Origin of the sequence: Halorubrum sp. FL23 (assembly GCF_052439115.2) — an archaeon.
GTDB classification, from domain to species: domain Archaea; phylum Halobacteriota; class Halobacteria; order Halobacteriales; family Haloferacaceae; genus Halorubrum; species Halorubrum persicum.
Window position 1 is genome coordinate 1 of sequence record NZ_JBQVRO020000004.1, and the last position, 109,138, is coordinate 109,138.

The following is a 109,138-nucleotide window of genomic DNA, read 5'->3' on the forward strand; positions in this document are numbered from 1 at the left end:
GTTTCTCTGACAGGTAGTCCCAACGGTATTCAGATCAGGAGACGGCGCTGGCGTGAGGCGTTAAACTACAACGGATGCTCCACCAATACAGAACATAGCGCTTGTCCCGTGCTCAGTCATGAGATTCTTCGTCAATTCGCTCGTCGATCCACGTCTCGATGACATCGTTGATAGTCTGGTTCTTTGACAGTGTGTGCTTGAATCTGTTCCACTTCTCGTCTGGTATTTCTAGTCTGTATGATGTCGTTCCCATACGACACATGATGATACGTGTGGTTAGAATATAAAAATATTCTAATATTATAGAAAATAGCTACTATGATTCTACTAGATAAAAAATTGATCAGAAATAGTGGTTTATTGCTACAAATATCTAAGTAAGAGAATCCTGAGAAGTATTACGTGAAGATATCCCTTAATCAGATCTAATCTAGTCACCTTGTCGCTCAATATCCCCGCAAAATTAGCATAGTGCTGGATAGAAAGACTACTTCTCAGATGAGTTATCAGAATTCGACGCTCATACGATACTTCTGAAGACACATTAGCAGCTCTAGTCTGGGATACCGGGATTCGGAAATCAGAGATCGGATACGGCGTTTGCTATGCTATATAAACACCTCATCGGAATCCGGAGATCGGAGACTGAGTGGTAGTTGTAGTATATAAACTCCTCCTAAATCAATCAGAGACGCGCGCCCACACGTGTGGGCATGCTACTACTCTCAATTAAGCAGGAAAGATATTTTCAAGTTGATCTTTGATAAAGATTGAATCAATCGTGGGGCCTAAACATTACTATCTATTATATTCGTTTGAATATTCTAGATAAATATATAAAATATGGATGTAGCTATCACGGTCGCTTCTCATCCCGATTGAAAATTTGTACGGATTTATATGTGATAGAAGTACTCTCATCTCCGTTTTCCGACTTCCGATAATAGTTTATATGCGAAATAATTCATTTATTTCCGGTTTCCGTATCTCCGTTTGGTCAGTCGATTTTTATTTTATATTCTTTCTCTCTCTCTTTCGTAACTGTCTCAATCAACCCAAGCGATTCCAGCTCCGAAGCGTACTCTCGAACCGTCCGGTTACTCCTATCAATGTCATCAGCAACCTCAGATTGCGTCTTTGGATCGTTACGGAGTAGTGTCTTAAGCATCTCAACCATAGCTTCGTTTAGAGACGACCCATTGCGAGTGTCGTTAGCTTGGTAATGGGCCTCAAAAAAGTCGAGGGTCTGTCTCCATGATCTCTCAATTAACCTCACTGCTGATTCCATGTGCGAATCGTCGACAACTTCAGAGCAATAGTCAAGCGCAGCGAATACTGCGCCGAGTTTTAATGTGTTTTCTACCATTCTGGTCAGATCTGGCTCAACCAATTCTTGAATCTCCTTGGTATACTCTTCTGAGGTGCCGTGGATTGCGTCAATAATCATATCTTCAACCTCTTTGCCAAACTGATGATCAAATTGGAATCCAACATCGTAGTGTAGCGCAATAGCTCGAATTATCGTTCCAAGTCTTTGGATATCGGTTATCGACTGGTCTACATCCGGCTCGGAAGCACGTGCGCGTTGTAGAACTTCACGACTGGTTGACTTGAAGAATTCTGAATCAATTGGGCGATAGAAAATGAAGAATCGAGAGAGTGTCCCGTTAGTCATAAAGCGCTGATAATCAATGTCGTCTGGCGGGTAGGTAATTCCGGTCAAAACACAACGTGGCTCATAATCAAGGTTTCCAGTTGCCAAGTCCTTCGTCACGTTCCGACCGTCGAGAATATTGTTAAGATGTTCTGCGAAGTTAGCACTATGATCTCCTCTTGCGATACGAAACAGACTGCTTGCTTCATCGAAACAAATAACATCGTATTTGTTGGCAATACCTGGGACGACCTCACCATCGCGTACTCCGCCGATAAGACCACCCGAGGTAAGATCACCACTCATCCGTACATCATAATCAGCTGCTTCTGCGACCATTCGAGCGAAGTCCAATGCCGGTGATTTTCCGGTCCCACTTTTCTGAATCGCTAGCGTGTGTAATACTGGTGGCACCTGTCGATTACCATGCTGAATTCTAGTATCTTTTAGCGCTCGACTGACGAGCGTCAGCATAGTCGAGACGTGGATCACATTATTATCGTGCGAGACAGTATTTCCACTCTCGGTATAGACACTCCCAAATTTATTGCCCCATGGGAGGTCTACGTCATGGTCTTCGTAGTAGTCTTTGAGGACCTTTTTGGCTGGTTCTGCTAGCGTTTGTTCATCATCAGATAGTTGTGACATAGATACGAGCCCTACAGAACCCCTATTGGATTACTTGTGATGCTAATCATACGAACCAAATTAACAAGTATACTGTTAATCTTCCAGTCAGAGTCCTCAAACTCTCTGTCTATTCTCCATGCCACGAATTTGTTCTTATTACTCATGTTCATTTTATAGTATCGAATGTTTGTCTTTTCTAGTATGTTTGTTATCTCTTGTGTGAACCGTTCTATAGAGACTAACTCCTTAACCTCTATTTGGAAGCCGAGAGTGGGAATCTGTCCAGATCATAGGAGGAGAAGGCCAAAGTTATATCTTTCTGATATATGTGGCTACTTATGATAAATTACGAGCAAATATCAGTACAAGTCTTCACTTACCGTCTAATCCTCAGCAAAGGATCTCGTGATCGACTAGATCACCATAAGCATCCAAGGGTTTACTGATCGACAATAACGTGCTGAAGCACTTGCCGGATATAGAAGTCTTTGTCAACAGGATCCTCAACTTCCAGTGCCGACTCCAAATATCGATACAACGCTTTCTCTCTCGCTTCCGACTCCATGAATCGCGGTCCTATTTTGAGTTATTAAGCCTGATTATTCGACTAGGGTTTCTCTATGGCGTCAAGAGAAGTCCCCTATATTAGGAAGCTCGTCAATATCGAATATCCACAGTAATCCGGCGAAAAATAGACCCAGATAGCTCAGAATCCCTGCACTCAATCCCACAGCGATGATCTCGCTCGCTTCCCAGGGTGTTGTGTAATAACCTCCTGTTTGGAAGGTTCCGAAGAGAGTGATTGCCGTTCCAAGCACGACTATAAGTAGTGAGAGAGCAGCTAACTGCACGTAGCCGTACTTCTTCCATTCACTAACCGTAGGTTCTGTACGCTCAGGCTTGACCTCAACATCAGGAGGAATAGGCCAATCAGAATCTTTGCTATTGAGCCAATAGATGTAACCGTTATTTACCTTCTCGCTTCTAAGAACATCTCTTTCGACAAGTTCGTCCATTCGAGATTGTACGGTGTCTGTGCTTGTATTACCTCCAAGCGCAGCATGCATTCTAGAGACATTATAATAGGGGCGATCTTCCTTGACAAATTCTTTAGCGACTTGGTATTGGGTAATACTCCTACTGGTGCTTGGAGTATCAATACGTGAGTTGATCCAGTCGGACAGCTCTACCTTATCGGATTTCATAATATCGTACTAGTTCTTCATTCAAGGAACTCATTTCCTGATTCGGTGAACTCCGTTCTTCATTCTTCAAACTCGCCTTTTCGTCACTGGTCTAAGTAATTACCTCCCGATTGGAATTATTGATGCACTCCACAGATCTGCATCAAGATAGCATCGGTTACACACCGAGTGATAGTGAATGGTAAATCTTGTACCAGCGGGGTTAGCGGTACTGGTGTTTGTACTGATCCTCTCCGTCTGGAACTGGATCAGTAGTATCCTACCAGGTTCCCCGAGTGGTCAAGTTCAGTGGATAGTATTCCTCGTAGCCGCGATCGCAGCACTAGCAGTCTATCTCACCACCACGAACAGTAGGTGAGAGCCTTGTTTAGACGCTCCCGGCGGCTGCGGTTAGTTGCTCTCTTGGGTGAACCGAATCACTCCGAGAGTAGCTCTCTACCCAATCTCGTTCGTTGGACAACGACTGTAGAACACGATCTGTACCGCGTCTAAACAAGGCCGTAGGTGAGTTTTCACTGTCTCCCAGTATTTGTAGTTCTGCTGTACGCAAGATACATTTTGACTATACCAATTAGACTGAATCTGCTCGCTATATATTACTACACTACTATAGAGTTATCAATAGAGTGACCGAACAGCGTCGATCCTGATCGTGGTCACAAATTTGTGTGGTATATACCGCCCTCAGACCCGTATAACCGCATATCGGCACGTTGCGTGGTTTTCTACCACGGTAGGTTAAACCGAGCTCACACGGTTCACACGACGTTTTGATACATTGGGGGTGTTATAACGCACTTGTACTGCGTGAGAATGGGCCTTTCTGTATCCTCTCCATGATTCTTAGACGCTCATCAAAGCAAATGAAGCAAATATTTAGTGTCTGATATTAATACAAGATAGAGGGCGCGAATGTGACACCCCCCCTAAGCACTACTGAACACACAATTCTGTTGAATATGGGTAGTAGTGTGTTCTACTAATATCTGTACTTGACCTCCATTTTGCGAGATAGGATTTCAAGCTGATAACCGACCCATATCGCTCAACGCAGTAGAGTCAAAAACTAACTGAATCGACTAAGCAGTTACTTTCAGTCTGACTTTAGGATTATCAGATGTGTATCCTAGATTAGTCTATTGAAAATACTGATGGTAGATCCTCTGGAATCTGTCCATATAATGTATCGGGATATTGATTAATTTGGTGTAATGCTCTCTGGTGAACCTCCACTAGATCGTCTATATTTTTTATTTCTGCGTCTTCATCTAAAAATGAAGGATCTTCTATTCTAACTGTACTCTTGCTTTTACCAGATGAGAAGTTGTCAATTGTTCCGTTCTTATCGTCGATTGTATGTAGAAGACCTTCTAACCCTTGATAAAACACATATATCATTCCCATCTCTTTTGCTCGGAGATATTTCAAACCACTTATATTTTCTCGGTATATCTTTGGTATGAGTTGCTTTTTGTAGGATGTTGCCTCAAATGTATTTTCTTGAGCAGCAGCTATTTTGAGTTCCTGTAATGGTTGCCTCATTAATTCCAATTCGAGAGAGAACTCTCTACGAATCCGTTGACGACGCATACGGCGTTGGCTCCAATTGAGATATGTATTAGTTAGTAGAGCAGCTGTCGCCCCCAAAATGAAGCTTATTAGATCTAACCTACTCAAAGAAAAATCGATAACTTGCCCAACTGCTGACAATATGGACATATATTATACATATATTATGTTTTTAACATATAAGTTGACGAGAAGGTGGCAAAATTACACAGACATCGGACCTCGGTCGCTTGTGAAATGGTACTTATTGTATCCTCCGAATTATACCCGCTCTACAAAGAGTGCGATAGTTTGGCTAATTTGCTGAGCACACTCTCTGAATCTTACACTACTCAAGTTACGGCTTTCCAGACAGATACTTCACTTTGCTGCGTTCAAGAAGATTCTAATCATGATGACTATACACTAATCCGTTTGCCGCATTAGACTGCCGCTACATTTCAGACACCTCTTTCATCGCTTCAACTGCGACCAATTTAGCATCAATTACATCGTCAACCTCTCTCCCGTCAGCGACTAACTCAGTTTCTTCTTCAGGGTCGTCAACGAGTACTCTGTGTGAGTGAGTGAATTCCGGAAATCTATCAGTTGGAATCGGAGCTATACGGATCATCGTTTCTGAGTTCTCCGACTCGTAGACAGCGCAGAGTGTATTGAAATCGACCAGTTCAGCTATCGTAGGCTCCCATCCATCGGGTAGTTCATACTTTTCAGGTATCTTAGTCATGGTTAGCCGCTATATTCTCTCATCTTCTTGATTGCCGTTTCCTCTGCGTCTTCGACGTGTTCTACCTCCATTCCGACTACTATCTCTTCGACTCCGTCCTCTGGATGGACAAGGACTAAACGGTGAGCGTTACAGAAGCCAGGTTGTCCATACGTCTTGTACGGAGTAACTCGGACGCAGGCTCCGGTTTCTTCATGCTTGAACTCAGCTACCAGCTTGAAGTTCCCCGTAAACTCGTAGATATTGGCTTTCCAGCTATCGGGAATGTCAATCTCCGGCTCGTCATCAGTCATCGCTGCCGAACCTCTCTATCGCTCGCTCAAGCGTTCCCTCGAACTGCCATTCAGCTACTTCGAATGCCTGCTCAGTATCATCCTCCCAGCGAGGAAAGCCGCGATGCTCGCTAATTTTAATATTCCAGTCATCAGGTTCCTCAAATGGATCTCGTGTTGGGAGTTGAACGATATAGATGTACTCCTCATCTCCGTGGATACCTCTGGAAGGGTCCTCTACGCCATGGCCCAGCAGGTAAGACGGTGTTGCGTCTATGTTCTTCCAAGACTCTGGGTTTAATATTCCAGCTACCGTATCAGGCCAGTCACTGTAGGTGTCACTTTCAGATTCAATAGTATGGCCTATGTGCCGAAGCTTATCGATCAATAAGAACTGCGCTGCTGTGTAACTCAGGTCGCGTTGTGTTCCAGTGTCATGTAGGAGCTCTTGAAGATGCTCCAATGATGACAGTACACTTCTTGGGTAACCATCTGAGTGCCGGTAGATCTGAGCCACTCGGTCAGAGTCGGTCTCTGTGAATCGGAGTTGACAGCGAGTGCTCATAGATTATCGTACTTGAAGGGGTCGAGACTGGTGTTCTGCTGGATAGACTGGAGCCGTTCAAGATGATATGCGCCGGTTGCTCGGCTACTACTTCCCCAGGAACAGGCCGGACAGCCGTTCCCCCGGAGAATGTCTTCCTTTTCGTCTTCGGACATCTCGTGAGTGAGATTATTGTACTCCCACGGTTCGCGACATTGACCGCAGATCACTACTGCTGCCATTCCTGCGGGAGCATGAATCGAGTCGTAGACGAAGGGATCTATGTCTGGTTTGTAAGCCTCTTGCTCCTCAACTTCGTGCTTCTGCCTGACTGCCTCAATTAACTGTTCGGCTTTTTGCGGATACTCACTTTCGATGTGAAGCCAGTGTGCTCTAGCGGACTCAATGAGAGCACCGAGGTCAGTGTCCAAATCCGCTACATCCTGTTCATACGACGCCGTAACTCCACCATCTCTGAACTCTTGGACATACGTTACTGCGTGAGCGGGAGTGCCATGACCGATTGAGCCGTCAACAATTGCTGCGACCAATTCCTCATCGGTCAGCTCTTCTGCCGTATGTGAGTTCAGTTCCTGAGCGCACTTCCAACAAAGTCTCTCAAATTCATCTGATACTCGATACTGTTTGTAATGCTCGACTCCAATAGCCGACAGTGAACCACAGTGGTCACATGAGCGGCTAGAGATACTCTCGTCTGCTGAGTTTTTTGTCATAGCGAATCTCTCCGAGAATCGGCTGTTTTGGACGTTGAAAAGCCGATTCAGGAACACCAGACGTGAACGTCACAAATATGTATTTTTCAAAGTAGATTATAAGAAACAACTGGGAGACATAGCGAGTTTCTAGTTCGTATAGGCCAACGTTGATAACTCGCCGTCTTGTATATCAGGACATGCCTGCCACCAAGGAAGTCAAGTGTACTTCACAAGACTGCGAACTCGATATGTTTGAGAATCACTATACATATGATATTTCGGACGACCACTCAGTTGATGATCTATCGTGTCCTCTTTGTGGAGGTACTGAGTGTCTTGAGGAAATCGAAGTCTAGTCAGTAGGGAGTCCAGTCACGCTCTCTTGCCTCCGCTCTGGATGTATCTGGCTTAAGAGATTTGTACTCATCAGTTGTATGGATCTTCCGGTGACACGAAGAGCAAACATCCATTACTTCTTCGGGGTCATAGGAAATGTGATGTGTTTCCAGCTTGGAACTAGGTTCTCCACATAGCTCACATACCTGTGGATTACGACTAGGGTCCGAGTCGTATCCTATGGTCGCAGCATGGTCGGCGTACGCTTTATCGACTTGATCCTCGACAATCTCAGTATAAACCTGTGTAGTCTGGACGTCTTCATGGGCAAGAATCTTCTTGAGTTCTTCTAATGAGCCCTTGTTTGGAGGCTGTAACCAGTGAACAGCGAAGGAATGGCGGAGAGCATGGCTTGTGATCTTCCTCCTCTTGTTGCCTGATTTGTCCTCATACAGTACTTCCTGAATTCCGGCTCTTTCAGCAGCTTCCCGAATGATACGGGTGATATGGTTTGGAGCAATCTTTTCGGCTTGTTGAGTTAGGAAGAGGTGAGGGCTGTCCGGAGCAGTAGTGTACGCCTCTCGGTGTTGCTTTACCCACTCTTTCAGAAGAGGGTCTAAATGAGGCTGCCACCGGACGGTTATAGTCTTTCCAGTCTTTTGACTGTTGATTTTCGCCTTCCGCTCGTCGAAGTTCATATTCCGGACTTTAGCTTGAGCCGCCTCGCTCCGTCGGCAGGCGGTATAGTACATGAAGAGAATGAGACAGCGGTTACGGACTGCGGGTTGAGGGGCATTCTCAACAAGCTGGTTAATCTCGTCTCTAGTTAGCCAGACACGTTTCTGTAACGCCTCTTCTTCTCGCTTGTTTTTTCGACTGGCGTATTTACTGATCTTGAATTGATTGGCAGGGTTGTCAGAGTCTTCTTTGATTCCCAAGTGATCAAGAAACTGTCGTACTGTGAGATGACGGTTTCTTATAGTATGATTGCTGTAGTTCTCACGGTCCATCTCATGGAAATAGTCTTCTAGTACATCACTGGATATTTGATTGATAGATAGGCCGCTCCGTTCTATGAAGTCTGAAAAGTGACGTAAGTTGCTGCGGGCATTGCGAACTGTGCTCTTTGCTCTGCCACGGCGGTACGACCGAAGAAACTCTTCAGCCTCCTCGATCATCGTCGCTCCTCCTGCTTGAGAATATGCTTGTTCCCCTCGTCATCAACTAGCTCTAGTATCGGTAGGAAGTTTGATTTCAAGTGATGAATTGAGTCTTGGATGTCCTTCTTATCAGCGTTCAAGTGTTGAGCAATTCCGGTTATTGTACTCGGTTTATCGGAGTTTCGGAGAACCGTATGAGCATGTTGATGATCCAGCTCGTCGTAAGATCTGCCTGTAGAGGCGATCTCAGCGCTATTGGTCGCTGGTGCTCGTGGAATCGTTTCATACACTTCCTGTGACAGTGATTGTATATCCGTATCTTCTGATTCGAGTTGGATAGTGACCTCATTGATGCCGCTACGGATCTCCTCTAGCTCTTCTGTAATTTGATTCAAAGTTTGACTGACTCTCGGGGGGACTTGTGGGGAGTCTTCCTCTTCGTCACTCATTTCCTTGTTTGCCGCTATTCGTATGAAGTGTGACATACTTGAGTACTCATTATTCTCTTCCACGTACTGCGTTATTTCGTCTTTTTTCTCACTATCTATTTTCAAATTGATACGTTCCATCGCGTGCTCGCTCTGGCTGTCGCGGGGTATAAATGTACCGCACGCGTTACGTACAAACGACATGGAATACACACAACGTGCGCACAACCCACGTGGGATCCACTACACCTACGACGTGCCCGACGACCACGCGGTCGATGACCTCTCGTGCCCGTACTGCGGCGGGAGCGACCTCGCCGAGATCGAGGTGTAGCTCGTGAGCGGATTCGTCGAGACGGGCCGGTCGGTCGTCCGCCGCGCCCTCGAACGCGTCGGCCGCGGGTGGAGCAAGATGCAGGAGCGGCGGCCGCTCTCGTGCGATCTGCTGGAGAGCGACGACGCTTACCTCGTCGTCTTCGACGCCCCCGGCGTCCGCGGTGAGGACCTGAAGGTGACGTTCCTCGATCACACCGTCGAGGTCGAGCTCGACCGGTTCCGCGACTTCTACGACGGCTACGAGATGCTGTTTCCCGGACGGGGCGTCTCGCTCTCCGGAAGTGCCGAGCTCCCCCGCGACGCGAACGTGACCCCGCAGGGCGCGAACGCGACGCTCACGCGGAACGGCACTCTCCAAGTGGAGATCCCGAAGAAGGACGACGGCCGCGACGTGGCCGTGGTGGAGGAAGATGAGGAGGCGGACCCCGACGCGGAGGCCGACCCGGCCGCCGACGCCTGATCCGGAGTTCTCGGCAGCCTCTCGCGTACCCCCGTCCTGTCCCAGTCGCTCGTTCTCCGCCGCTCGCTCTCAGTCGCTCACTCCCTCGCTCGGCTCTCGACCGACATCCCCTCAGCGATGTCGAACGCCTCGTCGCCGTCGAACCGGTCGGGATCGAACGCGTCGATCCACGGGGATTCGGGAGAGTCCGCGTCGACCCCCTCCAGCGACGCCAACACGCCCTCCGCGACGAGCTCCCCGGTCGCCGGCGCGCGCATGAACCCGTGGCCCTGCCAGCCGGCGGCGACGAAGACGCGGTCGGCGGGGTCGCCGACCGGCCCGACCAGCGGGTCGCCGTCGGGCGTGGCCGTACAGAGCCCGGCCCACGCGCGCTCCACGCGGAGGCCGTCCGCGCCGTCTGCCCCGCCCTCGCCGACCGCGGCGAGCCGCTCGCGGAGCGTCGCCGAGACCGACTCGACGAACCAGTCGTCGCCCGTTCGGTCGTACTCGTCCGGATCGGCCGGGACCGGCTCGGTGCCGTCGCCGGCGAGCAGCCCGGTCGGGTGCGGTCGGACGTACGCGCCCGCGGTCGCGTCGTACACCATCGGCCCGTCGTAGCTCGCCGCGCCGCCCGCACCGAGCCCGGCGGTCAGCGCCTGCACGCGGTAGGGGACCACGGGGACCTCGATCCCGGCGCCGCCGAGGAGGTCGGCGGTGTGCGCGCCGGCGGCGACGACGACCGCGTCGAACCCTCCGCTGTCGGCGGGTCGATCCGCGGCGCCGACCCGCAGCTCGGGACCGTCACCCGCGAGCGAGACGGCGGTGTCGGTCTCGACGGCGACGCCCGCCCGGCGTGCGCGCTCGCCCATCGCGGCGACGTAGCTCGCGGGGTCACACCAGCCGGCGCCGTCGGCCACCGCGGCGACGGCGAGGTCGTCAGTGACGAGGGGAAACCGGTCGGCGAGGGCCGCGGGGTCGACGAGCGAGACGGCGCAGTCGTGTGCGCGCATCCGGTCGACCATCGCCGGCACGGCCTCGGCGTCCGCGTCGCCCTCGCGGACGGCGATGACGTAGGGGCACGACGTGAACGAGAATCCGGGGAGCGAACGGTCGAGCGCCCGGAACCGCTCCATCGCCCGGGCGGCCAGCGCGGCGTCGACGTCCTCGGCGTACGCGTCGTACAGCACGCCCGCGGCGCGCCCGGAGCTGCCGGCGCCGAGGCCGCCGCGGTCGTACAGCGTCACGTCGGCGCCTCGGGCCGCGAGGTCGGCGGCCGCGGTGACGCCGACGGCGCCGCCGCCGACGACCGCGACCGCCGGTCCCTCGCCCTCGCCGTGGCGGGCGCTCCCCGACGGCGTGTCTCGGGTCATGCCGACGCGTCACGGTGCGTCGTGTTAAAAACGGCGGCGGTCGCTACGAGAGGAACTCGTCGATCCCGCGCGCCGGGTAGCCGACCACGTGGTCGACGCCGGCCTCGCGGAGGTCGGCGACGCGCTCGCGGACGGTGTCGGGCGACCCGACGAGCGCGAAGTCCCGCGCGGCCGCCGAGAGCACCTCGCGGGTGCGACCGGTCGCCGAGGCGTCCGTGGGAGGCGCGTCGTCGGCCCCGTCTCCGTCCGGAAGTGCGCGAGCGACCGGCCGACGACGGGAGACGTACGCGCCCACGGCGTCGAGGACGGCGTCCTCGTCGTCGGTCAGGACGGTCGGCGCGTAGACGGCCAGTTCGCCGTCGAACCCGGCGGCCCGGAGCGCGCGCACGTCGCGGTCGGTCGACCGGGAGAGCAGTTCGAACTGGGTCCCGCCCGCGGCCAGCGCAACGCGCTCGACGCCCTCCGTGCCGACCCACGCGTCGGGGGCGTCGCGCCGCGCGGCACCCAGCCGCGGTGCGACCGCGCGCGACGACTCCGCCTCCGAGAGGTAGGCGCCGTGGCCCGCGACGAGCACCCGGCGGGCCGCGTCCGGGATCCGATCGACCAGCGAGTCGTCGCCGAGCGGGTCGAACCCGTCAACCCGGACCGGCGTGGTGACGTACAGCTCCGTCTCGTCGGCCACGTCGGCCAGCGTCCCCGCGTCCGGGAGGTGTTCGCGGCCCTCGTAGTCGATCGTCACCCGGTCGACGGGGAGTGCTGCGGCCCGCGACACGTCGCACTCGGCGGGCTTCAGCGCCACGGCGTCGATGCCGGTGCGAGCGACCGCCTCGCGGCCGGTCAGCATCGGGCGATCACCTCGATCGCGGGCGCGGCTGCTCTCGGGTGCGGGGCGTCGGTTCGGGGCGCGGTGTCGATACTCACGGAGAAGACCTCATCACGATCGCGGAACGCGATCCATCGCCTGTGCGGCCATGACTAGCAGCGAGTAATCGCGTGCGTCTCATAAACCCGTCGCGACGCAGCAATATTTCCGTCGCCGCGCCGTCGCCGCTGGGACGAGGAAAGCCGTATCGGGAGGAAAGCCGTATCGGGAGGAAGCGGGATCGAGGGAGGCCGGTTACACGCAGGGTCACCGGTGACACGCGCGTCCCCGCCCACGTTATGGGGCTCGCGTCCGTACGGGCGAGCATGAATCAGCTCGTCGACGGCGAGTGGCGGACCGACACGTACGAGGCGACCGACGAGGAGGGCTCGTTCCAGCGCGGCGAGACGGCGTTCCGGAACTGGATCGCCGGCAGCGACGTGCCCGACCACATCGACGCCGGGCCGGACGACCGGTTCCAGCCCGAGGCGGGCCGGTACCACCTGTACGTCTCGTACGCCTGTCCGTGGGCGCACCGGACGCTGCTCGCGCGGTCGCTGCTCGGGTTGGAAGACGCGATCGGGGTCTCGGTCGTCGACCCGTACCGGGGGGAGGACGGCTGGCAGTTCTCCCCGGAGAAGGGGGGGTGTACCCCCGACAGGCTTCACGGCAGCGACTACCTCCGCGAGCTGTACGTCGAGGCCGACCCGGACGCCACCTGCCGGGTGACCGTCCCCGTGCTGTGGGACACCGAGGAGGAGACGATCGTCAACAACGAGTCCCGCGAGATCCTCCGAACCCTCTCGACCGCGTTCGATGATCTCGGCAACGACGCGTCGCTTCTGCCCGGCCCCGACGACGAGGCGACCGTCGAAGCGGTCGACGAGGTGATCACCGAGATCTACGAGCCCGTCAACAACGGCGTCTACCGCGCCGGGTTCGCGACCTCGCAGGCGGCCTACGACGAGGCGATCGACGACCTGTTCGGCGCGCTCGACCGCTGGAACGACCACCTCGCGGAGCAGCGCTACCTCGTCGGCGACTCGCTCACCGAAGCGGACATCTGCATGTTCACGACGCTGGTCCGGTTCGATCAGGTGTACCACACGCACTTCATGTGTAACAAGAAGTTCATCCACCAGTACGAGCAGCTCTGGCCGTATCTGCGCGACCTCTACCAGACCGAGGGGGTCGCCGAGACGGTGATGATGAGCCACATCAAGGAGCACTACTACACGACTCACCCGGACGTAACTCCGACGGGTATCATCGCTCGCGGGCCGGACCTCGACTGGGAAGCGGGGCACGACCGCGACCGGCTCGGGGGCGAGGCGCCGACGCCGGACGCGGCGGACTGAGGCGAAACGGGGCGGGCGGCGCGGATCGCGAATCGAACGTCGAGAAGGCGGGCCGGGTCAGGCCACCGCAGCCGCGATCTCCTCCTCGGTGAGGAACACGTCCTCGCCGGTCTCCGCGTCGAACAGGTGGATGTTCGCTTCCTCGAACACCACGCCCACCTCGTCGCCGGTCTCGGGCAGGATGTCCGGGGTCGACCGCGCGAGGAAGTCCTCGTTGATCGCGAGGTGGACGTAGTTGTCGGAGCCGATCGGCTCGACGACCTCGACCGTCGTGGTCAGGGTCTCGTCGCCGGTCGGGTTCTCCACGATCCGGATGTTCTCGGGGCGGACGCCGAGCGTGTACGGGGCGTTCTCCAGCTCGTGGCCCGCGACGTACTCGTCGCTGAGTTCGAACGCGAGCCCGTCGTCGTCGCTCCGGATCGTCGCCGACGAGCCGTCGGTCTCGACCTCCACGTCGACGAAGTTCATCGAGGGCGAACCGATGAAGCCGGCGACGAACTTGTTGACCGGGTTCTGGTACACCTCGGTGGGCTTGCCGACCTGCTGGAGCTTCCCGTCGTTCAGGATCGCGAGGCGGTCGCCCATCGTCATCGCCTCCTCCTGGTCGTGGGTGACGTACATCGCGGTGACGCCGAACTCCTTCTGGAGCTTCTGGATCTCGGCGCGCATCTCGGTGCGGAGCTTGGCGTCGAGGTTCGAGAGGGGTTCGTCGAACAGGAACACTTCGGGTTCGCGGGCGATGGCGCGGCCGAGGGCGACGCGCTGTTTCTGTCCGCCGGAGAGCTCGTCCGGCTTGTCGTCGAGCAGGTCCTCGATCCCCATCATCTGGGCCATCTCGGTCACGCGCTCGCGGCGTTCGTCCGGAGCCATGTCGGTGCTCATCTTGAGCCCGAACTCCATGTTCCCCATGACCGTCTTGTGGGGGTACAGCGCGTAGTTCTGGAACACCATCGCGACCGGACGCTCCTTCGCGTGGACGTCGGTGACGTCCTCGTCGTCGAACCTGACGGCGCCCGACGTGGGTTCCTCCAGACCCGCGACCATCCGGAGCGTGGTCGTCTTCCCGCACCCCGACGGCCCGACGACGGTCACGAACTCGCCGTCCCCGATCTCCAGGTCGATGTCGTCGACGGCGACGATGGTCCCCCGGTCGAACTCCTTCCGGAGCGTATCGAGCGTGACTCGTGCCATTTCCCTGAGAACGGTCCTACTGGCATATTAGTTCTTTGCTGTTTTTTCGATGTGTGAGGAACGATCTCATCCCAAATATTTCTATCAGGCGCATCGCGGAGTACTCGGGCGTCAAGCCGCGTTTATCGGGGTTCTGCGAATCCGACCCAAAGTACTAAATGTATGAATATGTAATTCATCGTTTGTTGTGAACACATGAACGAGAAACGTAGAACGCTTCTGAAAGCGGTGGGGGGATCGACGGCGCTCACGGCGCTCGCGGGCTGTATCAGCACCGGCGGGGACGGATCGGACGGCTCCGACGGGTCTGACGGGAGCGACGCGTCGGACGGCAGCGACGGCTCCGACGGCGGAAGCGGGGGCACCGCCCGGCTGTGGGTCGACCTTTCCGACGCCGAGGACGAGGCGATCACCGGCTACATCGACCAGTACGAGTCGGAGTCGGGGAACACGATCAACAAGGAGGCGCCCGGCGGCGAGCTGGACCAGCAGCTCGAGACGGCGATTCCGGCCGGCGACGGTCCCGACTCGTGGATCTGGGCCCACGACTGGGTCGGCCGGTTCGCGGTCCGCGAGGACCCGCCGTTCCTCTACGACGCGAGCGACGACATCGACGTTTCGCTCGACAGCTACACCGAGACCGCTCGTCAGGCGGCCCAGTTCGACGGGTCCCTCTACGGGCTTCCGTTCGCCTCGGAAACCGTGGCGCTGTTCTACAACGAGGACATGGTCGACGAGCCGCCCGAGACGATGGAGGAGATGGTCTCGATCATGGACGAGCACCACGACCCGGAGAACGGACAGTACGGGCTCTCGTACCCCGTGACGGACCCCTACTTCGTCAGCGGGTTCATCCAGGCGTACGGCGGGAACATCTTCGACGAGGAGGAGCTGGAGGTGACCGTCGACAGCGACGCGTGTAAGCGAGGCATGGACGCGCTCGAAACGCTGTCCGAGTACGTCCCGTCCGACCCCGGCTACGAGTCGCAGATCGTCGCGTTCGCGGACGGCCTCGCGCCGTTCGCGATCAACGGTCCGTGGGAGCTCGGCAACCTGCAGGGTGAGATCGACAATCTGGGCGTCACGACGCTCCCGACCGTCGACGGGAACAACCCGCGCTCCTACTCCGGGATCCAGCTGTTCTACTTCAGCGCGATGCTGGCCGACGCGGAGCAGTCGACGGTCGACGCCACGACCGGCCTCGCCGAGTGGTACACGACCAACGAGGACGTCATCCAGACCAACGCCGAAGAGCAGGGGTACATCCCCGTGCTCGCCGACGTGGTGAGCAACGACGACCTCTCCAACGAGGTCCAGGCGTTCGCCCAGCAGGTCGACCACGGCGTCCCCATCCCGACGCACCCCGACATGGACAGCGTCTGGACGCCCGTGACGGAAGCGTTGGAGCGCGTCTTCAACGACGAGCAGGACAGCGACGCCGCACTCGACCAGGCCGCCTCCGAGATCCGGGAGGCGCTGTAGGCCCCGTTCGGGACCATGGCCTCTTCGCAACTCGGCACCGACGTCAGCGGGCTGTCGCGCCTCCGGGCAGCGCTGCCCTTCTCCACCCGCGACTGGGGGCTCCTGCTCGTCGCTCCCGGCGCGATCCTCTTCTCCAGCTTCATGCTGTATCCGATCATCTACCTCTTCTACATCTCGCTCACCGACGCGACGTTCGCCGGGTCGGTGATCGGGGGCGGCGCGCAGCTGATCGGGCTGGAAAACTACGTCCAGCTGATCGCGGACCCGCAGTTCCGTACGTCGATGTTCACGACGTGGCTGTTCGTCGCCGTCTCGCTCGTGTTCAAGGTGTTTCTGGCGGTGGGGATCGCCCTGCTGTTGAATCACGTGCGCGTCGCCGGCAAACGGTACATGCGCGCGGCGGTGATCGTCCCGCTGGGGTTCCCCGGCATCTTCACGATCACCGTCTGGCGCGGGATGTTCAGCGACGCCCGCTACGGCGTCTTCAACACGATATTGGGCCGGTACAACGAACTCATGTCGTCGGTGTCGGCGCCGGAACTCCTCCTCTTCGACGTGCCGATCGGCTTCCTCAGCGGTCGGTGGGAGGCGTTCTTCGCGTACGTCACCACGGAGGTGTGGCTGGCGTACCCGTTCATGGTGATCATCATCGTGAGCGCGCTGCAGGACGTGCCCCGGTCGCTCCACGAGGCCGCGATGGTCGACGGCGCGGGGGCGCTCCAGCGGTTCCGCACCGTGACGCTCCCCGCGATCAAGGGGCCGGTGCTGTTCGCGTCGATCCTCACGGCCGCGACCTCGTTCCAGCAGTTCCTGATCCCGTGGGTGTTCAACCAGGGCGGTCCGTCGCGGCAAAACGAACTGATCATCGTCTACGGCTACCGCGAGGCGATCACGTTCAACCAGTTCGGCTTGTCGGCCGCGATCCTGATCGTCGGCATCGCGTTCGTCGGGCTGTTCATGTACGCCGCCGTCCGCTACGGCGGCCTCGCGGAGGGGGTGGGTGACGAATGAGCGCGATCCGCGCGTTCGCGTCGTTCGTCGCCGCCAAGCTGATCGCGCTCGCGACCGCCCCGCAGCGGTTCGCCGTCATGGTCCAGCGAGCCGTGTACGACGTTCGAACCGGGAAGCGCACCGCGTGGGACGTGACCAAGAGCGTCCTGATGACGCTGTTCGGGCTCGCGATGGTGCTCGTCCTGCTGTTCCCGCTGTTCTGGATCACGACCGCGTCGCTGGCGGAGGGGTCGCGGCTGTTCAACACGAGCGGGATTTTCCCCGACCCGACGACGTACAACCTCGGCGCGTACCGGTGGGTGATCTTCGAGTCCGACTTCTTCTTCGTCGACGGCGACTGGGGGTACCCCCAGCTCGTCCTCGGCGGGGAGAGCGGGCTGGTCAGCTTCCGATGGGCCGGCACCGAGACCGGTCCCGGCGCGCTGTTCAACAGCCTCTACATCGTCAGCGTGACGCTCGTCGCCGGCTTCGGGATGATCGTCCCGGCCGCGTACGCGTTCTCGCGCCGACAGTTCGTGGGGCGCAAGCGCATCCTCTACGGCTACGTGCTGTTCACGCAGATCGGCGCCGGGCTGTCGATCGCGACGCTCGTCGCCCTCTACTCGCTGTTCAGCACGTACGGACTCACGAACAACCTGTTCATCCTCGGGCTGTTCTACGCCGCGTCGGCGATCCCGTTCAACACGTGGCTGTTGAAGACGTACATGGACAACATCCCCGTCTCCTACGAGGAGGCGGCGATGGTCGACGGCGCGAGCTTCCTGGACACGATCCGGGAGGTCATCCTCCCGCTGACGAAGCCGGGGCTCGCCGTCGTGCTCATCTTCGTCTGGCTCGCCGGGTGGAACGAGTTCATCATCGCCCAGACGCTGCTGCGCCCCGAGAACTACCCGCTCTCGGTGGAGCTGTACAACATCGCGACCGAGGGGCGGTTCTCCACGCCGTGGACGCGGTTCGCGGCGTTCGCGAACCTGTTCGCGCTCCCCGTCGCGATCGTCTACTTCGCGGCGCAGCGCTCCGTCGAGGACGGCCTCTCGTTCGGCGGGATGGAAGGCTAAGCGGCTCCGTCCCGGTTCCGCCTCGGCTCGCTTTCGGTTCGCTTTCGGTCCGCTTTCGGTCCCTTTCGGTCCGCTTTCGGTCCCTTTCGGTCCGTTTTCGGTCCCTTTCGGTCCGTTTTCTATCGGCTCGCCGTGCGACACACCTTCCGTCCGGCGTCGCCGCCGCCGACAACGGGTTCAAGTGCGCGCTCGGCCCACCAACGGGTAGCAATGGAGCCGCCGAACATCGAGCGGTTGGACGAGCGGACCGTCCAGCGCATCGCGGCCGGCGAGGTCGTCGAGCGCCCGGCCAGCGTCGTCAAGGAGCTGATCGAGAACAGCCTCGACGCGGGGGCGACGCGCGTGGCCGTGTCGGTCGAGGCCGGCGGCACCGAGGGGATCCGCGTCCGCGACGACGGCGTCGGCATCCCGGAAGGGCAACTGGAGGCCGCGGTCGCCGAGCACGCAACCTCGAAGATCGGCGACATCGAGGACCTCGACCGCGGCGTCGGCACCCTCGGCTTTCGCGGCGAGGCGCTGTACACCGTCGGCGCGGTGTCGCGGCTCACCGTCCGGTCCCGCCCGCCCGGCGCCGACGCGGGGGCGGAGATCGCCGTCGAGGGCGGCCAGGTGGGAGAGGTGCGTCCCGCCGGCTGCCCCGAGGGGACGACCGTCGAGGTCGACGACCTCTTCTACAACACGCCGGCACGCAAGAAGTTCCTCAAGCGGACCGCCACCGAGTTCGACCGGGTCAACACGGTCGTCACGGGCTACGCGCTCGCCAACCCCGGCGTCGCCGTCTCGCTCGAACACGACGGGCGAGAGACGTTCGCGACCGAGGGGAACGGCGACCTCCGGTCGGCCGTCCTCGCCGTCTACGGCCGCGAGGTCGCCGAGGCGATGGTCGACGTTGAGTGGGAGCCGAAGGGGAGCGACCCGGACTCCGCCGGTGACCCCGATTCCGCCGCCAGCCCGCCCGTTCGAGGTGTCAGCGGGCTCGTCTCGCACCCGGAGACGACCCGGTCGACGCGCGAGTACCTGGCGACCTACGTCAACGGTCGGTACGTCACCGCGAGCGCCCTCCGCGAGGCCGTCCTCGACGCGTACGGCGGCCAGCTCGCGCCCGACCGGTACCCCTTCGCGGTGCTCTTCGTCGAGGTCCCGCCCGGCGACGTCGACGTGAACGTCCACCCCCGGAAGCTGGAGGTCCGGTTCGACGAGGAGCCGGCGGTGCGCGAAGCCGTCGAGGACGCCGTCGAAGAGGCCCTCCTAGACCACGGGCTGATCCGGTCGACGGCTCCGAGGGGCCAGTCCGCCCCGGACGAGACGGCGGTCGCCCCCGAGTCCCCGGAGACCGAGGCCGTCGGCGGCGCGGGGACCGACCACGAACGCGCCGCGCTCAGCGATCGGAGCGGGCGGAATCGGAACGGGGGCAAGTTGGGGAGCGGCGAGGCGGGGCGCGGCGACGGTCCGAACGACGGCGACGATCAGAACGACGACGGCGACGGTGAGGCCGCCGCGTCCGCGACCGGCGCGTCCGAACTGGACCCCACGGACGAGGAGGCGTGGGCGGTCGGCGACGTCGGGGCGGAAGCGGCCGGGTCGGTCACTCCCAGCGAGTCGGTCCCCCCCGACACGTCCGGCGGTTCCGCGACCGACCGCCCCTCGCCGCGGACCTGGCAGTCGGAGCCGGACGAGAGCGGTGGGGGCGGGAAGGACGACGACGACGGTTCTGACGCTTCCGGGCCCGATGCCGCCGACTCCGCGAGGGACGACGCCGCCGACTCCGCGACGGACGCCGCTGTCGACACGTCGGGGGGACAACGGAAACTGGGGGCAGCGGCGGACTCGGGCTCGACCCCGACCGCCCAGCGGACGCTCGACGGCGAGGCGACGACCGCGGAGCGCACGTACGACTCGCTCCCGCCGCTGCGGGTGCTCGGCCAGCTCCACGAGACGTACGTCGTCGCCGAGGCGCCGGACGGGCTCGTGTTGATCGACCAGCACGCCGCCGACGAGCGCGTGAACTACGAGCGCCTGCAGGCCGCCTTCGCCGGCGGCGCGGACGCGCAGGCGCTCGCGGAGCCCGTCCGAATAGAGCTCACCGCTCGAGAGGCGGCGCTGTTCGAGGAGTTCGTCGAGGACCTCGCGGGAGTCGGCTTCCGGGCCGAGCGGGCGGGCGAGCGCGAGGTGATCGTCGAGTCGGTCCCGGCGGTGTTCGACGCCGCGCTCGATCCGGGCCTCGTTCGGGACGTGCTCTCCGCGCTCGTCGACGACGCGGCCGCCGGCGACGAGCCGGTGACCGACGTGGTCGACGAGCTGCTCGCCGATCTCGCCTGCTACCCCTCCGTGACCGGGAACACCTCGCTGACGGAGGGGGCGGTCGTCGACCTGCTCGACCGGCTCGACGCGTGCGAGAACCCGTACGCCTGCCCGCACGGGCGCCCGGTCGTGATCCGCCTCGACCGCGACGAGATCGGCTCCCGGTTCGAGCGCGACTACCCCGGTCACGCCGGGCGACGCGGGGAGTGAGCCGCGAGGGCGACGGTCGATCGGTCGCTCGCCGACCGCAGAGAGGTACGCTTTAGGCGGGCGCCGTGGACCCACGGATATGGAACGCGTAGCGATCATCGGCGCGTCGATGACCCCGTTCGGGCAGCGTGACGCGTGGGTGCGAGAGCTGCTGGCGGAGGCGGGCGCGGCCGCGCTCGACGACGCCGGAATCGACGGCGACGACCTCGATCACCTGTACGTCTCGAACATGGCCAGCGGCGAGTTCGAGGGCCAGACCGGGGTCCCGAACGCCCTCGCCCACGATCTGGCGGCACAGCCCGCCTACACCGCCCGCATCGACCAGACCTCCTCCTCGGGGGGCGCCGGCGTGTACGCCGCGTGGCAGTCGGTCGCCTCCGGCGCGTCGGACCTCACCATGCTGGTCGGCGGCGAGAAGATGACCCACCGGACGACCACCGAGGCGACCGACGTGATCGCGTCGCTCACCCACCCGGTCGAGTACAAACAGGGCGTGACGCTCCCCTCCTTCGCGGGACTCACGGCGCGGCTCTACCTCGACGAGTACGACGCGCCGCGCGAGAGCCTCGGGAAGGTTGCGGTGAAGAACCACGCGAACGGCGTGGACAACCCCCACGCGCAGTTCCGGAAGAAGGTCGACCTCGACACGGTGCTCGACTCGCCGATCGTCGCCGACCCCCTCCGCCTGTACGACTTCTGTCCGATCACGGACGGCTCGGCCGCGCTCGTGTTCTGTCCGGAGTCGGTCGCCGCGGAGTACGTCCCCGAAGACGAGTACGCGGTCGTCTCGGGGATCGGCGGCGCGACCGACACCCACGTCGTCCACGAGCGGGCCGACCCGACGACGATGGGCGGGGTCGTCGACTCCTCCGATATCGCCTACGAGATGGCCGGGATCGGGCCGGACGACATCGACGTGGCGGAGCTCCACGACATGTTCACCATCCTCGAGTTCCTCCAGAGCGAGGACCTCGGCTTCTTCGAGAAGGGCGAGGGGTGGAAGGCGGTCGAGGAGGGCGTCACCGACCGCGACGGCGCCCTCCCGATCAACACGTCCGGCGGCCTCAAGTCGAAGGGGCACCCCCTCGGCGCCAGCGGGGTGGCACAGGTGTACGAAATATTCGAGCAGGTCACCGGCAACGCCGGCCCGCGGCAGGTCGAGGCTGACACGGGGCTCGCCTGCAACGTCGGCGGGTTCGGGAACTGCGTGACCACGACGATTCTGGAGGGCAACCAATGAGCGACAACGACGCGACCGACGACGCGAACGCGGGAGACGCGAGCGAAGAGACCGCCGAGCCGGCCTTCGAGGCCGCCGAGTACACGGACGGCACCGTCACCTACCCACCCCACACCGTGAGCCCGAACGGTGCCGAGCGCGTCGGGACGGTCGACCTCCGTGAGTACGAGGGGCACGTCCTCACGTGGACGACCTCGACGGCGACGCCGCCGGGCGTCCGCGAGCCCAACACCCTCGCTATCGTCGAGTTCGAACTGGGCGATGAGTACGACGGCCCGGCCGTCCGCGCGCTCGGACAGATCGCCGGGCGGGAGGACGGCTCCGGGGAGACGTTCGACGTCGACATCGGCGACCGCGTCCAGCCGGTCTACGCCGGCGAACTGCGCGAACCGGGCGCCGGGATCCGCGAACCCGAGAGCCAGGCGTGGGACGGGTTCCGGTTCCGGCCGGTCGAGTAGTCGGCGACGCCGCGAGCCGCCGGCGCTGTCGCCGGCTCAACTTCTGAACCGCGCCGAGTCCGAGTCGGTGAGGGGGCCGAGCCGCGTTTCGTGGACGCCCTCAAGCGTGTACACGTCCGGGCGGTACCGGATCTCGCGAGTCACCCCGTGGGCGTCCCTGAGCCGGCGTCGCACCCGATCGACATCTCTCCGGTCGAAGTAGTTCGGCGTGAACACGAGCACCGCGTGCTCCGTCTCGCCGAACGCCTCGCAACCCGCGCGGGTCGAGACCTTCGCGTCCCAGAAGCGCCCCGCCGCGACATCGTCGACCACCGCCTCCCAGAGGTCGTCCACCGCCTCTGGCGGGCGCTCGACGAGCCACTTCCCGCTCAGGTACGTCGTTTCGAGAGCGAGCCGGTCCGCGTCGGCGACGGTCTCGGTGTCGGCCGGGAGCGACTCCTCGTCGGCCTCGATCGCCGGGAGGTGCGCCTCCGTCGTCGCCGCCGGCCGCGTCACGCCGTGTTCCGGGAAGTAGCCGTCCCGGGCGTCCCGCGGAAATCCCGTTACGTGTTTGACCCGGAGCCAGTGCCACCCCGCCTCGTCGATCTCGGTCGGCGCGCGGTCGACGGTCATGGGCGTCGTTTCGTCCCGCGAGAGAAAAACGCTCCCGGCGCGGGAGGGCGGCGAGCCGGGGAGGAGCGTCGCCCCTTCAGATCCGTCGGAAGTCGCCGAGTCGCGTCCCGTTCAACAGGTAGGCGTCGCCGGACGGGAGGGCCTCCGGGAGAAACGGCGCCAGGAACGACTGGCCGTCGACGTTGATCCACGTCCCCCCGGAGCGCTCGTTGAACGCGGGAAAGACGACGAGTTCGGGCGGTTCGGAGGGAGCATGCTCGTCCCCCTCCACGAACGCCGCCGGATCGAGGGGTCCGCGGAGCCAGGCGCGCTCCACGCGCGACCCGCCGACCGCGTCTTCTAGCCGCAGTTGGGGGTGCTCGTGGCCCATACACACCACGTCGGCGTCGAGGAGTGCGGGATCGGGCCACGTGTGGCCGTGGAGGACGCCGATTCCCGTGTCGCCGCGGGGGGACGCGCCGTTGTCACCGCGGCTGCCGTCGCCGAGAATCCCGCCGCCGGCCCCGATCACGTCCAGATCGTCGGCGAACGCCTCCGCGACTCCGGCGTCGTGGTTGCCCTCGACGAGCGTCATGGGGACCCGGTCCGTCACCGCCCGGACCAGCTCGACGATCTCCTCGCGTTCGTCGCCCTCCGGCGCCGCGATCCGGTGTGCGAGGTCGCCGAGAACCACCAGTCGGTCGGCGTCGGTCTCGGCGATCAGATCGCAGAGGCGCTCGCGGCGCTCGGCGGCGCGGCTGTCGAGCTCGACGCCGCGCTCGTAGCGGAGCCCGACCTCGATGCCCGCGTGCACGTCGGCGACCAGCAGGGCGCGCTCGCTCCCGAGGTCGGCCACGGCCGCCGGCTCGCCGACCACCGGCTCGACGGCGGGCGACGCCCCCGGCGTCATCAGATCGGTTTGAGCATGCCGTCGCCCGGCTCGTAACACTTCCCGCTCATCAGCGCGTCCTGGATCGCGTCCTCGACCGCGTCGGCCGCGACCCCGTGATCGTCGGCGACGGCCTCCACGACCGCCTCGCGGTCGGCGCCGTCGCCGTCGTCGAGCGCGCCCATCGCGTCGACGACCGCGGCTTCGAGGTCGATGTCGGCGGCCGTTTCGCCCGCCTCGTCGCCCGCCGGCGCCTCGTCCGCCGGCTGCGCGCCGGCGTCCGACTGCCCCGCGGCCGCGTCACCGCTCTCGGCCGCGGCCGGCTCCTCCATCTCCTCGGGGTCGGGAACGTCGATGTCGGCCTCGCCGGGCTCGTCGACTTCGCTGCCGGTCGAGAAGTCGGTGCCGAACTCCGACTCGATCTCCTCGCGCTCCGCGTCGTCGAGTTCGTACATCTCGTCGGCGGCGGGCTCGGTCGGCGGCTCGTCGGGGTCGACGTCGGCGCTCTCCGCGCCGGCTTCGTCGGCGTCGCCCGCTCCGGCGTCGAAGTCGCCGAGTCCGTCGCTCTCGTCGGCGGGCTCGGAACCGAGGTCGGGTTCCGGCTCGGCGTCGAGGGACTCGGACTCCGTCTCCGAGGGGTCGGGCACGGACGCGGCGGACTCGGTCCCGGTGGGTGCGGAGTCGGAGTCGACAGCCGCGGCGTCGGCGGCGTCGGCGGCGTCCGCAGTGTCGACAGCATCGGCAGCGTCGGATGCTTCGGAGCCGATCGAGGCGGACTCCGTCGATTCGGAGTCGATCGTCTCGGTCGCCTCGGCCGTCTCGGTCGCTTCGGTCGCTTCGGTCGCCTCGGCTGCCTCACTCGTCTCAGTCGTCTCGACCTCCGCGGCCTCGGAGTCCGTCTCAGAGACCGGTTCGGGCTGTTCGGAGTCGGACACCGCCGGATCGGCCGCCGACGAGTCGGCGACCGCGTCGGTCGGCGGCTCTATCGTAACGTCGGTCTCCGGGAGCGCGCCGATCGCGGCCTCGCCGCCCTCGTCGGGCGCGGCCTCGAGGGCGCGCACCTCGTCGCGGTCGCCGGCGATCAGCTCCAGGGCGTCGACGGCGAGCCGCCGGAGCGCCTCGACGTAGGCCGTCGAGGTGTCGTAGTGGGCGATCGCCTTCGGGATTCCGGCCGCCAGCGAGTCGGGCGCGCCGCCCGATTCGAGCGCCGCGCGGAGCGCCTCGCCCCGGAGGTCGGAGTCGAGCGCCGCCGCGAAGACGGCGAGCCGGTCGAGCGTGGCCTCCGCGGCGGAGACGACCCACCGGTCGCGAGTGTCGGCGTCGACCTCGTTGAGGCTCTCGGGCCGGACCGAGGTGAACACGCGGTCGGAGTCCTCGGGTTCGAAGGTGCGCGCCTTCCCCGTGAGTGCGACGAACGACGGCGGGTCGGCGCGCTCTAAGAAGGCCTGCGCCTCCGGCTGGTACTGCCCGGCGTAGGTGACGAACGCGCCGGTGGGATCGACGACCCGCCCGCGGCGCGTCTCGTCGTTGACGCGCTCGACCTCGGTGAGCACGCCGGCGACGAACAGTCGGTTCACGCGCGCGCCGGTCGGCGTGACCACGTAGTTCGGGGCGCGCTCCTCGTCGCTCTCGGAGTACGAGAGGGAGGCGTCGTCGAACTCGGCGGCGAACAGCCGGTGGGCGACCTCGCGGGCGCCCGGCCCGTCGTCGCTCATTCGCCCACCTCCGCGAGCGCGGCGCGGGCGTGGTCGGCGGGGTCGTCGTCCGCGAGCGCGAACTCGGTCGCGTCGAGGTTGGCGCCGTAGTCGTCGACCGAGAGGTTCCCGCGGACGCGGTACGCGCGCCCGACCAGCGAGTCGGCGATGTCGTCCGCGACGACCGCCTTGTCCATCGCGTCCTTCGCGGCGTCGAGGGCGTCGTCGAGCCCGCCGCCGTACACCTCGGCGGTCAGTTCGTCGTCGAGGACGACGGTGACGGTGTCGGTGCCGTCGTCAACGATCGCCTTCACGCGGAGGTCGTCCTCGCCGTCCACGTCGCCGTGGCTCCGACACTGGCCGTTCTGGACCACGCGGCCGCACTCCGGACAGCGCTCGATGAGCCCGGAGCCGTCCCGGATCTCGAGGACGTTGCCGACGATCTCCACGTCGAACATGCCGCCGGAGCCGACCGCCTCGGCGATCGACAGCCGGGGCGCGTCCTCGGCGACCTCGACGGGGTCCGGGAGCGGCGTCACCGTCGAGAACTCCGTGAGGTTGAGCGAGGGGACGCCGCGGAACTCGCGGACGTACACGTCCTCGATCCGGAGGTCGGTGCCCGGCTTCAGCTCGGAGCGGGGCTGCCAGTCGGTGAACGGCAGCTTCGCGGTGGCGTCGCCGACGACGCCCTCCAGGATCTCCGTCTCGCCGTCTCGCCCGGAGATCGTCTTCTCGTCGACCTCCAGCACGCGGACCTCGACGTTACGCCCGCGGTCGCCGGCGTCGATGTCGACGAGGCTCCGGTCGCCGCCGACCGCCCGATCGACCTCGACGGGCTCGTCGGCGATGGCGACGGTGGTGGAGTCGTTGAGGTTGAGTTCGGGCTCGCCCTCCCACTCGCGGACGCCGGCGTTGCCGATCGTCAGCGAGTCGCCCGGCTCGAAGCCGAAGTCCTGCCACGCGGTGTAGGAGATGACACCGGTCTCGTCGGCGATCTCCCCCTCGCGGATCGTGAGGTCGTCGCCCTGATACCGGATCGTGCGGGTCCCCTGCGTGAGCACCCTGACGGTGACCGTCACGCCGTCGTGGTCGGTGGTGATCTCGCCCACGTCGACGGCGTCGGGCGTCGGCGTCGAGCCGCCGCCACCCCCGCCGTGTTTCCGGCGGACGCTCTGTTTGGCCTCGTCGATCGGGACGCTGTACTCCAGCAGGTTCTGCAGGTCGGCTTTGACCTCCTCTTTGTCGACACCGAGGTCGGAGGCGAGCTCCTCGGCATGGCTGTTGACGTCCATCGGGTCGGAGTTCGACGCGACCGCACAAAAGGGTTCACCACCCCTCCCGGATCTCGGGTCCGCGGTGCCCGTTGCCCGCCTCCGGGACCTCGTCGGCCGCGGGCGCCGGTAGTGCTAAACCGCCCCCGTCCGCAACGTGAGGCATGGACGAGATCGACATCGACGCGCGCGTCACGGGAGAGCGGACCGTCATCGACGTGAGCGGAACTCGTGACATCGCGGTCGTCGTGCGCTCGGCGAGCGGCGAGCGGATCTACCTCCCGCCGGAGGACTTCGACGAGCCCGTCTCCGAGTCGCCGTACACCTCGCCGTATCAGGGCGGGAGCGGCGTCGACGGCGAGGAGAGCCCGTACGGCGGCGGGTCCGGAAGCACACGGGGCGTGATCGACACCGCGGACGGCTTCCGGATCACCCACCCGGAGACGGCCACCGAGTTCGACGTGTACCGCGGCGACGGCAGCGCTGTCGACGGCGACGCGGGCGACGCGAGCGGCGGCGACTAGCCGGTGAGTAGCGCCGGGCAGACGCGGTGAGTCGCAGTCGATACCGATGGAAACGGGTTGAGAAACGCCGAGCGGAGTGCAGAGCGTCTTACGCCACGTCTTCGTAGACGGCGAGCGTGTCCTCGGTGACGTCCGACCACTCGCGTCGCTCGTACGTCGGGGGCTCCTCGCGGTCGAGCGCGGTCGCGATCCCGTCGACGATCGACTCCGAGTCGACTTCCACCTCGACGAGACAGTCGTCCGGGAGCACCTCCGCGACGCCCGAGCGGGTGGCGACGACCTGCGTCCCGGACTCCAGCGCCTCGGTGATCGTGATGCCGAACGGCTCCGCGTACGAGGGGGAGACGAACGCGTCGGCGGCGGCGTAGTAGTCGCCCAGCTCCGCCTCCGGAACGTAGCCGACGAACTCGACGCGGTCCTCGATGCCGAGCAGCTCGACGAACCGCTTCAGCTGGTCGGTCTGGTGGCCCGAGCCGCCGACGACGAGCGTCACGTCGTGGCGGTGGAGCTTCCGCATCGCGTACAGCAGGTGCGAGATCCCCTTCTGGTCCGTGTGTCTCCCGACGAAGAACAGCATCTCGCCGTGGATTCCGAGGTCTTCGCGGATGTCTTTCCCGGAGAACTTCGGCGTCGAGAAGCCGTTGTACACGACGCGGGAGTCGGCGTCGTACAGCTCGCGGATGTCCTCGCGCACGAGTTCGCTGACCGCGATGTTGGTGTCCGCGGCGTTCGCGAGGCGGCGCTCGGTCTCGACCTCGCGGGTCGGCGGGTCGATGTTGCGGTCGCTCGCCAGCGAGTGGAACGACGACACCCACGTCGCGTCCGACGCGCGCGCGGCCTGTCGGCCGGGGCCGTAGCCGAACCAGTCGTGCGTGTGGATCACGTCGTGGTCCGGAGCGAGATCCGCGAACCGGTCGCTGAGGCGGTCGACGCGGGCCGCAACGTCCCCCTTCCCCGTCTCGACCGGCTCGATCCCCGGCTCGTCGTCCGGCGCGAACTCCGCGGGCAACACGAGGGTGGCGTCCACCCCGAAGTCGTCGCGGAGCCCGGAGAAGAGTTCACCGACGTGAACGTCGAGCCCACCGGTGATGTTCGGCGGATATCCCCATCCCAGCATGAGTACGCTCGGCGGCATACCTCCCCGTTTCGGGAGTCGGCACTTAGGTATGCCCCTCGTTCGGCCGGGCGGCTCGCGGGAAAGAGCGGAAGGTGAAGGGCGAGAAAGCGGACGAAAAGACGCTCCGAAACGCTCTTCGGTCCCGGTTCAGGCCGCCTTCACGGCGTCGCGCAGCGCGTCCGTGCGGTCGGTGATCGACCCGGCGGCGTCGGCGAGCACGTCGAGCGGATCGCCGGACTCGGCTTTCACCGTCAACACCGGCTCCGTCTGGCCGCCGGACTGCTCGGGGTTCATGTCGTAGGTCGCGGCCGCGACGTCGTCGGTCTCCAGCAGGACGCCCTTCAGCACGTTCATGAACGTGTGGTCCTCGCCGGCGATCTCGATGCGGAGCTCCGTGTCGGTTTTCTCGATGACCCGCAGTTTCATGTTTGTCAGGTCGAGCGAGCGGCGTTTCAAGCTTTCGTCTCCCGAATATCGAGAGGTGCGACCGATCCCCACGCGACCCGAAAGCGTATGCCGCCGGCTCCGGTTGCCGCCGTATGGAGATCCGACGCCTGCCGGCCACCGAGGCCGCCGTCGAGCGGTACGCGGCGGAGCTGTGGCTCCCGTATCACCGCGACCTTGCAGCGAATGTGGCGAGGCACGCGCTCGCGGACCGACCCGACGGAGAGCTGATCGCCGCGGAGACCGAGTTCCAGCTCGGCCTGCTGCGGGAGAACCCGGACCGCCGGGTGTGGGTCGTCGCGGCCGGCTCGGACGCCGATCCGGGTGCGACCGACGGCGACGCCCTCGACCCGATCGATCCCGCGCCCCCCGGCGTCCCGGACCCGGACCGCGATTTCGTGGCGTTCGTCTCGACGAGCGTCGACGAGTGCCCCACGGTGTTCGACCGTCCCGACCGGCTGGTTGTCGGCGACATCTACGTCCAGGAGCCGTACCGGGGGAGCGGCGTCGCGAGCCGGCTCCTGGAGCGCGCGGCGGCCGACGCTCGGGAGCGTGACTGCGGCGAGCTCCGGCTCGACGTCGACGTCGACAACGAGCGAGCGATGGCGTTCTACGAGAAACACGGGTTCGAACCGTACCGCGAGCAGCTGACGCGGGAGGTGGGGTAGTTGTGTGACCGCCGTTTCGGTAGTGCGGGATCGACGGTTAACGGCTTCAAATTCCCAACGACAACCACAGCCTCACGCCTCCCCAGCCTCGTCGGTCGTCCTCCGCGTTGCTCCGGACGACCGACTCCAGCGAGGGACCTTCGGTCCCTCTGGCAGCCGGCGCGTAGCGCCGGCGACCTCGCGCGCTGCTCGGCCGCGGGGCGGCCTCGCAGGCACGCGCCACCGTCTCCGATCTCCATTCTGGATAGCGCCGCCGCTAGGTGATCGATAAACGGAAAAACTGCGGAGTCGCTCGGCGAGGCGTTACTCGTCGGCGTCGACGGCCACTTCGTCGGCGTCGACGTCGACGGCGGTCTCCTCTTCGGCGGCGACCTCGGACGGGCGCGCTTCGAGGGTCAGCTTCTGGACCTCGACGCGGCGAAGCGGGTAGATGAGCTTCGCGTCGCCGTAGATGGCCGACGAGAGGTTCCCCTCGACGATGGCGTCGACGAACGACTCGAAGGTGCGGTCCTCGGCGGCCGCGTGGACCTTGTCGATCATGACGCGGCGGATCGCCTTCTCCTGCGAGCGATCGGCCTTCTTCGTCGTCAGCGCGACGGGCTGAACGCGGATGCGGTAGTCGTCCGTCGTCAGCACCGTGATCGACGCCTCGACCTTCGAGGCGCCGCGGCGGACGAGCGAGCGCAGGTAGTCCCGCGTGAGCTCGTACTTGATGAACTCGGTGTAGGCCGTGTCGCTGCCCACGTCGGTGATCTTGAAGGTGAGCTTCGTGTTGTTCGCGCCGGAGTCGCCGGTCAGCTCGCCCAGCGTCGTCGTGATCGTGCGGCCGACGACCTGCTCGGGCTCCTCGGCGAGCGTCTCGCCGAGCTCCTTCCGGTCGAACTGTTCGGGCGCCAGCACGGAGTACCAGCGCTTCTGTTCTCTGCTCTTGGATACGGATCGTTCGCTCATGTGTTGGTGTCTGTGTCGCCGTTGGTGTCGGAGCGGCGCGCTCCGTCGTCGGCCGCGAGGTGAGCCCTCGCGCGCTCGACGAGTCGGTCCGCGACGCGTAGGTTCACGACGTGGTCGTCCACGGTCGACCGCAGCCCGCCGGTGGTGGGGCGCTCGACGACGCACTCGATCGCGTCGCCGTCGACGCGGGTGGCCATCGAGTCGGTCTCGTCCGGGGCGAGCGCGGCGGCGACGAGGGGGGCGTCGGCGTGGGTCGTCCGGACGGTCGCGGTCCGGCCCTCACCCTCGCTCGGAGCGGACTCCCCGCTCATAGCGCCTCCCTGAGCGCGGCGAGCGCGCCCGTAATGTCGCCGTCGGTCTCGCTCTCTGCGACCGCGATCCCGCCGCGCTCGGCGGTCCCCCAGCCGTCGCCGCCGACGTCGCCCGCCGCGGACCGGCAGGCGTCGCCGATGCCGATCGGCTCGGGGGGCGCGTCGTCCGCCGCGCGGTCCCCGCCGGTCGCCGCGTCGTCCGCTGCGCGGCCCCCGTTGATCGCGGCGGCCGCCAGCAGACCCGCGGCCTCGTCGACCGCGACCGCGACCGGCTCCGGCGACCGGAAGTCCCGGGCGAGCCGGGCAACCGTCGGCAGGACGGCGGCCGCGTCGGGCGCGACCCCGTCACCGCCCTCGGTGTCGTCTCCCGCGAGGTCGACGCGAGCGACGAAACAGCCGTCGTACCGGGCGGTCGTCGCGGCGTCGAGGGCGCGGTGCGCGGCGAGCCCGTGCGTCCGCCAGGCGTCGAGCGCGGCGGTCCGCAGCTCGGTGTCCGGGTCGGCGTCGAGCGCCAGCGCCACTCCCGTGCCGGGAGCCGCGCGGGCGAGCGCGTCGAGCACGTCGGCGTAGCCGCCGACCGTCTCGAACGGCGCCGCGTCGCCGACCGTCGCGTAGGGGCGGAGCGCGCGCTCGACCGCCGAGGCGGCCCGCGCGCTCGCGCCGTCCGCGTCGGCGACGTCGACGGCGACAAGCGACGCGAGGCGTCGGTGGGCGTCGTCGTCGATGTCGGCCGGGAGCCCGAGCTCCGCGAGCGCGGCGCGCGCAGCCTCGCCGTCGCCGGAGTACGGCGTCCGGACGAGCGTCGAGGCCGCGAGCCCGTCCGCCACGTCGGCGGTCGGGAGCGCGACGCCGGGGCGTCGCCGGACCCGGTCGTCGTCCTCGGCCGCCGCCAAGGCGTCGCCGGAGCCGTCCGTGCCGGGTACGGAGCCGGCGGCGACGACGCCGGCGAGCGCGACGACCGGATCGGGATCGTCGTCGCCGAGGGCTCGCGCGATCGCGAACGCGTCCGCGCTCGCCGGGCACCTCGTGCCGGGAATCGCGTGCGGGCCCCGATCCGCGCCGACGGCCACCGCGACGGCGTCGTCGCGGGCGTCGGGGACGGGGTCCCGAGACACGCGGACTTGGAACGGCGTGCCGACCGCCCGCAGCGCTCGTGCGAGGAGCGCGGCTGCCGCGAGCGCGTCGCCGTCGTCGGTCGCGACGAGCCGGGCGAACGGCGCGTCCGCGAGGACGCCGGCGAGGGCGTCGGGGGCGGGCGTGACGGATGTGGCTTCGGTCATCGGGTGGGTCGTGTGGTGCGGTCGTGGGGCGGTGCGTTCTGGATCGATGCGTCGTGGATCGATGCGTCGCGAATCGACGCGTCGCGTCAGTTCGTCGCGACCTGCTGTCGCGTCGTGTCGGTTACTCGTCCGAGTCGCTCCCCGTGGGAGCCGGCCTCGGCGTCGTCAGTTGTCGCCGAGGAGCTCGGCGGCGTTCTCGTAGGTGTACGTGAACTCCTCGTCGATCTTGTCGCCGCGGTAGTAGTTCGCGAGGCGGCGGATCTTCGACTCCGTGTTCTGGAGCGCGCGCTTGTTCTGGTGGTCCTGCCCGTTCTCCGCCATGTGCTCGCGCAGGCGGATGGCCTGGGACATCAGGTTCCGGAGGTCCTCGGGGAGCTCCGAGTCCGCGTCGTGCTCATCGAGGATCTCGGTGACCTTCTTGCCGGTGGCCAGCTTCACGTCGGGCACCGGGACGCCCTTGACGCCCTCGTCACGGAGCTTGAGTCCGATGACGCTGGGGTCGTGACCCTGCTCTGCCAGTTCGACGACGCGGGACTCGATGTCCTCGGCGTCGACGTCGCTCCACTCCGGGTTCTCGTCCGTCGCCGGCTTGTCCGAACCGGACGAACCGCGACGGCGCGTGTGCATTCGTGCCATTGTGTATCTGGTTGGAACGGCACAACCGCAACGTGACCGCGACTCCGCGCGACGCGGCTGACGGACGGCTCGCGAGTCGAGCGGTCCGACCGGGCGACCCGCGGAAGCGGGCGTCCCGACCGCGACGCCGGAGGCGTCGGCGCACTGCTACATTCCCAAGCCGTGGGCGAAAAGACCCCGGCGCGTCGGATCTGCAGCTGTGCTGTTCCCGTATGTGGGGTCGGCGTCGGGGTTCTTAAGCGTGTTCTTGTGGCTCTCCCGGACGACCGCGAGAGCCCACGTCGAGTGACGCGAGCGGGACGAGGGGCGGACGCGCCGACGGATGCGGGACACGAGGGTTTACGTAGGTCGTGGGTTACCGGATGCGTGGGAAAGACACATGACCGACGAATCCGACGGCGACCCGATCGACCGGACCGGCGACGAACCACCCGACGGCGCCCCGCCCGGCGGGGGCGGCTCCGACGTGTCCGACGGCGGATCCGCGTCGGGGAGCGAGTCCGAGACGAGCGGCGAACTCGCGACTGACGGCGGACTCAGCGCCGGGACGGGAGCGGAGACAGACGCCGAGCCGCGGATCACGTTCTACGGCGGGAAGTGGGCGAGCACGATCCCCCTCGCCTTCTTCATCGTCTGGGCCATCTTCCAGAGCGGAATCCTCAGAGTCGGCGGCTCGGACGGACTCGTTATCGGGGCGCTGATCGGGACGATCCTCGGGATGTTCTTCGTTCGCGGGAGCTGGAAGACGTACGCGGACACCATCTTCGAGGGGATGACCCAGCGCGTCGCCGCCACGGCGATCGTCGCGTGGCTGTGGGCCGGGATGTTCGCCGACACGCTCCAAGTCGGCGGGTTCGTCAACGGGCTCATCTTCGCCGCCGACGCGTTGAACGTCGGCGGGGCGACGTTCCCGGCGGCCGCGTTCGTTCTCTGTGGGCTGCTCGCGACCGGAATCGGGACGGGGTACGGCGCGACCATCGCGTTCGTGACCCTCTTTTTCCCGGCGGGGGTCCTCCTCGGCGCGAACCCGGTGCTGCTGTTCGCCGCGATCCTGTCGGGCGCCGTGTTCGGCGACAACCTCGCGCCCGTCAGTGACACGACGATCGTGAGCGCGGTGACGCAGGATGCCGACATCGGCGGCGTGGTCGCCTCGCGGTTCAAGTACGCGATCGCGGCGGCGGTGCCCGCGTTCGTCGCGTACCTGGTCATGGGCTCGGTCCTACCGGGCGCGAGCCTCGAGGGCGCGGCCGAACTCGACGCGGCTGCGGCGGGGCTGGTCCACCTGATCTCGATGGGCGTCGTGATCGTGACCGCGGTCGCGGGCCGACACATCGTCGAGGCGATCTCGTGGGGGATCGTCGTCGCCGTCGCGTCCAACCTCCTGTTCGGGCTCTCGTCGGTGAGCGACATCCTCGTGTTCACCGTGAGCGAGGCCGGAACGTTCACCGCGCTGCCGTTCGTCGCGGTCGGCGAGACCACGGGCGTGGGCGGGAGCCTTTATACGGGCGCGACCGGCTTCTTCCCGCTCATCGTGTTGACGCTGCTGATCGTGTCGATGGCGCAGATCATGATCCGCGGGGGCGGCTTCGAGGCGATCTTGGAGTTCCTGTTGAACTCCGTCGCGACCAACGTCCGGCGGGCCGAGCTGACGATGGTGCTCGGCACGGCGACGATCAACGGAATGATCACGATCAACACCGCCGCGGAGATCGCGATCGCCCCGTACATCGCGCGGATCGGCGAGAAGTTCAACATCAACGGCTACCGGCGCGCGAACATTCTCGACGCGAACACCTCGGCGCTCGGGTACATCTTCCCGTGGGCCGGCGGCGTCCTCGTCGGCTACCAGGTGATGGTGGGTCCAGGGGGGCTCGGCGCCGAGTACGGCGACGCGATGGTGGTCAACCCCATCGAGGTCGTGCCGTACGTGTTCCACGGCTGGTTCCTCGTGATCGTCTTCCTGATCGCCGCGATCACCGGGTTCGGGCGGGAGTACATTCCCGACCGGACCTCCGAGGAGGTGTCGCGCGCATGAGCCGCTTCGACAAGTTCTTCGCCGGGTTCTCGTTCCGAGGCTCGACGCCCGACTACGACACCGGCGACGTGATTGAGGTGATGGTCACCGGTCAGGAGGGCGACACGGCCGTCGCCCGCATCGGCGACTCGACGCTCCGGATCGAGGACGCGCCGGCCGACGCCCTGAACACCCGCGTGCTGGTCGCGGTCGAGACGTGGGACGTGGCGGCGCACCGCGGGACCGGAACGTACCGCGAGACGGTCGGCGGAAGCGCGTTCTGACCGGCCGGCCCGGCGCCGAAGCCGTTTTTTCGCGGACCGCGTCGCCGGCGCGGACTCGCCCGCCGCTTTCGACGCGAACCGCCGCGGACCGGGGCGCTTTTGAACAGCACGCCCGAATCAGAGCGCGTGTTATCGGTCGAGCTGCACGCGCACTCCGCGCTGTCCTACGACGGACGCGACCCGGTTGACCTCCTCTTGGAGCAGGCGTCGGCGGTCGGACTGGACGCGCTCGCCGTCACGGACCACGACGAGATCGACGCCAGCATCGAGGCGGCCGAGAAGGCCCCCGACTACGGGCTCGTCGGCATCGTCGGCATGGAGGTGACGAGCGCGGCCGGCCACGTCCTCGCGTTCGGCATCCGCGAGCGCGTCGAGAGCGGGCTCCCCTTCGACGAGACGCTCGATCGCATCCGCGATCAGGGCGGGATCGCGGTCGTTCCCCACCCCTTCCAGAAGTCCCGGCACGGCGTCGCGGCCCACATCAGCGACGAGCAGCTGGCGAGCGCCGACGCCCTCGAAGTGTACAACTCGCGGCTGTTCACGGGGCGATCGAACCGACAGGCCGAGAAGTTCGCGATCCGGAACCGACTCCCGATGACCGCCGGCAGCGACGCGCACATCTCGGAGATGGTCGGACAGGCCGTGACCGAGGTCGGTGCCGACGAGCGCTCGGCGGCGGCGATCCTCGAGGGGATCGCCGACGGTCGGACCAGCGTCGTCGGGAAACGGACCCCGTGGCGCGTCTCGCTCCGCCAGTTCGGCGGCGGGGCCAAGCGCCGCGCGCTCCGGGCGCTGGACGCGTTGCGGTGACCGCGATGGGCGGCGCTCATCCCACCGAGCTGTGCGGGGCATCGCCCGAGCACGTCCGCGACGCCCTCCGTGACGGAGACGCCCTCCCCGGCGGACGCGGCTTCGCGGGGCTCCTTCGCGATCCGCCGGACCGCGAGGGGCCGGTGCTCGTCAGGGACGCGCTCGGCCGCCAACCGCTGTTCGTCGAGCGCGGCGCCGCGGGCGTGGCGCCCGAGGGCGGGTCAGCGACCGACGGCGATCCAGCCACCGACTGCGATCCAACCACCGGCCGCGATCCCACGGCTGCCGACGCGTGGAGCTTCGACCGGGCCGACCTCGACGAACCGGAACCCGTCCCGGCAGGCGCTCTCGTGTCGGCGGCGGGGACCGAGCGCGTCTGGTCGCTTCCGGACGGCGGCGCGGTCGACGCTGAGTCCGGACAGACCGCGGTCGACGACGCCCTCGGCGCCGCGCTCGCCGATCTCGACGTTGCCGGCCCCGAACCGGGAAGCGACGCCGGCGACCTCGCGGTGGCCTTCTCCGGCGGCGTCGACTCGGGCGTCGTCGCCGCCGCGGTCCCGGACGCGCCGTGTTACGTCGCCGGGTTCGAGGGGTGTCACGACATCGAGGCCGCCCGCGAGGCCGCCGCGGCGATGGAGCTGGAACTCCGCGTCGTCGAGATCACCCACGACGGCCTCGTGCGCGCGGTCCGCGAGGTGGCCGCGGCGACCGGACGGCGCAACCCGATGGACGTCGCGATCGCGGTCCCGCTGTACCTCGCGGCGGAGGCGGCCGCGGCCGACGGTATCGATCGGCTCGCCGTGGGCCAGGGCGCCGACGAGCTGTTCGGCGGCTACAGCAAGGTCGCCGACCCCGTCGGCGACGACCGCGTCGCCGCGGAGACGGTGCGAGGCGCGCGGACCGAGACCGTCCGAACGCTCCCCGGACAGCTCGAACGCGACGTGCTCGCGCTCCGCGCCGCCGGGGTCGAGCCGGTCGCGCCGCTGCTCGACGACCGAGTCGTTGCGGCCGCGCTCTCGCTGCCGGGCGAACTGCTCGCGAGCGACGGCGAGCGCAAGATCGCGCTCCGGCGGGCGGCGACCGGGCGCGTGCCGGAGTCGGTCCGGACGGCCGACAAGAAGGCGGTCCAGTACGGAACGTACGTCTCCCGAGAGCTCGACCGGCTGGCCCGGCGGGCGGGGTTCAAGAGACGGATGGACGACCACGTCGGGCAGTACCTCGACGCGCTGCTGGGGACGGAGTAGGCGAGGACCGAGCGGCGCGAAAAACGGCCCGTGAGGGCCGGTGCTGACCAAGCCGCCGTATGGAGTACCAGTCCTACGGCCGACGCCCGATCGTTCGGGCGCCTACTGACGAAAGACGGTGACTGATATAAAATTCGGGGAGTAGCGACAAATATCACACCAGCGTCCCGCGAATGAATGACGTTCGAACACTAATCTCTCGGATTCGCGCTAATCGATCCGATCGGAGCCTCGGAGCCATGTCGGAACCGCACATCCATCCGGCCGAGCGATCGGACTGAGTGGGGTGCGCCGCCGCGGGCGGTGGTCCGTGCTCCGGTGCGCGTCACCTGACGAGGTACGGGTCGCTGCCCGCGATGAAGCGCCCGAGGTCGCTCTCGCGGCGGAAATCCGTCGATCGGAGCTCGCGGAGCGCGGCGGCGAGGCGGTCGCCGTCACCCTCGGTCCACTCGACGGGGTCTTTGATCGGGAGGACGAGCCACCCGGAGCCGAGCAGCTCCTCGGCGTGGAGCGCGTCCATGTCGATCTCCGTCTTGTGCGCCCGCGAGGTGTACTGCCGGAGGACGTGGTCGGTCGCGCGCGCGCCGACCGGGAGGAGGACGTGGGCGGCGATCGCCCGGATCTCCGCGTCGAAGAACCGCTCCATGTCGTCGTACGACGACTCGTCCGGGCGGCCGTCGGACACGCACATGTGGAGATACGAGAAGAAGGTCCGGTCAGCGGCGATCGTCCCGGCGGTCGCATCGTCGTCACTCGTCGGGGGATCGTCGAACCCCGCGATCAGTCCCCCTTCGACCAGCGCGGAGAGGAACGCGGTCGACCACGGCTCGCCGGTGAACGGGACGCCGGTGTCGGCGCCGCCGTGGACCCCGGGGTAGTCACCGATCACGTGGAAGTCGGCGTTGGCGTCGCCGTACCCGGGCACGAACGACTCGCAGTCCGGTCGCATCCCGAACGGGTTCCGCGTCCTGTCCGTAACGTTCTGCACGCCGCGTGATAGGCGACGGACCGGTTAAATCGCGTTCGGTCCGTACCCGGACCGATCCGAGCGTCGAGCATGGCTCCGAGGCCGACGGGGACGATCGAGCCGTCGGTCTCGGATCGCGTCGCGATCGCCTAGAGGCGAGGCGCACGAGGCGCAAACGATTCCCATAACTTATGGAAACGAGCGGGATTCGAACCGCCGTGGATATCCCGATCGTGACCGCCTCCCGTTTATATTTCATAATCGTTAATTTATGACTCCAAACCGCATGACTGCATCGAGGTGGGTCGCTCGCGCTCCCCGGAAGGTATTTATACGTACCTCCGCTCCGGTTGCTCGAAGACCCATGTTCGACCGCATCCGTACGGCGGCTCTCTTCGGGCTGCACCAGGCGACCGTCGCCATCGGGATCTCGCTGTTCCCGGTGGCCGTCTTCGCCCGCGAGCAACTCGGTATCAACGTCCCCATCGGCCGGCTCGTCGAAACCACCGGCGAGGTGTACGAGGCCACCGAGGAGTGAACGCGCCGGCGCCGTCGTGACGACTCGTTTTCTGGACCACCCGTCCCGAGCGCACCGACGATCCAGAGCGCCCGCCAACGTCGAACGCTCACCGTCGTTGCCGTGACTCGTCCCTCACCGTCGTTGCCGTGCCCCATCCAGCGCCTCGGAGCGCGCGTATTCGCCGTGCGTCGTCTGAATATCGTCGGAGCGCGGTCGCCGACGAATAGACCCGTCGGAACCGGCGGTCGGTCCCCGAAGGGTTGCCTTTATCAGCGCGCCGAGCCAACGGAGGCGTAATGCGAACACCGACTGGCGACCTCTCTGACGGGCCGGCCGAAGAGCTTGGCCGCGACCAGCCCGTCTTCGGACCGGAGATCGGCGAGTTCGAACACAGCGAACGCCGCGCGGCGCAGGCCGACGGCGAGGGCGAGATGAAGACCGGCACCACGACGGTCGGCATCAAGACCGCCGACGGCGTCGTGATGGCGACCGACATGCGCGCCTCTCTCGGCGGCATGGTCTCCTCGAAGGACGTTCAGAAGGTCGAGGAGGTCCACCCGCGCGGCGCGCTGACCATCGCCGGCTCCGTCTCCGCGGCCCAGAACCTCATCTCGACGCTGAAAGCCGAGACGAGCCTCTACGAGACTCGCCGCGGAAAGGACATGTCGATGGAAGCGCTGTCGACGCTCACCGGGAACCTCCTCCGGTCGGGCGCGTTCTACATCGTCCAGCCGATCCTCGGCGGCGTCGACGACGAGGGCGCCCACATCTACTCGATCGACGCCCTCGGCGGCACGACCGAGGAGGAGTACACCGTCACCGGCTCCGGCTCCCAGTACGCCCTCGGTGTCCTCGAACAGGAGTACCACGATGACGTGAGCGTCGACGAGGCGAAGACCATCGCCGCGAAGGCGATCCAGTCCGCCGTCGAGCGCGACCTCGCGTCCGGCAACGGGATCAACGTCGCCGTCGTCACCGACGAGGGCGTCGACATCACCCGCTACAAGGACTTCGACGACCTCCTGTAAGGCGGCCCCCGAACTCGTTTTGCGACCCGTTCCGCGCTGTCAGTCCGCCCGTTTCCCTCCACTCACCCGTTTATCCGTTTCGTACCGAGCGGTTCCGCCGCGCCCAGTGACGCGCCGACAGCCTAGGCGCCGCGATCCTCGACGGCGTCGGCGTCTGTCGCGTCGTCCACGTCCCTCGGCGACTGGATCCCGTCCCCCCAGTAGAACCGCGGACCGAGGACGAGGTAGCCGGCGGAGAGGAACAGCAGCGCGAACGCGAACCCCTCCCCGATCCACGTCGGGAGGAGCGACGTGACCATGTGGCCGACCGGGGTGAGGATCACGGCCGCCTGTACGACGCCCATCACGAGCGCGTCCTGCGCGTGGAGGTCGGGGTACGTGACGGTCGACCCCATCAGCAGGGCGAACGCGGCGGTCGCCGCGACGAGCAGCGGGGGGGCGGTGTAGCCGGCGATGACGGCCGCGGCGAGCACCGTGGCCGCCAGCGTCGTCGGCACGCCGACCGTCTCGCGCTCGTCGGTGTCGTAGGCCGTGTACATGCCGAGCCGGGCGACCGCCATCGAGACGAACAGGGCCGCGACGGCGACGCTCGCGGCGACGAAGACCGGTTCGGTCGCGAACGCCCGCGCATCGAGGACGACGAACGCTACGAGCGCGGCGGGAGCGACCCCGAACGACGCCACGTCGGCCAGCGAGTCGAGGTACGGACCGGCGTCCGTGGAGCCGCGATGCCGCGCGACGACCCCGTCGAGCCCGTCCGCGACCGCGGCGAGCAGGATGAGGCGGGCCGCGAGCCGGGGGTCGACGGCCGCAGCGACGACCGCGAGGAAGCCGACCGCCGCGTTCGCCACCGTCACCGCGTCTGCGAGCCCGAGCCGCCCGACGAACCGCAAATGCATACGGGATCGGTTGCCGAGCCGGGTTTTAGGGTTTGTTATCTCCGAAACGACTCCCGCTCACGCCGGCGCCCGGTTCGCAGTCTCCCCGCGCCGACCGACGCCGCGCTTCCGTCCGGGCGCGACCGGCTCCGCGTTCCGTGCGACGGGATCGGCGTTGCTGGAGCGTACACCCCGATCGGGCGAAGTATTAACAACGCGTTGGTCCAACTTCTGTCCATGGATCCGATTACCCTCCAATCCGGGCTCGGCTTCGGCCTGGTGAGCGTTGGGCTGCTCTTCCTGCTTCTGGTGGTCGTCACGCTGTGGCAGTCGTTCGAGATCGTCGACGCCTACGAGAAGAAGACGCTCACCGTCTTCGGTGAGTACCGGAAGCTGCTCGAGCCGGGTATCAACCTCATCCCGCCGTTCGTCTCCCGCACCTACGCGTTCGACATGCGGACCCAGACGCTGGACGTTCCCCGTCAGGAGGCGATCACGCGGGACAACTCACCGGTGACGGCGGACGCGGTCGTCTACATCAAGGTGATGGACGCCAAGAAGGCGTTCCTCGAAGTGGACGACTACAAGAAGGCCGTCTCGAACCTCGCGCAGACCACTCTGCGCGCCGTCCTCGGCGACATGGAACTCGACGACACGCTGAACAAGCGGCAGGAGATCAACGCGAAGATCCGGAAGGAGCTGGACGAGCCGACGGACGAGTGGGGGATCCGCGTCGAGAGCGTCGAGGTCCGCGAGGTCAACCCCTCGAAGGACGTTCAGCAGGCGATGGAGCAGCAGACCTCCGCCGAGCGCCGTCGCCGCGCAATGATCCTCGAAGCGCAGGGGGAACGCCGCTCCGCCGTCGAGCAGGCCGAGGGTGACAAACAGTCCAACATCATCCGCGCGCAGGGCGAAAAGCAGAGCCAGATCCTCGAGGCACAGGGGGACGCCATCTCCACGGTCCTCCGCGCGCGCTCGGCCGAGTCGATGGGCGAGCGCGCCATCATCGAGCGCGGCATGGAGACCCTCGAAGAGATCGGCAAGGGCGAATCGACGACGTTCGTCCTCCCGCAGGAGCTCACCAGCCTCGTCGGCCGCTACGGCAAGGCCCTCTCCGGCTCCGACGTTCAGGAGATGGAAGGGCTCGACGGGAAGGAGTTCGACGACGACACCCGGAAGATGCTCGGGCTCGACGACATCGACGAGATCCTCGGGCAGATCGAGGAGTCCGCGGAGATGAACGTCGAGGAGCTGGAGAAGGAGGCCGAAGCCGTCAAGGCCGGCGGCGCCGGCGCGGACATCAAGTCGGCCGACGAGGTCATCCAGGAGATGGACGAGGAGGCCGTCGACGGCGACGCCGAGACCGACCGAGAGAGCTGACCGAGAGACGCCCTCGCCGTCGCCGATCGCGATTTGGGACCGCAGTGTTCCGTCGACGGGTGCGACGCCCTATCGACGCCCACCGCCCGGAACGGTCCGATACCGCCCCGAACGAAGTGCTTTAGTCGAACGGACGACGATTACGCCCGTGACAGACGGGATCGACGGGCGGAAACGCGAGACGCTCCGGCGGTTCGCCGCCATCGGAGCCGCCGCGCCGTTCGTCGGGACCGCAAGCGCCGACTCGGACGGCGACGGGGGCGACGCGAACGAGACCCGCGAGGCGATCCGCGGGTACGTGCCGACGACGCCCGGCGCTCACTTCTCGAAGCTTCGCGACGACCTCCGGCTCGGCACCGGCGAGGCGCAGCACCACCTCCGGAAGCTGGAGGAAGCGGGCGAGATCGAATCGGCGAAGGACGCCGACTACCGACGGTACTTCCCGGCCGACAGGTTCGGCGACCTCGACAAACGCGCGCTCGGGTACCTGCGGCGCGATACGTCCCGGGGGATGATCCTCGCGCTGCTGCGCGACCCGACGGCGACCGGCGCGGACCTGGCGGCCGAGCTCGGGGTCTCCCGACCGACCGTGAGCACCGCCGCCGCCGACCTCGAAGCGACCGGACTCCTCGACCGGACCGACGGCTACACGCTGACCGAACCGGAGCGGCTGCTCACGCTCGTCGTTCGGTACGCCGACTCCTTCGACGCCGACGCCGTCGCGTTCGCAGACGACGCGTCGTCGCTTGTCGCGTACGACCCGTAACCGCGCTCTCGTCGCGGACTCGCGCGCTTCGTCAGACCGTGACCATCCACGTCGTTCCCGACGAGTATCCCCACTTCTCGACGTCGATGTCGGCGGCCGCGTCGGCGACCGCGCTCATGTTCGCGCCGACTTCCTTCGCCGAGAGATCGAGCTCGTCGGCGATCAGCCGCGATTTGAAGTACGTCTTGTCGGCGGCGTTCTCGCGGAGATACCGCAGGATGCGCGTCTGTTTCGCGGAGAGGCCAGCAGATTCGACGGCAACCGCGTCGGGTTGGACCGTGCTCATACCGGAGACAGGTCATGTCTCCTCATAAACCGGTTGGTAGACCGAGTTAACACCTCGCAGTCATGCGATTTTGTCGCTGAAAGCGGTCACGGACGGGTGACGAGCGCCGCGTTTCGGTACAGCTCTCGAACCGTCACGTCGGGGGGCGGGGCCGGTCCGCAGCTGCGCCGGGACCGGTCGGTCTCGGACCCGGATCGGAACGAAACGAGAGCCGTTCCGGGTCAGTACAGGTCGGAGACGAACGGTCCGAGCGCGCCGGCGACCGCGGTTGCGAGGGCGTCAGCGCGGTCGACGCGACCGCGCGTGAACGCACCTGCCGCGCCGCCGCGTCGCGCGACACCCTCCGTGTCGAGGAGGTCGTCCATCACGGGACCGAGTTCCTCGCCGTCCTCGATCCGGGCGGCCACGTCCGCGGGGAGTTCGAGGCTCGGACCGGCTCCCCGTCCAGTACGCGACCCGTCTGAGACGGCCGCCCACATGACGAGGAAGAGCCCGTCAGCGCCGTCGAACCCAGCGACGCCGCCCTCGATCCCGACCGCGAGGTCGTACGTGTCCGGCTCCGCGTCGAGGACGGCCGCGGCCCGATTCTCGGCGCCGGCGATCGTCTCGGCGTGGCCGGTCGGCTGCTCGCTCACTCCCGACGGGACGGGGACGGTCTCGACCGCGATCGCTTCAGGGTCGCCCCGGAGGTCGTGGAGGGCGCCCGTCCCGGAGTCGCGGGAGACCGTACCGGGATCGGAGTCGCGCTCGACGCCGAGCGCCTGTTCGACCGCGCGCCGCTTCACCGGGTTCCCGCTGCCGACGCCGACTCGCATACCCAAGATCGGGCGACGGGCTACGAATAGCTCTCGGTCCCCGGATGGAGCAGGCGCGCCAGCCGCTCGACGCCGTCGACGAGGGCGGGGCTCGGCTGGTTTAAAAGTGAGTCGTCGATCACGTGGACGGGGGCGTCGACGGCCCAGTCGCGTTCCTCGACGGTCGCCGGGTCGACCCGGTCCCCGTGCCCGCAGACGTGGACGATCACGTGGTCGGGGTCGGCTCGCTCGACGGTCGCGAGCGCGACCTCGCGGGAGCGCTCGCCCGGCTCGACGAAGGGGTACCGACCGCCGGCGGCGCGGACGGCGTCGGGGACCCAGTTCCCGGCGGCCATCGGCGGGTCCGACCACTCCTCACAGTAAACGGTCGGGCGGGGACGGTCCGCGACCGCGTCGGCGATTCGATCGAGGCGGTCCCGGGCCTCGGCGGCGAGGCGGTCGCCGGCCTCCGGTCGCCCCACGTCGGCGCCGCGGGCGGCGAAGGTCGCGATCACCTCGTCCAGCGTCGCGGGCTCGCGGTGGCGGACGGCGAACCCGCGCTCGCGGCAGTCGTCCGCGAGGTCGCTCTGGAGCCCGTCGCTGGTGAGGACGACGTCCGGAGCGAGCTCGGCGACGCGGTCGAGGTCGGGATTGAGCCAGCCACCGACGGGAGCGGGCGACTCCGTCCCGTGTGCGGCGCCCGCGTCGTCCGGGGTGTCGCAGTGGTGCGTGACGCCGACCAGCGTCTCGGCGGCGCCGAGGGCGGTCACGGTCGCCGTCGCGCTCGGAGCCAACGAGACGACGCGGGGGGAGCTCATCGGAACCGGCTCGGAGCGCCACCGGCCCAAGCGTTTCGGTCGTCACGAGAGATCCCGAAAACACGTGATAGATCGTGTCCTTTCGTCGGGTTTCCGGCGACGCGTTCCGGTCGTTTTAAGTTCGGTTCCGCCGTCTATCGGACAAGATCGCTCTCGGGCCGTGTTCAGTTACCGAGAGGGGGTTTAGCCATGAGTGAACGATTACACACGCGGGGGAGTCGCTCCCGAACGGAGACGGACGAGACGGAATCGGAACAGACCGACGAGACGCTCAGTTGTCCCGAGTGCGACGGCAACGTCATCAACGACGAGGAACACGGCGAGAGCGTCTGCGCCGACTGCGGGCTCGTCGTCGAGGCGGACTCGGTCGACCGCGGGCCGGAGTGGCGCGCGTTCGACTCCCGTGAGAAGGACGAGAAGAGCCGCGTCGGCGCCCCGACGACCAACACGATGCACGACAAGGGGCTCTCGACGAACATCGACTGGCGCGACAAGGACGCGTACGGGCGCTCACTCGGCGCCCGTCAGCGCCAGAAGATGCAGCGCCTCCGCAAGTGGAACGAGCGGTTCCGCACCCGCGACTCGAAGGAGCGCAACCTGAAGCAGGCGCTCGGCGAGATCGACCGCATGGCCAGCGCACAGGGGCTCCCGGACAACGTCCGCGAGACCGCATCGGTCATCTACCGCCGCGCGCTCGACGAGGACCTCCTCCCCGGCCGCTCCATCGAGGGCGTCTCCACCTCCTGCGTGTACGCCGCCGCCCGGATGGCCGGCGTCCCGCGCAGCCTCGACGAGATCGCCGACGTCTCCCGCGTCGAGAAGGCGGAGATCGCCCGGACGTACCGCTACGTCGTCCGCGAGCTCAAGCTCGAAGTGAAGCCGGCCGACCCCGAGCAGTACGTCCCCCGGTTCGCCTCCGACCTGGAGCTCTCCGAGGAGTCCGAGATGCGCGCGAAGAGCCTCCTGCGCAACGCGAAGGAGAAGGGCGTCCACTCGGGCAAATCGCCCGTGGGGCTCGCGGCCGCCGCCGTCTACGCCGCCGCGCTCCTCACCAACGAGAAGACGACGCAGGCCGCCGTCTCGGAGGTCGCCGACATCAGCGAGGTCACCATCCGGAACCGCTACCACGAGCTGCTCGAGGCCGAAGACGGTCTCGTCGCCTAACCTCGACCCGACGACGCTTTTCTGGCCACCGATCGGTTCCGCTTCCCGCCGGACGCACACACATAAGTCCCCGCCCGCGGAACCCCCGCGTATGTTCGAGGCGTTCGTCCTGACTGCGAGCACGGCCGACCTCTCGGAGGAACCGCGCGCTCGCGAGCACGCCGACGCCGTGGAGTTCCGGATGGACCTCGCGAGCGACCCGCTCGCTCAGCTCGACGCGTACGACGGCGAGCTCCCGCTGCTCGTCACGAACCGGGCGACGTGGGAGGGCGGCGAGGCCGGCGACCTCGGCCGGTTCGACGCGCTCTCGACCGCGGTCGCCCGCGACGCGGTCGCCGCCGTCGACGTGGAGCTCGCCGCGCTCCGCGGGAACGCGCCCGAGGGTGAGGAGTCGCACGCGACCGCGCTCCGCGACACGGCGCGTGAGGAGGGCGTCTCGGTGGTCGTCTCGGTCCACGACTTCGAGTCGACGCCCGAGCCCGCCGCGCTCGTCGACCTGCTCACCGACGCGGCGAGCGAGGGCGACGTGGGGAAGCTGGCGACGACCGCGACCGCGCCGGCGGACGCGCTCGCGATGATCGAGGCGACCCACGAGGCGACCGCGGCCGGCCATCGGGTCGCGACGATGTGCATGGGCGAACCGGGGCGGCACACCCGTGCGGTCACCCCCCTGTACGGCTCGAAGATCGGCTACGCGCCCGTCGATCCGGCGAACGCGACCGCGCCCGGGCAGTACCCGCTGGCGACGCTCAGAGAGCTCGTCGACGGGCTGGGAGGGGACGGGACGGACGAGTGAGACAGCCACGGCAAAGAGCCAAACCGCTTTACGACCGCCCGCGTAAGTGACGGCAATGGCGACGTGCGACGTGTGTGGGGAGTACGAGAACCTCCCGTACCAGTGTAAACGGTGCGGCAAGACGTTCTGTGCCGATCACCGCCTGCCCGAGAACCACGACTGCCCGGGCCTCGCCGAGTGGGACGACCCCGGCGGGGTCTTCGACAGCGGGTTCGACGAGGGCGTCGAGGCCGGCGGGGCGGGTGGCTCCGGCTCCGGGTCGTCGGCGGGCGTCGTGGGGCGTCTCAAGCAGCGGCTCGACCGCGAGACGAGCACCGGCGGGCTCGTGAGCTACTTCCGCGGGAACGCGACCTACGCCATCCTGGCGGCGATGTGGATCACGTTCCTCGCGCAGTGGGTCGTGACACTCACCCTCGGCGAGGCCGCTCACAGCCAGCTCTTCGTCCTCCGGTCGGACGCGCTCGGGAACGTCTGGACGTGGGTCACCTCGGTCCTCTCGCACTCGCGACTCCAGCTGTTCCACATCATCGGCAACAGCATCGTCATCCTGTTCTTCGGCCCGCTCGTCGAGCGCGCGGTCGGGTCGCGCCGCTTCGTCGGGTTCTTCTTCGGCGCGGGGGTCCTCGCCGGCCTCGGCCACGTCCTGTTCGCGATCGCGACCGGCGCGCCGACCGTCGGCGTGCTCGGCGCCAGCGGGGCCGGCTTCGCGATTCTCGGCGTGCTCACCGTGTGGCGACCGAACATGCAGGTGCTCCTCTTCTTCGTCATCCCGATGAAGATCAAGTACCTCACCTGGGGGATCGCGCTCATCTCGGCGGTGCTCGTGATCCAGACCGGAACGGGCGGCGTCGGCGGCATCGCGCACCTCGCGCACCTGATCGGCTTCGCCATCGGCCTCGCGTTCGGCAAGCGCAACGAGAGCCTCGCGCGGTCCGCGGGTGGCCCCGGCGGGATGCAGATGGGCGGCCCCCGCGGTCCGGGCGGCCCCCGTGGACCGGGCGGGCCGGGAGGGCCCGGCGGGCGGTTCTGAATGGGACCCGATCCCGCGGCCGATCCGGCTCACGGCGGTCACAACGGCGTCGTCCGCCCCGAGTTCCTCCCGGACCCGACGCTCTCGCACGAGGAGATGGCGTCGCTCCAGCGCGAGATCGCGTCGACGGCGACGTTCGCGGACGACCACGGGATCGAGCCGGCCGCGGTCGCGATCGACGAGCCCGCGGACCTGACCGACGGGCCGCCGGACGCGCGCCAAGAGACGCTTCCGGGCCCGGGCCGGAGTGCCGACGCTCCGGACGCCCCGGTCGTCGTGGGGATCGACCAGGCGTTCCTGACGCCCGACGACGGGGAGGACCGGGCGGTCTCCGCCGCGGTCGCGATCCGCGACGGCGACGTGATCGAGTACGCGAGCGCCGTCACGCCGCTGTCGATCCCGTACATCCCGGGCCTGCTCGCGTTCCGGGAGGGGGAGCCGATGCTGGCGGCGCTCGATGCCCTCTCCGTCGAGCCGGACCTGCTGGTGTGTGACGGCTCCGGTCGGGTCCACTTCCGAGAGGCGGGCGTCGCGACCCACGTCGGCGTCCTGCTGGACGTGCCGAGCGTCGGCGTCGCGAAGAGTCTGCTGTGCGGCGACCCCGACGAGCCGACCGACGAGCGCCCGGAGGGATGGCGGACGCCGATCCGCGCGGACGACTCGGTCAAGACGGCGGAGCCGGACGCCGCCCCCGTCATCGGTCACGCCTACCAGTCCCGTCAGTACCCGAACAGCCGGCGCGTGAACCCCCTGTACGTGAGCCCCGGCCACCGGGTGTCGCCCGCGACGACCGTCGAGCTCGTCGCGGCGCTGTGCGCGGGCTACAAGCTCCCGGAGCCGACCCGGATCGCGGACGCGTACGCGGACGCCGTGAAGCGGGACGCCGCGTGAGGGCGAGGCGCGGCGTGAGGGCGAGGCGCCGGGCAGCGCGAAGATCAAGCGTCGTGTGCTACCAATTACCACAGTCAGGCGGTTTTTATACGCTGGGTCGCGAACGCGAACGCATGGGAGACGAGGAGACCGAGGGTCCGATGTCCGCAGAGGAGTTCCGATCGCTGACGGACGGTCTGGTCCGGCAGAGTTCCGGCGGCGGGACCACCGTGTACAAAAACGCCGCGGGGGTCGGCTGCCCGAACCCCGACTGCGACCGCGGCGTCTTTCAGACGCTGTTCGTCAGCGACCACGGCTGGCAGCAGATCGGCGCGACCCGCGACGGGATCGATCTGTGTCTCTGTAACACCGAGTCGAAGCGGCTCGTGTTCATCCACGACGAGTGAGTCGGGCGGCGGTAAGTCGGACGATAGCGAGTCGCGAGATAGCGAATGGGAGGACGGCGAGTCGCGCGACGGGTCGGACAGCACGGTGAGTACCTTTTTCAGGGATCGCGTACCAGCGGGCGCATGCCGCTCGCCCTCCCCATCAGCGCCGAGGATGTCGCCGATGCCCTCTTCATGTCGGTCACGACGCTCGTCGGGTTCCTCGTCGGCGGGGTCATCGGCCTCGCAGTCGGCCTGTTCGCCGGCTACGCGTACCTCGATCTCACAAGCCGCATCGCCGATCTCGAAGCGGCCGTCAACTCGCTCGTCCGGGAGCGGGACGACCTCCGCGAGCGTGTGGCGGAGTTGGAAGCCGCCCGGGACGTCGCGACCGACCGAGACGACTGATCGGACGACTGGTAAGCCCCCGACGACCGCTCGGCCGTGCGGATCGGCGTCAGTCGTCCGCCGTCGATTCGCCGCCGGCGTCGGCGGCACATCGGTTCGGACCGAGCTCCAGCTCGATCGCCGCGGTCTCGTCCGGCGGGGAGTCGACGCCGCGGTTCGCGGCGATGACGCGCTCGTAGTTCGGTGGCTTCTCCGGCAGCGTCGCCGTAATCTGCTCCACGAACGCCTCGGCGTCGAGCCCGAGCACGTCGATGTCGCGGCGCGCCGCGCCCACCGTCGTCGTCACCGGCTCGCCGGGCACGACGCCGTCGGTCGTCCCGTCGTTCGCGACCGCGAAGTGGCCGGGGCAGACGACGACGCTGTCGGGCTCCGCGAGCAGCGTTCCGTGGAGCGAGTTGTACAGCTGCGTCGCTCCGTACGCCGCGCCGTCCCCCGACGCCGGCCCCGCGTCGGCATCATCGTCGGCGCCGAACTGCAGCTCCGTGCGGCCGACGCTGTCGGTGAACAGCGTGTCGCCGGTGAGGACCGCCGACCGGCCGATCAGGTAGCTCGCCATGTCGGAGGTGTGGCCGGGCGTCGCGAGCGCTTTCACGCTGATGCCGCCGACATCCAGCGTCTCGTTTCGGGAAAGCGGCTCGAACGCGTACGCCACGTCGCGCTCGGCGGCCGCCGCCGGGAGGTAGTAGGGCACGTCGAGCGCGTCCGCGAGATCGCGACCCCCGGAGAGGTGGTCGGCGTGGACGTGGGTGTCGAGCACCGCGGCGATCGCGGCGTCGTGTGCCGCGGCCGCCTCCCACCACTCCTCGCCGTGGCGTGAGACGTCGACGGCGATGGCGACGCGGTCGAAGTCATCGGAATCGGCGGCGACACGGTCGGGGGCACCGGAATCGGCGATGGCGGTGTGATGGGCTCCGTCGGCGGTCTGCCCTGCGTCGGCCGCTTTCCCGCCCACAACGAGGTAGCCGAGACACCCCTTCGCGCGCCGCTGGATCTGGACGATGTCGAGCGGGTCGTCCCCCGCGTCGGGGAGGGGGACCGCGGCCCGGTCGTACACGCTCGACCAGCCGCGCATCCCGTCGGCGACGACCGCGATGTCGTCGTACCCCGCGGCCTCCAGCTCCGCGGCGAAGTCGAGCGAGGCCTTCCCCTTCGCGCAGGTCGTCACGATCGCGTCGTCGGGCTCGAGGCCGGTTTCGGCCTCGAAGTCGTCGACGTCGAACTCGTGGAACGGCTTGTAGAAGTAGTGGATCGAGTCGGCGATCCGCCAGCTCTCGTAGCTCTCGCGGAGACGCGTGTCGACGAGCGCGAACGTCCGTTCGCCGCGCCGGCGCTCGTCGATCCTGTCGCGGAACGCGTCCGCGTCGATGACGGTGGGCATAGGCCACGGTTGGTGCCGAGCGGCAAAACGCTGTCCGGTGGATCCGAACCGGAGCGACGGCGTCGGGCGCCCGTGATGGACAGGTTTTAGCCCGGCGACCTGACACATCGGCGCATGGTCGAGGCGTTCGCGGTCGCCAGCGGGAAGGGCGGCACGGGGAAGACGACGAGCACGCTCGCGCTGGGGATGGCGCTCGCCGAGGAGCACGACGTCACCGTCGTCGACGCCGACACGGGGATGGCGAACCTGCTGTTCCACGCCGGGCTCGACGACGCGGCGGTCACCCTCCACGACCTCCTCGTGGAGGGGACCGCGACGGACGTGTCGGAGGCGACGTACGACCGGTTCGGGCTGAGCGTCGTCCCCTGTGGCACGTCGCTCGCGGGCTTCGAGGCGGCCGAGCCGGGCCGGCTCCGCGAGGTCGTCGCCGACCTCGCCGGCGACGCCGACGTGCTGCTGCTCGACTCGCCGGCCGCGCTCGGCTCGAAGTCGGCGGTGCTCCCGGTCGTCCTCGCCGACCGCGTCGTCGTCGTCGTCGAACCGACGATCCCCGCGCTCTCTGACGGGCTGAAGGTCCAGGAGTACGCCCGCTCGTACGGGACGGAGACCGCCGGCGTGCTGTTCAACAAGGTCCGCGGCGACGCGGCCGACGTGGCCGAGCAGGCCGAGCGGCGGTTCGGCGGCCCCGTTCTCGCCAACGTCCCCGAAAGCGGCGCCGTCAGGGCCGCGAGGCGCGCCGGGAAGCCCCTGCTCGCGCACGCCCCGGAGAGCGAGCCGGCCGCCCGCTACCGGCGGGCCGCGGCTCGGCTCGAGGTTCGCGACGGGGACGAGGGGAGCGTCGCCGACCGCTTCCGGAGCGCGGTCGTCCCCGACACGCCATGACCGGGACCGCGGAGTCGCCGGCGCTGCGGATCCCCCGCGGGGATCTGTTGCGGTCGCGCGTCGTCACCGACGTCGGCACGGCGCTCGGCCGCGCGCTCGATCGAGAGCTGACCGGCTACGCGACCCTCGTGCCACAGGAGACGCTCCTGCTGGAGGGGGACGCCCGCGGCGTCGTCACCTTCGCCGACGGGGTCCCCGTGCTCGCGTACAACACGGTGAGCGACAGCGGGGGTCCGGACGCGCTCGCCGAGCTCGCGGTCCCCGGACCCTACCGCGTCGAGCTGTACGCGGTCGAGGACGGCGCGCTCGACGCCGCCCACGAGGAGGAGGCGCTCCGCGTCCCTCCGGGCGCCGCGGCGACCGAGCTCGCCGACGACCAGACGCTCGCCGACCGCACCCGCGACGCGGCGCCCGACCATCGGCTGGACGCCGACCGCGACGACGACGGCGACGCGGTCGCGGCGTTCCTCGAAGACGACGAGCGGATCGAGGCGATCCGCGAACAGGCGCGCTCGGAGGCGGCGGAGCGGGCGTCCGAGTGGGGGCTCGACGACGCGCTGGCGGACGGGGGCGAGTTCGACGACTGAACCGCCACAGCAGTTAGGGTTCTGCGCCCCGTACGCCGAGTATCACCGTCCTCCGTCTCCTCCGCCTGACGTCGCCGACCGACTTCGCCGACTGGTACGCCGCGAGCCGCGCGTACACCCGCCACGTCGCCGAGGGGATGGGGTTCGAGGGCGCGGACGCGCTCGACGGCTCGCGGGTCGCGGCCGAGCTCCGCGACGATCCGTCGGCCCTGTCGCCCGCGGCGGCGCGCTCCGTCGCGGCGACGCTGCTCGCCGACGGCCGGTTCTCCGAGCCGTACTGCGAGTGGCTCCCGCTGTGGTACGAGACCGCCCTGATCGCACCGGTCCGGTACGGGGAGTGGCGGCTCCGGCGGGTCGCCGCCGCGGTCGCGGACGCCGCGAACGTGACCGTAACCGCGCCGCAGTTCTCCCGCGCGCAGGACGTGACCATCGACGGTAGGCCGGCGCTCGAGCGGGTCTCTGGCTTCCGCGACCGGTTCCTCCTCGCCGACGCGCTGTTGCACGTGGAGTGGTTCGAACACGCCGCGGCCGCCGACGGTATCGAGGTTCCGTCGGGGCTCGTCGAGCGGACCCGCGAGGAGTCGCTGTCGTACTACGGCGGCGACCGCGACCGCCTCTCCGAGCCGGTGCGGCGGTTCCAGCGGCTGCTGTTCGCCGACGACGCGTGGGTCCGACGGGTTGACGAGAGCTACGGGCTCGACAGCGGCCTGTTCGGCCTCTGGGAGCGGCTCCTCCGCGCGGAGCGGGAGCGGCTCGCGTCGGCGTGACCGTTCCGGAGCAACGGGTCCGCGCGAACGGCCGCGGTCGCTCGACGACCGCTGTTACAACCCCTGTAACATGTGTTAGGTCCCGTGTTCGGATCGGGAGGTAAGTATTCGAGTGGATGGACCGTAGCCGGGTGTACGAGCCGTCGATCGGTTCGTCGTTCCCCGGAACGCTTCGGCCCTCTACCACGTTTCCCGTTCCGTGTCCGTCACGGGCATCGACCAGCGGCGGCCGCCCGGGACGCGCGGTTCGCACCGATGCGATCACTCGACAGCGAGTAATCTTTTATTCACAGTTACTCAGTCCGGAAGCTTCATACGTCGGCTCACGGATCCTCCGAGCACACGAATGGCAGTACTCTGGCTCGAGGATGTCGACGCCGACGACGTCGGGACCGTCGGCGGGAAGGCGGCTTCGCTCGGTGAACTCATCGGCGCGGGGCTCCCGGTCCCCCCGGGGTTCACCGTCACTGCGGGCACGTACCGTACCTTTATCGAAGAGGCGGAAATCGACGAGGAACTGTTCGCCGCGGTCGACGTCGATCCAGAGGACTCCGCCGCGCTCCGCGAAGCCGAGGAGACGGCGGCGGAGCTGATCCTCGAGACGCCGCTTCCCGACGACGTTCGCGAGGAGATCGTCGAGAGATACCGAGCGATGGGCGAGGACGGCGAGGAGGCGTTCGTCGCGGTGCGCTCGTCGGCGACCGCCGAGGACCTCCCGGACTCCTCCTTCGCCGGTCAGCAGGAGACCTTCCTCAACGTCCGCGAACAGGACCTGATCCGGCGGGTGAAGGAGTGCTGGGCGTCGCTTTTCACCCAGCGGGCGATCTACTACCGACAGCAGCGGGGGTTCCCGCACGCCGAGGTCGACATCGCGGTCGTCGTCCAGCGGATGGTCGACGCCGAGAAGTCGGGCGTCATGTTCACCAGCCACCCCTCGACCGGCGACCCGCAGATCACGATCGAGGCCGCGTGGGGGCTCGGCGAGGCGGTCGTCTCGGGCACGGTGTCACCGGACAACTACGTGTACGACCGTGACCGGGGCACCGTCGACGAGGTGACCGTCGCGGACAAGAAGGTCGAGATGGTCAAGGACGCGGAGACGGGCGAGACCGTCACGCTGGACGTCGACGACGACCGCCGGAACAGCCGGGTGCTCTCGGACGCGGAGATCGAGGAGCTCGTCGGACTCGGCGAGCGCGTCGAGGACCACTACGGGACGCCACAGGACGTGGAGTGGGCGATCTACGACGGCGAGATCTACATGCTGCAGTCCCGACCGATCACGACGATCCAGGAGTCGGAAGGGGGCGCCGACGGGGCGGAAGCCGGCAGAGACGGTGACTCCGCCGGCGACGGGAGATCGGGCCAAGCGGGCGTCGCCAACGACGATGACGACGCCGACGTGCTCGTCGACGGCCTCGGCGCCAGCCCGGGCGTCGTCTCCGGGACCGTTCGGATCGTCCACAAGCTCGACCACCTCGACCAGGTGCAGGAGGGCGACGTGATGGTCACCGAGATGACGATGCCGGACATGGTCCCCGCGATGAAGCGGGCCGCCGGAATCGTCACGGACGAGGGCGGAATGACGAGCCACGCCGCGATCATCTCCCGGGAGCTCGGCGTCCCCGCGGTCGTCGGTACCGGGAACGGAACGCGGCTCCTGAACGACGGGCAGAGCGTCACGCTCGACGGCGACAAGGGGACCGTCCGCGCCGGCACCGACGAGGAGGCCGAGGCCGGCGAGGAGTTCGAGCCGGTGGAGGCCGCGCGGCCGGAGACCCCCGTCAAGCCGATGACGGCGACGGAGGTGAAGGTGAACGTCTCGATCCCGGAGGCGGCCGAGCGCGCCGCCGCGACGGGCGCGGACGGCGTCGGACTGCTCCGGATCGAACACATGGTGCTGTCGCTCGGGAAGACGCCCGAGAAGTACATCGCCGACCACGGCGCCCGCGCCTACCAGGACGAACTCATCGAGGGCGTCCGGCGGGTCGCCGACGAGTTCTACCCCCGACCGGTCAGGGTCCGGACCATCGACGCCCCGACCGACGAGTTCCGAGAGCTCGAGGGCGGCGGCGGCGAGCCCGCCGAGCACAACCCGATGCTCGGCTGGCGCGGGATCCGCCGGAGCCTCGACAAGCCCGAGCCGTTCCGCCAAGAGCTCGCGGCGTTCGCGCGGCTCTACGAGATGGGGTACGACAACCTGGAGGTGATGTTCCCCCTCGTCAACGACGCGAGCGACATCGAGGGGATCAAAAGGCACATGCGCGACACCGGGATCGACCCCGAGACGCACCGGTGGGGCGTGATGATCGAGACGCCGGCGAGCGCGCTGCAGATCGAGGAGCTGGCGGCCGCCGGGATCGACTTCGCCTCCTTCGGGACGAACGACCTCACGCAGTACACACTGGCGGTCGACCGCAACAACGAGCACGTGGCCGACCGGTTCGACGAGCTCCACCCGGCGGTGTTACAGCTCATCGGCGACACGATCGAGACGTGTCGGGAGCTGGGCGTCGACACCAGCATCTGCGGACAGGCGGGGTCGAAGCCGGAGATGGTCGAGTTCCTCGTCGAGGCGGGCGTCTCCTCCATCTCCGCGAACATCGACGCGGTGCGGGACGTACAACACGAGGTGAAGCGGACCGAACAGCGGCTCCTCCTCGATTCGGTCCGCTGACGCGGTCGCAGACCCGAGCCGCCCGGGCGGAGCGCCCGGAACGGAACGGGTAAGAGCCTCCGCGGCAAGGATTGGTCGAATGCAGCAGCCCGAGCCGCAGTCGTTCGACCGGGTGCTCTCTTCGATGTGTACCGAGCCGCATCCCGCGGCTCGGGAGGCGGCGGAGCGGTTCCTCGCGACGAATCCGGGCGACCCGGCCACGTACGAGACGGTCGCGTCGCTGGAAGAGCGCGCGGTCGAACTGCTCGCGACGCTGGCGGACCACCCGACGCCGGCCGACGCCGCGGGATACGTCACCTCCGGCGGCACGGAGGCGAACGTCCAGGCGGTCCGGTCGGCGCGGAACCGCCACGACGCGAGCGACGTGAACGTCGTCGTCCCCGAGAGCGGCCACTTCTCGTTTCACAAGGCGGCGGAGCTGCTCGGCGTCGAGCTCCGGACGGTGCCCGTCGACGACGACTTCCGGACGCGGACGGACGCCGTCGCGGCCGCCGTCGACGAGTCGACCGCGCTGGTCGTCGGCGTCGCCGGGAGCACGGAGTACGGACGGGTGGACCCGATCCCGGAACTGGCCCGGATCGCCCGCGAGGCGGGCGCGCGGATGCACGTCGACGCGGCGTGGGGCGGGTTCGTGCTCCCGTTCACCGACGCCGAGTGGGCGTTCGGCGACGCCGCCGTCGACACGCTGACGATCGACCCGCACAAGTTCGGGCAGGCGGCGGTGCCGGCCGGCGGCCTCCTCGCCCGCGACGACGCGGCGCTGGACGCGCTCGCCGTCGACACGCCCTACCTCGAGACGCGGTCGCAGGCGACGCTGACGGGGACGCGGAGCGGCGCGGGCGTCGCCGGCGCGGTCGCCGCGATGGAGGCGCTGTGGCCGGACGGCTACCGGGACGCGGTCGAGCGCGCGACCGCCAACGCCGACTGGCTCGCGGCGGCGCTCGACGCGCGCGGGTACGACGTGGTCGATCCGGAGCTGCCGCTCGTCGCCGCGGCGCTCCCCGAGCCGGAGTTCGACGCGCTCCGGGAGGCGGGGTGGAAGGTGTCGCGGACGGGACGCGGCGAGCTCCGCGTCGTCTGTATGCCCCACGTGACGCGGGAGGCGCTCAGGGCGTTCGTGGCGGACCTCGACCGGATCCAAGACTGACACCCATCGCCCCGACCGCGTCCGGGGCGGCGGACACGATCGCCGGCAGGCGCGCCGCCACAGAACGAACGCGTCAGTCTACGAACCGCACGCCGGTGATTTCGAGGCGCGCGCCGCCCGAGGAGCGCTCCGTCACCCGCACGGCCCAGCCGTGCGCTTCGGCGATCCGCCTGACGATCGAGAGCCCGAACCCGGAGCCGCCGTCAAGCGCCGAGCGGCCGCTCTCGAACGCCGCCTCAGGGTCCGCCTCGGAGGGTCCGCCCCCCGTGTCCTCGACGTAGAACCCGTCAGAGAGTCGGCCGACCCGTATCGTCGCGTCGCTGCCGCCGTGTTCGACGCCGTTCCGCAGCACGTTCTCCAGCAGTTGCCGGAGCCGGCTTCGGTCGGCTCGGATCCTGCCGTCGAGCGTCACGTCGAGCGTCGCGTCCGCCGCCGCCACGTGTGTCCAACACGCCTCGACGAACGCCGGCAACTCCACGACCTCGACGTCTCGGACCTCCCGCCCCTCACGCGACAGCGTCAACAGATCCTCGATGAGCGTGTCCATCCGCTCGTGCGCTCGGGCGACCGCATCGAGGTGTGGGCTGTCGCAGTCGTCCCGCGCGAGCTCCACGTGTCCTTCGGCGATGCTCAGCGGATTCCGGAGGTCGTGGGAAACCACACTCGAGAACTCGTCGAGGCGGTCGTTCTGCCGTTCCAGTGTCTCCTCGTACTGTTTCCGGTCGGTTATGTCTTGGACCGCCCCGCGCAGCGTCACGACCTCGCCGTCCTCCAGTTCGGGCTTCCCTTGGACGCGGAGCCACCGAACGCTGTCGTCCGGCGTCCGAAACCGGGCCTCGACGTCGAACGGCTCGCCGCTCGAGAGCGCCTCGTCGACCGCGTTCGCAACGAGCGGGCGGTCCGCCTCGTGGTAGAGGTCGAGGGCGTCCTCCAGCGGGGGCTCCTCCTCGTACGCACCTCCCAAGAGGTCGAAGAGGTGGTCGGTCCAGGACACCTCCATCGTCTCCGTGTCGATCTCCCACCCGCCGACATCGGCGATGCGTTCGGTCTTTTCGAGGAGGTCCCGCACCCGCTCGATCTCCCGCTCACGGGCCCTCCGCCCGGATAAGTCGCGTCCGATGCCGACTAAGCCGGCGATCTGCCCGTCGGAATCGGTCAGGCGAGCGCCGGTGAACTCGTAGGGGAGGTGCGACCCGTCCGCGGTGGCGAACTCCGCCTGCACCGTCGCTCTCCCCGTCTCGATCACCTCGCGGATCGAGTCGAGTACGCGTTCGGCGTCGTCGTCGCTGAAGAACTCGGCGACGTGCATCTCCGCGATCTCGGCGTCCGAATACCCCGTCACGTCACGCAGGCTGTTGTTCCACCGCCGGAGCGAGCCGTCCGTGTCGACGACGTAGAACGTGTCATCGAGGGTGTCGAGCGCCTGGTTGATGAACGCCTGCTCTTCGTCGAGCGCTTGCTGCCGGCGTCGCTGTTCGGTGATCTCCTTCGCGGAGACGATCAGTGAGACGACGCTTCCGTCGTCGTCCGTCACGGGGCGTAGCGTTCCGGTGATGCTGTACGGATCGCCGTTTGGCCGCGTGAGGTCCGCGTCGAACGACACGTACTCACCGGCCGCTGCGCGTTCGACCCAGCCTTCGACGTCGTATCCGCTCGCGTCGTCCCACCACGGAGTCCGCCAGAACGGGTCGCCGACGATCTCCTCGTGGTCGGGCCCGATGAACTCCATGGCAGTGTGATTGATCTGTTCGACGCGGCCACCGGCGTCCAAGATGCCGACGAGCACCTGGGGGTCCTCGAAGACGGCCTCGAAGCGACGCTCGTTTTCTTTCTGCTCTCTGAGCGCGCGGCGCCGGCTGACGGCGTTTCTGATGCGGTTGGAGAGGATCGTGTACTGACTGGTGCCGGCTTTCTTCTGGAGGTAGTCGGTGACGCCGGCGGTGATCGCGTGACTGGCGATCTGCTCGCTTCCCCTGCCGGTGAACAGGATGAACGGCAAGTCGGGATGGTCCTCACGGACGGCTTCGAGGAACTCGACGCCCGTCCGATCGGGCATCTCGTAATCGGAGACGATACAGTCGATGTCGGTGTCGCCGAGCCGGGCGAGCCCCTCCTCCGTCGTCGTCGCCATGTGGACCACGAAGCGGTCATCCTCGCGTTCGAGGAACCGCGCGACCATCTCTGCGAAGTTGGGCTCGTCATCGACGTGGAGTATCTGAATCGGTGTGGAGGTATTCATAGGAAATGATCGACGGTGATAAATCGGGTTGTATGGCGTATGAGACGGCTGGCGGACTAATATGTCGTGGTTGCTTCAGTGTCATTTTGGCGCGAGACTCGACCGCACACCGCACCACGGCTCGCCCGCCGGACACCGCCTCCGCGAGAGGCCGCCCGCTTTTCACCGGTGCCGCAGCAACCCCCGCCGTGACGCCCTTCAGCGACCTCGCCCGGGCCGCTTACTGCCCCCGACAGCTCTACTACGCGCGCCGTGAGAACGATCCGGACGTTCCCGACGAGGCGCGAGCGCGGATCGACCTCGCCTTCCGGTATCCGGCGCTCGCCGACGCGCCGGACGCGACGCTCCGTCGGCTCCCGATCCGCCGGTCGCCGGCCGCGTACCGCCGGAACCTCTCGCGGCTCCGGGAGCGCGACGACTACGCCGCACTCGTCGATCCGACCCACGAGCGCGTCTTTCGGGCCGGCAAGGAGTGTCGCGGAACGGTCCACAAGGTGCTCGCGGGGGGAGCGGCGGGCGAGCCGCCGGTCCCCGCGGTCGTCTCACCGGGCGAGCCGCCGGAGAACGGCGTCTGGGAGCCGCAGGCGGTCAAGGCCGTCGCCGTCGCCAAGGCGGTCGCGTGGGAGCGCGAGCGCGAGATCCCGCGCGCGCTCGTCGAATACCCGAGCGTCGGGACCGTCCGCGAGGTCCGGCTCACCACGCGAAAGAAGGCCGCCTATCGGCGGGCGCTGCGGGCCGCCCGCGCGATCGACGGCCCGCCGTCGCGCGTCGACGACGACCGATGTTCCGCCTGCGAGTACCGGGAGCGGTGCGGCACCGGTCGGCGGACGCTCCGGTCGCTACTCGGGTGAGTCGGCCGTCGAGACAAGCCCGCACGCGCCGGTGACGCCGGCTACGGCGAGAAGGTGGACCCGCACTCGGTGCAGGTGAACCGGAACCGTCCCTCGTCGGTCAGCTCGGTCGCGTGGGGGAGCTCCTCGCCGCACTCGCGACACTCGATCAGCGACTCGATCTGGTCCCAGTCGTGGCGCGCACCGGGGGCGCCGAACGCCCACGCGACGACCTCCTCCTCGGCGTCCTCGCGCACGAAGCCGGACTGGAACTCTCCCGGCGCGAACCGGATCAGCTCGCCGGCCTCGACGTCGACCCGCTCGCGCTCGCGGCCCACTTCGAAGGTGGCGGTTCCCGAGAGCACGTAGAAGATCTCCTCCTGATCGCCGTGGGTGTGGAGCCCGCCCGAGAAGGCGTCGCCGGGAGCGAGCTCGAAGTAGTTCATCGCGACGTGGTCGGCGCCGAGCGCCTTGGAGACCGGCTTTCGCACGTCGTGGACGCCCATCGGGTTCGTGACGACGTCGACGTCGTCGACCGCGGTTTTCCGCATACACGCTCGTCCGACGGGAGCCGTATAACCGTGTCCCCGCCGTCGGCACATGGTCTCAGGGGTGGGCCGGTCGTCAGAAGGGGGACCGCCCGAACGCACCGCAGCGGTCGCTCCGGTCAACGCTGTCACGACCCGACGATTTTATCCGTGTGTGACGCGTCGGCACGGATACGAATGACACGAGACGATCGTGATCGTTCGGGGGATAGAGGAAGTCGCCTCACGGCGGCTGGCCGCGAAATTCTCCGACGATAACGACACCGGGGCACGACCGCCCCGCGGCGGCACCGACCCTGAACCCACCGAGGAGCCGACGGATTTCCTTTTGACCCGAACACAACTCACCACACTCGACGAGGTACAGCTGCTAGACACCACCCTGCGCGACGGCGAGCAGATGCCGGGCGTTTCCCTGACGCCGGGCGAGAAGGTCGACCTCGCTCGCGAGCTCGACGCGGCCGGGATGCACCTGATCGAGGCCGGCTCGGCGTGCACCTCGGAGGGCGAGCGCGAGGCGATCCGCCGGGTGGCCGACGAGGGGCTCGACGCGACCGTGACGAGCTTCGCCCGCGGCGTGAAGCGGGACGTCGACCACGCGCTCGACTGCGGCGTCGACGGGATCAACCTCGTCGTTCCCGCCTCGGACAAACACGTCGAGACGAAGGTCGGATCGACCCGCGACGACGTGGTCGAGACGACGGTCGAGCTCGTCGAGTACGCCAAAGACCACGGGCTGTGGGTCGAGGTGCTCGGCGAGGACGGCTCCCGCGCCGACCTCGACTACCTCGAACGCCTGCTCGGCGCGGGGCTCGACGCCGGCGCCGACCGGATCTGCTACTGCGACACCGTCGGCGCGGCCGACCCGGAGCGCACCGCCGAGGTCGTCTCCCGGCTCGCCGACCGAGGGCCCACGAGCCTCCACACCCACGACGACCTCGGCTTCGGCGTGGCGAACGTCCACGCCGGCCTGAAGGCGGGCGCCGACACCGTCCACGGGACCGTCATGGGCGTCGGCGAGCGCGCCGGCAACGTCGCCTTAGAGGAGGTCGCCATCGCGCTCGATCAGTCGTACGACATCGACACCGTCGAACTGGAGCGGCTCTACCGGCTCTGTCGGACCGTGAGCGACGCGACCGGCGTCGCGCTCCCGCCGAACAAGGCGGTCTGCGGCGCCAACGCCTTCGCCCACGAGTCGGGGATCCACACCGACGGGACCCTGAAGGACGGGACGATGTACGAGCCGTACCCGCCGGAGACGGTGGGGCGAGAGCGACGGCTCGTCCTCGGTAAACACGCCGGGCGCGCCGGCGTCAAGGCCGCGCTCGCCGAGCACGACGTGGCGGTCGACGACGACGAGCTGAGCGAGGTCGTAACTCGCGTGAAGGAGCTCGGCGACCGCGGGAAGCGCGTCACCGACGCCGACCTCCTCGCGATCACCGAAGACGTGCAGGGCCGCGAGCGCGACCGCCACGTCGAGCTCGTCGACCTGTCGGCGACCTCCGGCGGGAACCTCCCGACGGCCTCGGTCCGGCTCCGCGTCGGCGACGACGAGCGCGTCGCCTCCGGCACCGGGTCCGGCCCGGTCGACGCCGGACTGGAGGCGGTTCGGGCCGCGCTCTCCGGGGACCACGCGGGGGAAGGCGTCGCCTTCGAGCTCGACTCCTACCACGTCGACGCGATCACGGGCGGGACCGACGCGGTCGTCACCGTCGAGGTCGACCTCTCGCGCGGCGACCGGTCCGTGAGCGTCTCATCGACCGACGCCGACATCACGCGAGCCAGCGTCGTCGCGATGGTCGACGGGCTCGACCGACTGCTCTCCGCCGCCGAGGACGGGTCCACGCCGGACGCGGCCTCGCTCGCCGACGACTGACGCGGAGACACCGAGGCCGGTCCGCCGCCCGCGGCGACGTGAGCGGCGGCGTCTGACGAGGTTTTTAAGCGATGCCGCCCGAACGGCGGTCGTGAGCGTCGTCGTCGCGGTGAAACCCTCCGCCCGGAAGCGCAACGCGAAGGTCGGCCGCCTCGTCTTCGAGGACGGCCCCCGCCACGCGTTCGAGAGCCGCGCGGCCGCCGAGCGCTGGGCCGACGATCTCTCGGCGGGCGACGGCCACGTCTGGGTCTCGAGCGCGCACCCGCGCGACGGCGACGACGCCGACCTGTACCTCGTCTCGCGGGCGACCAACGCGAAGCTCGAGGCCGCCTACGACAAGCGCCGGCGGCGGCTCCGCGGCGACGCACCGCCCGAGCAGGAGTCGCTGGGCGGGGAGCCGTAACCGGTCGAACGTCGGGGCGCTCGGGCCCGTCGATATCGGGTGGCGAGTCCCGTCGACGGGGCCGGGAGAAACCGGCCGCTACCGAGTCGAGCGTCCGGAAGAAGCGCCGAGGCGGAGATTTGAACTCCGGTGTCCGAATGGACAGTAGATTTCGAATCTACCGCCTTGGCCAGGCTAGGCTACCTCGGCTCATTCTTCGGTTGGCCGGTTCCGCTGTTATGCGTTTCGATCGCCGACGGAGGGGTCGGGATCGGCGGGCGGTCTCAGCCGCCCGGTCGACTCGGACCGCGACTGCCTCGGCGGGTCGCGCCGCCGACGGCTGACGCGACCGAGGTGATTTCGGGTGCGGACCCCGGCTACTCCGCGTCTCGCTCCGCGAGCAGCTCGGTCGCCGTGAGCAGCGACTCCAGTTCGATGTCGTGGTCGGCCAGTCGCTCCTCGGCGCCCTCCTCGCGGTCGACGACCACGAGCACGCGGTTCACCGTCGCGCCCGCCTCGCGGAGCGCTTCGACGGCGTCGACCGCGGACTGCCCGGTCGTGGCGATATCCTCGATCACGACGACCTCCTCGCCCTCGTCGAGCCGCCCCTCGATGCGGTTGCCCGTGCCGTACTCCTTCGCCTGCTTGCGCGCGATGACGTACGGGCGCCCCAGCTCGGCGGCCGTCACGGCCACGAGCGGGACCGCGCCCAAGGCGACGCCCGCGAGCTTCGCGTCCGTGTCGGCGAGCCGGCGGGCGAACGCCTCGCTCACGAGGGTCAGCGCGTCGGGGTCGGTCTCGAAGAGGTACTTGTCGACGTAGTAGTCGCTCGTCCCGCCGTGTGAGAGCTCGAACTCGCCGAACCGGACCGCGTCGGCCGCCCGCAGCGCGGCGATGAGCTCGCTCCGTCGCTCGTCGTCGGTCATACCGAGACAGCGCGCGGCGGCGACCATAAACGGGTCGGAACGCGAGCGAGACGCACCGTCGGTTGCCGGTGGCGCGTGATCGGTCGGCCGCGACCGGCGATACCGATCCGCGTCACGCGCTCCCGCCGCCGGTCGCCACGTCGATCGCGGGTCACCGTCCCACGCTCGGATCAACATATTCACTACAGGCCGTCACAAACCGGGGTGTATGAGCACGGACGACGTCTCTCGGCGCAGGTTCATCCGGACCGCCGGCGGCGCGGCCGGCGTCGCGGGAGCGGCGGCGGCGACGACGGGGACCGCGGCGGCACAGGAGGAGAAGCCGGTCTGGCCGAGCGGAGCCAGCAGCGGGAACGTCGGGTCCTACCAGGACGCCCGCGGCGAGAGCGAGGTCACCGTTCAAGTCGGGGCCGGCGATCAGGGGCTCGCCTTCGACCCGACGCTGCTGTGGGTCGATCCCGGGACGACGATCACCTTCGAGTGGACCGGACAGGGCGGCTCCCACAACGTGCAGACCGTCGAGGGGCCGGCCAGCCTCGACAGCGGCGACCCGATCGGCGAAGAGGGGCACACCTACGAGTACGAAACCAGCGAGGAAGACGTGGGCATCACCCACTACCACTGTGTCCCGCACACCAATGTCGGCATGCACGCCGGCCTCGCGGTTGGCGGTGACATCGAGACCGAGACGGTTGGGGGTGGCGGTTCCGACGCCGTGTTCGTCCCACAGGGCGCCCGTGCGCTCAGCGTCGCGACGTTCGTCGCGATGGTGAGCACGCTCGGACTCGCCTTCGTGTTCATGAAGTACGGCGGCACGATCACGCAGGACGACGAGTAGTCGCTCGCCGCAGCCCGCGCGGTTTTTCGGTCTCAGTTCTGATCCGAGAGCGCCCGATACGCGTCGACGACCCGGTCGAGCACCGCGTCGTGGTCGTAGGACGCGAAGTCGTGCTCGACGGACTTGCTGTCCAGGTCGCCGACGGCGACGAACTCGTCGGCGAGCTCTGCCGGGCTCGTGACGAGCCGCCCGCGTCGGCGCCCCTCCACGAGCTCGTGAGCGCTCGAATCCGCCTGGTACTCGACGAGGGCGACGCAGCCGCACGCCAGCGCCCACAGCAGGTCGGTCGCGAACGTCTCCCACGTCGCCGTCGCCACCGCGACGTGGGTCCCCTTGAACAGTTCCACCCGCTCGCGGAGGGGGAGGTCGCCGAGGAACGACACTCGGTCGTCGATCCGGAGGTCGCTCGCCATCGATTCGATCCGGGCGCGCTCGGGGCCGTCGCCGACGACGGCGGCGGTCCAGTCCCGGCCGCGAAGCTCCGCGAGCCCGAGCAGGAACGTCTCGACGTTGGCGTGACGGTCCAGTCGCCGGGCGTACACCGCGTCGAACCGGTCGTCGACGCCGGCCGATTCGACGAGGTCGAAGTCGATGCTCTCGGGGATCACCCGCACGTCCTCGCCGTCGGCGCCCTGCTCGCGGACCCGCGTCTTCGTCGTCCGCGACGGCGTCGTGACGGTGTCGGCCCACCGAGCGAGCAGCCGGTATCGCCGCCGGGAGTCGGCCGGGTGGTCGCGCCACCAGTCGACGAGGACGGGAGCGCGGGAGAGGACCCTCGCGACCGCCGCGCCGATTCCGGGCGTCGGCGGGGTGTTGACGGCGTGGACCACGTCGGGGTCGACCCGCCGGAGCGCGAGCGGAAGCCGCGCCGCGAACGCCGACGGCGACGGCTCGACGGTCACCGACCGGTAAGCGATCCCGTCGTCTTCGAAGGCGCCGTGGTCGCCGCCCCACCAGCGGGCGCAGAGCCAGACCACGTCGTGCCCGCGCTCGGCGAGCCCCCGCGCGATCCGTCGCGTCCGCGACCGCGCCGGCGTGTCGCCGTGGCCGGGTGCGAAAAGCGAGACGAACGCGACGCGCATACGCCGACCGGACGGCTGGGTCGGATAAAAAGACACGGCATCCGGCGGGGCGAAGGGATGCCGACGGCGTGTGGACGGTCGCGCGACACGGTCTCCCACCCGAAACGGTTTCACAGCGCGCGGAGAACCGGACCGCATGCACCAGTACGACATCGAGCGATACCTCAACGTGCGGAACGCCGGCGGGGCGGATCTCGGCCCCGACGGGCGCCTCTCCTTCCTGTTGAACACCACCGGCACCGGACAGGTGTGGTCGCTCGACGAGCCGCTCGGGTGGCCCGAACAGCACACGTTCTTCGAGGAGTCGGTCTCGTTCGTCGACTCCTCGCCGGAGCGCGCCGAGGCCGTCTTCGGCATGGACGAGGGAGGGAACGAGCGCGCCCAGCTGTACCTGCTCAACTACGAGTCGGGCGAGATCACCGACCTCACCGCCCGCCCCGATGCGAAACACCGCTGGGGAGGGTGGGACGACGAGGGCGACCGCTTCGCGTTCGCCTCGAACCGCCGCGACGAGGCCGTCTTCGACGTGTACGTACAGGATCGGGACGCGATCGGCGACGGCGCCGAACGCGTCCACGAGGGCGACGGCTGGCTCTCGGTCGCCGGGTGGTCCCCGAGCGACGACCGGCTGATCGTCCACGAGGCGCACTCCTCGTTCGACCACGACGTGTACACCCTCGACCTCGCGAGCGGGGATCTGACACATCACACGCCCCACGAGGGGGACGTGCGCTACGGCAGCCCCGAGTGGGGGCCCGACGGCGAGGCGCTCTACCTCGTCACCGACCGCGACAGCGACACGCTCCGGCTGGAGCGCCTCGACCTCGCGACCGGCGAGTTCTCGGTGGTCGCCTCCGGGGAAGACGACGCCGATGACGCCGGGTCGGACGACGCGCCGGAAAAGCCCGGCGGCGACGACGGCTGGAACGTCGACGGCGTCGCGATCCACGAGGAGTCCCGCCGCGCGGTGTACTCGCGCAACGTCGACGGCTACACCGAGATCACGGTCGGCGAGCTGGTCGAGCCGGACCGGATCGACCCCTTCCCGTCCCCCGACCTCCCCGAGGGCGTCGCCGGCGGCGTGAGCTTCGGGCCGGACGGGAACCGCTTCGCGATCACGGCGACGGGGAGCACCCACAACGCGAACGTGTACGTCGTCGACGCGACGACGGGCGAGACGGAGCGCTGGACCGCCGCCTCGACCGCCGGCATCCCGCCGGACACGTTCGTCGAGCCGGAGCTGGTTCACTACCCCACCTTCGACGGGCGGAAGATCCCCGCGTTCTTCTCCGTGCCGGAGACGGAGCCGCCCGAGGGCGGCTACCCCGTGGTCGTCGACATCCACGGCGGCCCCGAGTCACAGCGTCGGCCCTCCTTCGCCTCCGTCAAGCAGTACCTGCTGAACAACGGCTACGCCGTGTTCGAGCCGAACGTCCGCGGCTCCTCGGGGTACGGCAAGGCGTACTCCGCGCTCGACGACGTGGAGAGGCGGATGGACTCGGTCGCGGACGTCCGGGCGGGCGTGGAGTGGCTCCACGACCACCCCGAAGTCGACCCCGACAGCGTCGTCGCCATGGGCGGCTCGTACGGCGGCTTCATGGTGCTCTCGGCGCTGACGGAGTACCCGGAGCTGTGGGCCGCCGGCGTCGACATCGTGGGGATCGCGAACTTCGTCACGTTCCTCGAGAACACCGGCGACTGGCGCCGGAAGCTCCGGGAGGCCGAGTACGGCTCGCTGGCCGACGACCGGGAGTTCCTCGAGTCGATCTCGCCGATCAACAACATCGAGGCGATCGAGTCGCCGCTGTTCGTCCTTCACGGCGCGAACGACCCGCGAGTGCCCGTCGACGAGGCCGAACAGATCGTCGAACGGGCGCGCGATCAGGGCGTTCCGGTGCGAAAGCTAGTCTTCGACGACGAGGGGCACGGCTTCTCGAAGTTAGAGAACCGCATCGAAGCGTACCGCGCGGTCGTCGACTTCCTCGCGGAGCACGTCTGAACGGGACCGGTCTCGGAGCGACCGTCCCGGCGGAGCGGAAACGTCGCGACCGACGCGACGGCGTGAGCGGGGAGCCCCGTTCGGCTACCAGTCCGGGCCGAAGTCCGGATTCAGCTGTCGGTCGGTCCGATCGAGGCCGTCGATCGTCTCGATGTCCTCGTCGTCCAGTTCGAGCCCGAGGCTCGCCCAGTTGTCGTGGATATGCGCCTCGCCGGTCGCCTTCGGGATGGCGGTGACGCCCTTCTCGCGGAGCCACGCGAGGCTCACCTGCGCCGCGCTGACGCCGTGCTTCTCGGCGATTTCGGCGATCGTCGGGTCGTCGAGGATCTCCCCGCGGGCGAGCGGCGAGTAGCCGACGAGCTCGATGTCGCTGGCGTCGGCGTACTCGCGCAGCTCCTCCTGTCGGAGCAGCGGGTGACACTCCACCTGGTTCGCGAACGGCGCCTCGCCGAGCGCGTCGGTCGCGGCGTCGAGGTGGTGGGGCTCGAAGTTCGAGACGCCGATCCGGTCGATGAGGCCGTCGTCGCGGAGCTCCGCGAACGCGGGCAGCGTCTCCGCGGGGTCGTACTCGCCGGCCGGCCAGTGGACGTACAGCAGGTCGGCGTACTCGGTGTCGAGCTTCTGCAGGCTCTCGCGGGTCGACGCCGCCACGTCCTCGGGCGCGAGGTTGTCGATCCACACCTTCGTGGCGAGGAACACGTCGTCGCGGGCAACGTCGGCGGCCGCGATCCCCTTCCCGACGGCGGCCTCGTTGCCGTAGATCTGGGCCGTGTCGACGTGACGGTAGCCCGCTTCCAACGCGGTGGTGACGGATTCGGTACACTGCGCGGGGTCGTCGTTCTCCCACGTCCCGAGCCCGAGCGCCGGCATCCCGTCGTTGGTCGGTACGTCGAAGGACTGCGGCTCCTGTGACATAGGTGAAGACAGTCGCGTGAGCCGAAAGTCCCTTGCGGTCGCGGCGGTCGGGGACCGCGAGCGAGCGATCCGAGCGCGTTAGTCGTCCAGCAGCGCTCGAGAGGAGTTCGTCACGACGAGCAGGCTGGAGGCGCCCATCGCCACGGCGGCGAACAGGGGGTTGAGCAGCCCGGTCACCGCGAGCGGGATCGCGACCGCGTTGTAGCAGAACGCCCAGCCGATGTTCCCCTTCACGCGTCGGCCCGCGGCCCGCGAGAGCTCGAAGACGGTCGCCACGGAGCCGAGGTCGTCGTCGACGATCGCCACGTCGGCCGCGTCGGCCGCCATCGCCGTCCCGCCGCCGAGCGCGACGCCGAGGTCCGCCGCGGCGAGCGCGGGCGCGTCGTTGGTCCCGTCGCCGACCATCACCGTCCGCCCGCGCGTCTTCAGCCGCTCGACCGTCTCGGCTTTGCCCTCGGGCGGCACGCCCGCGAACACCGACGAAATCGCGTCGTGCTCGCTGAAGACGGTCGCCGCGCGCTCGTCGTCGCCCGTCAGCACGACCACCTCGACGCCCGAGTCGGCGAGCTCGGTCACGGTCTCCTCCCACCCCTCGCGCAGCTCGTCGCCGACCACGACGACGCCCTCCGCGGCGCCGTCGCGACCGACCGCGACCGGGACGCGCCCCACGTCGCGGGCCGCCGCGACCGCCTCGCGGACCCCGTCGGGGACCGCCCACCCGCGCTCGTCGAACAGGGCCGGGTGGCCGACGACGACCTCGACGCCGTCGGCGACGCCGGAGACGCCGCGGGCGTGGCTCTCGAAGTCGGTGACCGAGGCGGGGTCCTGCCCGCCGTCGGCGACAGCGGGCGACGCGGAGTCGGGATTCGCAGCGGCGTCGGCCGCTCCGGCGGTGCCGTCGCTCGCGCGCGCCGCGGCGATCGCCTGCCCGACCGGGTGCGCCGAGCGCTCCTCGACGGCGGCGGCGAGCCGGAGCAGGTCGTCGTCGACGTCGGCGGAGACGACTCGCATCTCGCCGGTCGTGAGCGTGCCCGTCTTGTCGAAGACGACGGTGTCGGCCCCGCGGAGGCGTTCGAAGACGGTGTCGTCGAAGATCACGATGGAGCGTTCGAGCGCGTCGCGGATCCCGGCGGCGACCGCGAGCGGCGTCGCGAGCCCGAGCGCGCACGGACACGAGACGATGAGCACCGTGAGCCCGACGAGCATCGCCTCCGTCACCCCGTTGCCGAGCGCGAGGTTCGCGCCCGCGGCGAGGAGCGCGACCGCGAGCACGGCCGGCACGAATATCGTCGCCAGCCGGTCGGCGAGCTTCTGGACGCCGTGGTTCCCGCTCTGGAGGTCCCAGACGAGCTCCGCGACGCGGTCGAGGCTGGAGGTCGCGTCCGGGCCGACCTCGACCGTCAGCGAGCCGTCGGCGACCACGGAGCCGCCGACCACGGCGTCGCCGGGCGTCTTCCGGACCGGCATCGACTCGCCCGTGACGACCGACTCGTCGACGGCGGCGTCGCCCGCGATCGCCTCGCCGTCGACCGGGATCCGTTCGCCGGCGCGCACGAGCAGCCGGTCGCCGGGCGCGAGGTCGTCGATGGCCACCTCCTCGGTGTCGGCGCCGGTAACGGCGCCCTCGCCGTCAGCGCCGACCCCTCCCTCACCGCCGAACCCTCCCTCACCGCCGCCCACCAGCCGCCGGGCGCTGTCGACCTGCACCGCGGTGAGATCGGAGAGGAGTTCGGTCGCCCGCTTTTTGATCGAGTCCTCGTAGTGGTTGCCGACGGTGACGATCACGATGATCGCGACGGTCACGTCGTAGTAGATCGAGGGCGACTCGACGAAGATCACGGCGAGCGTGCTGTAGACGTACGCGCTGACCGCCGCGATCGCGACGAGTAAGTCCATGTTCGGCGACCGCGTCTTCGCGCTGACGTACGCGCCCCGCAGTATCGGCTTCCCGGTGACGAACAGGACCACCGTGGTCAACACGGCGATGACGATGAAGAAGTACGTCCCCGACGTGGAGGACATCGCCTCGTTGAGGTACTCCAGCGTCCGCTCGTTGTAGAAGGGGAACGCGAAGTACGTCGGGTAGATGATGACGATGTACTGGAGCATGACCGCCATCCCGACGAGCACGCCGGCCGCGAGCCGCGCCGTGGCCATGTTGTCCGCCTGTCGGCGCGAGAAGGCGTCGTCGCGGTCGTACGCGCTGTAGCCGAGCCCGCTCACCGCCGCCGAGAGGTCGTCCGTGGAGACCGCGCCGGGGTCGTGATCGATCCGCACCGTGTCCGTGACGTAGCTCGCGCTGGCGGCGCTGACGCCCTCGGTGTCGGTGGCGACCGTCTCGATGAACGCCTCGCAGGTGGCGCAGTGCATCCCGTCGACCTCGAGGAACGTCGCCTCGTGGTCGTCGGGGACCGCGGCGTCGGCGCCGTCGCCCGCGTCACCGGCCTCGCTGCTCCGCCGCCGCTCCCGGACCGTCTCGGCGTCGACGTCGGCGTCGCCGAGCGTCTCGTACACGTCGCGGCAGCCGGTACAGCAGAACTCGTTTCCGTCGTCGTCGACCACGTCGACGCCGTCCGTCGGGAGCTCACAGAGCGTGCAGTCGGGCGCGCTCATGGGTCAGTGTCCCCCCGCGGCCGCGATGTCGATCGGGTTCCAGAAGGGGAGGCTCGGGTGGGGCACGTGGACGCCGACGGCCATGAGCCCGTGCGCGAACAGGACGTAGCCGAGCGCGACGAAGGCGACGCCGAGCAGGCGGTGGACGCGGCGACGGTGGACCGCGTCGACGCTCTCGATGACGGTGCCGTAGAGGAAGACGGCGGGCATCGTGCCGACGCCGAGCGCGCCGAGCGCCAGCGCGCCGCTGACGGCGGAGCCGCTGGCGAACGCGTAGAGGTACGCCGGGTAGAGGATCGGGCAGGGGAGCAGGCCGTGGACCGCGCCGAGCCCGACGATCCCGGGACCGTTGGCGAGCCGGTCGACGTGGCCCGTGAGCCAGCCGGTGACGCGGCCGAGTCCGGGGAGGTGTATCCCGCCGGTCGCGCCGCCGAGCGCGTATCTGACCCCGACGAGGATCACGGCCGCGCCGACGACGAGGCCGACGACGCCCCGCACCGCCTCGGCCGCGCCGGTCAGCGTCGCGGTCGTGACGAGGACGGCCCCGCCGAGCGCCCCGAGCGCCGCGCCGATGGTCGCGTAGCTCGCGGCGCGGCCGAGGTTGAACAACGCGTGCTGGCGGACCTCGTACGTCGTGAGGTGGCTCCCGCGGCGGTCACGAGTCGCGCCGGCGGCCGTCGAGCCGCCGTCGGCGCGCTCGCCGCCCGCGCGCATCTGCCCCGCGTACACCGTGACGAGCGGGCCGCACATCCCGATACAGTGGGCGCCGCCGAGCAGCCCGATAGCAAGGAACAGCAGGACGTCGGTCCCCAGAAGCGTCGAGATGGCCATGAGTCGAGTCACCTGTGGTTGGAGTCGCGCGCGCTAATGGGTTTCGTCGCCCGGGGGAGCGGGCGGGCGAGTCGGTGCGCTCGCACGTCACTCCTCCACGAGAACGGTCCCGACCATTCCCCCTGCCTCGTGGGGGATGCAGACGTAGTCGTAGCGGCCGGCGACCTCGAAGGTGTGCGAGTAGCGATCGCCGTTCTCCAAGCGTCCGCCGAACTCGTCGGCCCAGGCCTCGCGAGCCGCCATTTCGCCGTCGTAACCGCCCGAGGCGAAGTATTCGGCCGCGTCCGGGATGGCGCCCTCGTAGGCGGTGACCGTGTGGCCGCGGGCGCTCGTGTTCTCCCAGACGACGGTGTCGCCGACGGCGACCGTCACCTCGGTCGGCTCGAACGCGGACGCCATCATCCCCACGTCGTAGCCGGGGTCGCCGCCGACGGCCGAACAGCCGGCGAGAGCGGTCGTCGCCGCGACGCCTCCGGCGGCGCCCATCCCTCGGAGGAACCGTCTGCGATGCATGGTCACACTGGGTGCCTCAGTCGTTTCAATACCGCGGTCGTCCCCGCCGAGTGAGAACGTCTCGGCCGCCGGCGGAGCGAACGCGGGCGCGCCACATCTCGTCTCGCCTTTCGGCTGCCGTCCCCGAATCTGCCGTCGATCTGCGTGTTTTAAAACGCGCGTTCGTCGGGGTGAGCGATAAAGAAAATGATCCGAACAATCCGTCTCAGAATGAAACGTACACGGTGGACCCCTACTAGTTGGGTACTGCTGTTTAACCGGCTCATCTCGTAGCCGTCGACATCGCATGATCGAAACAGCAGCAGCCGACGCGCTCGCGCGGGGAATCGTGCCACTCGAGATGACCCAGACCGAGCTGTTCGAGTACATCCGGGCGGATCCGCTCCTGAGTGCGTCGCTCTGGCTGAACATCGCCCTCGCGGGGCTGTCGATCCTCCTGTTCGTCTACATGGGACGGCTCGTGGAGGATCCCCGCGCTCAGCTGATTTTCGTCGCCACGCTGATGGTGCCGCTCGTGTCGATCGCCAGCTACACCGGACTCGTATCCGGGATCACCGTCGGCTTTCTCGAAATGCCGGCCGGACACGCGCTGGCCGGGGCCGGGTCCGGGCCGGAGGGCGGCGTGTTCACGCCGTGGGGTCGGTATCTCACGTGGGCCCTGTCGACGCCGATGATCCTCCTCGCGCTCGGGCTGCTCGCCGGATCGAACGTGACGAAGCTGTTCACGGCGATCACGGCCGACATCGCGATGTGCGTCACGGGCCTCGCGGCCGCGCTGACCACGTCCTCGTACATGCTGCGCTGGGTCTGGTACGGCATCAGCTGCGCCTTCTTCGCCGTCGTCCTCTACGTCCTGCTCGTCGAGTGGGCGGAGGACGCCGAGATCGCCGGCACCGCCGAGATATTCAACACGCTGAAACTGCTCACCGTCGTCTTGTGGCTCGGCTACCCGATCGTCTGGGGGGTCGGCGCCGAGGGGCTCGCGTTAGTCCAGTCTCCCGCGGTCACCTCGTGGGCCTACAGCGGGATGGACATCGTCGCGAAGTACGTTTTCGCGTTCCTCCTGCTGCGCTGGGTCGCGAGCAACGAGAGCGCGGTTGCGACGATAAGCTCCGGGCTCGGCTCGGACGGGAGCGGCGTCGCGGCCGCGGACGACTGAGTTCCGGCAATCGACGGGCGTCCGCCGCGATGCGGGCGTTTCGCGGCCGTTTTCGCGTCTGTCACTCCCCGTCGAGGCGACCGAGAGACAAACGCTAAACCCGCGGCGGCGGTGGACACGGACATGAAACAGGCCATCGTCGCCCGCACCGACATCGGGATGGGTGAGGGGAAACTCGCCGCGCAGGTCGCGCACGCGTCGCTGTCGGCGTACCAGGACGCCGGGCGACGCGTCCGCAAGAAGTGGCAGGGCGAGGGACAGAAGAAGATCGTTCTCAAGGGCGACTCCGAGAGCCAGCTGTTCGCGCTGGCCGACAAGGCCGACAAAGAGGGGATCCCGTACGCGATCGTCCGCGACGCCGGCCACACCCAACTGGAACCGGGGACCGTCACCGCGCTCGCGGTGGGACCCGCCCGCGACGACACCGTCGACCGCGTGACCGGCGACCTCTCGCTCTACTAGATGGCCTCGCCCCACACGCTCCGCGAGGCGCACCCGACCGAGCGCGCCGCGGGCATCGACCACTACGTCAGCGACGCCGACGGGATCGGCGGTCGGCTCCGCGAGTCGCCAGAAGACTTCCGCGTCCGCGAGCTGGAGGCGTTCGAGCCGGAGCCGCTCGGCGCGGACACCGGGAGCTACCCCGAGCTCGTCGTCCGCGTCACGCTCCGCGACTGGGACACGAACGACTTCGCGCGCCGGATCTCCGACGCCCTCGGGATCAGCCGCGAGCGCGTCTCGTGGGCGGGGACGAAGGACAAGCGCGCCGTCACCACCCAGCTGTTCACGCTCCGCGAGGTCGACCCCGACGACCTCCCCGAGATCCGCGGCGCCGAGATCGATCCCCTCGGGCGGGCCGGCCGCGGCCTCTCGTTCGGCGACCTCGCGGGCAACGCCTTCGAGATCCGCGTCGCCGACGCGGGAAGCGAGGCCCCCGAGCGCGTCGCCGACGTGGTGGCGGACCTGCGGGCGTTCGGGGGCGACGGTGGGGAGACGGAGGCGACCGGTCCGGGCGGTAACGGCGCCGTCGTCGGCGTCCCCAACTACTTCGGCCAGCAGCGCTTCGGGAGCCGGCGCCCCGTGACGCACCGCGTCGGACTCGCGGTCGTCCGCGGCGACGTCCGCGAGGCGGTACGGCTGTACGCCGGCAATCCCGCGGCGACGGAGCCGGACGACACCCGCGCCGCGCGCGACCGCGTCGACGCCGCGTTCGGGGTCGGCGACGGCGGCGCGGGCGACGGCCTCGGCGCGGGCGACGACCCCGCCACCGCCGACGGCACCGGCGACGGCGACTGGGAGGCCTGCCTCGACGCAATCCCGGGGAAACTCCGCTTCGAGCGCTCGATGGTCCACCGGCTCGCCGAGCGCGACGTGCCCCCCGACGCGCCCCCGGATCACGACGACTGGCGCCACGCGCTGGAGGCGGTCCCCTCGAACCTCCAGCGGCTGTTCGTCAACGCCGCGCAGTCGTTCCTCTTCAACCGGGTGCTGAGCGAGCGCCTGCGCCGCGGGCTCCCGTTCGACCGGCCCGTCGCCGGCGACGTGGTCTGTTTCGCCGACGGCGACGCCCCCGACGAGCTGTACGCGCCCGACACGGACCGCCTCCAGCGGGTCGACGAGGACCGGGTCTCCGTCGTCACCCGCCACTGCGAGCGCGGGCGGGCGTTCGTCACCGCGCCCCTCGTCGGCACCGAGACCGACCTCGGCGACGGTGAGCCCGGCGAGATCGAACGGGAGGTCCTCGACGGCGCCGGGATCGAGCCCGGCGACTTCGCGCTCCCCGGCGAGTTCGACTCGTCGGGCACCCGGCGGGCGATCCTCCTCCGCAGCGACCTCGACGTGACGTTCGAGGGCGGCGATCCGCGGTTCGCGTTCGCGCTCCCCAGCGGGTCGTACGCCACGGTGCTGCTCCGGGAGTTCACCAAGAGCGGGCCGCTGGACCTCTGATCGGCGGCGATCCCGCGGATTGATCCCCGGATTGATCCGCGTTCGTGTATTATCGATCGGATTTCGCGGCCGAAACCACCACGATACTGCGCTCCGTTCCGAGCCGTTTTTGTGCGGGAGCCGCCAACCGGAGCCATGACCCGGATCGTCGTCATCGACCTCCACGGCCAGTTCACCCACCTCGAACGGCGGGCGCTCCGCGACGTGGGCGTCGACACCGAGATCGTCTCGGCGGGCACGCCCCCGGCGGAGATCGACGCCGACGGGATCGTCCTCTCCGGCGGCCCCGACATGGACCGCGTCGGCAACGCGCCCGACTACCTCGATCTGGACGTGCCCGTGCTCGGGATCTGTCTCGGGATGCAGCTGATCGCGCTGGAGCGCGGCGGCGCGGTCGGCGGCGGCGACTACGGCGGCTACGCCGACGTCGACGTGGAGATCGTCGACGACGAGGACCCGCTCGTCGGCTCGCTGGCGCCCGAGACGCGCGTCTGGGCCTCCCACGCCGACGAGGTGACCGAGGTCCCCGAGGGGTTCGTTCGAACCGCCACCTCCGACGTCTGCGACGTGGAGGCGATGGCGAACGCCGAGGCGGGGCTGTTCGGCGTCCAGTGGCACCCCGAGGTCGCCCACACCGAGCGGGGCGAGGAAGTGTTCGAGAACTTCGTCGCGATCTGCGAGTCCGCGTAGGGCCGAGAGCTACTCGCCGATGTGCGCCGTCAACACCGGGAGCTCGCTGTGTCGCACGACCCGCTCGGCGACCGACCCCGCCGTAACGAAGCGCCCGATCCCGGTGCGCCCGTGGGTCCCCATCACGATCAGATCGATGTCGTAGTCGGCCGCGGCGTCGAGGATCTCCTCGTGGGGGTGCCCGCGTCGGAGGTGGCGCTCCGCCTCGACGCCGCGCTCCGTCGCGGCTCCGACGACCGCGTCGAGCGCGCGCTCGCCGCGCTCCTCCTCGCGCTCGACGACCAAGTCCCACTCGTCGGCGCCGGCGATCCCCTCGTCGACGACGAACAGCGCGTGGACCCGTGCGCCCGTCAGGGCGGCGAGACCACAGGCCTGTTCGATCGCGGCGTCGCTGCCGGCGCTCCCGTCGGTCGGACACAGGATCGCGTCGTACATGTCGTCTCAGCCCACACGCCAACGACTTAACCGTTACCTCGGCGCGAACGGTCCCGGAACGGTCCTCCCGTTCACAGACGGTACGTCTGAACGCGCTCGGTCCCGCAGCTCGGGCACTCCCGTCGGTACTCGACGGTCGCGCCCGTCGTCACCGCCTCCCACGAACCCTCCTCGTCGACGAACCCGCACTCCTCGCAGGCGTGATCTCGTCCGTCGAGCCGCGCGCGGAGCCGATCGAACGCCGACGTACCGCCGTAGCTAGATGACATATGGTACCGATACACAATAACACGATTAATAGTTATCGATCAGGAGAGTCACGCGAACTGGTACTCCGCCGTCGAGACTGGCGTCGCTCTCGGGTCGGTCGGCACGGCGGGCTGAAAAAGGTGCGCCGCCCTACGCTTCGAACAGCTCGTCGACCGCCTCGCCGGCGGTTTCGGCCGCCTCGCGGGCGACGGCGTCCGGGTCGGGGTCGTCCGGCGCGTTCAGGTAGACATCGACGTCGAGGACGCCCTCCTCGAACGTGACCGTCACGTCCAGATCGGTCACCGCCGACTGGTCGTAGTGCGCGAACACGACGCCTTCGGCGGCCTCTGCGGCCGTGCGAACGACTTCGTCGTCCGTGGGCTCGTCATCGGCGCTCCCGTCGCCTGCACCGACCGGTTCGCCGGTCGATCCGTCGCTCGATCCGTCGGACATCGGCGCTTACGCGCCGCCCGCGCCCGGACCGCCCGGACCCATCGGGCCGCCGCCGGCGCCGCCCTGAAGCATCTGCTGGAGCTCGTCCTGCAGCTCGTCGAACTGCTCCTCGACGCGCTCCTCCTGCTTCTGAAGCTGCTCGGCGCGAACTTCGAGGGAGTCGACCTTGTTCTCGAGGTCGTCGTAGGCGGACTCGTAGTCCGTCTCGACGAGGACCTCGCCGATCTCGCGGTACATTCCGGCGTCATCGTCGACGTCTTCGAGGGCGTCGAGCGCCGTCTTGGACTCGTTGAGCGCGGTCTGGGCCTGCTCTTTCTGCTCGGCGACCTGCTGTGCGGTCTCCTGCAGCTCCTGCAGCTCCTCGATCTTCTCCTGTGCCTCGGGCGGCATGTTCCCTTGCATGGGCGAGACGAGGCGTCCCGGACGGAAAAACCCCCGACTTCTCGGACGACGATCGGATCGGAGGGCACAGCGCCGGAGAGGCGAGAAAACGGCAGGTCGCCGCTACTCTCGACCGCGTCCCGAGCCGACGCGCTCGGCGACGTCGACGAGCCGCGACCAACTGTTGATCCCGGCGCGGAGGGCGACGAGGTCGTCGGCGACGACGCGGACTCGGACCGCGTCGCCGTCGCGGGAGACGGTCGCGGCTGATCGGGCGTCGTCGATCTCGCCGACTTCGGGGGCGAGCGCGTCGCCGACGAGCCGTGCGCGCCGCTCGGAGGGGTAGCGGAACGAGAGAACCGTTTCGTGCGCGCGCTCGGAAGTCGAAACGGTGGCGTCGGAAGTCACGGTGACGCGATCGGGGCGCGAGGTTACTCGACGTTGACTTCCTTCACGTCGCCGCCGCGCTCCTTCAGGAGGACGCGGTGGCCGCAGTACGGACAGCGCACGCCGCCGTACTCGTCGAGCGTGACGTCGCGCTTACAGCGGGAGCACTTGTAGCTCATCGCCTTACTCCTCGTCGGAGAGCGCGGCGCGGATGGAGCGGCGGACGGTGCGACCGCCGGGCGTCTCGGGGCGGTACGCGCCGCCGGTGAACGTCTCGCCGGTCTCCTCGTTGACCCAGATGCCGGTGCCAACGCGCTTCACGTCGTCGCCGTCGACGGTGGCGTTCTGCATTTCCTCTTCGATGTCCTGGACCCGCTTGCGGGAGACCCGGCCGTATCGGGCGCCGAATCGGCCCGCGCTGCCGGTGCTTCGTGCCTTGTCCTCAGCCATAGTGACTCCGTCTACCGCCAGCGCGGGTAAAAAGGCTACGAGTCGGGGACGCCGGAGCGCGGAGCCGGTCGCGCCGCGCTGAGAGCGCGGCGACGGAGTCGATCCCACCGCCGATCGCGAGCGGCGACGACGACCGCAACGCCTTTCACTACTAAGTAATATTACTTGGTTGTATGCACGGATTCGACGGCTTCAGCGACGTGAGCGAGACGGACGTAACGAAGGCGATCGGCAACGAGTGGACCGACGGGTTCCTCGAGTTCACCGACTCGGAGGTGATCATCCTCGGCGGCGGCCCGTCGGGGCTGATGGCCGCCAAAGAGCTGGCCGAGCGCGGCGTGAAGGTGCTGATCGTCGAGAAGAACAACTATCTCGGCGGCGGCTTCTGGCTCGGCGGGTTCCTGATGAACACGGTGACGGTCCGCGATCCGGCACAGGAGGTCCTCGACGACCTCGACGTGGACTACGAGCCGGTCGACGACGTGGACGGGCTCTACACCGCCGCCGGCCCCGAGGCCTGCTCCGGGCTGATCAAGGCGGCCTGCGACGCCGGCGCGCGCGTCCAGAACATGACCGAGTTCACCGACCTCGTCGTCCGCGAGGACCACCGCGTCGGCGGGATCGTGATGAACTGGACGCCGGTCCACGCGCTCCCCCGCGAGATCACCTGCGTCGACCCCATCGCGATCGAGTCCGACCTGGTGATCGACGCGACCGGCCACGACGCGGTCGCGATCAGCAAGCTCGACGAGCGCGGCGTCCTCTCGGCGCCCGGCATCGAACACGCGAAGGAGCACAACACCGGGATGGACCAGACCGGAGACGGCGAGTACGGCGCGCCCGGCCACGACTCGCCCGGCCACGACTCGATGTGGGTCGGCGAGAGCGAGGACGCCGTGGTCGAGCACACCGGCGTCGTCCACGACGGGCTGATCGCGTCCGGCATGGCGGTCGCGACCGCCCACGGCCTCCCGCGGATGGGGCCGACGTTCGGCGCGATGTTGGTCTCCGGGAAGCGCGCCGCGCAGGCCGCGCTCGACGAACTCGGCGTCGACGAACCGGAGGTCCGGCTCTCCGCGGGCGACGCGCCCGCGCCCGCCGACGACTAGAGGCGACGCGAGCGCCCGCTCCGCCGACGCCTCCCCCAACGGGTTTTTCAGCGGCGTTCCCCGAGCGTCGCCCATGTACTGGCGGGGCCACGTCGGGATCGCGCTGCTCGCGTACGCGCCGGTCGCGGGAGCGGTCCGCGTCGCCGGTGCGCCGGAACTGGCGGTCCTCGGCGCGGCGGTCGCCGTCGCGTTTGCGACGCTACCCGATCTCGATCACCGACTGCCGGTCTCGCACCGCGGCCCGACGCACACGGTCGCGTTCACGGTCGCCGTCGGCGCGGTCGTCGCCGTCGCGACGGCGGTCGTCCGCCCGCCGTGGACCGCGGCCTTCGTCGGTGGTGTCGCGGCGCTCTCGCTCACCTCGCACGTCGCCGGCGACGCGATCACGCCGATGGGGATCTGGCCGTTTCGCCCCCTCTCGGAGCGGCACGTGACGCTCGATCTGACGCCGGCGGCGAACCCCCGCGCGAACCGGCTGTTCCTCGGCGTCGGTGCCGCCGCGCTCGCGCTGTCCGTCACTCTCACGCCGTGAGCGGCGGGCTCCGGGGGTGCAGTCGTCCTCCCGGCGAACCTCATGAACGTTCACTCGGTGGCGACTCAACCGTGTGCCTTTTTCCGCCCCTGCGACGAAACCGCCGACATGCGAAACGCCAAAATCGTCTGTACGATCGGTCCTGCGTCGGACGACCGGGACACGATCCGCGACCTCGCGGACGCGGGGATGTCCGTCGTCCGGCTGAACGCCAGCCACGGGACGACGGACCACCGCGAGGAGGTCATCGAACACGCGCGCGAAGTCGACGCCGAGCTCGACGACCCGCTCGCGGTGATGGTCGACCTGAAGGGACCGGAGGTCCGGACCGCCGAGCTCGACGACCCGATCTCGCTCGCGACGGACTCCGAGGTGACGTTCGTCGAGGGCGACGACGCCACCCCCGAACGCGTCGGCCTCACCCACTCCATCGCGGCCGCGGGTCCGGGCGATACGATCCTCTTGGACGACGGTCGGATCGAGTGCCGGGTCGAGCGGGTCGACGGCGAGTCGGTCGTCGCCACCGTCGTCTCCGGCGGGGAGCTCAGCTCGCGGAAGGGCGTCAACCTCCCCGGCGTCGCCATCGACGTGGACCTCATCACCCCGGCGGACGAGGCCGAGCTCGACCTCGCCGCCCGGGCGAACGCCGACTTCGTCGCGGCCTCCTTCGTGCGCAACGCCGAGGACGTGTACCAGATCGCAGACGCGCTGGAGGAGCGGGGCGGCGGCGACATCCCGATCATCGCGAAGATCGAGCGGGCGGGCGCGGTCGACAACCTCGACGGGATCGTCGACGCCGCCGACGGCGTGATGGTCGCCCGCGGCGACCTCGGCGTGGAGTGCCCGCTGGAGGACGTGCCCGTCATTCAGAAGCGGATCATCCGGAAGTGCGTCAACGCGGGCGTCCCCGTCATCACGGCGACGGAGATGCTCGACTCGATGGTCCACTCGCGGCGGCCCACCCGGGCGGAGGCCTCCGACGTCGCCAACGCGGTCCTCGACGGCACCGACGCCGTGATGCTTTCCGGCGAGACCGCCATCGGCGATGACCCCGTCAACGTCGTCGAGACGATGGACCGGATCGTCCGTGAGGTCGAGTCGAGCGACGAGTACGCGGAGACGCGCGAACAGCGCGTGCCGACCGCCGCGGAGGGCTCGCGGACCGAGGCGCTGGCCCGGTCCGCGCGCTACCTCGCCCGCGACATCGGCGCCTCCACGGTCGTCGCCGTCTCGGAGTCCGGGTTCACGGCCCGCAAGACGGCGATGTTCCGACCGGCGGTCCCCGTGGTCGCGACGACGCCGGACGACCGCGTCCGTCGCCAGCTCGCACTCTCGTGGGGGGTTCGTCCCGTCTTGACCGAGTACGTCCACGACATGGAGACGATCCTCGACAACGCGGTCGACGCCGCGCTCGACACCGGCGGCGCCTCGTCCGGGGACACGCTCGTCGTGCTCTCGGGGATGCTCTCGGAGTTCGAGGGGACGAACACGACGAACACGCTCAAGGTCCACGTCGCCGCCGAGACGCTGGTGACCGGCAAGGCGGTCGCCGCCGGTCGCGTCGCCGCCCCGGTGTACCACACCGCCGACGGCGATCTGAGCGAGCTCCCGGACGGGTCGATCATCGCGCTCGGCCCCAGCTTCGAGGGCGAGTTCACGGGCGACCTGAACGCTGTCGCCGGGATCATCGACGCCCGCGAAGGGATGACGGGATACCCGGCGGTGGTCGCCCGGGAGCTCGGCGTGCCGATGGTCTCCGGCGCGCACCTCCCCGAGAGCGTGACCGACGGGACCGTGATCACGGTCGACGGCGAGCGCGGCGTGGTCTACGACGGCGACGTGATCGCGGCGGCGCGGAAGCGGTAGCGCGGGGAGGCTTCCCCACCCGCCAGCCATTTACAGATGAGTCGCGTAGCCGCGAGCATGAGCAGCGACGACGGGGAGCGCGACGAGGTTCGGAGCCGGGCGAACGAGACGCGCCCGGACGAGGCCGAACACGGAGACGGCGACGAGCGCGAGTGGCGGTTCGCCGTCGAGGACGTCGGCCCCGGCGGCGTCACCGAGGACACTCACACGCCAGAAACCGAACCGATCGAGCCCGGGTCGATCGACGCCGAACACGCGGTATTCGTCGTGTTAGGGGTCGTGCTCACGATCGCCGTCCTCTTCCTCGGGTTCTGATCGGTCGGGGCCCCGAGTCGCCGTCGACCGCGTTGTCGACTCCCGATCCGTTTCATCCCGCGCTGTTCCCATCCCGCGTCGCTGCCCTCCCGTACCGCCACTTGCGCCTTTCCGTACCGCCGATTGCGCCCTCCCGTACCACCACTTGCGCCCTCCCGTACCGCCACTTGCTTCCTCCCGTACCACCACTTATACTGCCGCGGCCGTACGTTTGGACATGGACGTGCTCGCGCAGTCCGGGCTCCTCTCCCCGGACACGCTCCCCCTGCTGTTGTTGACGGCCGGGCTGTTGCTCTCGATGGCGGAGGCGCTCGCGCCGGGCGCGAACTTCATCGTGGTCGGCATCGCGCTGATCGGAGCGGGGCTCGGTGGGCTCCTCCTCACGTCGCTCGGGGTCGTCGGTGCGGGCCTGATCCTCGTCATGGCGCTCCTGACGCTCGTGTTCGGCGCGGCGGCCTTCTACGGCTACCACGAGTTCGACCTCTACGGCGGGAAGGGCCAACAGCAGACGAGCGACAGCGCGTCGCTGAAAGGGAAGACCGGCGTCGTCACCGAAGCGGTGACCACCGCCGGCGGCGAGGTGAAGCTCTCCGGCGGCGGCTTCAACCCCCACTACTCCGCGCGATCGATCGAAGGCGAGATCGAGGAGGGCGAGGAGGTGATGGTCGTCGACCCCGGCGGCGGCAACGTCGTCACCGTGGAGTCGATGGGATACGTCGAGGACGACATCGACAAGGAGCTCGCCGCGGACAGGGCGCGGAAGGAAGCGCAGCGGGAGACCGACGAGACGGCGGAGGAGACCGACGACGCCGAGCGAGCGACCGAGACCGAACGCGAGTGAAGCGCGGAGGGCGCGCGCCGCGCGGCGTCGCCGGGCGCGCGAGGCGTCGTGTTATCGATCCGTTGAAGCGCGCCGCCGGCCACGGACGCGTATGGACGCGGACCGTCGGATCGCCGCCGTCGAGGAGGTTCCCGAGGACAGCACGCTGCTCGTGACCCTGCGCCCGGTCGACCCGGAGAGCGTCGACGACGGGGAGGGCGACGTGGGCGAGTCCGAAGCCGGGACGCCCGAGGCCGAGGCGATCCTCACTCGGGCGGCCGGCGACGTGCGCGCGTTCCGCAACTACTGTCAACACTGGACCGACGTGCGCCTCGACAAGGACGACGGGGCGTTCGTGCGCAACGGCGAGGTGTTCTGCCAGAAGCACGGCGCGACGTTCGAGGCCGACAGCGGCTACTGCAACTTCGGCCCCTGCGAGGGGGCCGTGCTCGAGGGCGTCGACGTGACCGTCGACGGCGACGCGGTGTACCTCGCCGACGACGCCTACGAGTTCGTCCGGCTCGGCCACGCGAACCGCGACGGCGACGCCGGCGACTCGCGGATCGACTTCACGGGGAACTGAGGGGGACCACGGCCGTTGCGCCGGAGGTGAGGGCAGTCGCCCCGGAGACCACAGCGGCTCTTTGTGCAACGACGACCCATTTATGTGGGGCCGACGAACGACGCGTATGACCAATCCGAACCCCTCCCGACGCCGGCTGCTCGCCGGCGGCGTCGCCGCGGCGGCGGGCGCGCTTGCCGGCTGCCTCGACGGATCGGTGACGGGCGGCCCCGCGGACGGCGACGACGACCGCGTGCTGGCGCTCACGCTCGACGACGCGGGGGACACCCTCCGCGACACCGCCGTCGTCGATCTCGCGGCGGCCGGCCCGGGATGGGACGAGGCGGCGTTCAAGTCCGCCCGAAACGGGGAGCGGTACACCACGCAGTACCGAAAGCCGTTCCCGTCCGCGAGCGACGACCCGACGTACGCCGCCCACGAGGGGACCTACTATCGGCTGAGCTCCGTCGTCGTCGACGAAGCGGAAGCGACGCGCCCCGTGCTCCGGCTGTTCGAGGCCGACGGGGCCGACGGCGGCAACGGGACCGACGCGGACGGGGAGACCGACGACGACGGGAACGGCGCCGTCGGGAAGCAGACGCTCCCGGCGGGAGACCGACGCGCTGTCGAAATCGCCCACTTCTCGGCGCGAGCGCGGGGAGACGTCGGCGGCGTGCCGGTCGGCCTAGTGGAACGCGGCGGCTACGTCTACCGCGACGCGGACGCGATCGACGCGAGCGAACTGCTCGACGGCGACGGCCCGAACCGCGTCACGTACCGCGACACCGTCTATCGGGTCGCGGTCACCCGCGAGCGGTTCTACGAGCCCGTGTACCGCGCGGTCGCCGAGCCGGTCGCGGAGTCGCCGGAGCGGATGGAGGCGATCGTCCGGGCGCGGACGGTCGGCGCGCGGATCGAGGGCGACGACCTCTCGGCCGACGCGCGGGCGGTGATCGACGCCGCCGCCCGCGGGGGATACGAGGAGTCACACCCCTATTCGGACGGGTACGCGGAGGTGCTCCGAGCGATACACGAGCGCCCGTACCTCGACGGCAACATTCGGAAGGACGCGGGGTGGAGCGAGTCCGGGTCAGAGCGGATCCGCTACGACGACCGCTACTACGACTACCGCCTGCAGTTCCAGTCGGCCTGAAGCCGTCTCCGTCGGCGGCGAGCGCGGCCGCCGACCCGTCAGAACCGCGTTCGACCGCCCGCCCCGCCCGCGTCGTCCCGGCCGAGCGCCTTCTTCAAGAAGCTCATCCAGCGCTTGCGGTCGGCCGTCTCCTGCCGCTTCGCCTCCGTCTCGGGGTCGGGCGCGTCGAGCCCCTCCAGGGCGTCGAGCGCGCGGTCGATCCCGATGATCGAGGCCGCCAGCTCCTCGCCGCGATCGTAGCTCACCTCGTTCTCCTCGATGGGTTCGAGCCGGTCTAAGCGCTCGCGCCGGAGGTTCCGTTTCGCCTGCTCGACCCGCTCCCGCTCGCCGGGCGGGACGGTGTCGCGGCGCTTGATCTCGAAGACGAACGACCGCAGTTCGATCGGCTCCCCCTGGATCTCGATCTCCTCGGGGATATCCGCGCCGACCGTCGCCGCCTCGCGGTTGACGCGTTCGAGGAGCCCCTTCCGCTCGTACTCCTTCACGCCCCCTCGGTAGGGGGCGGTCGCACTTCGCTCCTTCGGCGGCTGCACCCTCGAACGCCGACGCGACTCCCGAAGGGACGGGATTAACCTGATCGCGCCGCAAGCGTCTCCATGGAATCGCTCGAAGCCGAACTCGAACGCGCCCGCGACCTCGACGCCGGCGAGCTCGCCGACGCCATCGAGTCGATCGGCTTCGAGTGCACGCGCTGTGGCGGCTGCTGTACGGGATACGCCCCCGACGAACCCGGCGGCGCGCCGGCGGGGGAGGGGGCGGAGGACGCCGGCGCCGACTGCCACGGGGGCGACGGCGACGCCCCCGACGACCGCGAGCCGCACACGGCCACCGTCTTCCCGGACGAGGTCCGCGCGGTCGCCGACGCCGCCGAGGCGCAGTCCGACGACTCGTACGACTGGCGCGACGTGGCCCGCCCCATGCCGTTCGGGCTCTCCGAGGGCGACGACGGCGAGCCCACGGGCGAGACGTTCGAGTGGGCGCTCGCGACCGACGACTGCGGGGACTGCACCTTCTACGCGGAGGCGAACGGGCAAGGGGCCTGTACCGTCCACGACGCCCGCCCGCTCATCTGCCGGACCTACCCGTTCAGCGTCGCCCTGGAGGGGACGAGCCAGCCGATGGGCGAGGCGGTGGACGCCGAGGGCGTCGTCCGCGCCCACGAGTGCGAGGGGCTCGGCCGCGACATCTCTCGCGCGGACGCCGAGGCGCTGGCCGCGTCGCTCAAGGAGCGCGCGGTCCGCGAACTGACGGAGGCGATCGGCGTGCGCGACGGCTACGATCCGTCCGCCGCCGAGCGCGCCGACGGCGACGTGGTGGTCTTCGACTCCGAGGGACCGAAGGAGGCGGACGGGACGCCGATCGACGGGGACTGACGCACTCGGGCCCGAATCGGCGTCTCGCCGACAGTCACACCGCGTCGAGCGCCGCGTCGACATCGGCGGCGATCGCCTCCCGCCCCGCCGCGTCCGGGAGCGTGAGCGGCGGTCGGACCGCCGGGTCCGGAATGAATCCGCGATGCGCGGCCGCGACCTTCGTGGCCGGCGCGAAGCCGTAGTCGGCACAGCGAGCGAAAAGCGGGGCGATCGCCTCCCGGTGGAGCGCCAGCGCGCGGTCGTCGTCGCCGGCGCGGAGCGCCTCGCCGAGCGCGACGAACGCCTCGGGGATCACCTGGGAGAGCGCGTTGATCCCGCCGTCCGCGCCGAGCGTCACGGTCGGATAGAGCTGGGCGTCGACCCCTTGGAAGACGGTGAACGACTCCGGAGTCCGGCGGATGACGCCGTCGAGCCCGGAGAGGTCGCCCGACGTGTCCTTCAGCCCGACGACCGACTCGTGGGCGGCGAGTTCGGCGACCACCTCGGGGTCGATCCGCTCGCCGACCGTCAGCGGGATGTCGTACAGGTAGATCGGGACGGGGGAGTCGTCGGCGACCCGTTCGAAGAACGCCCGCTGGCCGTCGGAGTCAGTCGAGGTGTGGTAGTACGGGAGCGTGACGAGCCCCGCGTCGGCGCCCGTCTCGGCCGCGAACCGCAGCCGATCGCGCACGCCCGAGACGGTCGTGTCCGCCGCGCCGGCGAGCACGGGCACGCGACCGTCGGCCGCCTCGACGACGGTCTCGATCACCGTCCGACACTCCTCGTCCGTGAGACTGGCGAACTCGCCCGTCGTTCCGCAGGGAACCATGCCGTCGAGCCCGGCGTCGACGAGCGTCTCGACGTGGTTCGCGAGCGCGTCGGCGTCGACGGCGCCGGTCGCGTCGAACGGCGTCACGATCGGGGGCGAGACGGCTCCGTGGCGGAATGTCGGATCGCTCATGCGGGGTGGTTCGGGGGACCGCGAGAAAGGTCTTGGTCCGGTGGCGGGGGTTGCCGGAGCCGGGAGCGGCGTCGGGAGGTGTGGCGATCGGGGCGGGAGGCATGGAGAGCGGGAAGAGAGAAACGAGGGTGAGAGGAGAGAAGTGAGGTGGAAGAGAGAAACGAGGACGAGACGGTGAGCAGCCCCGCGGTCAGTCCACCTCCACCGGGTCGCTGTCGGAGACGATCGCGTCGTTCCGTCCTCGATATCGGTCCCGAAGCCCGAGTCCGAGCGCACCGAGTCCGAGCAGGAGGACGAGCAGTTCGACGAGCCCGCCCGCCCACGGGACCAGCCCGATCAGGGCGACCCCGACGACGCCGAGCAGGAGCGCGGCCCACCGGTTCGGCCGGCCGAGCCGGGCGAGGACCCACGATCCGAGCGCGTACCGGCCGTACACGGAGCCGACCCAGAGCGCGACGACGTAGGCCGCGATCCCGACGAGGGCCAGCGGGAGCCCGACGATCGTGATCGCCACGAGGGCGAGAGCGATCGGTGCGGCGATCAGCGCGAGGAGTCCGACCCCGCCGCTGGCGAGCGGTCCCCCGCCGATTCGGTCGGAGACACCGCGCGAGAACCGGGGGAACGCGAGCAGGAGGACCGCGCCTAACACGAGGTTGGCGGCGACGCCGTACGCGGATCCGACCCACGACGGAACGAAGTCGCCGCCACCGGAACCCGTGCCGCCGAGGCTCGTGTCCTCGACGACGCCGCCGGCGACGGTCGCGTCCGGGCTCTGCGTGAACTCGTCGGCGTCGTACCGGAACTCGCCGCCGATGTCCGCGGTGGGGCCGAGGACGACCGAGCCGGCGGCCGCGCGAACGTCGCCGCCGACCGCGCCGTCGACGACGATCGAGCCCGCGCCGGCGTCCAGCAAGCCGTCGATTCGACCGGTCTCCGTCAGTTCGAAGGAGCCGGCGCCGATCTCCGCGTCTCCGCCGACCGTGCCGTCGACGATCACGGTCCCGGCGGCGGCCTGGACGTTGCCGCCGACGCGGCCCGTCTCGGCGATCCGGATCGAGCCGGCCGCACCGGAGAGGTCGCCCTCGACGGTGCCGCGCACGACGATCGTGGCGGCCGCGCCCTCGACGCTGTCGACCGTCTCTCCCTCGTCGACGACGATGGACCCGGATGCGCCTTGAACGGACTGCGCCGTGGCGAGCCCGGTCGCGAGCGGCGACAGGAGCGCCACGAGCGCGAGCGCGACGGCGATGCGACGGCGAGTGCTGCTGTCTGAGAGGGCCATGATCGGAGTGTCTATGTCGAAGTACATATGATTGTTTGTCAACTGGTATCGGACGGATCGTCCGGGTCGAGCTGCTCGTCTCGCGTGAGAGCGCGTACGCGCACCGGACCCTCCGGGCGGGTGTTCACGCTCGCCTGCAGCGACAGCTCCGTCGTCACCGGCTCGAGTCGCACCCGGCGGAGCAGCGTCGCGACCGCGAGGCGAAGCTCCTGTCGCGCGAAGCGCATGCCGATGCAGTGGCGCGGTCCCCCGCCGAACGGGAAGAAGGCGTGTTCGGGGCGCTCCCCCACCGCCGGTCCGGGGCGGTCGTCGCCGTGAACCGTCTCGCCGGCGTCGGTCTCGCGGAGCCAGCGCTCGGGCCGGTACGTTTCGGGGTCGTCCCACCAGCGCCCGTCGCGGTGGACCGTCCACGGAGAGAGCGTGAGCACGACATCGGCCGGGACGCGGTAGCCGCCGAGCGAGACCGGCTCGGTCGGCTCCCTGAAAAAGGAGTGGACCGGCGGGTACAGGCGGAGCGCCTCGTCGACCGCCGCGGTCAGGGCGGGACACTCGCGCAGGTCGGCGGGAGTCGGATCGGCGCCGAGCGCCGCGACCTCCGCGTGAACCCGCGCCTGAAACTCGGGGGTGTCGGCGAGGCAGTACAGCGCGTACGTCAGCCCGAGCGCGCTCGTCTCGTGGCCGGCGAAGAGGAACGTCACCGCGTTGTCGACCAGTTCGCCGTCGTCGAGCGCCCCCATCTCCGCGGCCGCGACGAGGGTGCCGAGGAGGTCGTCCGCGGCGCCGGGATCGGCCGGCGGGTCGGCCGCGCGGCGCTCCGCGACGAGCCCGCGTATCGTCTCGCGGAGGGCGTCGAGCCGCCGGCGGTACCGTCGGTTCGCCGGCGTCGGCAGCCACTCGGGGAGGAACGACGTCAGCCGGCGCGTGTCGAACCGGTCGGTGATCGCCGCGGACGCCGCCCGGACAGTCTCGCGCTCGCGCTCGATATCGCTTCCGAGCAGGCTCTCCGCGAGAACCGCGAACGCGTACTCGGTGGACGCGGCGTGTACGTCGACGACCGCGCCGTCCTCCCACGAGTTCGCCGTCTCGCGGGCGCGGTCGACCATCGCGTCGCCGTAGGCGGCGACCCGCTCGCGGAAGAACGCCGACCGGATCGCCGTGCGCTGCTCGCGCCACGCCTCCCCCTCGGCGAGGAACAGCCCGTCGCCGAGGAGGCCACCGAGCCGCTCGCGGGGCATCTCGCCTTTCACGAACCGGTCGTGCTCCTCGACGAGGATCTGCCCGATCGCCTCGGGGTCGGTCACGAGGTAGCTCTCCGTGCCGAACACGTCGTACCGGACGACCCCGCCGTGCTCGGCGGACCGCTGTTCGTAGAACCCGAGCGCGTCGCTCGCGATCTCGTGGACGTTTCCGAGCACCGGGAGCCCGCCGGGGTCCGGCGGGCGTGTCGTGTCTCCCATACGAACGGATCACCGAGGGAAACCGCTGAGCCTTCGCACGGATCAGTCCGTGTGTTTTTAAGATTCAAGTGACGGCGGCCGCCACGAACCGTATGCGATACGTTCGCGTGGAGTTCGCGTTTCCCCCGTCGGTGCGGCATCCGATGCACGACTTCCTCGACGACGGCGACGGGTGGCGGTCCGACCTGTTGACGTGGCGACGGCTCCCCGACGAGACGTTCGTCACGCTGTTCCGCGTCGTCGCCCCCCGAGAGCGGTACCTCGAACGGCTGCGGGCGATCGACTCGATCGACCGCTTCGAGACCGCGCCCGGCGACGACGCGTTCTACCTCAAGGCGTACGACCGGCTCGGCGGACCGCTGGAGACGTTCCTCGGCGCGTTCGTCGACACGGAGTTCCTCTCCGTGCCGCCGATCGCGTTCCGGGCGGGCGGCCGGCTCTCGTTCGGGGTGATCGGCCCGCCGGACCAGTTGCGGGACGTTCTCTCCGCCGTGCCGGACCCGATCGACGTCTCGGTCGAGCGGATCGGGTCGTACGGCGGCGGCCGACGGCTGGCCGGCGCGGACCTCACGGAGCGCCAGCGGGAAGCGCTCCGCGCCGCGCGCCGCGTCGGGTACTACGACGTGCCACGGACCGGGTCGGTCGCCGACGTGGCCGAGGCGATCGGGTGTTCGCCGTCGACGGCCGGCGCCCACCTCCGGAAGGGAGAGGCGGCGCTGGTCGGCGCCTTCCTCGCCGGGTGAGCGGCGCGTGTCGGCGGTACAACTATACTGGTCCGTCTCCACGTTTCGCTGGAGTCTACTATGGAGATCTCAGAGAAGCTCCTTTGTCTGTTCAGCGCCGACGTTCGCGAGGAGGACGGCGAGTACGTCGTGGAGGTCCCGCGACGAGAGATCGAGACCGGTTCGCTGGAGCCCGGCGAGACCTACCGCGTCGCGCTCATCTCACGATCCGAGTCCGAGACGGCCGAGGCGACCGACGAGAGCGTCGACACCTCGGCGTCCCGCGCCGACGACGGGCCCCAACCCCCGGTCGAGCCCGGCGAGATGCGCTACGTCGAGATCGAAGACCTCGGGAAGCAGGGCGACGGGATCGCCCGCGTCGAGCGCGGGTACGTGATCATCGTCCCGGAGACGGAGGTCGGCGAGCGCGTAAAAATCGAGGTAACGGAAGTCAAATCGAACTTCGCGGTCGGCGAAGTGGTGGAGGAGTCGGCGTAGCTCACCGAGCGGCGTCCGCGTCGGCGGACTCCGCGGCGTCGTCGTCGACGGCGGAGCCGCCGTCTGCGGGGTCGCTGTCGTCGGAGGTCCCGGAGACGCGAGCGTCCCAGTAGGAGACGGACGCCACGTAGTCGCCCGGAATCGTGTTGCCGACGAGCCCGTCGACCATCCGGAACGGCTTCGCGACGGGACCCGGAAGCTCGCGGTAGAAGCCGTACGGCAGCACGAAGTCGTGTTCCTCGCCGGCGAGCGTCAGCTCCGCCGCCCGGAGCATGTCGACGACCTGCCGCTCGGAGTAGAGCCGCGACCCCATCGGGAGCAGCCAGGTGTACAGCGTCCGCAGGCTGCGGCTGTTGAACGTGTCGAAGAACACCTGATCGGCGCTGACGCGGCGCAGCTCACGGGCGAACGGAACCGGGTCGTCCATCAGGTGGAAAAAGCGCATCGCGACCACCGTGTCGAAGTGGTCGTCCGGGAACGGGAGCCGGGAGGCGTCGCCGCGGACGAACTCCACCGTGTCCGAGAGCCCCGACTCGGCCGCGTTCTGCCGCCCCTGTTCGAGCATCTCGCGGGAGATGTCGAGACCGACGATGTCGGCGCCCTGATCCGCGAGCATGGTCGTGAACCGACCGGTCCCGCAGGCGACTTCCAGCACGCGGTGTCCCTCCTCGATCGGCCCGAGCGCCGAGAGGACCGCCTCCTTCTCGCGTCTGTCGATGAGCTCCCCGCCACCGGAGAACCGTACGTCCTCGTACTCTTCCGCGACCTCGTCGGCCTGGTACCAGTCCTGTCCCTTCACGTTGTCCGTACTGCACGCCCGACCGACAAAACCGTACTGGATGCGATCGGCGATCGCTCGGCGACGGCGGCCCCGACGACTCGGCGCTCATCGGCGGACTGGACACGTTACCGCGCCACAATCCGCCCGACGGATCGGGAGTGATCGCCGCCCGAGCTGTGATATTAACACATTATATTATTCCAATCAGATTGCCCAATATGTAGCCAACCTTTACCAATAGGCGCAGGTTGGACATGAGATATGAGTACCAGTCCCGCGGAGACCGCTGACCAAGACCGTCTCTCGGAGTCCGAGTACCGCGATCGCCTACGCGAACTGCCCCCGAGCGCCAAGCTCGTCGCCAAGGTGCTGGAAGGCGACGCCCCCCTCTCGCAGGGCGGCCTCGCCGACGAGTCGCTGCTCCCCGACCGGACCGTGCGCTACGCGCTCAACCGGCTGGAGGAGGAGGGGCTCGTCGACTCCCGCTACAGCTTCAAGGACGCGCGCAAGCAGGTGTACTACCTGACGATCTGAACGCGCGCACCGGCCGCCGGGACGAGACCGGCGATCGAACGTCCCCCGTCGACCGCGCGCCGACGGTTCTCTGCCCGCCCGTCGATCGGTCTCGGCGCAGCCTCGCGGTCGGTCCGCACGGATCTCTTTTTAATCCTCGGCCTCGATATCCGACCGTATGGACCTCTCGGTCGTCGTGCCCACCCTCAACGGGCGGGATCGGTTGGGCGCCTGCCTCGACGCGCTGGCGGCCCACGCTCCCGAGGCGGAGGTGATCGTCGCCAACGGACCCTCCGCCGACGGCACCACCGGGATGGTGCGAGACCGCGACGACGTGGACGTGCTGGTGGAGATCTCCGATCGGACGGTCAACGTCGCCCGCAACGCCGGCATCGAGGTCGCCACCGGCGACGCGATCGCCCTCGTGGATTACGACAACCGGATCGAGGCGGGGTGGCTCGAGGCAGTCCGCACCGGGCTCGGCGACGCGGACGCCGTGACCGGGCCGGTGACGCCGATCGATCCGGAGGCGGAACGCGACGGCGAAGAGCGCGACGACGAGAGGCCGGACGGGGAGCGTCGAAACAGCGATGAGGCCCGCGGCGGCCCGGAGCGACGGACGATCGCGAACACCGAGGTGACGTACTTCGAGGGGGGGAACGTCGCCTTCCGACACGAGTCGCTGCGGGACCTGGACGGCTTCGACGAGTACCTCAACACCGGCGGGGCGCGCGACGCCGCCCATCGGCTGGCGCAGATGGGTCGGACCGTGGGGTGGCAGGAGGAGATGGCGGTCGCCAAGGCCCTCCCGAACCCGACCGCCGCCGACGGCGGGCGCACCGCCCGCGAGTGGGGGTGGAAGTACCGGGCGCTCGCCTATCGCCTCCTGAAGAACTACGGGGTCCGGCCGACCGTGGCCGCGCGGGCCGGAACGCACGCCGTGGCCGACGCGCTCGGGGCCGCCGGCGACGTGCTCCGCGGCGAGTCGACCCCGTCGCGGTGGGTCGCCACCGGCCGCGACGTGCTCTTCGGGCTCGCCGGCGGGGGCTCCGACGGGCTCGTCGCGCGGAGCCGGGACCGGAGCCCGGCCCGGAACCCGAACGGCATCTCGAAGCGCGCGGACCGCGCCGTCGCGAAGTACGACCGGCGAGCGTCGGAGGAGTGACGGTGCGCGGGAAGCGGACCGCGCGCCGGGCGGAACCCGCGCGACGAGAGCGGCCCCGGGCCTTTTAACCCCGACCGCCGCCAACGGCCGGTAACGAATGGGACTCACGAAGCGGATCATCCCCTGTATCGACGTCGACCTCGACGACGACGGGGACGCGGCGGTGTACACGGGCGTCAACTTCGAGAATCTGGAGTACACCGGCGACCCGGTCGAGCTGGCGAAGAAGTACAACGCCGCGGGCGCCGACGAGTTCGTCTTCCTCGACATCACGGCGAGCGCGGAGGGCCGCGAGACGATGCTCAACGTGGTGAACGCGGTCGCAGACGAGTGTTTCATTCCCCTGACGGTCGGGGGCGGCATCCGCACCAAGGCCGACATCAAGGAGACGCTCCGCGCCGGCGCGGACAAGGTGTCGATCACGACCGGCGCCTTGGAGCGCCCCGAGCTCATCGAGGAGGGGGCCGCGGCGTTCGGCAGCCAGTGTATCGTCATCTCGGTCGACGCCCGCCGGCGGTACGACGACGAGGGCGAGCACTTCTACGAGGACGAGGACGGCGAGGCGGTGTGGTTCGAGTGCACCAAGAAGGGCGGCCGCGAGGGCACCGGCATCGACGCCGTCTCGTGGGCGATGGAGGCCGAGGAGCGCGGCGCCGGCGAGCTGTTCGTCAACTCCATCGACAAGGACGGGACGAAGGACGGCTACGACATCCCGCTGATGACGGCGGTGTGCGACGCCGTCTCGACGCCCGTCATCGCCTCGTCGGGCTGTGGCTCTCCCGAGGACATGTACGAGGTGTTCACCGAGGCGAACGCCGACGCCGGGCTCGCGGCCTCCATCTTCCACTTCGGCGACTACTCGATCGAGGAGACGAAGGCGTACCTCGACGAGCGCGGCGTGCCGGTGCGGCTGTAGGCGGGGACGGTCTGGCACGGCTGTAGGCGGGGACGGTCCGGGGCAGCTGTAGGCCGGGGCGATCCGGCGTGGCAACGTGACGGCGGAGGCGGGCCGTGATTCACTCGGATCCCGGTTAATCTCCGCCATCGACGACGGTTGTTTCGTTGATCACGACCGAAAACCAATACTTATTATCCGATCGGGGACGAATCGTCACGTATGTCCACGTCATCGGCGCGCATCCGTGCCGAGCAGTCGGAGCTCGTCTGCAAGCGGACTGACGGTGACTCCGACGGCGAGGAGGTGACGTTCTTCGAGCGGGACCGCGATCCCGACGAACGGACGACCCGGTGGATCACAGTCCGAGCGGAGGACTGCGTGCCGGCGGAGGAGTGGCGGTAGGGCCGGCGCGTCGGTTGTTACGCGGCGGTGGTGAGATCTCGTGCGCGGCAGGCGCTTCGCGTCGGTTCATAAGTGGGTACCGACGGGAACGCGCCGGGCGAAGCGTCAGTCGTCGGCCGCGACGCGGTCAGCGAACTGCGGGAGTTCATCTTCGAGCAGCGCCACGGTCGCCAGCCGGATCGCGTGGGGCCATCCGAGCGGCGTCGCGCTGTCGGGGGTCCCGTCGTCGAAGAACTGTTCGGGGAGGTAGCTCGTCGGTTCGCAGAGCGTTCCGCCGGGCGAGACCTGGGCGAGCAGCTCCCGAGCGCGCTCGACCATCTCGGCCGCGCGCGGGTCGCCGCGGTCGGCGAGCAGGACGGCCAGCTCGGCGCAGGCGTTCGCGCCCCACGCGGTCGAGACCGTCCACACCTTCTCCGAGCGCTGGCCGGCCCGCCGCCAGCCGTCGCCCTCGTACCGGATCAGGCCCGCGATGTCGTCGGTCTCGTGCGTGAGCCCGTCGACGACCGTCTCGACGTGCGAGACCAGGCGGTCGAGGCGCTCGTCGTCGACCGCACCCGCCCCCTCACCCTCGTCGCCCCCGCCGAGCGCGTCGAACGACCGGTGCGCGCTCGCCAGCGACAGCGTCGAAGAGTCGAGCCGGTCGTCGATCGCGCCCTCCGGCGTCTCGCGGAGCGCGTAACAGCCGCGCTCGGGGACCCACAGATCGTCGAGGGCGTCGTACACGCGCGTCGCCTGATCGCGGGCGTGGGCGGCGAGATCATCCGGGAGGGCAGTGCGGTCGAGGCCGCTCGCCGCGTCGAGCGAGTCCGCGTCGAGCGTCTCGCCGTGGAGCGCGAGCTCGCTGTACGCCTCCAGGAACGTCGCGGTCGTGTGCGCGAAGCGCCCGGCGCTGTCCTCCCACGCGTTCTGGCAGACGACCGGGCGGCCGTCCGCCGCGAGCGTCTCGTCGAGCCCGGCGAGCGCGGCGACGAGGGTCCGGTCGAGGTCCGGCACGTCGACGCCTGCGGCGCGCGCCTGCGCGAGGTAGGCGATGACGCTCCCGGTCTGGTCGGCCTGGTAGTCGACGTCGGGGCCGTCCTCGATGCGCGCGTTCGCCCACCCCGGTGCGAGCGCGCCGTTCCGGGGCCACACGCGGTGGGGCCACGAGCCGTCGGGACGCTGGGTGGCGACGTACATCTCGGCCGAGCGCGCGTGCCAGTCGTCGAGCCCGAGCCCGAGCCGGTCGTCGGCGTCGAGCGCGAACGTCGAGATCTCGGCGTCGTCGCGGAACCACGTGTAGCCGTAGCCGCCGGAGGTCGCGTAGAAGGGGTCGAAGTCGGGGCCGGCGATCCGGAGCCCGGACTCCGCTGAGAGCAGCGACAGCACCCGGAGGTCGGCGACGATCGACTCCCGAGCCGGGACGGAGTCGGGGACCGGGGGAGTCGTCCCACCCGCCGCCGCGGCGAGCGCGTCGGGGTCGTCGAGCTCGTCGAACAGCTCCGCGAGCCGGTCGCGGGCCGCCCCGCGCGTCGTCTCCTCGCGGTCGGTCAGGAGGGTGCCGACGGTGGCGACGCCGTTCTCGAAGGGTACGTCCGCGATGACCTCGCCGGAGAGGCGCTCCTCCTCGTAGCGGTCGCCGTCGCGGTCCCGCGGGAGGTCGGTGGGTGCGTCGTCGAGCAGTTCGGCGAACGTCGCCGGGAGCTGGCCGCGTAGGTCGGAGAAGCCGGTGTCGCTCGCGAGGAAGTCGTGCTCGTCGTCGTGGTACACCTCGACCGCGTCGTCGTACCGGAGCTGGCCGAGGCGGTCGTCGCGCCCGTCGGGCGCGAACCGGGCGTAGACGACGAGGGAGAGGTCGTCGGGGTCGACGTTCGCGTGCCCGTCGTCGCCCACGTCGATCGCCGCGCGCGTGATGTGGGCGTCGCCGATCGTCGCGTCGTACCGAGTCACCCTCCCGCGGTCGGTGCGATGCACGGTTTCGATCAGGGTCGTCTCGCCGACGTAGCGCTGCTCGGTCGCGACCTCGTCGAGCCACGTGACCTCGTCGCCGACCGCGAGGCCGACACGCGATCGGACGAGCCCCGTGAGACCGGTCAGCGGGTAGCCGAAGTCGCGGAGTTCGCCGCCGGCGTCGACGTGGACGAGTCGCCCGTCGCCGCCCGAAAAGCGACCCGTGACGGTTCGGCGTTCGGCGGGGAACCGGGTGGCGTGCCCGGTGTTTCGCTTGTAGTCGTCGAGCGCGTCGCGGAGTTGCATTACGCGGGTAAACGACCCCACCGCGTATGAAGTTTTGGTGTAATTATTATTCATTCATTCGCAGAACGGAAACCCTCAAGCCGGGGCGACGCCGGTAGCCCGTATGCACGAACCCGGTCCGCCGCGCACGACGAGCGTCGGCGACTCCGTCGAGTTGGCTCCGCGAAACCCCGATCCCGACGGCACCTACGAGTGGACGCTCCGCGATGCGCCCGAGGAGAGCGACGGGGGCGTCCTCGATTTCGGCCAGACGAGCCGTGCCGACGCGCCGGTCGTCCACCTCCGCCCCGACGTGCCCGGCACGTACGTCCTGACGCTCGACGCGCCGGACGGAACGCATCGACAGCGGGTGCGCGCGTACCCCGACGAGCGGCGGTCGGTCGAGCTCCGCGTCCCCGCCGCGGACCTCCCGGTCGACGACGGGGACGTGGACCGCGTCTCGCTGATGTGGTCTCACAACGACCGCCTGCTCGCGCGCGACCGCCCGGAGCGCGACGGCGACGACTGGGTGTACGAGGTCCGCGTCCCGCCCGGCCGCCACGGGTTCAGCTTCGTCGCCAACGACGACCCCGGCAACGTGCACAGCGACGAGGTGACCGTGCCGGGACCGGGCCGACCGCGCGTCTCGCTGTCGGCGACGGTCGTCGACGGTGAAGCCGGGAGCGGCCCGTCCGTCCGGATCGACGCCGACGCCGCGGCGCCTCCCGACCTGGACGGCGACGGCGAGATCGGCCGAAACGGCGGCGACTCCCCCGTCGCCGTCGACTTCCTCGTCGACGACCGCGACGCGGCCCCCGAGGCGGTCGCGCGGATCGAGTCGCTGACGGCGGGCGACACCCTCTCGGTCCCGCTCGCGGAGCTCCCCGACGACCTCGCGGGCGGGATCCGGATCCACGCCGTCCCCCACGCGGACCGGTACGGCGCCGGGGAGACGGTTCGGATCGAGCGAGACGAAGGGGGGTCGATCGCGGTGAGCGACCCTCACGCGCCTCCCGAGTGGGCCGACTCGCCGACGATCTACGAGGTGTTCGTCCGGTCGTTCGCCGGCGACACCCTCCCGACGACGTTCCGCGAGATCGAGCGGCGGGTCCCCTACATCGAGAGCCTCGGCGTCGACGCGCTGTGGCTCACGCCGGTGCTCGCCTCGCCGACGGAGCACGGCTACCACGTCACCGACTACGGCGACACCGCCGCCGACCTCGGCGACCGCGAGGCGTTCGAGTCGCTCGTCGACGCCTGTCACGAGGCGGGGATCAGGGTCGTCTTCGACCTGGTGATCAACCACACCTCCCGCGACCACCCCTTCTTCCAGATGCACGCCGCCGGCGTCGACGCGTACGCCGACCACTACCGGCGGACCGACGGCACCTTCGACGTGACCGACACCGACTGGGCGGAGCTCGCCGACGGCGACATGCCCGAGTACTACTTCAACTGGCGGCGGATCCCGAACCTCAACTTCGACAGTCCGGCGGTCCGCGAGTGGCTCCTCGACGTGGTCGACGAGTGGAGCGCGGTCGTCGACGGCTTCCGCGCCGACGTGGCGTGGGGGGTCCCCCACGGCTTCTGGAAGGAGGTCGGCGAGCGCGTGCCCGACGACTTCCTCCTGCTCGACGAGACGCTCCCGCACGACCCCTTCTACGGCGAGGGGGAGTTCGACATCCACTACGACACCTCGCTGTACGGCGTGCTCCGGAAGGTCGGCGCCGGCGAGGCGCCCGCGGACGCGATTTCGGAGGCGTTCGACCGCGCCGAGTGGCTCGGCTTCGACGACCCGAGCCGCCAGATGCGCTACGTCGAGAACCACGACGAGGAGCGCTACCTCGCGGAGTACGGGTTATGGGCGCTGAAAGCGGCGGCCGCGGCGACGTTCACGCTTCCCGGCGCGCCGATGATATACGCCGGCCAGGAGCGGGGGAACGAGACGTACCGCGGCCCGATCCGGTGGCACGACGGCGACAACGCCCTCACCGACTTCCACCGCGACCTCGCCGCGCTCCGCGAGCGCGAACCGCTCCTTCGGGACGGCGCCGTCGACTTCGAGGGCCGCGCCGCCGGGGTGTCGGTCGTCGACGGCGACCCCGAGCGCGTGACGGCGTACGAGCGCACGACGACGGCCGACTCGGTCCTCGTCGTCATCAACTTCGCCGACCGGCCTGCGAGAGTGGCCGTGCCGCCGACGTTCGAGGCCGACCTGTTCGCGGGCGACGGGGCCGCCCGGATCGACGGGGAGGTCACGGTCGAGAGCGTCGCCGTCCTTCGGGAGGAGGCGCCCCCCTCCGATGCGTGTCGTCGCGGCGATCGAGACGACCCTTATAAGTAATACCCACGCGCATCACCGTCACATGGACGACCGGACGCTGAACGATCTTCTCCGCCGGTTCGGACTCTCTGATAAGGAGATCGACACGTACCTCAGCCTCTTGGCGCACGGCGAGGCGAAGGCGAGCACCATCGCCGACGCCGCGGGAGTGTCGAAACGCTACGTCTACAGCGTGAGCGAGTCGCTCGCGGAGCGCGGCTTCGTCGAGGTGAACGACCACGTCGTGCCGACGACGATCCGTGCGAACCCGCCGGACGAGGTGATAAACCGGCTCCGCGCGGACGTGGACGCGATCCGCCCCGCGTTGGAGGAGCGGTTCTCGCGGGTCGAGCGGCAGACCGAGCAGTTCGAGGTGATCAAGTCTCGGGTGACGGTGACGAAGCGAATCCGGTCGCTTCTCGCGGACGCCGTCGACGAGGTGACGCTGTCTATCACCGCCGGCCACCTCCCCGAGATCCGCGACTCCCTGGTCGAGGCGGTCGACCGCGGCGTGCTCGTGCTGCTCATCGTCTCCGACGCCGGTACCGCGGAAGATATCGAAGGGGAACTCGACGGCGTCGCCAGCGTCGTTCGGACGTGGAGCGAGGCGATGCCCACCCTGCTCACCGTCGACGCGGCGGCGGGCGTCGTCGTCCCCCCCGAGCTGTTGCGCCGGTCCAACACCGACCGGCAGGCGATCCACTTCTCGCAGGAGCAGCTCGCGCCCGTGATCGCCGGCTCGTTCCTCGGGAACTACTGGCCGGCCGCGAGCGAGGTCGCGACCGCGGACCCCGCGCCGATCCCGGCCGAGTACGGGAACTTCAGGCAGACCGTCCTCCAGGCGACGCTCCGGCTCCGGGCGGGCGAGACGCCCCACGTCACCGTGGGAGGCCGGTGGACCGACGACGACGAGCCGGTCGAAGTCAGCGGCCGCGTCGTCGAGTCGAAACAGGGGATGGTGGAGCCGACGACCAACGAGTTCCCCGTCGAAAACTCGCTCGTCGTCGAGACCGACGAGGGCGAGACCGTCACGGTCGGGGGACAGGGCGCGTTCGTCGAGGACGTGGAGGCCGATCTCGTCCGGATCGAGGCAGACGAGAGCGGACCCGACGAGACGGACGCCGGGAACGTGGCGGGCGACGAGTAACGGCGCGAGCGCGGACGGGGAACGTAGTACGGCAGCCGCGGGTCGTACCGGCGAAGCGCGTCGCGGTACTGCTCGGTGGCGCGCGCCGCGGCGCGCGCGACCGGCCGGCTCTCGAACCGGAGCCCGGCCGCCGGGACCGGTCGGTCGCCGTACCGCGCACAGACGAGCGAGTACTCGCCCGTCTCGCTCGCGAGCGATTCGATGTGGTCGCTGATCTCGAGTAGCGTCGTTCCGATCACGTGATGTCACCTCCTCGCGCGGCTCACTCCTCCAGGCTCGGGTGCGTCTCCTGCGGATCCGGGTGCGGCGCCGCGAACCGCTCCCGGACGACTTCGCGCGAGTCCGCCTCGCGCTCGCGTCGCTCGTCGTCGTCGATCTCCTCGCAGCCCGGCGGCACCTCCCGACCCCGGTCGCTGAAGTACCCCTCGGGCGCGACCCAGTCGTGGTAGAACCCCCGGTCGTCCGCCTCGAGGATCGTCACGCCGACCTCGGCGCCGTGGCCCGCACACACCGCCGCCTGATGCGACTTCTCCGCGAGGCGGCCGGCCGCGTACAGCCCGTCGACGCCGGTCCGCCCGCGCTCGTCGGTGTCGACGTACGACTTCCCGCGGTCGAGGATCCCGACGCCCGCGACGTCCTCGAGGTAGCCGACCTCGTTTTTCGTCGCCGCGACGACGTACCGGGCTCGGATCGGATCGCCGGGAGCGTGGACGTCGTTGCGGTTGCCCACGTCGTCGCCGTCGTCCGCGCCATCGTCGTCGACGTTGTCATGACCGTCCGCGTCGTCGTCGATCTCGACGACGAACCGGGCCGAGTCGGTGTCGTCGCCGTCGTCCGCTCCCTCGTCCCCGTCGGCCGTCGCGACCCGCGAGACCCGGGCGTCGACCCGATCGGCGCCGGCGTTCTCGGCCTGTTCGCCGAGGAGGTCGAGGAGCTGTCGGGCGTTGACGCCGAGCGGGAAGCCGGGGAAGTTCTCCAGATGTGCGTTCCGTCGGAGGATCGACTCCCCGGAGTCGACGACGAGCGTGTCGAGCCCCTGGCGGGCCGTGAACACGGCCGCCGAGAGCCCGGCGACGCCCCCGCCGACGACGACGACGTCGCGGAGCGCGCGTGAGTCGCCCGCCGACTCTCCCGGCGTCTCGCTCCCGTTCATCGGTCGATCCCCCGTACGATCCGCGGACCGTCGCTGTCGGTCGCCATACCGTCCGGCGCGGGGGAGCCGCCGTAGTCGCTTCGGTCCACGGGCGGAGCGCTCCCACTCGGTCTGACGACCCCGGTCGCGACCGTCGGCTCGCGAGCGCGCATCTACAGGGCCCCGTTGATCGCGTCCGCGACGCGCTGGCGGTCGAACAGCCGTTCGCCCTCCGGAATCTCCGGGTATGGTCCCGACTCGTACCGCGGCCACGAGCCGAACTCGTCGGGGTAGAGCTGTTTGGCGGTCATCTCGAGCTGGAAGAGGTTCAGGATCGGCCCCTGATAGCGTGCGCCCTGCGGGTGGATGCGGTCGTTCTGCACCGCGGTGACCTGCGAGCCGACCGGGTCCTCCTCGAAGGCGGCCCGCCGCCCGGCCATGTCCGTTCCCGGCTCCATGCCGCCGAGGTAGAGGATGACGTCGGGGTCGGCCTCGAGGATGGTCTCGAAGTCGACGACCGTCCCGGACTCGACGTCCCCCTCGAACGCGTCTCGCGGCCCGAGCGGCCGCGTGTGCGAGGTGAGGAAGCCGGGGTTGCTCAGCGTGTACGCGTAGATCTGCTCGATGTCGGCGGCGGCGATCATGATCGCGGTCGGGCGCTCCGCCTCGGGCGGGAGCCGCTCGTCGATCGTGGCGAGCAGGTCCTCGCGGACCGCCGCGAGCGCCTCGTAGCGCTCGCGCTCTTGGAACGCCTCGGCGACGATCTCGAACTGCTCCCAGAGCCCGTAGTACCGGTAGCCGTCGGCCCACCCCTCGGCGGGCTCCTGATGACGGTCGCTGAGGGAGTTGCCGAACCACGGCGAAACGTGCTCGCCGATCTCGTCGATGTCCTCGCGGTCCCACCCCTCCAGCTGCGTCACCCACGCCGGGTCCGCGAGGTGAACGTCGCTGTCGAGCTCGTACAGCTTCTCCTTGTCCGGCTCCCAGGAGGAGTAGAGCCCCGACCAGTCGAGCGTGACGCCGGGGAGCCGCTCGACGTACTGGTTCCAGAGCCCGTCGTAGTAGTCCGGCGCGTGCAGCGCCGTGACGCCGTCTCCCCGACCGAGCGCGAACGCCATGTCCGCGTGGTGGGTAAGCCGCGTGAACACCGTCTCCGGCGGCGACTCGAAGGTCACCTCGCCCACCGGCGAGATCGACGCCGCGTAGCTCCCGTCGGCGTCGTCCGCGGTCTGTGACTCCGCCGAACCGTCGTCGGTCGAGCCGGTAGCCGTCGACTCGCTCCCGGTCGCGTCGGGAGCGGACGAGTCGGGGTCGGCGCCGTCGCCGCCGGTACAGCCGGCGAGGAGGCCGCCGAGCGCGACGGTGCCGCCGTACTTGGTAAACGCTCTGCGGGTTGGTGCGCCGCGTCCCGCGTCGTCTCTGGCCATATTTTTAGGCCAGCCTAAAAAATATAGTCGTTCCGATCCGCCCCGTATCCCCGTCCCCGGCTGCGCCGCCGGACCCGATTTACTCCTCGTGTCGGGCACGCAGCGGCGTGACGCGCGGCCCGTTCTCGGTCTGCACCACGTCGGCGTCGACGCGGAACACGTCCGCGAGCAGGTCCTCGGTGACGATCTCTTCGGGCGCGCCGCGGGCGCGGATCTCGCCGTCCTTGAGCGCGACCATCCGGTCGGCGAGCCGGGCGGCCTGCTCGATGTCGTGGAGGACGACGACGACGGTCACGTCGCTCTCGTCGCGCAGGGTTTCGATGATCTCCATCACCTCCATCTGGTGGTGCAGGTCGAGGAACGTCGTCGGCTCGTCCAACAGGAGCACGTCGGTGTCCTGCGCGAGCACCATCGCGATCCACGCCAGCTGTTTCTGTCCGCCGCTGAGGCTCCCGACCTCGCGGTCGCGCAGGTGGCCGCAGCCGGCCAGCTCGATCGCCTCCTCGACCGCGACCGCGTCCTCGTCGGTCGTCCGCTCGAAGAACCCGCGGTGCGGGTATCGACCGTGGTACACCAAGTCCTCGACCGTGATGCTGTTCGGCGAGCTGCTCTCCTGGGAGAGCAGGCCGAGCGTCCGGGCGAGCGCCTTCGTGTCCATCGCGTGCACGTCGCGCCCGTCGACCAGCACGGAGCCGTCCGCCGGCGCGAGCTGCGTCGCCAACCCCTTCAGCAGGGTGCTCTTCCCGGAGCCGTTCGGACCGACGAGCGCCGTGACCGCGCCGGGCTCGGCCGCGATCGACTCGCCGTCGATCACGGGCTCCGGGGCGTTCGGATACCCCAACACGAGGTCCTCGCCGTCGAGGTCGCTCGCGTCCGCCGCGGCGGGCTCGCCGTCGGCCGCCGAGCCGTCCGCAGCGTTCGATCCGTCCGGTCCGTCCGTCGCGTCCGTTCGCGTCGTGTCGACGTGTTCCGTTGACATTCAGAGCTCACCCATGTGCTGCTGTTTCCGCATCAGGTACAGGAAGTACGGGCCGCCGATCAGCCCGGTGACGATACCGACCGGAACCTGCGCGTCGGCACCCGTGAGCACGCCCATCCCGAGGCGCGCGCCCACGTCGGCCGCGACCATCAGCGCGGGCCCGACGAAGAGGCAGCCGACGATCACCCGCTTGTAGTCGCTGCCGACGAGGTTCCGAACCATGTGGGGGACGATCAGTCCGACGAAGCTGACGATCCCCGCCACCGCGATGCTGGCCGCCGCCGCCAACACGGCGACGCCGGAGAGCGCGAACCGCACCTTCTCGATCGACATCCCCAGCGACTTCGCCGTCTGCTCGCCGAGGAGGAGGAGGTTCAGCTGCCGGGACCCCGCGAGCGACAGCGCCACCGCCACGGCCGTCCACGGCAGCGCCATCCGGACCTGCTCCCAGTCGGTCCCCGTCAGCGACCCCGTCGTCCACTGGATCGCCGACTGGACGACGCCGATGTCGTCCGCGAAGAAGAACAGTCCCGTCTGGAGGCTGTTGAAGACGGTCCCGACGATCACGCCCGCGAGCACGAGCCGGACCGGGCTCGTCCCGTTCTTCCACGCGATCGCGTAGACGATCAGGAACGCGACCGCGCCCCCGAGCGCCGCGATCAGCGGGAGGAACGCCGCGAGCCCGCCGAACATCACGAGCGTCAGCAGGATCATCAGCCCCGCGCCCGAGGAGACGCCGAGGATGAACGGGCTGGCGAGCTCGTTCCTGGTGACCGCCTGGAAGATGGCCCCCGAGATGCCGAGGTTCATCCCGACGATGGCGGCGACGAACACCCGCGGGAGCCGGATGTTCCAGACGATGAGCGTCCCGTGCGCCAGCTCCGGCAGCTCACCCTGGAAGCCGGTGATCGACCGCATCAGCCCCTCGCCGACGACGAACTGCAGCAGCCAGCGGGGGTCGAGGAGCACCGCGGGGTCGAGGGCGGCGCGCCACGCCTCGCCGACCGTCATCGAGTACGCGCCGAAGCTCACCTGCACGAGCCCGCCGGCGACGACGACGCCGACGCTGGCGAGCGCCACCGCGACCAGCTTCGGGTCGAACAGCCACCCCAGCCGCCCCCCGGACGCTCGGCGCGCGGCGCCCTCGCCGGCGACCGACCGCCCGCCGTTCATGGGGTCCCCTCGGCGTACGCGGCGATCGCGTCGTCGTCCATCGCGTCGAGCAGCGCCTCGGCGCCGTGAGCGTCGACGACGGCGCCGGGATCGAGGTGGCCAGCGAGCGCGCGCCGCCCCTCAACCGCCCGCGACTCGGCCTCGTCGGCGTCGACGTACGCCGACAGCGCCTCGTCGATCACGGCCTCGCGGACCCGAGCGAACCGCTCCGAGTCCGCGTCGACCGGGGCGTCGGCGTGGCGGTCGTCGAACCATTCGGCCCACCGATCGCGGTCGGCCCACTCGTCCTCGCGCTCCGCCTCGCGGCGCACCCAGTCGACCCCTTCGGCCGCCGCGGCCCACCAGCCGTCAGCGACCCGCGCGTCCGCGATCACCCGTTTGGCGACGCGGGCGCCGCGCCCGGCCGCCGTGATCGCCTGCCGGTCGGCCTCGGAGGGCGAGGCGACGTAGAGCCCGTCGACCGGCGTCGTCCCGTCGGGGTCGGCGTACTCCCGGTCGAAGTGTTCGTGGACCTCGCCGCCGTGGTCGTGGGTCTCGAACATCGCCGCGTCGTCGTCCAGCCCGCGGAGGTACTCGCCGTCGTACCGGGTCGCCGCCACCACGCGGCGGGCGGTGACCGGCTCTCCCTCCTGTGGGATGACGCGGAAGGGCGTTCCGTTCGCGTCGCTCCCCGACCTCTCGACCGACTCGACGAGGTCGTCGACGAGCGCGCCGCCCGCACGGTCGACGTGATCGTGCAGGAGGTCGTAGAACGTCTCGACGTCGATCCCGCCCGGGAAGCCGAGGTAGTTCCCCAGGTGCGCACAGCGCGCGATCGACGACCGACCGCGGTCGAAGACGGCGACCTCGATCCCCTCGCGAGCGAGGAAGACGGCGGCCGAGCAGCCGGCGGGGCCGCCGCCGACCACGACCGCGTCGTAGTCGGCCCCCCCGGCGGCTTCGTCGGCGGCGGTCTCCCCGGCTCCGGGGTCGGCGGAGCCACTCTCGTCGCGGTCCACCCCGTCGCTCATGGCTGATCACCGGCGACGATCGCGGCGACCCGGTCGCGGTCGAAGAGCCGCTCGGCCTCCGGGATCGCCGGATAGCCGTCGCCGAGCTCGTACGTCGGCCACTCGCCGAACCGCTCGGGGAACAGCTGTTTGGCGGTCATCTCGATCTGGAAGAGGTTCATGATCGGCCCCTGCACCGGGTTCCCCGAGGGGTAGAACCGGTCGTCCCGGATCGCCGAGAGCTCACCGGCGACCGGGTGGTCGGCGAGCTCCTCGCGGATCGCGGCCACGTCGTAGTAGGACTCGACCCCGTACTGGTGTAAGATCACGTCGGGGTCGATCTCCAGGAGCCGTTCGTGGTCGTAGGCGGTCTCGTAGGTCACGTCGGCGGCGCCGAACGCGTCGGGCACGCCGAAGGGCCGCACGTGGGCGGTGGCGAACCCCGGACCGTCGAGCCGCGAGGGGTAGTAGGTCCCGTCCATGTAGAGGAGCGTGGCGACCGTCGGTCGCTCCCCTTCCGGCGGGAGGTCCGCCTGTACCGTTTCGACCAGGTCGTCGTGAACCGACGCGAGCGCCTCGTAGCGCTCCGGCTCCTGAAACACGTCCGCGACGCGCTCCGCGATCTCCCAGAGGGTGTAGTGCTCGTAGTCGTCGCGGCACGGCTCCGGCGGCTCGGAGTTCCGGCGGCTGTACACGTTGCCGAACCACGGGCCGACGTTGTCGCGGATCTCCGCCACGTCGCCCTCGTCCCACCCGTCGAAGGAGACGAACAGACAGGGGTCAGCCAGATGGAGGTCGGCGTCGAGCTCGTAGAGCAGCTCCCGGTCGACCGTGATCCCGCCGCCGGACCCCGAGTTGAGCTGTCGGATCCCCTCCCGATCGAACTCGACGCCGTCGAGCGCGGCGTAGTAGGCGTCGAGGGTGTTCCCGCCGGCGTCGGCGTCGAAGCCGAGCGAGTCCACCGCGTCGCCGTGGCCGAACGCGACCGCCATGTCCGCGTACAGGAGGCTGTAGACCATCACGTCCTCGGGGACCGCGTCGAGCGTCACCTCGCCGACCGGCGCCATCTCGACGGAGTACGCCGCCCGAGACCCGTCACCGGCGGCCGCCGCGTCGGAACCGTCTGCCCCGTCGGTCTCGGCGTCGTCCGAGCCGGCGGCGCCGTCGGAGCCCCCCGATCCGGAGCCGCCCGAACCGCCTCCGAGACATCCCGCGAGCAGTCCCGCCCCCGCGACCGCACCGCCGAGCCTGATCGCGGTGCGGCGCGTCGAGGTGCTTCGGTTCTCGTGCGTTACCATATGGTTTAGGCCTCCCTAAAGGATTAAATCGCTTTCGAATCTTAGGGGCACCTAAATCCGAGAGATCGGCGAGGACGCGCCCCTACCACGGGGAGATCGCGACCGGTCGGAGAAATAAATAATCTTATATATTCGGAGAGTACTGCGCTATTACTCGCGCTTACCGGCGTACGCGTGGGTTTTAGGTCGTACGAAAAAGTGTTTTAGTATTGATAAGTTATAAGTGGATAGCGGGTGTATCGGATATCGTTATGAACACACAGAAGGAGACTCGGCAGCGCGCCGGCACCGTCGAAGAGAACGCCCTGCGGCTCGAACCGGAGAAGGCGGAGCAGATCGTCGAGGCGCTGAACGTCGACCTCGCGGACGCGTACGTCCTCTATCACCAGCTCCACAAACACCACTGGAACGTCGAAGGCGCGGAGTTCCTCGACGTCCACGTGTTCCTCCAAGAGGTGTACGAGGACGTCGAGGCGGCCGCCGACGAGCTCGCCGAACGGCTGCAAGCGCTCGGCGGCGTGCCGCACGCCGGCATGACGACGCTCGCGGAGAACGCCACCGTCGAGCCGGAAGACGAGGACGTGTACGACATCCGCAGCTCGCTCGCGAACGATCTGGAGATGATGGGCGACATCATCGAGAGCTACCGGCAACACATCGAGCTGGCGGAGGGACTCGGCGACTACACGACCGCGGAGATGCTCCGCGATCAGCTGGAAGCGATCGAGGAGCACGCGCACCACATCGAGCACTACCTCGAAGACGACACGCTCGTCGTGGACTCCGCGACGAACTAACCGGTCGAAAACGGATCGCGGCTCAGCGAACGTCCGGTGCCGTCTGGTCGGTTCGGCCCGGCAGTTCGAGCTCGATCTCCAGTCCCGGTTCGCCGACCCCCTCGAAGTCGATCTCGAACTCCACGGGCTCGCCGAACGCGAACGGGAGTTCCCACTCGTCCGTCTCGATCCGAAGGTCGTCGCCGTCGCGGAGCTGTTCGCCGAGCGCGACCAGGAACTCGCCGGCCTCGCTCGCGTCGAGGCGATACTCTTGTTCGAAGTTCCGTCCCGCAATGACCGTCCGCTCCCCGTCCGCCGTCGACGAGTCCATCTCGTCCGGAGTGGATTCGTCCGTCATTTCACTGCGTCACGTCGACGACGTGGTCGCTCGCGATCCACCCGTCCGTGTTGTCCGACTCCATGAACACGGACCGACCGGGACACCCTTCACAGACGGTGACGGACGGGGTTTGATCCGGCTCTGGTTCGCGACGAGATTCGGTGCGAGACTGGGCGCCTGCTGACATTGCGCTTCTTTAGGCAGACCTAAAATAAAAGGGACACGGTCGGCGCCGCGTCACTCCGCACGCGTCGGCGAGACATCGAGATCGGCGGGACGGCTCTCGGCGTCGACGTCGAGGCCTTCGAACAGCACGTGGGCGAGCCGTTCGGCGACCGTGGGGCTGACCAGTCCGGCCATCTCCATCGCCTCGCGCTCGTACGCGTCGAGATCGAGCA

The 109,138-nt window shown here is 68.5% G+C and carries 117 protein-coding genes, 1 tRNA gene and 1 pseudogene (1 of these 119 cut by a window edge); 57 read left to right on the top strand and 62 right to left on the bottom strand.

Annotated features, from left to right (window positions below; all coding sequences use genetic code 11):
* Positions 1-112 precede the first annotated feature (112 nt).
* The 8 genes from ACT4MF_RS05900 to ACT4MF_RS05935 all read right to left on the bottom strand — a co-directional run bounded on the left by ACT4MF_RS05900 (position 113) and on the right by ACT4MF_RS05935 (position 7,335).
* Positions 113-253, bottom strand: a complete 141-nt coding sequence (locus ACT4MF_RS05900) for a hypothetical protein (protein ID WP_444682215.1) — start codon at positions 251-253, stop codon at positions 113-115.
* A 744-nt stretch (positions 254-997) separates the two neighbouring features.
* Positions 998-1,993 carry an HVO_A0114 family putative DNA-binding protein gene (locus ACT4MF_RS05905; RefSeq protein WP_444682214.1) on the bottom strand — a complete coding sequence of 332 codons (996 nt, stop codon included), beginning with the start codon at positions 1,991-1,993 and terminating at the stop codon, positions 998-1,000.
* Positions 1,994-2,910: 917 nt separating this feature from the next.
* Entirely contained in the window at positions 2,911-3,300 is a 390-nt protein-coding gene (locus ACT4MF_RS05910; protein WP_444682213.1) for a hypothetical protein, read from the bottom strand.
* Positions 3,301-4,620: 1,320 nt separating this feature from the next.
* A complete protein-coding gene (locus ACT4MF_RS05915) occupies positions 4,621-5,031 on the bottom strand; it encodes a hypothetical protein (RefSeq protein ID WP_444682212.1) in 411 nt (136 codons plus the stop codon).
* 460 nt (positions 5,032-5,491) lie between these two features.
* Complete coding sequence (locus tag ACT4MF_RS05920) at positions 5,492-5,785, bottom strand: hypothetical protein (RefSeq protein WP_444682211.1); 294 nt, start codon at positions 5,783-5,785, stop codon at positions 5,492-5,494.
* A 2-nt stretch (positions 5,786-5,787) separates the two neighbouring features.
* Positions 5,788-6,078, bottom strand: coding sequence for a hypothetical protein (locus ACT4MF_RS05925; RefSeq protein WP_444682210.1), 291 nt, complete (start codon positions 6,076-6,078; stop codon positions 5,788-5,790).
* Positions 6,071-6,574 carry a hypothetical protein gene (locus ACT4MF_RS05930; RefSeq protein ID WP_444682209.1) on the bottom strand — a complete coding sequence of 168 codons (504 nt, stop codon included), beginning with the start codon at positions 6,572-6,574 and terminating at the stop codon, positions 6,071-6,073. The genes ACT4MF_RS05925 and ACT4MF_RS05930 overlap by 8 nt, the downstream gene beginning before the upstream one ends.
* A gap of 44 nt (positions 6,575-6,618) precedes the next feature.
* Positions 6,619-7,335: a hypothetical protein gene (locus ACT4MF_RS05935; protein WP_444682208.1), complete on the bottom strand. Its 717-nt coding sequence runs from the start codon at positions 7,333-7,335 to the stop codon at positions 6,619-6,621.
* Positions 7,336-7,514: 179 nt separating this feature from the next.
* Between ACT4MF_RS05935 and ACT4MF_RS05940 the strand changes: the two genes are divergently transcribed.
* Positions 7,515-7,673: a DUF7559 family protein gene (locus ACT4MF_RS05940; RefSeq protein ID WP_444682207.1), complete on the top strand. Its 159-nt coding sequence runs from the start codon at positions 7,515-7,517 to the stop codon at positions 7,671-7,673.
* On the opposite strand, the gene ACT4MF_RS05945 is transcribed toward ACT4MF_RS05940, so the two are convergent.
* Entirely contained in the window at positions 7,674-8,831 is a 1,158-nt protein-coding gene (locus ACT4MF_RS05945) for a tyrosine-type recombinase/integrase (protein ID WP_444682206.1), read from the bottom strand. It lies immediately after the preceding gene.
* Positions 8,828-9,382 (bottom strand): hypothetical protein, encoded by a 555-nt coding sequence (locus tag ACT4MF_RS05950; protein ID WP_444682205.1) that lies wholly within the window; start codon positions 9,380-9,382, stop codon positions 8,828-8,830. The genes ACT4MF_RS05945 and ACT4MF_RS05950 overlap by 4 nt, the downstream gene beginning before the upstream one ends.
* A gap of 61 nt (positions 9,383-9,443) precedes the next feature.
* On the opposite strand from ACT4MF_RS05950, the gene ACT4MF_RS05955 reads away from it, so the two are divergent.
* Positions 9,444-9,575, top strand: a complete 132-nt coding sequence (locus ACT4MF_RS05955) for a DUF7559 family protein (protein WP_444682204.1) — start codon at positions 9,444-9,446, stop codon at positions 9,573-9,575.
* A gap of 3 nt (positions 9,576-9,578) precedes the next feature.
* On the top strand, positions 9,579-10,037 hold the full coding sequence (locus ACT4MF_RS05960; protein WP_099254892.1) for an Hsp20/alpha crystallin family protein: 459 nt from the start codon (positions 9,579-9,581) through the stop codon (positions 10,035-10,037).
* A gap of 77 nt (positions 10,038-10,114) precedes the next feature.
* On the opposite strand, the gene ACT4MF_RS05965 is transcribed toward ACT4MF_RS05960, so the two are convergent.
* Together ACT4MF_RS05965 and ACT4MF_RS05970 are read right to left on the bottom strand one after the other, a co-directional pair.
* Positions 10,115-11,386, bottom strand: a complete 1,272-nt coding sequence (locus ACT4MF_RS05965; RefSeq protein ID WP_444682203.1) for an NAD(P)/FAD-dependent oxidoreductase — start codon at positions 11,384-11,386, stop codon at positions 10,115-10,117.
* A 43-nt stretch (positions 11,387-11,429) separates the two neighbouring features.
* Entirely contained in the window at positions 11,430-12,230 is an 801-nt protein-coding gene (locus tag ACT4MF_RS05970; RefSeq protein ID WP_444682202.1) for a DUF7388 family protein, read from the bottom strand.
* Positions 12,231-12,574: 344 nt separating this feature from the next.
* Between ACT4MF_RS05970 and ACT4MF_RS05975 the strand changes: the two genes are divergently transcribed.
* Positions 12,575-13,606: a glutathione S-transferase family protein gene (locus ACT4MF_RS05975; protein ID WP_444682201.1), complete on the top strand. Its 1,032-nt coding sequence runs from the start codon at positions 12,575-12,577 to the stop codon at positions 13,604-13,606.
* A 57-nt stretch (positions 13,607-13,663) separates the two neighbouring features.
* Here the strand turns inward: ACT4MF_RS05975 and ACT4MF_RS05980 are convergent, their stop codons facing one another.
* Positions 13,664-14,797 carry an ABC transporter ATP-binding protein gene (locus ACT4MF_RS05980; protein ID WP_099254888.1) on the bottom strand — a complete coding sequence of 378 codons (1,134 nt, stop codon included), beginning with the start codon at positions 14,795-14,797 and terminating at the stop codon, positions 13,664-13,666.
* Between the two features lie 195 nt (positions 14,798-14,992).
* Here ACT4MF_RS05980 and ACT4MF_RS05985 point away from each other — a divergent pair, with 195 nt between their 5' ends.
* The 6 genes from ACT4MF_RS05985 to ACT4MF_RS06010 all read left to right on the top strand — a co-directional run bounded on the left by ACT4MF_RS05985 (position 14,993) and on the right by ACT4MF_RS06010 (position 22,557).
* Positions 14,993-16,279, top strand: coding sequence for an extracellular solute-binding protein (locus ACT4MF_RS05985; protein WP_444682200.1), 1,287 nt, complete (start codon positions 14,993-14,995; stop codon positions 16,277-16,279).
* Between the two features lie 15 nt (positions 16,280-16,294).
* Positions 16,295-17,290 carry a carbohydrate ABC transporter permease gene (locus tag ACT4MF_RS05990; protein WP_099254887.1) on the top strand — a complete coding sequence of 332 codons (996 nt, stop codon included), beginning with the start codon at positions 16,295-16,297 and terminating at the stop codon, positions 17,288-17,290.
* The gene (locus ACT4MF_RS05995) at positions 17,287-18,348 is read left to right on the top strand and encodes a sugar ABC transporter permease (protein ID WP_099254886.1); all 1,062 of its coding nucleotides are present in this window, start codon (positions 17,287-17,289) and stop codon (positions 18,346-18,348) included. Before ACT4MF_RS05990 ends, ACT4MF_RS05995 begins: the two co-directional genes overlap by 4 nt.
* A gap of 210 nt (positions 18,349-18,558) precedes the next feature.
* Complete coding sequence (gene mutL, locus ACT4MF_RS06000) at positions 18,559-20,859, top strand: DNA mismatch repair endonuclease MutL (RefSeq protein WP_444682199.1); 2,301 nt, start codon at positions 18,559-18,561, stop codon at positions 20,857-20,859.
* A gap of 79 nt (positions 20,860-20,938) precedes the next feature.
* Positions 20,939-22,099 (top strand): thiolase family protein, encoded by a 1,161-nt coding sequence (locus tag ACT4MF_RS06005; protein ID WP_444682198.1) that lies wholly within the window; start codon positions 20,939-20,941, stop codon positions 22,097-22,099.
* Positions 22,096-22,557, top strand: coding sequence for a hypothetical protein (locus ACT4MF_RS06010; protein WP_444682197.1), 462 nt, complete (start codon positions 22,096-22,098; stop codon positions 22,555-22,557). The genes ACT4MF_RS06005 and ACT4MF_RS06010 overlap by 4 nt, the downstream gene beginning before the upstream one ends.
* Before the next feature lie 36 nt (positions 22,558-22,593).
* On the opposite strand, the gene ACT4MF_RS06015 is transcribed toward ACT4MF_RS06010, so the two are convergent.
* The 4 genes from ACT4MF_RS06015 to ACT4MF_RS06030 all read right to left on the bottom strand — a co-directional run bounded on the left by ACT4MF_RS06015 (position 22,594) and on the right by ACT4MF_RS06030 (position 27,023).
* Complete coding sequence (locus ACT4MF_RS06015) at positions 22,594-23,169, bottom strand: putative phosphothreonine lyase domain-containing protein (protein WP_444682196.1); 576 nt, start codon at positions 23,167-23,169, stop codon at positions 22,594-22,596.
* 76 nt (positions 23,170-23,245) lie between these two features.
* Positions 23,246-24,058, bottom strand: coding sequence for a metallophosphoesterase (locus ACT4MF_RS06020; protein WP_444682195.1), 813 nt, complete (start codon positions 24,056-24,058; stop codon positions 23,246-23,248).
* Positions 24,058-25,752: a hypothetical protein gene (locus ACT4MF_RS06025; protein ID WP_444682194.1), complete on the bottom strand. Its 1,695-nt coding sequence runs from the start codon at positions 25,750-25,752 to the stop codon at positions 24,058-24,060. Before ACT4MF_RS06025 ends, ACT4MF_RS06020 begins: the two co-directional genes overlap by 1 nt.
* Positions 25,749-27,023, bottom strand: coding sequence for a Single-stranded DNA binding protein (locus ACT4MF_RS06030; RefSeq protein ID WP_099254879.1), 1,275 nt, complete (start codon positions 27,021-27,023; stop codon positions 25,749-25,751). The genes ACT4MF_RS06025 and ACT4MF_RS06030 overlap by 4 nt, the downstream gene beginning before the upstream one ends.
* 143 nt (positions 27,024-27,166) lie before the next feature.
* Here ACT4MF_RS06030 and ACT4MF_RS06035 point away from each other — a divergent pair, with 143 nt between their 5' ends.
* Positions 27,167-27,526 carry a DUF7510 family protein gene (locus tag ACT4MF_RS06035; protein WP_444682193.1) on the top strand — a complete coding sequence of 120 codons (360 nt, stop codon included), beginning with the start codon at positions 27,167-27,169 and terminating at the stop codon, positions 27,524-27,526.
* A gap of 88 nt (positions 27,527-27,614) precedes the next feature.
* On the opposite strand, the gene ACT4MF_RS06040 is transcribed toward ACT4MF_RS06035, so the two are convergent.
* Positions 27,615-28,643, bottom strand: coding sequence for a glycosyltransferase family 4 protein (locus tag ACT4MF_RS06040; protein WP_444682221.1), 1,029 nt, complete (start codon positions 28,641-28,643; stop codon positions 27,615-27,617).
* 147 nt (positions 28,644-28,790) lie between these two features.
* On the bottom strand, positions 28,791-29,069 hold the full coding sequence (locus tag ACT4MF_RS06045) for a DNA-directed RNA polymerase subunit L (protein ID WP_099254876.1): 279 nt from the start codon (positions 29,067-29,069) through the stop codon (positions 28,791-28,793).
* Between the two features lie 113 nt (positions 29,070-29,182).
* Between ACT4MF_RS06045 and ACT4MF_RS06050 the strand changes: the two genes are divergently transcribed.
* Entirely contained in the window at positions 29,183-29,755 is a 573-nt protein-coding gene (locus tag ACT4MF_RS06050; RefSeq protein ID WP_444682192.1) for a GNAT family N-acetyltransferase, read from the top strand.
* A gap of 303 nt (positions 29,756-30,058) precedes the next feature.
* Here ACT4MF_RS06050 and ACT4MF_RS06055 read toward each other — a convergent pair whose 3' ends face one another.
* The 4 genes from ACT4MF_RS06055 to ACT4MF_RS06070 all read right to left on the bottom strand — a co-directional run bounded on the left by ACT4MF_RS06055 (position 30,059) and on the right by ACT4MF_RS06070 (position 32,933).
* Positions 30,059-30,706, bottom strand: a complete 648-nt coding sequence (locus ACT4MF_RS06055; RefSeq protein WP_444682191.1) for a 30S ribosomal protein S3ae — start codon at positions 30,704-30,706, stop codon at positions 30,059-30,061.
* Positions 30,703-31,017 carry a KEOPS complex subunit Pcc1 gene (locus ACT4MF_RS06060; protein WP_444682190.1) on the bottom strand — a complete coding sequence of 105 codons (315 nt, stop codon included), beginning with the start codon at positions 31,015-31,017 and terminating at the stop codon, positions 30,703-30,705. The genes ACT4MF_RS06055 and ACT4MF_RS06060 overlap by 4 nt, the downstream gene beginning before the upstream one ends.
* On the bottom strand, positions 31,014-32,297 hold the full coding sequence (locus tag ACT4MF_RS06065) for an exonuclease RecJ (RefSeq protein ID WP_444682189.1): 1,284 nt from the start codon (positions 32,295-32,297) through the stop codon (positions 31,014-31,016). Before ACT4MF_RS06065 ends, ACT4MF_RS06060 begins: the two co-directional genes overlap by 4 nt.
* A 165-nt stretch (positions 32,298-32,462) precedes the next feature.
* On the bottom strand, positions 32,463-32,933 hold the full coding sequence (locus ACT4MF_RS06070; protein ID WP_099256209.1) for a 30S ribosomal protein S15: 471 nt from the start codon (positions 32,931-32,933) through the stop codon (positions 32,463-32,465).
* Between the two features lie 379 nt (positions 32,934-33,312).
* On the opposite strand from ACT4MF_RS06070, the gene ACT4MF_RS06075 reads away from it, so the two are divergent.
* From ACT4MF_RS06075 to ACT4MF_RS06090, 4 genes are all read left to right on the top strand, one after another.
* Entirely contained in the window at positions 33,313-34,968 is a 1,656-nt protein-coding gene (locus ACT4MF_RS06075) for a Na+/H+ antiporter NhaC family protein (RefSeq protein WP_444682188.1), read from the top strand.
* Positions 34,965-35,231, top strand: a complete 267-nt coding sequence (locus tag ACT4MF_RS06080) for a DUF7513 family protein (RefSeq protein WP_099256207.1) — start codon at positions 34,965-34,967, stop codon at positions 35,229-35,231. The genes ACT4MF_RS06075 and ACT4MF_RS06080 overlap by 4 nt, the downstream gene beginning before the upstream one ends.
* Positions 35,232-35,357: 126 nt before the next feature.
* A complete protein-coding gene (locus ACT4MF_RS06085) occupies positions 35,358-36,041 on the top strand; it encodes a PHP domain-containing protein (protein WP_099256206.1) in 684 nt (227 codons plus the stop codon).
* Between the two features lie 5 nt (positions 36,042-36,046).
* Positions 36,047-37,285, top strand: coding sequence for an asparagine synthase C-terminal domain-containing protein (locus tag ACT4MF_RS06090; protein WP_444682220.1), 1,239 nt, complete (start codon positions 36,047-36,049; stop codon positions 37,283-37,285).
* Positions 37,286-37,610: 325 nt separating this feature from the next.
* Here the strand turns inward: ACT4MF_RS06090 and ACT4MF_RS06095 are convergent, their stop codons facing one another.
* On the bottom strand, positions 37,611-38,273 hold the full coding sequence (locus ACT4MF_RS06095; RefSeq protein ID WP_444682187.1) for a uracil-DNA glycosylase family protein: 663 nt from the start codon (positions 38,271-38,273) through the stop codon (positions 37,611-37,613).
* 343 nt (positions 38,274-38,616) lie between these two features.
* Here ACT4MF_RS06095 and ACT4MF_RS06100 point away from each other — a divergent pair, with 343 nt between their 5' ends.
* Both ACT4MF_RS06100 and psmB read left to right on the top strand, forming a co-directional pair.
* A complete protein-coding gene (locus tag ACT4MF_RS06100; RefSeq protein ID WP_180271835.1) occupies positions 38,617-38,790 on the top strand; it encodes a hypothetical protein in 174 nt (57 codons plus the stop codon).
* 278 nt (positions 38,791-39,068) lie between these two features.
* Complete coding sequence (psmB, locus tag ACT4MF_RS06105) at positions 39,069-39,800, top strand: archaeal proteasome endopeptidase complex subunit beta (RefSeq protein WP_099256204.1); 732 nt, start codon at positions 39,069-39,071, stop codon at positions 39,798-39,800.
* A 122-nt stretch (positions 39,801-39,922) separates the two neighbouring features.
* Here psmB and ACT4MF_RS06110 read toward each other — a convergent pair whose 3' ends face one another.
* The gene (locus ACT4MF_RS06110; protein ID WP_444682186.1) at positions 39,923-40,699 is read right to left on the bottom strand and encodes a protein sorting system archaetidylserine synthase; all 777 of its coding nucleotides are present in this window, start codon (positions 40,697-40,699) and stop codon (positions 39,923-39,925) included.
* Positions 40,700-40,915: 216 nt separating this feature from the next.
* Here ACT4MF_RS06110 and ACT4MF_RS06115 point away from each other — a divergent pair, with 216 nt between their 5' ends.
* Positions 40,916-42,058, top strand: coding sequence for an SPFH domain-containing protein (locus ACT4MF_RS06115; RefSeq protein ID WP_444682185.1), 1,143 nt, complete (start codon positions 40,916-40,918; stop codon positions 42,056-42,058).
* Positions 42,059-42,206: 148 nt separating this feature from the next.
* Positions 42,207-42,824, top strand: a complete 618-nt coding sequence (locus ACT4MF_RS06120) for a winged helix-turn-helix transcriptional regulator (RefSeq protein ID WP_444682184.1) — start codon at positions 42,207-42,209, stop codon at positions 42,822-42,824.
* A gap of 31 nt (positions 42,825-42,855) precedes the next feature.
* Here ACT4MF_RS06120 and ACT4MF_RS06125 read toward each other — a convergent pair whose 3' ends face one another.
* The 3 genes from ACT4MF_RS06125 to ACT4MF_RS06135 all read right to left on the bottom strand — a co-directional run bounded on the left by ACT4MF_RS06125 (position 42,856) and on the right by ACT4MF_RS06135 (position 44,722).
* Complete coding sequence (locus ACT4MF_RS06125) at positions 42,856-43,110, bottom strand: DUF7123 family protein (protein ID WP_444682183.1); 255 nt, start codon at positions 43,108-43,110, stop codon at positions 42,856-42,858.
* A 221-nt stretch (positions 43,111-43,331) separates the two neighbouring features.
* Entirely contained in the window at positions 43,332-43,934 is a 603-nt protein-coding gene (locus ACT4MF_RS06130) for a DUF84 family protein (RefSeq protein ID WP_099255370.1), read from the bottom strand.
* An 11-nt stretch (positions 43,935-43,945) separates the two neighbouring features.
* A complete protein-coding gene (locus ACT4MF_RS06135) occupies positions 43,946-44,722 on the bottom strand; it encodes a cobalamin-binding protein (protein WP_444682182.1) in 777 nt (258 codons plus the stop codon).
* Positions 44,723-44,911: 189 nt separating this feature from the next.
* On the opposite strand from ACT4MF_RS06135, the gene ACT4MF_RS06140 reads away from it, so the two are divergent.
* The 6 genes from ACT4MF_RS06140 (at position 44,912) to ACT4MF_RS06165 (ending at position 49,376) form a co-directional block, all read left to right on the top strand.
* Entirely contained in the window at positions 44,912-45,886 is a 975-nt protein-coding gene (locus ACT4MF_RS06140) for a transcription initiation factor IIB (RefSeq protein ID WP_099255367.1), read from the top strand.
* 91 nt (positions 45,887-45,977) lie between these two features.
* A complete protein-coding gene (locus tag ACT4MF_RS06145) occupies positions 45,978-46,682 on the top strand; it encodes a type I 3-dehydroquinate dehydratase (RefSeq protein WP_444682181.1) in 705 nt (234 codons plus the stop codon).
* A gap of 55 nt (positions 46,683-46,737) precedes the next feature.
* Positions 46,738-47,712, top strand: coding sequence for a rhomboid family intramembrane serine protease (locus ACT4MF_RS06150; RefSeq protein WP_444682180.1), 975 nt, complete (start codon positions 46,738-46,740; stop codon positions 47,710-47,712).
* Complete coding sequence (locus tag ACT4MF_RS06155; RefSeq protein ID WP_444682179.1) at positions 47,713-48,603, top strand: endonuclease V; 891 nt, start codon at positions 47,713-47,715, stop codon at positions 48,601-48,603. It abuts the gene before it with no gap.
* 113 nt (positions 48,604-48,716) lie between these two features.
* Positions 48,717-48,989, top strand: coding sequence for a DUF7385 family protein (locus tag ACT4MF_RS06160; RefSeq protein WP_012659832.1), 273 nt, complete (start codon positions 48,717-48,719; stop codon positions 48,987-48,989).
* Positions 48,990-49,112: 123 nt separating this feature from the next.
* A complete protein-coding gene (locus ACT4MF_RS06165) occupies positions 49,113-49,376 on the top strand; it encodes a bZIP transcription factor (RefSeq protein WP_099256021.1) in 264 nt (87 codons plus the stop codon).
* A 49-nt stretch (positions 49,377-49,425) separates the two neighbouring features.
* On the opposite strand, the gene ACT4MF_RS06170 is transcribed toward ACT4MF_RS06165, so the two are convergent.
* On the bottom strand, positions 49,426-50,754 hold the full coding sequence (locus ACT4MF_RS06170) for an MBL fold metallo-hydrolase (protein WP_444682178.1): 1,329 nt from the start codon (positions 50,752-50,754) through the stop codon (positions 49,426-49,428).
* 114 nt (positions 50,755-50,868) lie between these two features.
* Between ACT4MF_RS06170 and ACT4MF_RS06175 the strand changes: the two genes are divergently transcribed.
* From ACT4MF_RS06175 to mfnA, 5 genes are all read left to right on the top strand, one after another.
* On the top strand, positions 50,869-51,636 hold the full coding sequence (locus ACT4MF_RS06175) for a nucleotide-binding protein (RefSeq protein ID WP_099256019.1): 768 nt from the start codon (positions 50,869-50,871) through the stop codon (positions 51,634-51,636).
* Complete coding sequence (locus ACT4MF_RS06180) at positions 51,633-52,223, top strand: DUF8054 family protein (protein ID WP_444682177.1); 591 nt, start codon at positions 51,633-51,635, stop codon at positions 52,221-52,223. The genes ACT4MF_RS06175 and ACT4MF_RS06180 overlap by 4 nt, the downstream gene beginning before the upstream one ends.
* 41 nt (positions 52,224-52,264) lie before the next feature.
* The gene (locus tag ACT4MF_RS06185) at positions 52,265-52,990 is read left to right on the top strand and encodes a DUF8116 family protein (protein WP_512053243.1); all 726 of its coding nucleotides are present in this window, start codon (positions 52,265-52,267) and stop codon (positions 52,988-52,990) included.
* A gap of 346 nt (positions 52,991-53,336) precedes the next feature.
* Entirely contained in the window at positions 53,337-55,667 is a 2,331-nt protein-coding gene (gene ppsA / locus ACT4MF_RS06190; protein WP_444682175.1) for a phosphoenolpyruvate synthase, read from the top strand.
* A gap of 79 nt (positions 55,668-55,746) precedes the next feature.
* Positions 55,747-56,814, top strand: a complete 1,068-nt coding sequence (mfnA, locus tag ACT4MF_RS06195; protein WP_099256015.1) for a tyrosine decarboxylase MfnA — start codon at positions 55,747-55,749, stop codon at positions 56,812-56,814.
* 73 nt (positions 56,815-56,887) lie between these two features.
* Here mfnA and ACT4MF_RS06200 read toward each other — a convergent pair whose 3' ends face one another.
* Positions 56,888-59,053 (bottom strand): PAS domain-containing sensor histidine kinase, encoded by a 2,166-nt coding sequence (locus ACT4MF_RS06200; RefSeq protein ID WP_444682174.1) that lies wholly within the window; start codon positions 59,051-59,053, stop codon positions 56,888-56,890.
* A 188-nt stretch (positions 59,054-59,241) separates the two neighbouring features.
* Between ACT4MF_RS06200 and ACT4MF_RS06205 the strand changes: the two genes are divergently transcribed.
* Positions 59,242-59,904 (top strand): Dna2/Cas4 domain-containing protein, encoded by a 663-nt coding sequence (locus ACT4MF_RS06205; RefSeq protein ID WP_099256013.1) that lies wholly within the window; start codon positions 59,242-59,244, stop codon positions 59,902-59,904.
* A gap of 41 nt (positions 59,905-59,945) precedes the next feature.
* Here ACT4MF_RS06205 and ACT4MF_RS06210 read toward each other — a convergent pair whose 3' ends face one another.
* Positions 59,946-60,434, bottom strand: coding sequence for a cupin domain-containing protein (locus tag ACT4MF_RS06210; RefSeq protein WP_099256012.1), 489 nt, complete (start codon positions 60,432-60,434; stop codon positions 59,946-59,948).
* A gap of 325 nt (positions 60,435-60,759) precedes the next feature.
* Between ACT4MF_RS06210 and ACT4MF_RS06215 the strand changes: the two genes are divergently transcribed.
* Both ACT4MF_RS06215 and ACT4MF_RS06220 read left to right on the top strand, forming a co-directional pair.
* On the top strand, positions 60,760-62,307 hold the full coding sequence (locus ACT4MF_RS06215) for a (R)-citramalate synthase (protein ID WP_444682173.1): 1,548 nt from the start codon (positions 60,760-60,762) through the stop codon (positions 62,305-62,307).
* Positions 62,308-62,398: 91 nt separating this feature from the next.
* Positions 62,399-62,710, top strand: a complete 312-nt coding sequence (locus tag ACT4MF_RS06220) for a DUF8081 domain-containing protein (protein WP_444682172.1) — start codon at positions 62,399-62,401, stop codon at positions 62,708-62,710.
* 104 nt (positions 62,711-62,814) lie between these two features.
* Here ACT4MF_RS06220 and ACT4MF_RS06225 read toward each other — a convergent pair.
* Positions 62,815-62,899 (bottom strand) — tRNA-Ser (locus tag ACT4MF_RS06225).
* Positions 62,900-63,066: 167 nt separating this feature from the next.
* Positions 63,067-63,615 carry an orotate phosphoribosyltransferase gene (pyrE, locus tag ACT4MF_RS06230; RefSeq protein WP_444682171.1) on the bottom strand — a complete coding sequence of 183 codons (549 nt, stop codon included), beginning with the start codon at positions 63,613-63,615 and terminating at the stop codon, positions 63,067-63,069.
* Between the two features lie 208 nt (positions 63,616-63,823).
* Here pyrE and ACT4MF_RS06235 point away from each other — a divergent pair, with 208 nt between their 5' ends.
* Positions 63,824-64,453, top strand: coding sequence for a plastocyanin/azurin family copper-binding protein (locus ACT4MF_RS06235; protein ID WP_444682170.1), 630 nt, complete (start codon positions 63,824-63,826; stop codon positions 64,451-64,453).
* A gap of 32 nt (positions 64,454-64,485) precedes the next feature.
* Here the strand turns inward: ACT4MF_RS06235 and ACT4MF_RS06240 are convergent, their stop codons facing one another.
* Positions 64,486-65,535, bottom strand: coding sequence for a glycosyltransferase (locus tag ACT4MF_RS06240; RefSeq protein WP_444682169.1), 1,050 nt, complete (start codon positions 65,533-65,535; stop codon positions 64,486-64,488).
* A 136-nt stretch (positions 65,536-65,671) separates the two neighbouring features.
* On the opposite strand from ACT4MF_RS06240, the gene ACT4MF_RS06245 reads away from it, so the two are divergent.
* Positions 65,672-67,534 carry a S9 family peptidase gene (locus tag ACT4MF_RS06245; protein ID WP_099255274.1) on the top strand — a complete coding sequence of 621 codons (1,863 nt, stop codon included), beginning with the start codon at positions 65,672-65,674 and terminating at the stop codon, positions 67,532-67,534.
* An 84-nt stretch (positions 67,535-67,618) separates the two neighbouring features.
* On the opposite strand, the gene ACT4MF_RS06250 is transcribed toward ACT4MF_RS06245, so the two are convergent.
* The 4 genes from ACT4MF_RS06250 to ACT4MF_RS06265 all read right to left on the bottom strand — a co-directional run bounded on the left by ACT4MF_RS06250 (position 67,619) and on the right by ACT4MF_RS06265 (position 72,406).
* Positions 67,619-68,404, bottom strand: coding sequence for an aldo/keto reductase (locus ACT4MF_RS06250; RefSeq protein WP_099255276.1), 786 nt, complete (start codon positions 68,402-68,404; stop codon positions 67,619-67,621).
* A 123-nt stretch (positions 68,405-68,527) separates the two neighbouring features.
* Positions 68,528-71,062, bottom strand: coding sequence for a heavy metal translocating P-type ATPase (locus ACT4MF_RS06255; RefSeq protein WP_444682168.1), 2,535 nt, complete (start codon positions 71,060-71,062; stop codon positions 68,528-68,530).
* A gap of 3 nt (positions 71,063-71,065) precedes the next feature.
* Positions 71,066-71,893, bottom strand: a complete 828-nt coding sequence (locus ACT4MF_RS06260; RefSeq protein WP_444682167.1) for a sulfite exporter TauE/SafE family protein — start codon at positions 71,891-71,893, stop codon at positions 71,066-71,068.
* Between the two features lie 87 nt (positions 71,894-71,980).
* On the bottom strand, positions 71,981-72,406 hold the full coding sequence (locus ACT4MF_RS06265; protein WP_444682166.1) for a cupredoxin domain-containing protein: 426 nt from the start codon (positions 72,404-72,406) through the stop codon (positions 71,981-71,983).
* Positions 72,407-72,746: 340 nt separating this feature from the next.
* Here ACT4MF_RS06265 and ACT4MF_RS06270 point away from each other — a divergent pair, with 340 nt between their 5' ends.
* From ACT4MF_RS06270 to ACT4MF_RS06285, 4 genes are all read left to right on the top strand, one after another.
* Entirely contained in the window at positions 72,747-73,565 is an 819-nt protein-coding gene (locus ACT4MF_RS06270; protein ID WP_444682219.1) for a bacteriorhodopsin, read from the top strand.
* Positions 73,566-73,688: 123 nt separating this feature from the next.
* The gene (pth2, locus tag ACT4MF_RS06275; RefSeq protein ID WP_099254035.1) at positions 73,689-74,027 is read left to right on the top strand and encodes a peptidyl-tRNA hydrolase Pth2; all 339 of its coding nucleotides are present in this window, start codon (positions 73,689-73,691) and stop codon (positions 74,025-74,027) included.
* Complete coding sequence (gene truD / locus ACT4MF_RS06280; RefSeq protein WP_444682165.1) at positions 74,028-75,512, top strand: tRNA pseudouridine(13) synthase TruD; 1,485 nt, start codon at positions 74,028-74,030, stop codon at positions 75,510-75,512.
* Positions 75,513-75,647: 135 nt separating this feature from the next.
* Positions 75,648-76,202: a GMP synthase subunit A gene (locus ACT4MF_RS06285; RefSeq protein ID WP_444682164.1), complete on the top strand. Its 555-nt coding sequence runs from the start codon at positions 75,648-75,650 to the stop codon at positions 76,200-76,202.
* A 9-nt stretch (positions 76,203-76,211) separates the two neighbouring features.
* Here the strand turns inward: ACT4MF_RS06285 and ACT4MF_RS06290 are convergent, their stop codons facing one another.
* From ACT4MF_RS06290 to ACT4MF_RS06320, 7 genes are all read right to left on the bottom strand, one after another.
* Positions 76,212-76,637, bottom strand: a complete 426-nt coding sequence (locus ACT4MF_RS06290) for a universal stress protein (RefSeq protein ID WP_444682163.1) — start codon at positions 76,635-76,637, stop codon at positions 76,212-76,214.
* A gap of 71 nt (positions 76,638-76,708) precedes the next feature.
* Complete coding sequence (locus tag ACT4MF_RS06295; RefSeq protein ID WP_099254039.1) at positions 76,709-76,906, bottom strand: HVO_0649 family zinc finger protein; 198 nt, start codon at positions 76,904-76,906, stop codon at positions 76,709-76,711.
* 130 nt (positions 76,907-77,036) lie between these two features.
* Entirely contained in the window at positions 77,037-77,339 is a 303-nt protein-coding gene (locus ACT4MF_RS06300) for a DUF3194 domain-containing protein (RefSeq protein ID WP_099254040.1), read from the bottom strand.
* 6 nt (positions 77,340-77,345) lie between these two features.
* A complete protein-coding gene (locus ACT4MF_RS06305; RefSeq protein ID WP_099254101.1) occupies positions 77,346-77,729 on the bottom strand; it encodes a prefoldin subunit beta in 384 nt (127 codons plus the stop codon).
* Positions 77,730-77,843: 114 nt separating this feature from the next.
* Complete coding sequence (locus ACT4MF_RS06310) at positions 77,844-78,128, bottom strand: KEOPS complex subunit Pcc1 (protein ID WP_099254041.1); 285 nt, start codon at positions 78,126-78,128, stop codon at positions 77,844-77,846.
* Between the two features lie 23 nt (positions 78,129-78,151).
* Positions 78,152-78,286, bottom strand: a complete 135-nt coding sequence (locus ACT4MF_RS06315; protein WP_004049526.1) for a DNA-directed RNA polymerase subunit P — start codon at positions 78,284-78,286, stop codon at positions 78,152-78,154.
* A gap of 4 nt (positions 78,287-78,290) precedes the next feature.
* Positions 78,291-78,557: a 50S ribosomal protein L37ae gene (locus tag ACT4MF_RS06320; RefSeq protein WP_099254042.1), complete on the bottom strand. Its 267-nt coding sequence runs from the start codon at positions 78,555-78,557 to the stop codon at positions 78,291-78,293.
* A 173-nt stretch (positions 78,558-78,730) separates the two neighbouring features.
* On the opposite strand from ACT4MF_RS06320, the gene ACT4MF_RS06325 reads away from it, so the two are divergent.
* The 7 genes from ACT4MF_RS06325 to ACT4MF_RS06355 all read left to right on the top strand — a co-directional run bounded on the left by ACT4MF_RS06325 (position 78,731) and on the right by ACT4MF_RS06355 (position 84,914).
* Positions 78,731-79,666, top strand: a complete 936-nt coding sequence (locus ACT4MF_RS06325; RefSeq protein ID WP_444682162.1) for a thiazole biosynthesis protein — start codon at positions 78,731-78,733, stop codon at positions 79,664-79,666.
* Between the two features lie 73 nt (positions 79,667-79,739).
* A complete protein-coding gene (locus ACT4MF_RS06330) occupies positions 79,740-80,198 on the top strand; it encodes a metal-dependent hydrolase (protein WP_444682161.1) in 459 nt (152 codons plus the stop codon).
* Between the two features lie 108 nt (positions 80,199-80,306).
* Positions 80,307-82,064: a pyruvate kinase gene (pyk, locus tag ACT4MF_RS06335; RefSeq protein WP_444682160.1), complete on the top strand. Its 1,758-nt coding sequence runs from the start codon at positions 80,307-80,309 to the stop codon at positions 82,062-82,064.
* A gap of 57 nt (positions 82,065-82,121) precedes the next feature.
* On the top strand, positions 82,122-82,379 hold the full coding sequence (locus ACT4MF_RS06340; protein ID WP_444682159.1) for a DUF7312 domain-containing protein: 258 nt from the start codon (positions 82,122-82,124) through the stop codon (positions 82,377-82,379).
* A gap of 217 nt (positions 82,380-82,596) precedes the next feature.
* On the top strand, positions 82,597-83,220 hold the full coding sequence (locus ACT4MF_RS06345) for an NfeD family protein (RefSeq protein ID WP_099254047.1): 624 nt from the start codon (positions 82,597-82,599) through the stop codon (positions 83,218-83,220).
* A 91-nt stretch (positions 83,221-83,311) separates the two neighbouring features.
* A complete protein-coding gene (locus tag ACT4MF_RS06350) occupies positions 83,312-83,782 on the top strand; it encodes a Rieske (2Fe-2S) protein (RefSeq protein WP_444682158.1) in 471 nt (156 codons plus the stop codon).
* A gap of 106 nt (positions 83,783-83,888) precedes the next feature.
* Positions 83,889-84,914: a hypothetical protein gene (locus ACT4MF_RS06355; protein ID WP_444682157.1), complete on the top strand. Its 1,026-nt coding sequence runs from the start codon at positions 83,889-83,891 to the stop codon at positions 84,912-84,914.
* Between the two features lie 38 nt (positions 84,915-84,952).
* On the opposite strand, the gene ACT4MF_RS06360 is transcribed toward ACT4MF_RS06355, so the two are convergent.
* A complete protein-coding gene (locus ACT4MF_RS06360) occupies positions 84,953-85,399 on the bottom strand; it encodes a DUF5788 family protein (RefSeq protein ID WP_099254050.1) in 447 nt (148 codons plus the stop codon).
* Positions 85,400-85,510: 111 nt separating this feature from the next.
* Between ACT4MF_RS06360 and ACT4MF_RS06365 the strand changes: the two genes are divergently transcribed.
* A complete protein-coding gene (locus tag ACT4MF_RS06365) occupies positions 85,511-86,287 on the top strand; it encodes a YkgJ family cysteine cluster protein (RefSeq protein ID WP_444682156.1) in 777 nt (258 codons plus the stop codon).
* Positions 86,288-86,321: 34 nt separating this feature from the next.
* On the opposite strand, the gene ACT4MF_RS06370 is transcribed toward ACT4MF_RS06365, so the two are convergent.
* The 3 genes from ACT4MF_RS06370 to ACT4MF_RS06380 form a co-directional block, all read right to left on the bottom strand.
* On the bottom strand, positions 86,322-87,227 hold the full coding sequence (locus tag ACT4MF_RS06370) for a dihydrodipicolinate synthase family protein (RefSeq protein WP_444682155.1): 906 nt from the start codon (positions 87,225-87,227) through the stop codon (positions 86,322-86,324).
* A 190-nt stretch (positions 87,228-87,417) separates the two neighbouring features.
* Positions 87,418-88,509 carry a bactofilin family protein gene (locus ACT4MF_RS06375; RefSeq protein WP_099254102.1) on the bottom strand — a complete coding sequence of 364 codons (1,092 nt, stop codon included), beginning with the start codon at positions 88,507-88,509 and terminating at the stop codon, positions 87,418-87,420.
* Positions 88,510-88,547: 38 nt separating this feature from the next.
* Positions 88,548-89,966, bottom strand: coding sequence for a cytochrome P450 (locus ACT4MF_RS06380; RefSeq protein ID WP_444682154.1), 1,419 nt, complete (start codon positions 89,964-89,966; stop codon positions 88,548-88,550).
* Positions 89,967-90,058: 92 nt separating this feature from the next.
* Between ACT4MF_RS06380 and ACT4MF_RS06385 the strand changes: the two genes are divergently transcribed.
* Complete coding sequence (locus ACT4MF_RS06385) at positions 90,059-90,709, top strand: helix-turn-helix domain-containing protein (RefSeq protein ID WP_099254054.1); 651 nt, start codon at positions 90,059-90,061, stop codon at positions 90,707-90,709.
* 60 nt (positions 90,710-90,769) lie between these two features.
* Positions 90,770-91,186, top strand: coding sequence for a TRAM domain-containing protein (locus ACT4MF_RS06390; RefSeq protein WP_099254055.1), 417 nt, complete (start codon positions 90,770-90,772; stop codon positions 91,184-91,186).
* Position 91,187: 1 nt separating this feature from the next.
* On the opposite strand, the gene ACT4MF_RS06395 is transcribed toward ACT4MF_RS06390, so the two are convergent.
* Positions 91,188-91,985 carry a class I SAM-dependent methyltransferase gene (locus ACT4MF_RS06395; RefSeq protein WP_444682153.1) on the bottom strand — a complete coding sequence of 266 codons (798 nt, stop codon included), beginning with the start codon at positions 91,983-91,985 and terminating at the stop codon, positions 91,188-91,190.
* A 243-nt stretch (positions 91,986-92,228) separates the two neighbouring features.
* Here ACT4MF_RS06395 and ACT4MF_RS06400 point away from each other — a divergent pair, with 243 nt between their 5' ends.
* The 4 genes from ACT4MF_RS06400 to ACT4MF_RS06415 all read left to right on the top strand — a co-directional run bounded on the left by ACT4MF_RS06400 (position 92,229) and on the right by ACT4MF_RS06415 (position 94,945).
* On the top strand, positions 92,229-92,501 hold the full coding sequence (locus ACT4MF_RS06400; RefSeq protein ID WP_099254056.1) for a MarR family transcriptional regulator: 273 nt from the start codon (positions 92,229-92,231) through the stop codon (positions 92,499-92,501).
* Positions 92,502-92,658: 157 nt separating this feature from the next.
* Entirely contained in the window at positions 92,659-93,645 is a 987-nt protein-coding gene (locus ACT4MF_RS06405) for a glycosyltransferase family 2 protein (protein WP_444682152.1), read from the top strand.
* 97 nt (positions 93,646-93,742) lie between these two features.
* Positions 93,743-94,561: an imidazole glycerol phosphate synthase subunit HisF gene (hisF, locus tag ACT4MF_RS06410; RefSeq protein WP_444682151.1), complete on the top strand. Its 819-nt coding sequence runs from the start codon at positions 93,743-93,745 to the stop codon at positions 94,559-94,561.
* Positions 94,562-94,762: 201 nt separating this feature from the next.
* Complete coding sequence (locus tag ACT4MF_RS06415; protein WP_099254059.1) at positions 94,763-94,945, top strand: DUF7511 domain-containing protein; 183 nt, start codon at positions 94,763-94,765, stop codon at positions 94,943-94,945.
* A gap of 105 nt (positions 94,946-95,050) precedes the next feature.
* Here ACT4MF_RS06415 and ACT4MF_RS06420 read toward each other — a convergent pair whose 3' ends face one another.
* The gene (locus tag ACT4MF_RS06420; protein WP_444682150.1) at positions 95,051-97,177 is read right to left on the bottom strand and encodes a DUF7997 domain-containing protein; all 2,127 of its coding nucleotides are present in this window, start codon (positions 97,175-97,177) and stop codon (positions 95,051-95,053) included.
* Between the two features lie 103 nt (positions 97,178-97,280).
* Here ACT4MF_RS06420 and ACT4MF_RS06425 point away from each other — a divergent pair, with 103 nt between their 5' ends.
* Together ACT4MF_RS06425 and ACT4MF_RS06430 are read left to right on the top strand one after the other, a co-directional pair.
* Complete coding sequence (locus ACT4MF_RS06425) at positions 97,281-99,500, top strand: alpha-amylase family glycosyl hydrolase (protein ID WP_444682149.1); 2,220 nt, start codon at positions 97,281-97,283, stop codon at positions 99,498-99,500.
* Between the two features lie 22 nt (positions 99,501-99,522).
* Entirely contained in the window at positions 99,523-100,626 is a 1,104-nt protein-coding gene (locus tag ACT4MF_RS06430; RefSeq protein ID WP_444682148.1) for a TrmB family transcriptional regulator, read from the top strand.
* Positions 100,627-100,649: 23 nt separating this feature from the next.
* Here ACT4MF_RS06430 and ACT4MF_RS06435 read toward each other — a convergent pair.
* The 8 genes and pseudogenes from ACT4MF_RS06435 to ACT4MF_RS06470 form a co-directional block, all read right to left on the bottom strand.
* Positions 100,650-100,865 (bottom strand): annotated as a pseudogene (locus ACT4MF_RS06435) (DUF7552 domain-containing protein); the annotation flags it as partial.
* A gap of 23 nt (positions 100,866-100,888) precedes the next feature.
* The gene (locus ACT4MF_RS06440) at positions 100,889-101,779 is read right to left on the bottom strand and encodes an FAD-dependent oxidoreductase (RefSeq protein ID WP_444682147.1); all 891 of its coding nucleotides are present in this window, start codon (positions 101,777-101,779) and stop codon (positions 100,889-100,891) included.
* Positions 101,776-101,931, bottom strand: coding sequence for a hypothetical protein (locus tag ACT4MF_RS06445; RefSeq protein WP_444682146.1), 156 nt, complete (start codon positions 101,929-101,931; stop codon positions 101,776-101,778). Before ACT4MF_RS06445 ends, ACT4MF_RS06440 begins: the two co-directional genes overlap by 4 nt.
* Complete coding sequence (locus ACT4MF_RS06450; protein WP_444682145.1) at positions 101,932-103,185, bottom strand: ABC transporter substrate-binding protein; 1,254 nt, start codon at positions 103,183-103,185, stop codon at positions 101,932-101,934.
* A 79-nt stretch (positions 103,186-103,264) separates the two neighbouring features.
* Positions 103,265-104,164 carry an ABC transporter ATP-binding protein gene (locus ACT4MF_RS06455; protein ID WP_444682144.1) on the bottom strand — a complete coding sequence of 300 codons (900 nt, stop codon included), beginning with the start codon at positions 104,162-104,164 and terminating at the stop codon, positions 103,265-103,267.
* Positions 104,165-105,337 (bottom strand): FecCD family ABC transporter permease, encoded by a 1,173-nt coding sequence (locus tag ACT4MF_RS06460; protein ID WP_444682143.1) that lies wholly within the window; start codon positions 105,335-105,337, stop codon positions 104,165-104,167. It abuts the gene before it with no gap.
* Positions 105,334-106,347, bottom strand: coding sequence for an NAD(P)-binding protein (locus ACT4MF_RS06465; RefSeq protein ID WP_444682142.1), 1,014 nt, complete (start codon positions 106,345-106,347; stop codon positions 105,334-105,336). The genes ACT4MF_RS06460 and ACT4MF_RS06465 overlap by 4 nt, the downstream gene beginning before the upstream one ends.
* Positions 106,344-107,624 (bottom strand): ABC transporter substrate-binding protein, encoded by a 1,281-nt coding sequence (locus tag ACT4MF_RS06470; RefSeq protein WP_444682141.1) that lies wholly within the window; start codon positions 107,622-107,624, stop codon positions 106,344-106,346. Before ACT4MF_RS06470 ends, ACT4MF_RS06465 begins: the two co-directional genes overlap by 4 nt.
* Before the next feature lie 251 nt (positions 107,625-107,875).
* Between ACT4MF_RS06470 and dpsA the strand changes: the two genes are divergently transcribed.
* Complete coding sequence (gene dpsA, locus ACT4MF_RS06475) at positions 107,876-108,421, top strand: DNA starvation/stationary phase protection protein DpsA (RefSeq protein WP_099254069.1); 546 nt, start codon at positions 107,876-107,878, stop codon at positions 108,419-108,421.
* A 22-nt stretch (positions 108,422-108,443) separates the two neighbouring features.
* Here dpsA and ACT4MF_RS06480 read toward each other — a convergent pair whose 3' ends face one another.
* The 3 genes in view from ACT4MF_RS06480 to ACT4MF_RS06490 are tightly spaced (at most 50 nt apart) and all read right to left on the bottom strand, a layout consistent with a single transcriptional unit that may run on beyond the window.
* Complete coding sequence (locus ACT4MF_RS06480; RefSeq protein ID WP_099254070.1) at positions 108,444-108,758, bottom strand: amphi-Trp domain-containing protein; 315 nt, start codon at positions 108,756-108,758, stop codon at positions 108,444-108,446.
* A 1-nt stretch (position 108,759) separates the two neighbouring features.
* Positions 108,760-108,927, bottom strand: a complete 168-nt coding sequence (locus ACT4MF_RS06485) for a hypothetical protein (RefSeq protein ID WP_180271695.1) — start codon at positions 108,925-108,927, stop codon at positions 108,760-108,762.
* 50 nt (positions 108,928-108,977) lie between these two features.
* A protein-coding gene (locus ACT4MF_RS06490; protein ID WP_444682140.1) for a metal-dependent transcriptional regulator crosses the window boundary here: on the bottom strand, positions 108,978-109,138 show its end. Its footprint extends 280 nt past the window's final position; only the last 161 of its 441 coding nucleotides appear in the window; the start codon falls outside the window, past its right edge — the gene reads right to left on this strand; its stop codon occupies positions 108,978-108,980.

Bases quoted from the DNA above. Each gene is read 5' to 3' on its own strand.
- ACT4MF_RS05900 (WP_444682215.1), bottom strand. From the start codon at position 253: ATGGGAACGACATCATACAGACTAGAAATACCAGACGAGAAGTGGAAC.
- ACT4MF_RS05905 (WP_444682214.1), bottom strand. From the start codon at position 1,993: ATGGTCGCAGAAGCAGCTGATTATGATGTACGGATGAGTGGTGATCTT.
- ACT4MF_RS05910 (WP_444682213.1), bottom strand. From the start codon at position 3,300: ATGGACGAACTTGTCGAAAGAGATGTTCTTAGAAGCGAGAAGGTAAAT.
- ACT4MF_RS05915 (WP_444682212.1), bottom strand. From the start codon at position 5,031: ATGAGGCAACCATTACAGGAACTCAAAATAGCTGCTGCTCAAGAAAAT.
- ACT4MF_RS05920 (WP_444682211.1), bottom strand. From the start codon at position 5,785: ATGACTAAGATACCTGAAAAGTATGAACTACCCGATGGATGGGAGCCT.
- ACT4MF_RS05925 (WP_444682210.1), bottom strand. From the start codon at position 6,078: ATGACTGATGACGAGCCGGAGATTGACATTCCCGATAGCTGGAAAGCC.
- ACT4MF_RS05935 (WP_444682208.1), bottom strand. From the start codon at position 7,335: ATGACAAAAAACTCAGCAGACGAGAGTATCTCTAGCCGCTCATGTGAC.
- ACT4MF_RS05940 (WP_444682207.1), top strand. From the start codon at position 7,515: ATGCCTGCCACCAAGGAAGTCAAGTGTACTTCACAAGACTGCGAACTC.
- ACT4MF_RS05945 (WP_444682206.1), bottom strand. From the start codon at position 8,831: ATGATCGAGGAGGCTGAAGAGTTTCTTCGGTCGTACCGCCGTGGCAGA.
- ACT4MF_RS05950 (WP_444682205.1), bottom strand. From the start codon at position 9,382: ATGGAACGTATCAATTTGAAAATAGATAGTGAGAAAAAAGACGAAATA.
- ACT4MF_RS05955 (WP_444682204.1), top strand. From the start codon at position 9,444: ATGGAATACACACAACGTGCGCACAACCCACGTGGGATCCACTACACC.
- ACT4MF_RS05965 (WP_444682203.1), bottom strand. From the start codon at position 11,386: ATGACCCGAGACACGCCGTCGGGGAGCGCCCGCCACGGCGAGGGCGAG.
- ACT4MF_RS05970 (WP_444682202.1), bottom strand. From the start codon at position 12,230: ATGCTGACCGGCCGCGAGGCGGTCGCTCGCACCGGCATCGACGCCGTG.
- ACT4MF_RS05975 (WP_444682201.1), top strand. From the start codon at position 12,575: ATGAATCAGCTCGTCGACGGCGAGTGGCGGACCGACACGTACGAGGCG.
- ACT4MF_RS05980 (WP_099254888.1), bottom strand. From the start codon at position 14,797: ATGGCACGAGTCACGCTCGATACGCTCCGGAAGGAGTTCGACCGGGGG.
- ACT4MF_RS05985 (WP_444682200.1), top strand. From the start codon at position 14,993: ATGAACGAGAAACGTAGAACGCTTCTGAAAGCGGTGGGGGGATCGACG.
- ACT4MF_RS05990 (WP_099254887.1), top strand. From the start codon at position 16,295: ATGGCCTCTTCGCAACTCGGCACCGACGTCAGCGGGCTGTCGCGCCTC.
- ACT4MF_RS05995 (WP_099254886.1), top strand. From the start codon at position 17,287: ATGAGCGCGATCCGCGCGTTCGCGTCGTTCGTCGCCGCCAAGCTGATC.
- mutL (WP_444682199.1), top strand. From the start codon at position 18,559: ATGGAGCCGCCGAACATCGAGCGGTTGGACGAGCGGACCGTCCAGCGC.
- ACT4MF_RS06005 (WP_444682198.1), top strand. From the start codon at position 20,939: ATGGAACGCGTAGCGATCATCGGCGCGTCGATGACCCCGTTCGGGCAG.
- ACT4MF_RS06010 (WP_444682197.1), top strand. From the start codon at position 22,096: ATGAGCGACAACGACGCGACCGACGACGCGAACGCGGGAGACGCGAGC.
- ACT4MF_RS06015 (WP_444682196.1), bottom strand. From the start codon at position 23,169: ATGACCGTCGACCGCGCGCCGACCGAGATCGACGAGGCGGGGTGGCAC.
- ACT4MF_RS06020 (WP_444682195.1), bottom strand. From the start codon at position 24,058: ATGACGCCGGGGGCGTCGCCCGCCGTCGAGCCGGTGGTCGGCGAGCCG.
- ACT4MF_RS06025 (WP_444682194.1), bottom strand. From the start codon at position 25,752: ATGAGCGACGACGGGCCGGGCGCCCGCGAGGTCGCCCACCGGCTGTTC.
- ACT4MF_RS06030 (WP_099254879.1), bottom strand. From the start codon at position 27,023: ATGGACGTCAACAGCCATGCCGAGGAGCTCGCCTCCGACCTCGGTGTC.
- ACT4MF_RS06035 (WP_444682193.1), top strand. From the start codon at position 27,167: ATGGACGAGATCGACATCGACGCGCGCGTCACGGGAGAGCGGACCGTC.
- ACT4MF_RS06040 (WP_444682221.1), bottom strand. From the start codon at position 28,643: ATGCTGGGATGGGGATATCCGCCGAACATCACCGGTGGGCTCGACGTT.
- ACT4MF_RS06045 (WP_099254876.1), bottom strand. From the start codon at position 29,069: ATGAAACTGCGGGTCATCGAGAAAACCGACACGGAGCTCCGCATCGAG.
- ACT4MF_RS06050 (WP_444682192.1), top strand. From the start codon at position 29,183: ATGGAGATCCGACGCCTGCCGGCCACCGAGGCCGCCGTCGAGCGGTAC.
- ACT4MF_RS06055 (WP_444682191.1), bottom strand. From the start codon at position 30,706: ATGAGCGAACGATCCGTATCCAAGAGCAGAGAACAGAAGCGCTGGTAC.
- ACT4MF_RS06060 (WP_444682190.1), bottom strand. From the start codon at position 31,017: ATGAGCGGGGAGTCCGCTCCGAGCGAGGGTGAGGGCCGGACCGCGACC.
- ACT4MF_RS06065 (WP_444682189.1), bottom strand. From the start codon at position 32,297: ATGACCGAAGCCACATCCGTCACGCCCGCCCCCGACGCCCTCGCCGGC.
- ACT4MF_RS06070 (WP_099256209.1), bottom strand. From the start codon at position 32,933: ATGGCACGAATGCACACGCGCCGTCGCGGTTCGTCCGGTTCGGACAAG.
- ACT4MF_RS06075 (WP_444682188.1), top strand. From the start codon at position 33,313: ATGACCGACGAATCCGACGGCGACCCGATCGACCGGACCGGCGACGAA.
- ACT4MF_RS06080 (WP_099256207.1), top strand. From the start codon at position 34,965: ATGAGCCGCTTCGACAAGTTCTTCGCCGGGTTCTCGTTCCGAGGCTCG.
- ACT4MF_RS06090 (WP_444682220.1), top strand. From the start codon at position 36,047: ATGGGCGGCGCTCATCCCACCGAGCTGTGCGGGGCATCGCCCGAGCAC.
- ACT4MF_RS06100 (WP_180271835.1), top strand. From the start codon at position 38,617: ATGTTCGACCGCATCCGTACGGCGGCTCTCTTCGGGCTGCACCAGGCG.
- psmB (WP_099256204.1), top strand. From the start codon at position 39,069: ATGCGAACACCGACTGGCGACCTCTCTGACGGGCCGGCCGAAGAGCTT.
- ACT4MF_RS06110 (WP_444682186.1), bottom strand. From the start codon at position 40,699: ATGCATTTGCGGTTCGTCGGGCGGCTCGGGCTCGCAGACGCGGTGACG.
- ACT4MF_RS06115 (WP_444682185.1), top strand. From the start codon at position 40,916: ATGGATCCGATTACCCTCCAATCCGGGCTCGGCTTCGGCCTGGTGAGC.
- ACT4MF_RS06125 (WP_444682183.1), bottom strand. From the start codon at position 43,110: ATGAGCACGGTCCAACCCGACGCGGTTGCCGTCGAATCTGCTGGCCTC.
- ACT4MF_RS06135 (WP_444682182.1), bottom strand. From the start codon at position 44,722: ATGAGCTCCCCCCGCGTCGTCTCGTTGGCTCCGAGCGCGACGGCGACC.
- ACT4MF_RS06140 (WP_099255367.1), top strand. From the start codon at position 44,912: ATGAGTGAACGATTACACACGCGGGGGAGTCGCTCCCGAACGGAGACG.
- ACT4MF_RS06145 (WP_444682181.1), top strand. From the start codon at position 45,978: ATGTTCGAGGCGTTCGTCCTGACTGCGAGCACGGCCGACCTCTCGGAG.
- ACT4MF_RS06150 (WP_444682180.1), top strand. From the start codon at position 46,738: ATGGCGACGTGCGACGTGTGTGGGGAGTACGAGAACCTCCCGTACCAG.
- ACT4MF_RS06155 (WP_444682179.1), top strand. From the start codon at position 47,713: ATGGGACCCGATCCCGCGGCCGATCCGGCTCACGGCGGTCACAACGGC.
- ACT4MF_RS06160 (WP_012659832.1), top strand. From the start codon at position 48,717: ATGGGAGACGAGGAGACCGAGGGTCCGATGTCCGCAGAGGAGTTCCGA.
- ACT4MF_RS06165 (WP_099256021.1), top strand. From the start codon at position 49,113: ATGCCGCTCGCCCTCCCCATCAGCGCCGAGGATGTCGCCGATGCCCTC.
- ACT4MF_RS06170 (WP_444682178.1), bottom strand. From the start codon at position 50,754: ATGCCCACCGTCATCGACGCGGACGCGTTCCGCGACAGGATCGACGAG.
- ACT4MF_RS06175 (WP_099256019.1), top strand. From the start codon at position 50,869: ATGGTCGAGGCGTTCGCGGTCGCCAGCGGGAAGGGCGGCACGGGGAAG.
- ACT4MF_RS06180 (WP_444682177.1), top strand. From the start codon at position 51,633: ATGACCGGGACCGCGGAGTCGCCGGCGCTGCGGATCCCCCGCGGGGAT.
- ppsA (WP_444682175.1), top strand. From the start codon at position 53,337: ATGGCAGTACTCTGGCTCGAGGATGTCGACGCCGACGACGTCGGGACC.
- mfnA (WP_099256015.1), top strand. From the start codon at position 55,747: ATGCAGCAGCCCGAGCCGCAGTCGTTCGACCGGGTGCTCTCTTCGATG.
- ACT4MF_RS06200 (WP_444682174.1), bottom strand. From the start codon at position 59,053: ATGAATACCTCCACACCGATTCAGATACTCCACGTCGATGACGAGCCC.
- ACT4MF_RS06210 (WP_099256012.1), bottom strand. From the start codon at position 60,434: ATGCGGAAAACCGCGGTCGACGACGTCGACGTCGTCACGAACCCGATG.
- pyrE (WP_444682171.1), bottom strand. From the start codon at position 63,615: ATGACCGACGACGAGCGACGGAGCGAGCTCATCGCCGCGCTGCGGGCG.
- ACT4MF_RS06235 (WP_444682170.1), top strand. From the start codon at position 63,824: ATGAGCACGGACGACGTCTCTCGGCGCAGGTTCATCCGGACCGCCGGC.
- ACT4MF_RS06240 (WP_444682169.1), bottom strand. From the start codon at position 65,535: ATGCGCGTCGCGTTCGTCTCGCTTTTCGCACCCGGCCACGGCGACACG.
- ACT4MF_RS06245 (WP_099255274.1), top strand. From the start codon at position 65,672: ATGCACCAGTACGACATCGAGCGATACCTCAACGTGCGGAACGCCGGC.
- ACT4MF_RS06250 (WP_099255276.1), bottom strand. From the start codon at position 68,404: ATGCCGGCGCTCGGGCTCGGGACGTGGGAGAACGACGACCCCGCGCAG.
- ACT4MF_RS06255 (WP_444682168.1), bottom strand. From the start codon at position 71,062: ATGAGCGCGCCCGACTGCACGCTCTGTGAGCTCCCGACGGACGGCGTC.
- ACT4MF_RS06260 (WP_444682167.1), bottom strand. From the start codon at position 71,893: ATGGCCATCTCGACGCTTCTGGGGACCGACGTCCTGCTGTTCCTTGCT.
- ACT4MF_RS06265 (WP_444682166.1), bottom strand. From the start codon at position 72,406: ATGCATCGCAGACGGTTCCTCCGAGGGATGGGCGCCGCCGGAGGCGTC.
- ACT4MF_RS06270 (WP_444682219.1), top strand. From the start codon at position 72,747: ATGACCCAGACCGAGCTGTTCGAGTACATCCGGGCGGATCCGCTCCTG.
- pth2 (WP_099254035.1), top strand. From the start codon at position 73,689: ATGAAACAGGCCATCGTCGCCCGCACCGACATCGGGATGGGTGAGGGG.
- truD (WP_444682165.1), top strand. From the start codon at position 74,028: ATGGCCTCGCCCCACACGCTCCGCGAGGCGCACCCGACCGAGCGCGCC.
- ACT4MF_RS06285 (WP_444682164.1), top strand. From the start codon at position 75,648: ATGACCCGGATCGTCGTCATCGACCTCCACGGCCAGTTCACCCACCTC.
- ACT4MF_RS06290 (WP_444682163.1), bottom strand. From the start codon at position 76,637: ATGTACGACGCGATCCTGTGTCCGACCGACGGGAGCGCCGGCAGCGAC.
- ACT4MF_RS06295 (WP_099254039.1), bottom strand. From the start codon at position 76,906: ATGTCATCTAGCTACGGCGGTACGTCGGCGTTCGATCGGCTCCGCGCG.
- ACT4MF_RS06300 (WP_099254040.1), bottom strand. From the start codon at position 77,339: ATGTCCGACGGATCGAGCGACGGATCGACCGGCGAACCGGTCGGTGCA.
- ACT4MF_RS06305 (WP_099254101.1), bottom strand. From the start codon at position 77,729: ATGCCGCCCGAGGCACAGGAGAAGATCGAGGAGCTGCAGGAGCTGCAG.
- ACT4MF_RS06315 (WP_004049526.1), bottom strand. From the start codon at position 78,286: ATGAGCTACAAGTGCTCCCGCTGTAAGCGCGACGTCACGCTCGACGAG.
- ACT4MF_RS06320 (WP_099254042.1), bottom strand. From the start codon at position 78,557: ATGGCTGAGGACAAGGCACGAAGCACCGGCAGCGCGGGCCGATTCGGC.
- ACT4MF_RS06325 (WP_444682162.1), top strand. From the start codon at position 78,731: ATGCACGGATTCGACGGCTTCAGCGACGTGAGCGAGACGGACGTAACG.
- ACT4MF_RS06330 (WP_444682161.1), top strand. From the start codon at position 79,740: ATGTACTGGCGGGGCCACGTCGGGATCGCGCTGCTCGCGTACGCGCCG.
- pyk (WP_444682160.1), top strand. From the start codon at position 80,307: ATGCGAAACGCCAAAATCGTCTGTACGATCGGTCCTGCGTCGGACGAC.
- ACT4MF_RS06340 (WP_444682159.1), top strand. From the start codon at position 82,122: ATGAGCAGCGACGACGGGGAGCGCGACGAGGTTCGGAGCCGGGCGAAC.
- ACT4MF_RS06345 (WP_099254047.1), top strand. From the start codon at position 82,597: ATGGACGTGCTCGCGCAGTCCGGGCTCCTCTCCCCGGACACGCTCCCC.
- ACT4MF_RS06350 (WP_444682158.1), top strand. From the start codon at position 83,312: ATGGACGCGGACCGTCGGATCGCCGCCGTCGAGGAGGTTCCCGAGGAC.
- ACT4MF_RS06355 (WP_444682157.1), top strand. From the start codon at position 83,889: ATGACCAATCCGAACCCCTCCCGACGCCGGCTGCTCGCCGGCGGCGTC.
- ACT4MF_RS06365 (WP_444682156.1), top strand. From the start codon at position 85,511: ATGGAATCGCTCGAAGCCGAACTCGAACGCGCCCGCGACCTCGACGCC.
- ACT4MF_RS06370 (WP_444682155.1), bottom strand. From the start codon at position 87,227: ATGAGCGATCCGACATTCCGCCACGGAGCCGTCTCGCCCCCGATCGTG.
- ACT4MF_RS06375 (WP_099254102.1), bottom strand. From the start codon at position 88,509: ATGGCCCTCTCAGACAGCAGCACTCGCCGTCGCATCGCCGTCGCGCTC.
- ACT4MF_RS06380 (WP_444682154.1), bottom strand. From the start codon at position 89,966: ATGGGAGACACGACACGCCCGCCGGACCCCGGCGGGCTCCCGGTGCTC.
- ACT4MF_RS06385 (WP_099254054.1), top strand. From the start codon at position 90,059: ATGCGATACGTTCGCGTGGAGTTCGCGTTTCCCCCGTCGGTGCGGCAT.
- ACT4MF_RS06390 (WP_099254055.1), top strand. From the start codon at position 90,770: ATGGAGATCTCAGAGAAGCTCCTTTGTCTGTTCAGCGCCGACGTTCGC.
- ACT4MF_RS06400 (WP_099254056.1), top strand. From the start codon at position 92,229: ATGAGTACCAGTCCCGCGGAGACCGCTGACCAAGACCGTCTCTCGGAG.
- ACT4MF_RS06405 (WP_444682152.1), top strand. From the start codon at position 92,659: ATGGACCTCTCGGTCGTCGTGCCCACCCTCAACGGGCGGGATCGGTTG.
- hisF (WP_444682151.1), top strand. From the start codon at position 93,743: ATGGGACTCACGAAGCGGATCATCCCCTGTATCGACGTCGACCTCGAC.
- ACT4MF_RS06415 (WP_099254059.1), top strand. From the start codon at position 94,763: ATGTCCACGTCATCGGCGCGCATCCGTGCCGAGCAGTCGGAGCTCGTC.
- ACT4MF_RS06420 (WP_444682150.1), bottom strand. From the start codon at position 97,177: ATGCAACTCCGCGACGCGCTCGACGACTACAAGCGAAACACCGGGCAC.
- ACT4MF_RS06425 (WP_444682149.1), top strand. From the start codon at position 97,281: ATGCACGAACCCGGTCCGCCGCGCACGACGAGCGTCGGCGACTCCGTC.
- ACT4MF_RS06430 (WP_444682148.1), top strand. From the start codon at position 99,523: ATGGACGACCGGACGCTGAACGATCTTCTCCGCCGGTTCGGACTCTCT.
- ACT4MF_RS06440 (WP_444682147.1), bottom strand. From the start codon at position 101,779: ATGAACGGGAGCGAGACGCCGGGAGAGTCGGCGGGCGACTCACGCGCG.
- ACT4MF_RS06445 (WP_444682146.1), bottom strand. From the start codon at position 101,931: ATGCGCGCTCGCGAGCCGACGGTCGCGACCGGGGTCGTCAGACCGAGT.
- ACT4MF_RS06450 (WP_444682145.1), bottom strand. From the start codon at position 103,185: ATGGCCAGAGACGACGCGGGACGCGGCGCACCAACCCGCAGAGCGTTT.
- ACT4MF_RS06455 (WP_444682144.1), bottom strand. From the start codon at position 104,164: ATGTCAACGGAACACGTCGACACGACGCGAACGGACGCGACGGACGGA.
- ACT4MF_RS06460 (WP_444682143.1), bottom strand. From the start codon at position 105,337: ATGAACGGCGGGCGGTCGGTCGCCGGCGAGGGCGCCGCGCGCCGAGCG.
- ACT4MF_RS06465 (WP_444682142.1), bottom strand. From the start codon at position 106,347: ATGAGCGACGGGGTGGACCGCGACGAGAGTGGCTCCGCCGACCCCGGA.
- ACT4MF_RS06470 (WP_444682141.1), bottom strand. From the start codon at position 107,624: ATGGTAACGCACGAGAACCGAAGCACCTCGACGCGCCGCACCGCGATC.
- dpsA (WP_099254069.1), top strand. From the start codon at position 107,876: ATGAACACACAGAAGGAGACTCGGCAGCGCGCCGGCACCGTCGAAGAG.
- ACT4MF_RS06480 (WP_099254070.1), bottom strand. From the start codon at position 108,758: ATGACGGACGAATCCACTCCGGACGAGATGGACTCGTCGACGGCGGAC.
- ACT4MF_RS06485 (WP_180271695.1), bottom strand. From the start codon at position 108,927: ATGTCAGCAGGCGCCCAGTCTCGCACCGAATCTCGTCGCGAACCAGAG.